At 65.0% G+C, this 97,895-nt stretch carries 77 protein-coding genes (1 of these 77 cut by a window edge); 43 read left to right on the top strand and 34 right to left on the bottom strand.

Annotation, left to right across the window (positions count from 1 at the left end):
• Nucleotides 1-202: 202 nt before the first annotated feature.
• From ACL02S_RS13840 to ACL02S_RS13825, 4 genes are all read right to left on the bottom strand, one after another.
• A complete protein-coding gene (locus tag ACL02S_RS13840) occupies nucleotides 203-2,026 on the bottom strand; it encodes an alpha/beta fold hydrolase (protein ID WP_412802774.1) in 1,824 nt (607 codons plus the stop codon).
• A 228-nt stretch (nucleotides 2,027-2,254) separates the two neighbouring features.
• Entirely contained in the window at nucleotides 2,255-2,722 is a 468-nt protein-coding gene (locus ACL02S_RS13835; RefSeq protein ID WP_412802773.1) for a type II toxin-antitoxin system VapC family toxin, read from the bottom strand.
• Nucleotides 2,712-2,981, bottom strand: a complete 270-nt coding sequence (locus ACL02S_RS13830; protein ID WP_412802772.1) for a type II toxin-antitoxin system Phd/YefM family antitoxin — start codon at nucleotides 2,979-2,981, stop codon at nucleotides 2,712-2,714. The genes ACL02S_RS13835 and ACL02S_RS13830 overlap by 11 nt, the downstream gene beginning before the upstream one ends.
• A 177-nt stretch (nucleotides 2,982-3,158) precedes the next feature.
• A complete protein-coding gene (locus tag ACL02S_RS13825; protein ID WP_412802771.1) occupies nucleotides 3,159-4,154 on the bottom strand; it encodes an LLM class F420-dependent oxidoreductase in 996 nt (331 codons plus the stop codon).
• Nucleotides 4,155-4,678: 524 nt separating this feature from the next.
• Here ACL02S_RS13825 and mgtE point away from each other — a divergent pair.
• On the top strand, nucleotides 4,679-6,046 hold the full coding sequence (gene mgtE, locus ACL02S_RS13820; RefSeq protein WP_412802770.1) for a magnesium transporter: 1,368 nt from the start codon (nucleotides 4,679-4,681) through the stop codon (nucleotides 6,044-6,046).
• A 120-nt stretch (nucleotides 6,047-6,166) separates the two neighbouring features.
• Here the strand turns inward: mgtE and cutA are convergent, their stop codons facing one another.
• The gene (cutA, locus tag ACL02S_RS13815; protein ID WP_412802769.1) at nucleotides 6,167-6,523 is read right to left on the bottom strand and encodes a divalent-cation tolerance protein CutA; all 357 of its coding nucleotides are present in this window, start codon (nucleotides 6,521-6,523) and stop codon (nucleotides 6,167-6,169) included.
• Nucleotides 6,524-6,910: 387 nt separating this feature from the next.
• Between cutA and ACL02S_RS13810 the strand changes: the two genes are divergently transcribed.
• From ACL02S_RS13810 to ACL02S_RS13790, 5 genes are all read left to right on the top strand, one after another.
• Nucleotides 6,911-7,312: a YbaB/EbfC family nucleoid-associated protein gene (locus tag ACL02S_RS13810; RefSeq protein ID WP_412802768.1), complete on the top strand. Its 402-nt coding sequence runs from the start codon at nucleotides 6,911-6,913 to the stop codon at nucleotides 7,310-7,312.
• Nucleotides 7,312-7,650, top strand: a complete 339-nt coding sequence (locus tag ACL02S_RS13805; RefSeq protein WP_412802767.1) for a hypothetical protein — start codon at nucleotides 7,312-7,314, stop codon at nucleotides 7,648-7,650. The genes ACL02S_RS13810 and ACL02S_RS13805 overlap by 1 nt, the downstream gene beginning before the upstream one ends.
• Nucleotides 7,643-7,966 (top strand): hypothetical protein, encoded by a 324-nt coding sequence (locus ACL02S_RS13800; protein ID WP_412802766.1) that lies wholly within the window; start codon nucleotides 7,643-7,645, stop codon nucleotides 7,964-7,966. Before ACL02S_RS13805 ends, ACL02S_RS13800 begins: the two co-directional genes overlap by 8 nt.
• A 1-nt stretch (nucleotide 7,967) precedes the next feature.
• Nucleotides 7,968-8,732, top strand: a complete 765-nt coding sequence (locus tag ACL02S_RS13795) for a hypothetical protein (RefSeq protein WP_412802765.1) — start codon at nucleotides 7,968-7,970, stop codon at nucleotides 8,730-8,732.
• A gap of 71 nt (nucleotides 8,733-8,803) precedes the next feature.
• Nucleotides 8,804-9,361, top strand: coding sequence for a hypothetical protein (locus ACL02S_RS13790; RefSeq protein ID WP_412802764.1), 558 nt, complete (start codon nucleotides 8,804-8,806; stop codon nucleotides 9,359-9,361).
• A gap of 298 nt (nucleotides 9,362-9,659) precedes the next feature.
• On the opposite strand, the gene ACL02S_RS13785 is transcribed toward ACL02S_RS13790, so the two are convergent.
• The 11 genes from ACL02S_RS13785 to ACL02S_RS13735 all read right to left on the bottom strand — a co-directional run bounded on the left by ACL02S_RS13785 (nucleotide 9,660) and on the right by ACL02S_RS13735 (nucleotide 36,496).
• A complete protein-coding gene (locus tag ACL02S_RS13785) occupies nucleotides 9,660-10,382 on the bottom strand; it encodes a M48 family metallopeptidase (RefSeq protein ID WP_412802763.1) in 723 nt (240 codons plus the stop codon).
• A complete protein-coding gene (locus tag ACL02S_RS13780; protein ID WP_412802762.1) occupies nucleotides 10,369-13,458 on the bottom strand; it encodes a type I restriction endonuclease subunit R in 3,090 nt (1,029 codons plus the stop codon). Before ACL02S_RS13780 ends, ACL02S_RS13785 begins: the two co-directional genes overlap by 14 nt.
• Nucleotides 13,455-14,699, bottom strand: a complete 1,245-nt coding sequence (locus ACL02S_RS13775; protein WP_412802761.1) for a restriction endonuclease subunit S — start codon at nucleotides 14,697-14,699, stop codon at nucleotides 13,455-13,457. The genes ACL02S_RS13780 and ACL02S_RS13775 overlap by 4 nt, the downstream gene beginning before the upstream one ends.
• The gene (locus tag ACL02S_RS13770; RefSeq protein ID WP_412802760.1) at nucleotides 14,696-17,131 is read right to left on the bottom strand and encodes a type I restriction-modification system subunit M; all 2,436 of its coding nucleotides are present in this window, start codon (nucleotides 17,129-17,131) and stop codon (nucleotides 14,696-14,698) included. The genes ACL02S_RS13775 and ACL02S_RS13770 overlap by 4 nt, the downstream gene beginning before the upstream one ends.
• Nucleotides 17,132-17,226: 95 nt before the next feature.
• Complete coding sequence (gene nrdF, locus ACL02S_RS13765; RefSeq protein ID WP_412802759.1) at nucleotides 17,227-18,189, bottom strand: class 1b ribonucleoside-diphosphate reductase subunit beta; 963 nt, start codon at nucleotides 18,187-18,189, stop codon at nucleotides 17,227-17,229.
• 433 nt (nucleotides 18,190-18,622) lie between these two features.
• Nucleotides 18,623-19,441 carry an ABC transporter permease gene (locus tag ACL02S_RS13760; protein WP_412802758.1) on the bottom strand — a complete coding sequence of 273 codons (819 nt, stop codon included), beginning with the start codon at nucleotides 19,439-19,441 and terminating at the stop codon, nucleotides 18,623-18,625.
• The gene (locus ACL02S_RS13755; protein ID WP_412802757.1) at nucleotides 19,438-20,259 is read right to left on the bottom strand and encodes an ABC-2 transporter permease; all 822 of its coding nucleotides are present in this window, start codon (nucleotides 20,257-20,259) and stop codon (nucleotides 19,438-19,440) included. The genes ACL02S_RS13760 and ACL02S_RS13755 overlap by 4 nt, the downstream gene beginning before the upstream one ends.
• Nucleotides 20,256-21,269 (bottom strand): ATP-binding cassette domain-containing protein, encoded by a 1,014-nt coding sequence (locus ACL02S_RS13750; RefSeq protein WP_412802756.1) that lies wholly within the window; start codon nucleotides 21,267-21,269, stop codon nucleotides 20,256-20,258. The genes ACL02S_RS13755 and ACL02S_RS13750 overlap by 4 nt, the downstream gene beginning before the upstream one ends.
• Complete coding sequence (locus ACL02S_RS13745) at nucleotides 21,266-34,552, bottom strand: non-ribosomal peptide synthetase (protein ID WP_412802755.1); 13,287 nt, start codon at nucleotides 34,550-34,552, stop codon at nucleotides 21,266-21,268. The genes ACL02S_RS13750 and ACL02S_RS13745 overlap by 4 nt, the downstream gene beginning before the upstream one ends.
• A 207-nt stretch (nucleotides 34,553-34,759) precedes the next feature.
• Nucleotides 34,760-35,221: an AMP-binding protein gene (locus tag ACL02S_RS13740; protein ID WP_412802754.1), complete on the bottom strand. Its 462-nt coding sequence runs from the start codon at nucleotides 35,219-35,221 to the stop codon at nucleotides 34,760-34,762.
• Between the two features lie 147 nt (nucleotides 35,222-35,368).
• On the bottom strand, nucleotides 35,369-36,496 hold the full coding sequence (locus ACL02S_RS13735) for an ABC transporter substrate-binding protein (RefSeq protein WP_412802753.1): 1,128 nt from the start codon (nucleotides 36,494-36,496) through the stop codon (nucleotides 35,369-35,371).
• A 297-nt stretch (nucleotides 36,497-36,793) separates the two neighbouring features.
• On the opposite strand from ACL02S_RS13735, the gene ctaD reads away from it, so the two are divergent.
• From ctaD to ACL02S_RS13695, 8 genes are all read left to right on the top strand, one after another.
• Nucleotides 36,794-38,536 (top strand): aa3-type cytochrome oxidase subunit I, encoded by a 1,743-nt coding sequence (gene ctaD / locus ACL02S_RS13730; RefSeq protein ID WP_412802752.1) that lies wholly within the window; start codon nucleotides 36,794-36,796, stop codon nucleotides 38,534-38,536.
• 166 nt (nucleotides 38,537-38,702) lie between these two features.
• Nucleotides 38,703-39,920 (top strand): phosphoserine phosphatase SerB, encoded by a 1,218-nt coding sequence (gene serB / locus ACL02S_RS13725; protein ID WP_412802751.1) that lies wholly within the window; start codon nucleotides 38,703-38,705, stop codon nucleotides 39,918-39,920.
• 116 nt (nucleotides 39,921-40,036) lie between these two features.
• The gene (locus ACL02S_RS13720; protein ID WP_412802750.1) at nucleotides 40,037-40,843 is read left to right on the top strand and encodes a peptidyl-tRNA hydrolase; all 807 of its coding nucleotides are present in this window, start codon (nucleotides 40,037-40,039) and stop codon (nucleotides 40,841-40,843) included.
• Nucleotides 40,844-40,971: 128 nt separating this feature from the next.
• The gene (locus ACL02S_RS13715; RefSeq protein ID WP_412802749.1) at nucleotides 40,972-41,805 is read left to right on the top strand and encodes an ABC transporter ATP-binding protein; all 834 of its coding nucleotides are present in this window, start codon (nucleotides 40,972-40,974) and stop codon (nucleotides 41,803-41,805) included.
• Between the two features lie 116 nt (nucleotides 41,806-41,921).
• Nucleotides 41,922-42,692 (top strand): NUDIX hydrolase, encoded by a 771-nt coding sequence (locus ACL02S_RS13710; protein ID WP_412802810.1) that lies wholly within the window; start codon nucleotides 41,922-41,924, stop codon nucleotides 42,690-42,692.
• 33 nt (nucleotides 42,693-42,725) lie between these two features.
• Nucleotides 42,726-43,502, top strand: coding sequence for an enoyl-CoA hydratase-related protein (locus tag ACL02S_RS13705; protein WP_412802748.1), 777 nt, complete (start codon nucleotides 42,726-42,728; stop codon nucleotides 43,500-43,502).
• Between the two features lie 37 nt (nucleotides 43,503-43,539).
• The gene (locus tag ACL02S_RS13700) at nucleotides 43,540-44,517 is read left to right on the top strand and encodes a class I SAM-dependent methyltransferase (protein ID WP_412802747.1); all 978 of its coding nucleotides are present in this window, start codon (nucleotides 43,540-43,542) and stop codon (nucleotides 44,515-44,517) included.
• Nucleotides 44,518-44,654: 137 nt separating this feature from the next.
• A complete protein-coding gene (locus ACL02S_RS13695; RefSeq protein ID WP_412802746.1) occupies nucleotides 44,655-45,881 on the top strand; it encodes a THUMP-like domain-containing protein in 1,227 nt (408 codons plus the stop codon).
• Nucleotides 45,882-45,894: 13 nt separating this feature from the next.
• On the opposite strand, the gene ACL02S_RS13690 is transcribed toward ACL02S_RS13695, so the two are convergent.
• Nucleotides 45,895-47,223, bottom strand: a complete 1,329-nt coding sequence (locus ACL02S_RS13690; protein WP_412802745.1) for an outer membrane protein assembly factor BamB family protein — start codon at nucleotides 47,221-47,223, stop codon at nucleotides 45,895-45,897.
• 240 nt (nucleotides 47,224-47,463) lie between these two features.
• Here ACL02S_RS13690 and ACL02S_RS13685 point away from each other — a divergent pair, with 240 nt between their 5' ends.
• Both ACL02S_RS13685 and ACL02S_RS13680 read left to right on the top strand, forming a co-directional pair.
• On the top strand, nucleotides 47,464-48,204 hold the full coding sequence (locus ACL02S_RS13685) for an acyltransferase (protein WP_412802809.1): 741 nt from the start codon (nucleotides 47,464-47,466) through the stop codon (nucleotides 48,202-48,204).
• A gap of 60 nt (nucleotides 48,205-48,264) precedes the next feature.
• Nucleotides 48,265-48,807 carry a DUF1697 domain-containing protein gene (locus tag ACL02S_RS13680; RefSeq protein WP_412802744.1) on the top strand — a complete coding sequence of 181 codons (543 nt, stop codon included), beginning with the start codon at nucleotides 48,265-48,267 and terminating at the stop codon, nucleotides 48,805-48,807.
• Between the two features lie 18 nt (nucleotides 48,808-48,825).
• Here the strand turns inward: ACL02S_RS13680 and ACL02S_RS13675 are convergent, their stop codons facing one another.
• Genes ACL02S_RS13675 through ACL02S_RS13665 form a run of 3 tightly spaced genes read right to left on the bottom strand, consistent with a single transcriptional unit; the run spans nucleotide 48,826 to nucleotide 52,558 of the window.
• Nucleotides 48,826-50,079: a glycosyltransferase family 4 protein gene (locus ACL02S_RS13675; RefSeq protein WP_412802743.1), complete on the bottom strand. Its 1,254-nt coding sequence runs from the start codon at nucleotides 50,077-50,079 to the stop codon at nucleotides 48,826-48,828.
• Nucleotides 50,076-51,743, bottom strand: coding sequence for a 1,4-alpha-glucan branching protein domain-containing protein (locus ACL02S_RS13670; RefSeq protein WP_412802742.1), 1,668 nt, complete (start codon nucleotides 51,741-51,743; stop codon nucleotides 50,076-50,078). The genes ACL02S_RS13675 and ACL02S_RS13670 overlap by 4 nt, the downstream gene beginning before the upstream one ends.
• A complete protein-coding gene (locus ACL02S_RS13665; RefSeq protein WP_412802741.1) occupies nucleotides 51,740-52,558 on the bottom strand; it encodes a class I SAM-dependent methyltransferase in 819 nt (272 codons plus the stop codon). The genes ACL02S_RS13670 and ACL02S_RS13665 overlap by 4 nt, the downstream gene beginning before the upstream one ends.
• 253 nt (nucleotides 52,559-52,811) lie before the next feature.
• On the opposite strand from ACL02S_RS13665, the gene ACL02S_RS13660 reads away from it, so the two are divergent.
• Nucleotides 52,812-53,597, top strand: coding sequence for an electron transfer flavoprotein subunit beta/FixA family protein (locus ACL02S_RS13660; protein ID WP_412802740.1), 786 nt, complete (start codon nucleotides 52,812-52,814; stop codon nucleotides 53,595-53,597).
• Nucleotides 53,598-53,705: 108 nt separating this feature from the next.
• A complete protein-coding gene (locus ACL02S_RS13655; protein ID WP_412802739.1) occupies nucleotides 53,706-54,662 on the top strand; it encodes an electron transfer flavoprotein subunit alpha/FixB family protein in 957 nt (318 codons plus the stop codon).
• A 119-nt stretch (nucleotides 54,663-54,781) separates the two neighbouring features.
• Here ACL02S_RS13655 and ACL02S_RS13650 read toward each other — a convergent pair whose 3' ends face one another.
• Nucleotides 54,782-55,492 carry a PIG-L deacetylase family protein gene (locus tag ACL02S_RS13650; protein WP_412802738.1) on the bottom strand — a complete coding sequence of 237 codons (711 nt, stop codon included), beginning with the start codon at nucleotides 55,490-55,492 and terminating at the stop codon, nucleotides 54,782-54,784.
• 241 nt (nucleotides 55,493-55,733) lie between these two features.
• Nucleotides 55,734-56,591 (bottom strand): LysR family transcriptional regulator, encoded by an 858-nt coding sequence (locus ACL02S_RS13645; RefSeq protein WP_412802737.1) that lies wholly within the window; start codon nucleotides 56,589-56,591, stop codon nucleotides 55,734-55,736.
• 111 nt (nucleotides 56,592-56,702) lie between these two features.
• Here ACL02S_RS13645 and ACL02S_RS13640 point away from each other — a divergent pair, with 111 nt between their 5' ends.
• The 9 genes from ACL02S_RS13640 (at nucleotide 56,703) to ACL02S_RS13600 (ending at nucleotide 67,978) form a co-directional block, all read left to right on the top strand.
• The gene (locus tag ACL02S_RS13640; protein WP_412802736.1) at nucleotides 56,703-57,995 is read left to right on the top strand and encodes an NAD(P)/FAD-dependent oxidoreductase; all 1,293 of its coding nucleotides are present in this window, start codon (nucleotides 56,703-56,705) and stop codon (nucleotides 57,993-57,995) included.
• 344 nt (nucleotides 57,996-58,339) lie between these two features.
• Nucleotides 58,340-59,167: a GNAT family N-acetyltransferase gene (locus ACL02S_RS13635; RefSeq protein ID WP_412802735.1), complete on the top strand. Its 828-nt coding sequence runs from the start codon at nucleotides 58,340-58,342 to the stop codon at nucleotides 59,165-59,167.
• Nucleotides 59,168-59,171: 4 nt separating this feature from the next.
• Nucleotides 59,172-60,200 (top strand): lysophospholipid acyltransferase family protein, encoded by a 1,029-nt coding sequence (locus tag ACL02S_RS13630; protein WP_412802734.1) that lies wholly within the window; start codon nucleotides 59,172-59,174, stop codon nucleotides 60,198-60,200.
• A 211-nt stretch (nucleotides 60,201-60,411) separates the two neighbouring features.
• Nucleotides 60,412-61,641, top strand: coding sequence for a cysteine desulfurase family protein (locus tag ACL02S_RS13625; protein WP_412802733.1), 1,230 nt, complete (start codon nucleotides 60,412-60,414; stop codon nucleotides 61,639-61,641).
• Nucleotides 61,641-62,744, top strand: coding sequence for a tRNA 2-thiouridine(34) synthase MnmA (gene mnmA / locus ACL02S_RS13620; protein ID WP_412802732.1), 1,104 nt, complete (start codon nucleotides 61,641-61,643; stop codon nucleotides 62,742-62,744). Before ACL02S_RS13625 ends, mnmA begins: the two co-directional genes overlap by 1 nt.
• A gap of 181 nt (nucleotides 62,745-62,925) precedes the next feature.
• Nucleotides 62,926-63,960, top strand: a complete 1,035-nt coding sequence (locus ACL02S_RS13615; RefSeq protein ID WP_412802808.1) for a methionine synthase — start codon at nucleotides 62,926-62,928, stop codon at nucleotides 63,958-63,960.
• Between the two features lie 109 nt (nucleotides 63,961-64,069).
• Nucleotides 64,070-66,184, top strand: coding sequence for an NAD-dependent DNA ligase LigA (ligA, locus tag ACL02S_RS13610; protein ID WP_412802731.1), 2,115 nt, complete (start codon nucleotides 64,070-64,072; stop codon nucleotides 66,182-66,184).
• Between the two features lie 67 nt (nucleotides 66,185-66,251).
• Entirely contained in the window at nucleotides 66,252-66,947 is a 696-nt protein-coding gene (locus ACL02S_RS13605; protein WP_412802730.1) for an SDR family NAD(P)-dependent oxidoreductase, read from the top strand.
• Complete coding sequence (locus tag ACL02S_RS13600) at nucleotides 66,944-67,978, top strand: S-adenosylmethionine:tRNA ribosyltransferase-isomerase (protein ID WP_412802729.1); 1,035 nt, start codon at nucleotides 66,944-66,946, stop codon at nucleotides 67,976-67,978. The genes ACL02S_RS13605 and ACL02S_RS13600 overlap by 4 nt, the downstream gene beginning before the upstream one ends.
• A gap of 277 nt (nucleotides 67,979-68,255) precedes the next feature.
• Here the strand turns inward: ACL02S_RS13600 and ACL02S_RS13595 are convergent, their stop codons facing one another.
• The 3 genes from ACL02S_RS13595 to ACL02S_RS13585 all read right to left on the bottom strand — a co-directional run bounded on the left by ACL02S_RS13595 (nucleotide 68,256) and on the right by ACL02S_RS13585 (nucleotide 72,881).
• Nucleotides 68,256-69,539 (bottom strand): IPT/TIG domain-containing protein, encoded by a 1,284-nt coding sequence (locus ACL02S_RS13595; RefSeq protein ID WP_412802728.1) that lies wholly within the window; start codon nucleotides 69,537-69,539, stop codon nucleotides 68,256-68,258.
• 267 nt (nucleotides 69,540-69,806) lie between these two features.
• Nucleotides 69,807-71,087: an IPT/TIG domain-containing protein gene (locus tag ACL02S_RS13590; RefSeq protein ID WP_412802727.1), complete on the bottom strand. Its 1,281-nt coding sequence runs from the start codon at nucleotides 71,085-71,087 to the stop codon at nucleotides 69,807-69,809.
• A gap of 666 nt (nucleotides 71,088-71,753) precedes the next feature.
• Entirely contained in the window at nucleotides 71,754-72,881 is a 1,128-nt protein-coding gene (locus ACL02S_RS13585) for a helix-turn-helix domain-containing protein (RefSeq protein ID WP_412802726.1), read from the bottom strand.
• A 174-nt stretch (nucleotides 72,882-73,055) separates the two neighbouring features.
• Between ACL02S_RS13585 and ACL02S_RS13580 the strand changes: the two genes are divergently transcribed.
• The 8 genes from ACL02S_RS13580 (at nucleotide 73,056) to ACL02S_RS13545 (ending at nucleotide 80,567) form a co-directional block, all read left to right on the top strand.
• Entirely contained in the window at nucleotides 73,056-73,850 is a 795-nt protein-coding gene (locus ACL02S_RS13580) for an SDR family NAD(P)-dependent oxidoreductase (RefSeq protein ID WP_412802725.1), read from the top strand.
• The gene (locus ACL02S_RS13575) at nucleotides 73,847-75,208 is read left to right on the top strand and encodes a flavin-containing monooxygenase (protein ID WP_412802724.1); all 1,362 of its coding nucleotides are present in this window, start codon (nucleotides 73,847-73,849) and stop codon (nucleotides 75,206-75,208) included. Before ACL02S_RS13580 ends, ACL02S_RS13575 begins: the two co-directional genes overlap by 4 nt.
• Nucleotides 75,205-76,059, top strand: a complete 855-nt coding sequence (locus tag ACL02S_RS13570) for an SDR family NAD(P)-dependent oxidoreductase (protein WP_412802723.1) — start codon at nucleotides 75,205-75,207, stop codon at nucleotides 76,057-76,059. Before ACL02S_RS13575 ends, ACL02S_RS13570 begins: the two co-directional genes overlap by 4 nt.
• Complete coding sequence (locus ACL02S_RS13565) at nucleotides 76,056-77,426, top strand: MFS transporter (RefSeq protein WP_412802722.1); 1,371 nt, start codon at nucleotides 76,056-76,058, stop codon at nucleotides 77,424-77,426. The genes ACL02S_RS13570 and ACL02S_RS13565 overlap by 4 nt, the downstream gene beginning before the upstream one ends.
• Nucleotides 77,423-78,139 carry a TSUP family transporter gene (locus ACL02S_RS13560; RefSeq protein ID WP_412802721.1) on the top strand — a complete coding sequence of 239 codons (717 nt, stop codon included), beginning with the start codon at nucleotides 77,423-77,425 and terminating at the stop codon, nucleotides 78,137-78,139. The genes ACL02S_RS13565 and ACL02S_RS13560 overlap by 4 nt, the downstream gene beginning before the upstream one ends.
• 192 nt (nucleotides 78,140-78,331) lie before the next feature.
• The gene (locus ACL02S_RS13555) at nucleotides 78,332-79,576 is read left to right on the top strand and encodes an AAA family ATPase (RefSeq protein ID WP_412802720.1); all 1,245 of its coding nucleotides are present in this window, start codon (nucleotides 78,332-78,334) and stop codon (nucleotides 79,574-79,576) included.
• A gap of 20 nt (nucleotides 79,577-79,596) precedes the next feature.
• The gene (locus ACL02S_RS13550) at nucleotides 79,597-79,938 is read left to right on the top strand and encodes a hypothetical protein (RefSeq protein WP_412802719.1); all 342 of its coding nucleotides are present in this window, start codon (nucleotides 79,597-79,599) and stop codon (nucleotides 79,936-79,938) included.
• A gap of 92 nt (nucleotides 79,939-80,030) precedes the next feature.
• Entirely contained in the window at nucleotides 80,031-80,567 is a 537-nt protein-coding gene (locus ACL02S_RS13545) for a GNAT family N-acetyltransferase (RefSeq protein ID WP_412802718.1), read from the top strand.
• Between the two features lie 36 nt (nucleotides 80,568-80,603).
• On the opposite strand, the gene ACL02S_RS13540 is transcribed toward ACL02S_RS13545, so the two are convergent.
• Entirely contained in the window at nucleotides 80,604-81,254 is a 651-nt protein-coding gene (locus tag ACL02S_RS13540; RefSeq protein WP_412802717.1) for an ACT domain-containing protein, read from the bottom strand.
• Between the two features lie 419 nt (nucleotides 81,255-81,673).
• Between ACL02S_RS13540 and gatC the strand changes: the two genes are divergently transcribed.
• Complete coding sequence (gene gatC, locus ACL02S_RS13535; protein ID WP_412802716.1) at nucleotides 81,674-81,973, top strand: Asp-tRNA(Asn)/Glu-tRNA(Gln) amidotransferase subunit GatC; 300 nt, start codon at nucleotides 81,674-81,676, stop codon at nucleotides 81,971-81,973.
• A gap of 139 nt (nucleotides 81,974-82,112) precedes the next feature.
• On the top strand, nucleotides 82,113-83,585 hold the full coding sequence (gatA, locus tag ACL02S_RS13530) for an Asp-tRNA(Asn)/Glu-tRNA(Gln) amidotransferase subunit GatA (protein WP_412802715.1): 1,473 nt from the start codon (nucleotides 82,113-82,115) through the stop codon (nucleotides 83,583-83,585).
• 86 nt (nucleotides 83,586-83,671) lie between these two features.
• Here gatA and ACL02S_RS13525 read toward each other — a convergent pair whose 3' ends face one another.
• Nucleotides 83,672-84,616, bottom strand: a complete 945-nt coding sequence (locus ACL02S_RS13525) for an SDR family NAD(P)-dependent oxidoreductase (RefSeq protein ID WP_412802714.1) — start codon at nucleotides 84,614-84,616, stop codon at nucleotides 83,672-83,674.
• A 108-nt stretch (nucleotides 84,617-84,724) separates the two neighbouring features.
• Between ACL02S_RS13525 and ACL02S_RS13520 the strand changes: the two genes are divergently transcribed.
• A complete protein-coding gene (locus tag ACL02S_RS13520; RefSeq protein ID WP_412802713.1) occupies nucleotides 84,725-85,312 on the top strand; it encodes a TetR/AcrR family transcriptional regulator in 588 nt (195 codons plus the stop codon).
• Between the two features lie 56 nt (nucleotides 85,313-85,368).
• Here the strand turns inward: ACL02S_RS13520 and ACL02S_RS13515 are convergent, their stop codons facing one another.
• From ACL02S_RS13515 to ACL02S_RS13505, 3 genes are all read right to left on the bottom strand, one after another.
• Nucleotides 85,369-85,815: an SRPBCC family protein gene (locus tag ACL02S_RS13515; RefSeq protein ID WP_412802712.1), complete on the bottom strand. Its 447-nt coding sequence runs from the start codon at nucleotides 85,813-85,815 to the stop codon at nucleotides 85,369-85,371.
• 56 nt (nucleotides 85,816-85,871) lie between these two features.
• Nucleotides 85,872-87,200, bottom strand: a complete 1,329-nt coding sequence (locus ACL02S_RS13510; protein WP_412802711.1) for an alpha/beta-hydrolase family protein — start codon at nucleotides 87,198-87,200, stop codon at nucleotides 85,872-85,874.
• Nucleotides 87,201-87,277: 77 nt separating this feature from the next.
• Nucleotides 87,278-88,072 (bottom strand): hypothetical protein, encoded by a 795-nt coding sequence (locus tag ACL02S_RS13505; protein WP_412802710.1) that lies wholly within the window; start codon nucleotides 88,070-88,072, stop codon nucleotides 87,278-87,280.
• A gap of 166 nt (nucleotides 88,073-88,238) precedes the next feature.
• Between ACL02S_RS13505 and ACL02S_RS13500 the strand changes: the two genes are divergently transcribed.
• Together ACL02S_RS13500 and ACL02S_RS13495 are read left to right on the top strand one after the other, a co-directional pair.
• On the top strand, nucleotides 88,239-89,459 hold the full coding sequence (locus ACL02S_RS13500) for a sensor histidine kinase (protein ID WP_412802709.1): 1,221 nt from the start codon (nucleotides 88,239-88,241) through the stop codon (nucleotides 89,457-89,459).
• 126 nt (nucleotides 89,460-89,585) lie between these two features.
• Nucleotides 89,586-90,251: a response regulator gene (locus ACL02S_RS13495; RefSeq protein WP_412802708.1), complete on the top strand. Its 666-nt coding sequence runs from the start codon at nucleotides 89,586-89,588 to the stop codon at nucleotides 90,249-90,251.
• On the opposite strand, the gene ACL02S_RS13490 is transcribed toward ACL02S_RS13495, so the two are convergent.
• From ACL02S_RS13490 to ACL02S_RS13475, 4 genes are all read right to left on the bottom strand, one after another.
• Nucleotides 90,238-91,143 carry a serine hydrolase gene (locus ACL02S_RS13490; protein ID WP_412802707.1) on the bottom strand — a complete coding sequence of 302 codons (906 nt, stop codon included), beginning with the start codon at nucleotides 91,141-91,143 and terminating at the stop codon, nucleotides 90,238-90,240. The genes ACL02S_RS13495 and ACL02S_RS13490 overlap by 14 nt on opposite strands.
• Before the next feature lie 212 nt (nucleotides 91,144-91,355).
• Entirely contained in the window at nucleotides 91,356-93,848 is a 2,493-nt protein-coding gene (locus tag ACL02S_RS13485) for an FtsX-like permease family protein (RefSeq protein ID WP_412802706.1), read from the bottom strand.
• Entirely contained in the window at nucleotides 93,845-94,555 is a 711-nt protein-coding gene (locus tag ACL02S_RS13480; protein WP_412802705.1) for an ABC transporter ATP-binding protein, read from the bottom strand. The genes ACL02S_RS13485 and ACL02S_RS13480 overlap by 4 nt, the downstream gene beginning before the upstream one ends.
• Before the next feature lie 98 nt (nucleotides 94,556-94,653).
• Entirely contained in the window at nucleotides 94,654-94,941 is a 288-nt protein-coding gene (locus ACL02S_RS13475; protein WP_412802704.1) for a hypothetical protein, read from the bottom strand.
• 125 nt (nucleotides 94,942-95,066) lie between these two features.
• Here ACL02S_RS13475 and ACL02S_RS13470 point away from each other — a divergent pair, with 125 nt between their 5' ends.
• The 3 genes from ACL02S_RS13470 to ACL02S_RS13460 form a co-directional block, all read left to right on the top strand.
• Nucleotides 95,067-96,383 carry a sensor histidine kinase gene (locus ACL02S_RS13470; protein WP_412802703.1) on the top strand — a complete coding sequence of 439 codons (1,317 nt, stop codon included), beginning with the start codon at nucleotides 95,067-95,069 and terminating at the stop codon, nucleotides 96,381-96,383.
• Nucleotides 96,380-97,075, top strand: a complete 696-nt coding sequence (locus tag ACL02S_RS13465; RefSeq protein WP_412802702.1) for a response regulator — start codon at nucleotides 96,380-96,382, stop codon at nucleotides 97,073-97,075. The genes ACL02S_RS13470 and ACL02S_RS13465 overlap by 4 nt, the downstream gene beginning before the upstream one ends.
• Before the next feature lie 69 nt (nucleotides 97,076-97,144).
• A protein-coding gene (locus tag ACL02S_RS13460) for a protein kinase domain-containing protein (protein ID WP_412802701.1) crosses the window boundary here: on the top strand, nucleotides 97,145-97,895 show its beginning. Its footprint extends 1,145 nt past the window's final position; only the first 751 of its 1,896 coding nucleotides appear in the window; its start codon is at nucleotides 97,145-97,147; its stop codon lies off the right edge, out of view.

Genomic DNA, 97,895 nt, shown 5'->3' with positions numbered 1-97,895 from the left:
ACGGCCGCGAACGGTCGCTCGTAAGACTCGCTCCGGTGGGGTGGGGTTTGTCAGCGGAATGTTGGTGTGGACTATCTGGTGGATATGGGTTCCAGGGGTGCGCGGTGCTCGGCTTTCATATGTCGTCGACAGGGGTGTGGTGGTCGGGGGTGCGCTTCGATCGCTCGGTTGGGGGTCGGGGGTGGGTGTGCCGGTGGTCGGTTCAGGAGAATGGTTGGGTGTCCGGTTGGCAGATCGTGCCTGGTGGGGGTAGTACGCCATTGATGATGTAGTTGGCTTCGATGGCGCTTGCGCAACTGCTCGGGTTGAGCAGTACGGTGTGGCCGTATCCGTCTACGGTGAGCAGCCGGGCGTTACGCAGTTGCCTGGTCATGGCCTGGGCGGAGCGGTAGGGGGTGGCGGGATCGTAGATGTTGTTGAGCGTCAGGATCGGGGTTGCCGATCGGTCCCACGGGCCCGCGTAGCGGTGGGCGGCTCGGCCGGGCCAGGTGGAGCACGCTTCGACTATCCATACCCAGTACGGCCCGACTGTCCCGGCACGGAGGGTGCTGAACTTGGACAGTGCTGGGAAGGCGTAGGGGTTACGTGGGTTGGGACTTTCGCTGCAGATCACCGCGAGGGGCTGCTCGATGCCCCGGTACTTCTCCTCGATCTGGGCGACTGGCGTGGCATCGGCGGGCGGGCCTTGGATGGAGGTGGCTGGTGTGGTGTTGTCTTGTGGGTTTCGGTTCGGGGTGGTTGGTATGGTGCTGCCCGGTTGCTCTTGGTCCGGTCGCTCTTGGGTGAGGGTGGTCGACGACGCGTCGACGGGCTGGTCGATGGTGGTGTCCGATAAGGTGTTGTCCGGAGGGTCTCGGTTCGGGATGGCCGGTTCGGATTCGCCGTCAGGGATCGGGAAGGCATCGCCAGGCAACGCCGAGATCAGATCTGGTGAAGGGTCTTCGCCAGTGCCGGGCGATGGTGTCTGGCCCAGCCATAGTTCCTGCAGCAGTCGGGCCAGCGAATCCCAGTTCTCCGGGTCGTTCTCGAACCGCACGTTGTCCAGGGAGCGGTTGACGGTGCTGGCAGTAGCCGCGTATGTGTAGGTGCCCTGCGGGTGTTTGAGCAGGCGTTGCAGAAGTATCGCGTATTTCGCCTGCGTCAGCCAGACATTGGTGGCTGCGAAGGGGCAGCGGCTACGTCCGGCTTCGGCACACAGTTTCAGGAACTTGTTCAGCGTCTTGGCCGACCCCAGATCGGAGTCGTTGCGCTGGAAGGTCGACAGTAACGACGTGCGGTCGAACCAGGAGGAGGGATTGACATTGCCGTCGATCACCATCGCCTGCACGCGGTCGGGGAAGAGATTGGCGTAGGTGGCACCGAGTAGCGTTCCGTAGGAGACCCCGAGATAGGTCAGTCGCTGCTCGCCTAAGACTTGGCGTATCAGATCCATGTCTTGTGCCGAGTCGGCGGTGGAGACGAACCGCAGTAATTCCGGGTCACGCTGCTGGCAACCCCGGCCCAGTTCGGCATAGAGTTCGATCCACCGCTTATCCTCTACCGGGCCGACCGGAAACCCCTCTGGCAGTTGTGCGGACCAGGCGTCGTACTCCGCTCTGGTGGCGAAGCATTGGACAGATGTCGACGCACCGGACCCGCGCGGATCCCAGCTGACGATGTCGTACCGGTCCCGTATCTCCTGCGGGAAGAACCGGTATTGGATCGGAAGTAGTTCGGTGCCGGGTCCAGCCGGTCCACCAGGGTTGTACAGCAGACTGCCGATCCGGTTCGCCGGATCGGCAGCCAGGCGCCGGATGAGCGCCAGCTCGATCTGGCGTCCCTGGGGACGCTGGTAGTCCAATGGCGCCTGCACGGTAGTGCATTCGTAAATCGGGTCGAAGGGGCACGGGGTCCATACCGGAGTAGGTACTGCTGCGGGTGTCGCTTCTGGCGGCTCGGCTGTGGTTGGTGTGGCACCGTACGATACGGCGGCGGCCACCACCATGGATACCACGATGCGTAGGGGGAAGCGCGCACGGTCGAGCATGGATCCTCGCTATCGTCACAGTGGAAAATGCGTGGTTGTCCTGCAAGGAAACTCCGGATCCGAAACGTAGCCGATTGCATAGCAAATAATCGGCTACAGCAATTCATCGGCGTGGCGCTGCCGGAATTTCCTCGAGGAAATGGCCCGAATGGCAACTGTGCCGCAGTTATGAGCACGTCCACGCATACGTGATCTCAGATTGTCTGGCAAACTTTCAGAGTCGATGTGTCAGCGGAGTGGTCGACTACTCGGTACGTCGGGTCGTGCCACAGTGACGACGGTGAGTAGTTCGTTCAATCCGTGGAAATCATCCGGGTTCGTGGTGAACAGCGGTAGTTCTTCGGAGATGGCCACGACGGCGATCATCAGATCGGCGATTCGGCGGCGTGGTTTGCGTCCGACACTGATGACGCTTGCGCAGACCCGGCCGTAGATCCTCGCGGCTTCCGCGCTGAAAGGGATCGGATCGAACTCGTTCTCGGCGCGCTGGAGCACATCCAGGCGGCGCGCGCGCTCGATGTGCTCATCGTAGGAGTCTTGTTCGTTGTTGCGACGCACTTCATGCGGGCCGGCAGACAGCTCCGCCAGGGTGATTGCGCTGATCGCCATCGCTTCGGGCAGCTGCTCCGGATCGAGCCACCGGCGCAGGATCATGATGTTGGTGTCGAGCATGCCTTGTGGATAGTCAGCGGGCATATGGATCGTCCGCATCGTGCTCGGCCGCGGCGTCTTGATCGGCTCGGAAGGCCTCGATCGAGATATCCGGCGCGTTGTGCGACATCGCCGCGAATTCTGTGCGGGAAACGAAACGGCGGCGTCGGCGCAATGGAATCAACTCACCGATCTGGTGCCCGTCTCGAGTGACAGTGAAGGCCTGCCCCTGCTGGACAGCATCCATGATCTCCTTCGACCTGTTCCGCAGGTCGCGCTGGGTGATCTCGGGCTGCGCGGACATATTCTGAATCATACCGGGGGTGTGCTATCCGGTGCTACTGAATGGCATCAGATAGCGCAGTTGCGCTGCAGAGATTCCGCCGACCGGTCTCGGCTCCGGCGCTGTTACGTCCGATATGGCCGCGATCTGCGTGCGGGCATGTGTGATCGTGCCGCAGTTGCGGTGGCGACGATGTATTCAGCGCAGCGCGGGGATCACCTCGCGTTCGAACAGTTCGATGCCGGAGGTGTCGTAGGCGGCTTCAGGGAAGTAGAGAATGGAATAGTCGAGGCCGAGGGCTCGCATTCGGGTGAGGTTTTCGATGATCTGTTCGGGGGTGCCGACGGTAGCGGTGCCGCGAAAGTAGTCGTCGACCTGGGTCTTGGCCAGGTCGGCGCCGCCGATGTGCGGGGCAAGGCGCGCTGCCATGGCGGTGAGGCGTTCTTCGACTTCGGCTTCGGTCGAGCCGATCGCGACATTGAAGTTCGCGGAGCGTGCGATCGCATCGAAATCGGTGCCGACCTCGGCGCAGTGTGCGCGCAGGACTTCTGATTTGTGGGTGAACTCGCTTGGTTCGCCACTGAAGTTGGTGTACTGCGCGTATTTCGCCGCGGTGCGTAACGTCTTCTGCTCACCACCGCCTGCTACCCAGAGTGGAATACCGCCTTCCTGCAATGGAAGTGGCCGCACGATGGCGCCATCGACCTGGTAGTGCGTGCCATCGAGGGTGGCCGAACCCGTGGTCAAGGCCTGCCGCATGATCTGCACCCCCTCATCGAGGCGGCCCAGCCGCCGCCCTGCCGAAGGAAAGCCGTAACCGTAAGCGCGCCATTCGTGTTCGTACCACCCGCCGCCGATGCCCATCTCCACCCGGCCCCCGGAGATCAGGTCGACCGTCGCCGCGACCTTCGCCAGATACACCGGGTTGCGGTAACTCATCGCGGTACACATCTGGCCGAGCCGGATGCGCGTGGTCGTCGCGGCGAACGCCGACATCAGTGTCCACGCTTCGTGGGTTGCTTCTTCGGTCGGCACCGGGACCGTGTGGAAATGGTCGTACACCCACAGCGATTCCCATACTTCGGCCGCATCGGCCCGCTGAGCGAGGTCTCGCATCACCCCCCACTGCTCCGCAGGGGTGATGTTCAGCAGATCGAGTCGCCAGCCTTGCGGGATGAAAATGCCGAATCGCACGGTTTCTCCTTCGGGTATAGACCGGCCGAGCCACTATGCCCAACACGGCTCAGAAGCACATTGTTCCGGCAGGCACCTGGATAGCCGGGGAAGTCGCATCCGAGGGGAAGTCGCGTTCGCGGGAGTGAAATGGTGGTTTCCCGGAGGATTGCAACCGCCATTTCACTCCCGTGGGCGTCTTCCGGCGTGGTATCGCAACATCCGGGCAGCGGCCGAACTCGCTGTTGCCGTGACTCGCGATCGTGGTGCGGACAGGATTGAGCACTGCGGCTGTGGGGCATGTATCCTGCGTGAGGATCTCTTCGGGTCCTTTCGGTGTACGCGGGTCTCCGCAGCGGTAACGACGAGAAGGAGGTGGGGTTGCGATGCGCAGCGAACCTCCCAGTCGAAGGCCGCGCGGCGCCACCCCGGCATACGCCTGACCGATTCGCGACGGCCTGACCGATTCGCGGCGGCAAGGGGTCGGCGCCCGCGGTGTGACTTTTATCCTCGTTGTTCACTCACGCCTGTGCTGAGGTCCTCCCATGTCGCAGACCGACATCATTGAAGTACGTCCACGGACGCTGTCCGAATCCTTGCAGGACATCGTCGAAAGCCACTGCGTGGCTGCCGCGCTGGACTGGCTCGGCAGCCACCCGCCGCACGTTATCGCCGACCAACTCGCCCGCATGGATGCGGTGCGAGCGGGTATGGCGTTCCGGCTGCTCGACAAAGACTTGGCGCTGGCCGTCTTCGAAGAGCTCGAACCCGTGGATCAGCAACAGATCCTGCAGGGACTGCGGGATCAGAGCTTCCGCGATCTGATCGCGGGTATGGCGCCCGACGACCGGGCTCGGATGCTGCGCGAGGCGCCTGCCAAGGTCGCCAAGAAGGCACTGGCCGGGCTGAGCCCGCGGGAACGGCGGATGACCGCGAGCCTGCTCGGCTATCCGGAGGGTTCCGCGGGCCAATACATGACACCCGAGGTAGTGGCACTGCCGCAGGACCTCACCGTCGCCGAGGCATTGGCGATGGTGCGCGCCGAGGGTGGTACTGCCGAGACGGTGTACACACTGCCGGTCATCGATTCAGGCAGGCGTCTTATCGGCATTGTCGAACTGCGTGAGCTGGTGCTCAGTACGCCGGAGACGATGGTGTCGGAGTTGGTCGTCACCGAACCTGCTTCCGCCCGCGCCACCGATTCCGCGGAGAAAGCCGCCCGGTTGATGCGCGAGACCAATGACATCAACCTGCCGGTGGTGGACAGCGAGGGCAGGCTACTCGGGCTGCTCACCATCGACGACGCGGTCGAGGTGATCGAGGCCGCCGACAGTGAGGACGTCGCCCTCCAGGCGGGGTCGACGCCATGGGAGGGCCACTATATGGCCGCCGGGGTGTTGCAGCTGGCCCGTTACCGGGCGCTGTGGCTGCTGTTGTTGCTGTTCGCGGCGACCCTGACGGTCACGGTGACAGACTTCTTCGAGGGCACCCTGCAGCAGGCCGCGAACCTGGCGCTGTTCATTCCGCTGCTGATCGGCGCGGGTGGCAACGCGGGTGCGCAGGCTGCCACCGCCTGTGTGCGCGCGATGGCCGTCGGTGAGGTCAGGGTGTCGGATCTGTTCCGGGTGATCTGGCGGGAATGCCGGGTCGGTCTGGTGCTCGGGTCGTTGCTGGCCGCCGTGGGGATGGCGATCGGCGCCTTGTTCGTCGATCCGCGCATCGCCTTGGTCGTCGGCATCACGCTGATCCTGATCTGCGGCTGGGCTGCCACCATCGGCGGCACCATGCCGCTGTTGGCGAAGAAGCTGCGGATCGACCCGGCGGTGGTCTCCGCTCCTATGGTTACCACTCTGGTCGACGCCACCGGCTTGATCATCTACTTCACCACGGCCAAGCTGGTGCTCGGAATCTGAAAGGCTTTGCGGATAAGTGGCTTTGGCTGCCACGGTGCCGGAATCGGCGCGAACTTCGCGCCAACGGTGCTTACGGAAACAGGGGCAAGGCTTGTTTCATCACTGGTGTGGGTCTTCTGTTCAGCTCCACGTGGAGTCGAGCACCCACTGCCGGTAGCCGGGATGGCTGTCACGCACGGGGACCGCAAGGACCTGAGGGGTGTCGTCGGGGTGTTCGGCGGCGGCGCGCTCGATGATGGCCCGAACCAGGCTTGCGCGGGTGTGCAGGATGGCGAGTGCCTGGACGTCGTCGTGGATCCGGCCCGCCCAACGGTAGATCGATCGGATGCCGGGAACGATATTGCCGCACGCCGCAAGCTCGTCCGCGACGAGCTTGCGGGTGAATTCGGCCAGCCACTCCGGATCATCGGCAGTGATCGAGACATCCACGATTTCTTCGGTGATTTCGGCGAGTTCGCTCGGGTGATGATCAGTCACCGCTGCAGGCTACTCGGCGCCGGCCGTTCAGAACTCAGTTGCACACGTGGAGCCAAGATTGTCGCACCGTGTTCAGTGCTTTGCCTGCGGTCACGGTGAGTCGAGTCTGCGCTGCGAGTTCCCGAATCCAGAGCGTTTGATCAGGTGCTTTGATGAACAGGCTCGAGGACGGTGTCTTGTTCGTCGACCGGGTTCAGCATCAGCGCTCCTGCTTGGACTAATCCAGGGAAGACCAAGCCCTCCGAGAAAGCGGGGGAACCTCACCCTCGGCTCGCCATCTGGTCGGACTCAGCTTTCCTGCGGGAGCCTCACTGCGCTGCATTGACAGGATTTCCACTGCGACGGCATAATTCGCGGGCACGTTGCAGACGGACTCTCGGGGGATGGATGGACTACGAGCTAGAAGAGCTACGTCGTATACAGGAGGAAAGCGAGCGCTCGATTTCGGCGGCACTCGACCGGGTTTCGCAGGTCGAAGCCGACGCAGAAGAACGATCTTTCAGCGCCGTGTCGGATGACGGCTTGGCCTCGGTGCGGGTGTCGAGTACGGGCGCTGTGCTCGACATAACCCTTGCCCGTGGATTCGGTGACATGAACAGGCCGACCTGGATGGCGGCCGACGACATCGACAAGGTCGCTCGGTCGATCGTGGAGGCGGTTCGCCGTGCACGTTCAGACGCCGGTGCGGATACGCATCGCCGGTTTGCCGAGGCATTTCCTGGTGCGTACGAGCTGCTCGATGACTTGCGCCCCGCGGGAGCCCCGGGTTCGATGGAACGTGGTCGCTAGTGACCGATTTCGACAAGCTCTACCAGCTCGTTCAAGAGATGAATCGCGACTGGGATCAGCTGATCACGGATATCCGTTCCGGGGCGCGTCGAGCACAGCGAGCTGCTGAGCGCCATCAGGTGCCGGTGGTCGATCAGTATTCAGGTGTGGAGTATGGGACATTGTCTGTGGATGGCAGCGGCGCGCTCATTTCGATCCATCTGGAGCCTTACGAGGTCTGCGAGTCGAACGAGCAATCCGTGATTACGGCGCTCGTCACCGCGATCAACTTCACTGCGGCGAAACCGCAGCTGGCGCGTATTCGAAATATCACAGGGGATGGATACAGTAATGTCTGACATTGATTTTCGCGTTTGCCCTTCGGCGTTGCGTCTTCAGGCAGTAGAAGTGCGGCAATCCTCTGAGCACTGGGGAGATGCAAAGGCTGAGATATCGGCGGCTCCGATGAAATCTGGCGCACTTGGATACTTTGGCAAGAGTATTGAAGAACAGTTCAACACGGCCGCAGGCGAGGTCGTCACCAAGTTGATACTCGGACAGAATTCGATCAAATCCGCAGCGTCCGCCCTGGAAACCTGTGCTACGCATTTCGAGAACGTCGACACCGAATTCTATCGACAGTTCGGTTACATCGACGCACAGCTAGAGCGTTGACATGGGTAGCAAAACAAAGCGGGGATACGCGATCCCCGAGGACAAGAATCCGTACGGACTGTCAGCTGAATATATTTTTCCGTATAACCAGGCGGCAACGCTGGTGACCGTCGCGGAGAAGGTCCATAATGCTGCTGTGCGCACGCAAGTCGACCTGATACGGAAGATGCTCGGAAATCCTGACGACGTTTCGACCCTCCTATCCGCATGGCAGAAGGCGGCGGCCAATCTGACGCAGGCAACCGACGGTAACGACGATGGTAACGGACTGATGACCGCGCGTGCGTCGATTAACGCACGCTGGAACGGTACCTCAAAGGATGCCGCAGTCGAGTATCTCGACAACCTGATCACCGTTACACCTGAGCAGCGCGCAATTATCCAGAACATCGCAAGCGAGATCAACCAGTTCAGCGCTCTGGTCACCCAGAATTACGCGACGGCGATTGTTCATATCACCAATTACGCGGCGATCGTCGCCGAACTCGCCGGTGGCCTGTTGGAAGAAATCAGAGAAGTGCTGACTTTGGATGGTGGCAGCGTGGAAACCGCCATCCTCAGGGCGCTCGGCGAATTCATGACGGAGACCGGAAAACTGCTGGAATCGGTGATTACCTACAAGAACAACTTGAGTGGCACCATGGGCAATATCATCACCGAGGCGGCAGGTATCGCGGTGCCCGCAGCGCTAGCGCCTGATGCGACGATTATCGGCGGCTGGCAACCGCGAAATCCCACGGGGACGCCATGGGGTACCGATTCATGACGCGAATTCGTGCCGATACCTGGAGAATGGACAGACGGTACCCATTGGTAGACCGCGCCAGCATCGCAGTGTTGGCCGCGTCCATGCTTGTTCTTGTCGGCTGCGCGACACCATCCGAAGAACCAACCCCTGAAGTAACGTACCGGTCGGTACCCCAAGAATGCTATCAGATTAACGAACTGGTTGCTCAACCGGCCACCGAATTCCTGGACGACATTCTGGCACCAGACCTTCCTGGCACCATCACTGATTCCGACAAACAGCGGCATCAGGATAAAGGGTTCACTGAGCTTCAGTGCACCGTAGAATACCTGCGGTCGCTGACCGATCGTCGCGTCGATATCACATTCACGCTCGCGACCAAGAAGTACTACCGTCCGACAGGCGCCATCCCAGTACAGTCACTGGGCGATATCGCGTATCAGGACTCCGCAAACCGGGTGGGTCCGGCGGGAGCATTCTCGACCGTCGTCTTCCGGGTCCGGAACCTCGAGGTAAAAGTGAGCGCCAGCGGATCCGATTTGGGCCCGACAACACCGGACATTCACGTTACGTCGGAACGTGCGGCGTTGCGGATCGCGACCCTGCTCGCCGATAAGATCGACGAGATAATGCCAAGACCCGAATAGCCGTACACGGAACGCAACCGCTCCTGCGCCCCGGGAAGCTCTAGTTGTATGAGGCCTGGACGGTTGGTGACGCCGGTGTGAAGTCGGCTGGCTGGTGGCCGGTTGAAATTCCTGCGGAGGGTTTCGTCTAGCGGAGAGCGTGCCCCTGTGAAACAGGAACCCACCGAGAGCGTCCCGTGTGGACGCTGGGAGGAATCCTCGGTCCTTCAGTCCAAGGAGGACATCAACTGATTCGGATCCACCATGGTGTGTACCGGGTCGCCGGCGCAGCGGAATGGAAGCTTTTACCTGGCCGCTGTCACGCCCAGACCTCTTCGGCGAGCGGCGACTCGTTGAGGAGGTCCCGCCGACTACGCCAATCCGGTAGATATTTGTCCATCAGTCCCGTGAACCGTGCCCCGTGGTTACGTTCGAAGTAGTGCGTCAGCTCGTGGACGACGATGTATTCCAGGCAGGCGGGGTGTTTCTTGGCTAATTCGACGTTGAACCAGATGTTTCGGGTCTCACGATTGCAGGAGCCCCATTTGGTCTTCATTCGCCGCGTAGTCCACCTCGGCACTGTGACGTCGAGCGCCTGTTCCCATTTCACTATGAGTTCGGGGATCGCCTGGCGGAGTTGGTCGCGGTACCACTTGTCGAGGTACTCCCGCCGCTTCTCGGTGGGAGTACCAGCAGGTACGTACAGCACCAGCCGCGCGCCATCGATCTCGAAATGTGCTCGCCCCGGTCGTTCGACGACCTTGAGCCTGCGGCGGACACCCCAGACGTAGTGCGATTCGCCGGTCACCATCTCACGTTCGGACTGCCTCTCGGCAGAACGCAGTTTGGCGCGCTGTCGTGTGATCCATGACAGGCGTTGGATGACAGCCAGCCGTACTTGGTCGTCGTCGAGCCGGTTCGGTGCGGCCACGCGCACGCGGCCCATCGGCGGGTAGACACCGATATGGAGGTTCTTGATGTCTTTGTAGATGATGTCCACATCGATGCCACGGACGGTGAGGTAGCCGCTAGTGGTACTCATCGCGCGCTTTCACCAGTTCGAACAATTCATCGAGGCGGTCGTAACCGTCCGGAAGTATTCGGCTGAGCGCTTTCATGACGACCTTCTCCTTCATAGCGTTGCCCACCCAGTCATGCGGCTTGCTTATCAGGATCGCGGTATCCACCTGTATCGCTAGGGTCGGATCGGGCCAGCCGAAGTCGAACAGGGCGCGGCGTGCCCCGTTGTCCGCCCAGTCGGGATATACGGTGTCGGACTCTCCGGTACCGAGCTTCTTGGCGGTATCGAGCAACTTCGCCAGGTACTCCTGGTAGTCGATCGCTTGCTGACGACGCTCCTCGATGATGGCGTCGAGTAGTTCGCTCATCTTGTCGTAGTACTTCGGATTCATCGCCCGTTCGTCGATGATCACCGTGCGTATGTTGTTGGCGATCGTCTCGGCGACAGCCTTGGGATCTTTCTTGATTCCCTTGGGCAGCTTGTCGATAGCACCCGCACCCAGTCTGACGATCACATCGATCAGACCGGCGTCCTCGAAATTCGACACCACCTCGCTGTCGCCGGCCTGGATATAGGTGTCGAGCAGGTAGCGCATCCCGGCTTCGTGCTGTTTGAAGTCGACGTTCTCACCCGCACCGAGTTTCACTTCGGCACGTACGTCGATATAGCGGGCGATCTCCGCTTTGATCTCGGCGGCCTCGGCCTCGGTATAACCGGCCTCGGTCATCTCGTTCGCGAGGTTGCCGTAGGCACGCGCCACCGCGGACACGGCTTTGTAGAGCTCGACTCGCTTGGGCTCGTTCGCCTTCAGTTGCGCCGCATCGCCTTGGTCCTTCGCGCAGAAGTACTGCTGGTACTGCAATGTGCTCTTCGGCGGTGCGACCGGTTCGACGAGCGCGCGGATGCGTTCGAGGGCTTGGTCGAGGTTCTCGCGCGCCTTCTCGATGCGATCGCTCAGCAGTCCGTCGATATCGTCCTTCTCGTAGCCGTCCAGCGCACCTTTGGTGTAGTCGTGAACCACTTCTTCGAGTGAGTTGAACAGGTCTTGGTAGTCGACGATATAGCCGTAGTCCTTGTCCGCGCCGTCGAGCCGGTTGACCCGGCAGATCGCCTGGAACAGACCATGGTCGCTCATCTTCTTGTCGATGTAGAGGTAGGTGGCGCTCGGTGCGTCGAAACCGGTCAGGAGCTTGTCGACGACGATGAGCAGCCGCATCTGGCCGGGGTTCGCGATGAACTGCTCTTTGACCTCCTTCTCGAACTGTTGGACCTTGTGCATCGCCGTGTCCTCGGCCTCGCCGAAGTAGTCGGCGAGCATCCGCCGGTAGGTCTCGTACTGCCGCAGCTTCTCGGTTTTGCCCTCGCCGGAGTTCTCTTTCGCGATATCGCTCGCGTTCGGGATGTAGCTGGTGACGATGGCGCACTTGCCTTTGAAGCCCGCGTTGCAGAACAGTTCGTAGAACTTGCATGCCTGGTAGATCGACGAGCTCACGAGCATGGCATTGCCGCGCCGGTCCATCAGGCGCGGTTTGGTCTCCATATCGAGCAGGATGTCGTTGACGATCTGCTTGGCTCGCGGTTCGCTAGAGACGACTTTCTGCATTGTGCCCCAACGTTTTTTGAGCTCAGCCTTCGACAGATCGGTCATCCCCCTGGTCTTCGCCTCGAACCACGTGTCGATCTTGTGGGGAGAGGTGAGGTCCTGGTCGATATTGCGGGCCTCGTACCGTAGGTCCAGCACCACACCGTCATCGACGGCTTCGTCGAACTTGTAGGTGTGGATGAACGAGCCGAACTTCTCGATGCTGGTTTTCTTGTCCTGCTTGAGCAGTGGCGTGCCGGTGAAGCCGATGAACATCGCGTCGGGCAACAGTTCCTTCATGGCGTCGTGCATCGCGCCGGACTGGGTGCGGTGGGCCTCGTCGACGAAGACGAAGAAATTCCCCTTGGCCTTGAAGTCCTTCGGAATTCGAGCGTTCAACTCTTTGATGAAATCAGCTGTGGCCTCATCGTCTTTCTTATCGCTGCCACCGCGGAATTTGTGGATGAGCGAGCAGATCAGCCACTCCTGGCTCGTATTGAGCGTGCTGATCAGATCGGCGCCGCTCTTGGTGCGGTAGATCTGTTCATTGACCCCGTTGAACACACCCTCGATCTGCTCGTCGAGTTCGGTGCGGTCGGTGATCAGCAGCACCCGTGGATCGTCGTCCTGATGTTCTCGAATCCACTTCGCCAGCCACACCATCGTCAAACTCTTGCCCGAGCCCTGGGTGTGCCAGATGATCCCACCCTCGCGCTTGGCGATCCGCTCCTGCGCGGCTCTCACTCCGAAGTACTGATTGTGGCGCGGCCCCTTCTTCACCCCGGAGTCGAAGACGATGAAGTCGTGGATCAACTCCAGGAAGCGGCGCTTATCGCACATCTGTTGCAAGGCTCGATCGAGCGGGCCGATATCGGCTGTCGAAGACTCCTTCCACTCCAGCCAGTACCGCTCGGGCGTATCGATCATGCTGTAGCGCAGCCCCTCGACATCGTTCCCCGCGAACGTGAACTGCACCGTCGAGAAGAACGGACGGATGAACTGCTTGTCCTGATTGCTGATCGTCTGCCGAATTCCCTCGGACACCGCGACTTTGGACCGCTTCAACTCCAACGTTCCGAGCGCGAGGCCATTGACGTAGAACACGATATCGGGCCGTTTGGTGTGCTGTCCGAGTACCGTCACTTCCTCGGCGAGCGCGAAGTCATTGTCCTCCGGTCTCTCCCAGTCGATCAGCCACACCGTCTCATAGTTCTCCCCGATACCAGGCTTCACCTTCACGCCGTAGCGCAGCAGGCTGTAGACCTCTTTGTTCGCCTCGTACAGGTCGTGGCCCGCGCCGACCGCCGCCGCCTTGATGAGCTGGTCGAGTGCGCGATTGATCAGGTTCTTGTCGTAGTGGCGATCCCGCAGATTCTTGATCAGTAGCTGCTGCTCGATATTCGAGTTACCGTCGCGGGATGCCCAGTTGCCGAGATAGTCGTATTCGAGCCGGCTGTGGAACAGCTCGATGACGCGATCCTGTGTCTTGCGTTCGGTCTGGCCGACGTCGCTCATGCTGTCGCCTCCACGGGCAGTCGAGTACGGCCGGTGAGAAGCTGCTGCATCATGCCGGTCTTGATGTTGCGGGCTTTAGCATGCCGGATGCGGAGGGCTTCAATCTCACGGTCGGTGTCAAACAATACCTTGGCAATCGCCTTCTGCTCAGCAATCTCCGGGACTGACAACGAGACACTCGAGATGTATGAGCGGGTAGTTGCCAGTACCTTCGTTCCGGCCGCGAGTCGAAGCAACTGGTCACGGAACGCTGGAATGAACTGGAGGTATGCCTTGAATCCGTCGGCAAGGATCTCCTTGTCGAAGCGTGCAGCGATCGTGTGAAGCCCCGGAACAATTCCTGCGTCGGGGATATCAACGATTTCCACGGATTTGCCAACTCCTGCAGGGTCTTCCGAGGCATCCGCGAACACCAGGTCGCCCTGCTGGAGTAGGCCGGCGCCACGAGCGAGCTTCTTACTCACTCGTGGCATGTCCTCCGAAGCCGCGTTAAGCATTACAGACGAGCGTGTGTGAATGTCACCGTAGTGGAGGTATTTGAGCGGCGAGTTCCCGTCAAGTTGAGCACGTGAAAGCGCCACGGTCTTTATATAGCTCACATGGTCTCCAAGGGTGATATCCACCCACTCATGAGAGAAACCAGGCAGGCGCGTGCGGCCGGTCAGGAGCTGCTGCATCATGCCCTGCTTGATCGCCTGCTTCTTGGCGATGAGGCGTTCGAGGGTGGTGATCAGATCGTCAATATCCCACAAAGCCGCAGCGATGCGCTCCTGTTCCCTCCGATCGACGGGAATACGGACATGTAGACCTTTCACAATGTCCGTGTTCACATTCATCTGCGAGCCAGACTGACCTGACTCGCGTAGTCTGCCCTCGGATGATTTCAATAAATAGAGCAGGAACCGCTGATCCACCTTTAGGTTTTCCAAAGCGACGAAGCCGTCATGGATGCATGTCGGAATACCCGTTATCACGGGGATGCCCACCGTGGCAGCAATGCTCATGATAAGCGTGCCTGCCTCGAGGTATCGACTTCGAGCGATCCCATCAGACGATAACGCCTGCGTGGTCGTTTGTAGCGTGCGTCCATTCGACCGATTCACATCCGCGATCCGCACCCAGCGAACGTTACTGCTGGTGTCGAACCACCTCGACGATGCAATCGGTCGGGGAGAAGCACCGCGACAGACGGACGCCAATGAACCGACCGCTGTCTCTTTCCACTCGGTCGCAATCGTCATCGAGCCGTAACCCCCATATCGGCGAGGTGTGTCGCGACCTTGGTTTCGAGCTTGTCGAGCTCGGCACCAAGATCATCGACGGTTGCTGCGTAGCGTTCACCGAGCTGCTGAATGCGAGCTACAAGATGGAACGTCAATCCCTCCACCTCGTCAACAACCCGACGGACCACCGTCTTCTTCCACTTATCATCGAGCGCAAGCTCTTTGATGTCAGCCTCGCTCAGGTCGCCGTACTTCTCGAGCGTGGCAAGGTCAAGCGCTGCCTGCGCTTCCTTGGTCTTCTTCTTGGCCGCAGCTTCCGCGTCATACAGCTTGCCGGCGTATTGCAGCGCCTTGATCTCATCGGGATCGCCGCCAGACTTGATCATCTTCAGACGCGCGGCAACCAGCGCTTTGGAGATCTTGTCGTCGTCCATCGCCTCCGCGAGTAGTCCGTCCTCAACGGCGTGTTCCTCGATATAGTCCTCGACTGCTCGGCCCGCCTCCTCGGCAGTCGCGTTGAGTTCGTCGACCTCGGCCTGCTCGGAAGCGAAGTAGCGCGCCACGATCAGCGTCGGCGGAATGAGATCCATCTTGTACTTCTGCGCACTCCGTCCGCCACCGATGACGAGATCCGGTGTCTCGGAGAGTTTGCGGTCCTTGTCTTCGATCGTCAGCCGTGGCTTGGCGGCATCGACCCATCCGTCGTTCATGATCAGGTACACGTCGTCGTGCATGATGTCGTGCCAGTAGGTCATGAGCTGTTCGTAGACGTCGTACTCGTCGAGCAGCGCCACCGACTCGAATCGGTCGAGCAGGTCGTCGCCGATAGTGGCGATCACGTCGTTCGGCTTGGTATCGGCGTCGATACGCGCGAGTGTATCCCGATGTGCCGCGAACCAATCCGTCGTGATGACGCGGGCTTCGTCGGCGAATTTCTGGAACTCCGGCGAGTCCAGTATCGCCTGCTGCACCGTGCTGACCTCGATGGTCAGGTCGCTGTAGCCGGGCCGGTTCGGCGTGAACAGCTGTCCGCGCAGTTGCGGGAATGCCTGCCAGTAGTCGTCGAGCGCGTCGAGATCGCGGTCCGGGATGCCGCCGTGTAGATGGGCATCGAGGTCCTGTAGGTCCTCGGGTTCGGAGGTGTCGATATAGCGCGGGATGTTGAGGTTGTAGTCGTTCTTCGGATCGGCGATCTCGCTCTTGGGCACCATGCGCGAGTACCGTTCGATCTCACGTTGATTGTTGAAGGTGTCGACGATCTTGTGGATGTCCTGGCTGCGCAGACGGTTTTTGTTGCCGTCCTTCATGAAGCCTTTGGATGCGTCGATCATGAAGACGCCGGTGCGTCCGACGGCGTTCTCTTTATCGAGGATGACGATGCAGGCCGGAATGCTGGTGCCGTAGAACAGGTTCGGCGGCAGACCGATGACGCCTTTGATGAAGCCGTGCTGGAGCAACTTCTTGCGGATGCCTGCTTCGGTGTTACCGCGGAACAGCACACCGTGCGGCAGGATGATCGCGGCCTTGCCTTTGCTCTTGAGCGATGTCAAGGCGTGCAGCAGGAAGGCGTAGTCGCCGTTCTTCTCCGGCGGGGTGCCGTATGTGAAACGGCCGTAGTCGTTTTCGAGGCCGTTATTCCACGATTTCAGCGAGAACGGTGGATTCATGACCACGAAGTCGAATGTCTCCAGCTGTCCGCTCCGGACACGCTGTGGGCTGGTGATCGTATCGCCCTTGTCGATCTCGGCGATCTCATTGCCGTGCAGGATCATGTTCATCTTCGACAATGCCCAGGTGGCGTTGTCTTTTTCTTGGCCGTAGATGGACATGCCGCGCGGGGCCTCTGCGGCTGCCTTGAGCAGCAGCGAGCCTGAACCGCAGGCAGGATCGTAGACGGTTTGGTCTTGTCGGGTCTTCGATCCGATGCCGACGACTTTGGCTACCACGCGCGAGACCTCGGCCGGGGTGTAGAACTGGCCCTTGCTCTTGCCGGATTCGGTGGCGAAGTGGCGCATCAGGTACTCGTAGGCGTCGCCGAGCAGATCATCGCCCTCGGCGCGGGATCCACGGAAGTCGAGGTCGTTGAAGATCGTGACCAGCTTCGACAGCCGATCCACCATCTCCTTGCCTTTACCGAGCTTCTCCTCGTCGTTGAAGTCCGCGAGGTCGATGACGTTGCGGAGGCCGTTGGCATCGGCGAGCCTGCCGATGATCTTGTTGAACCTGTCGCCGATCTCTTTGTCGTTCTTCGCGGCCGACATATCCTCGAACGAGCCGCCATGAGGGACGTCGATGAGGCTGTGCGGGTCGGTCTTGGCCTTATCGGACACGTACTTCACGAACAGCAGCGTCAGGATGTAGTCCTTGTACTGGCTGGCATCCATGCCGCCGCGAAGCTGGTCGCAACTTGCCCATAGCGATGCGTAGAGGTCCGACTTCTTGAGTGCCAACGTTGGTCTTCCTGTTATGTCTGTGGGCAGCTGTGCTGCCCATCTCGACTCGCCGTCTGGTCGGACTCAGCATGCCAGAGGCCACCGACTTCGGGTCAGAACTCCCAGTCCTCGTCCTCGGTGTTCACCGCCTTGCCGATGACGTAGCTGGAGCCGGAACCGGAGAAGAAATCGTGGTTCTCGTCGGCATTGGGGGACAGTGCCGAGAGGATCGCCGGGTTCACTTCGGTTTCGTCCTTGGGGAACAGGCCTTCATAGCCGAGGTTCATCAGCGCTTTGTTGGCGTTGTAGCGCAGGAACTTCTTGACGTCTTCGGTGAGGCCGACCTCGTCGTAGAGGTCCTGGGTGTAGTCGACCTCGTTGTCGTAGAGCTCGAACAGCAGCTCGAAGGTGTAGTTCTTGAGCTCCTCGCGTTCGGCGGCGGAGACCAGCTCCAGGCCCTTCTGGTACTTGTAGCCGATGTAGTAGCCGTGGACGGCTTCGTCGCGGATGATCAGCCGGATCATATCGGCGGTGTTGGTGAGTTTGGCCCGCGACGACCAGTGCATCGGCAGGTAGAAACCGGAGTAGAACAGGAAGCTCTCCAGCAGGGTCGAGGCGACCTTGCGCTTGAGCGGGTCCTCGCCGTTGTAGTACTCCAGCACGATTTCGGCCTTGCGCTGGAGATTGCGGTTCTCCTCCGACCAGCGGAACGCTTCGTCGATCTCGCGGGTGGAGCACAGCGTGGAGAAGATCGAACTGTAGCTCTTGGCGTGTACCGACTCCATGAACGCGATATTGGTCAGTACCGCCTCTTCGTGCGGGGTCAGCGCGTCCGGGATCAGGCTCACCGCGCCGACCGTGCCCTGGATGGTGTCCAGCAGGGTGAGGCCGGTGAAGACCCGCATGGTCAGCTGCTTCTCATCGGCGGTCAGGGTGTTCCACGACGGGATGTCGTTGGAGACCGGGACTTTCTCCGGCAGCCAGAAGTTGCCGGTCAGCCTGTCCCAGACCTCGGCGTCCTTCTCATCGGGCACCCGATTCCAGTTGATGGCCGACACCCGATCGATCACTCTCATCCTGCCTCTACGCCTTTCTCGAGCCCGCTGTGGTTACCGAATATCTCGCTCAGAACACTACTCCTTGGGGATGACATGTCCATGGAGCACAACACCTTGTGTCGCTGGGGACGTATGTCCGTAAAGCGCAGAGTGCCGGAGTGTGCCGCGCGGCTCCCTATTGTGCGGCACGTCCACGCCTGCGACCACATCGGTCTCGATGTCCGCGGCAGGTGTGCTGAAAATTTGCTATAAGTCCAGCTATGCGTTACGGCAATGCACCGGCGATGCCGGGCGCAGGCACGGACACCCGGTATCGCCTGCCGCGAAACCGTTGCCGGACCTACCGGTCGACCGATTCTCCGGCGCACTGCGGCTTCGGCAGTGCGGGAATTCACGCTGCGCGGTTGCCGATATGGCGGTGTTCTTCCCGGCGTATGCCCTCGCTGCGGCCTCATCGCCTGCTGGCCCGGCGGTAGCCGACCGTCGCGGGGATGGCGAAGAGAACGATCGCACCGAGCGACCAGGTGAGGGTGAGGGTGAGCGGGCGGGCCAGTGGTCCGTCGAAGGAGAGGGCGCGCATGGCGTCGACCGCCACTGACATCGGCTGATTGCGGACTACCGGCTGGATCCACTGCGGGAAGGCGCGCAATGGCACGAATCCGGTGCTGAAGAACATCATCAAGGAGGTCAGGATGGTGATCCCCTCGACCAAGGTCGTTTTTGCCGTGTAGACGGCGGCGGTTGTGACGATGGTGGCGAAGGCCAAGCCGAAGAGCACTGGAACGAGCAGGAATATCACCGCCGCCGCTGGGCCCTGGTGGAAGCGGAAGCCGAGCAGCGCGCCGACCAGGACAACCGCGAGGGTGCTTACGACGATGCGGCAGCCTTCGGCCAGGACACGGGAAGCGAGGCCGGAGGCGCGGTGTACCGGCAGCACCCAGAAGCGGGCGAGCAGACCCGCGTCGCGCTCGCGACCGAGTAGAACGCCACCGGCTACCGCGCCGGACAGTGCGCCGACCAAGGCGACCATCGGCACCGAGCTGTACAGCGCGCTTTCGCCGGTGAATCTCTCGATCTGTCCGCCGATCACGGTGTTCAGCATGAATAACAGCAGACAGGGGATGACCAGCGTCTCGAACAGCGTGACCGGATTGCGCGCCCAGCGCACCAGCAGCCGCTTTGTCTGGAGCAGGGTGTGCCGTACCAGCGCTGATAGCGATACTTCTGGGCTGGTACGGAGATCATCCTGGTATTCGGTTGGCAGTATCATCGCGCCCTCCGCGAACTCAGCCGGACCGACAGCGGAACGCAGACCACCAAGATGGCGAGTATCCAGGCCAGCGGTGGACCCAGCAGTGACCAGTTCACCTGGCCGGCACCGGACTGGGTGTCGCCTGCGAATGCCCGCAAAGCGATCGCCCACTGCGAGACCGGCTGATTGCGTACGAACGGCTGTACCCAGTGCGGGAACTGATCCGCCGGTGCGATTCCGGTCGACAGCATGCCGAAGATCAGCGGTGGCAGCACCAGCGCCTGCGCGGTCGACTCCGGGCTGCGTGAGGCTGTTCCGATCACATCGCCGCCCAGGATCAGTGCGAGCCCGATCAATACCGACAACAGCAGAAAGCCGAGGGTGTGCGCAATATCAAGATAGAAGCGGAACCCGATGATATGGCCGCAGATCAGTGCGGTGAGCAGTGCGACGGCCAACCGGAAGGCACTACCGGACAGGCGGGCCGTCACCGGGACCAGTGGCGGGATCGGCATCGCCTCGAAGCGTCGGTTGAGTCCGGCGACCGAATCGGTGGCAGCGCGGAACGCCGCCGAGACGGCGGTGAACGCGGCGGCCTGCAGAATGACCAGCGGCATCATGAACTGGGCGTAGCTGCTGAATCCGGTGCCGATGACGGTCATGATCGTTTTCAACGGGAGATAGAAGCTGGCGGTGAACGCCGCGGGTGCCAGCACCGAGGTGAGTACCTCACCGGTCCGCAGTGACGGCACGACCAGCCGGGTGGTCAGCACCCACCACTGCTGTGGCCGCAGCGGTGCCGCCCGGGTCGGGCTGAGCCATATGGTGGCTGTCACGATACGACCTCCGGTTCCACGTGATCGGCGGCCGCCTTGCGGTTCTCGGTATCGGGCACGGTCGCCAGATGTCCGGTCAGCTGGAGGAAGACATCATCGAGTGAGGGTCTGCGCAGGGCGATGTCCACCAGTTCGATGCCTGCGCTGTCGAGTCTGCGCAGTGCTTCGGCGAGGGTTTTCGCGCCGTCCGGCGCCGGAACGGCGATCCGATCGGAATCGGCGGTGAGCGAGGTCCTGCTCTCCTCCGGCAGCAGCGATCCCAGTGCGGCGGCGATGGCGGGCAGGTCCTTCAGGTCCAGCGGTACCACCTCGCAATAACTGCCTCCGGTGCGTGATTTCAGTTCGTCGGCTGTCCCCTTGGCGATCACCACACCGTGGTCGATGACGATGATCCGGTCGCTGAGCGCGTCAGCCTCCTCCAGGTACTGGGTGGTCAGCAGGGTGGTGATGCCCGCTTTCTTGAAGGCGGATACCAGATCCCACACGCCCTGTCTGCTGCGTGGATCCAGTCCGGTGGTCGGTTCGTCAAGGAACACCACATCGGGCCGGACGACGAGCCCGCAGGCGATGTCGATACGTCTGCGCATACCACCGGAATAGGTGCCGACCCTGCGCCCTGCTGCGTGTGCCAGATCGAACTCTTCGAGCAGTTCGTCCGCGCGGATGCGGGCGGCGTGCTTGCGTAGGCCCATCAGTCTGCCGAACATGACGAGGTTCTCGTAGCCGCTGAGCATGTCATCGAGCGCGGCGTACTGTCCGGTCAGCATGATGCTGCGGCGCACCTGCGCCGGATCGGTGACCACGTCGTGTCCGGCGACCAGTGCCCGGCCGCGATCCGGCCGGATCAGTGTCGACAGGATGTTCACCGTGGTGGTTTTGCCCGCACCGTTCGGCCCGAGGATGCCGAGTACCTCACCGGGCTCGGCCGTGAAATCGATCCCGCGCAATGCCGTGACGGCGCCGAAGGATTTCTCGATTCCCTCGACGACGACTCCCTGACCTACGGTCATCGTCGACCTCCATGGTTGGTGCCGTTCAGATGGGTATCGAGCAGCCGCGCGATGATCGGCAGTGCGTGCGGTGCGGTCATCTCGTCGTGGCTGACCTCGATATCGTGGTTGACGATCGCGCCGGTCACATACGGCCGCCATCCGTCGGGACCGAAGATCTCGGAGGTGGCTGCGGTAGCTGAGGTAGCAGCGGTGGCGCTGAAGTACACGATGTCGCCGTCGAATACCGGGCGGCGATATCCGGTTCTGGTTCGCGCGGCGGCGTTGTACGACCCGGCCATTCGCTCCAGGGTGCCCGCGTCGACGAGCGAGATACCGCCGAGCCGTTCCCGGATCAGCTCCGCTGCCTGCTGGGCGGTCGCGGTGGCAGGCAGGTCGGGGATGCCGAAGATCGAGCCGAACGTGTGGACGAACGAGCCCGCGGTGAGCCGTTCGATGCTGTCGCCATCGATATCGGCCGTATCGGCGTCGAGCAGCGCGACGGTGCCGACCGCGGCGCCTTCGGCCTTCAGTTTCGTAGCTATCGCGTGGGCGATGAGCCCGCCGAAAGACCAGCCGAGCAAGTGATAGGGCCCATTGGGTTGGAGGGTGCGGATTTCCCGGAGGTACCGGTCGGCGAACTCCTCGATCGAGCGGGGCGGTGCTTCGTGGCCACCGAGGTCAGGTGCTTGCAGACCGTAGATCGGTCTGCCTGGTGCCAGCGCATCGGCCAAGCCGAGGTAGGTCCAGGAAATTCCGGACGACGGATGGATACAGAAGAGCGCGGGTGCGCTGCCGCCGCGCCGGATCGGCAGGACCACGTCCACGCCGAGCCCGCCTGCCGTCGGGGTGGTCGTCGCCGGGATGGTCGAGGCTTCTTCTTCGGCAGCGGTGCGTGCCGCGGCGGTATGAGCGTAGCGGGCCGCGGCCCGGAGGGTGTCGAGCCATAACTCGGTCAGTTCGGTGATCTCGTCGTCGGTGAGCAGGGACGAGGGATAGCCGAAACCGATGCGCAGCCGATCGGCGAGCACGACGGCGTGCACATCGAGGGTTGCTTGGAGCGGGACGTCGGGGTGTTCGGCGATGTGCAGATCACCGAGATCGGTAGTGGGTAACCAACCCATACCTTCGAGGCCGGCCGGGATATCGCTGGTGGAGTATCTGCCGAGGTAATTGAAGCTGATCTGTCCTGGCAGGCGGCGGGGCAGCTGCTCGGCGGTATCGGGATTGAGATAGCGCAGCAGGCTGTACCCGATGCCCTTATCGGGTACGGCGAGCAGCTGGTGTTTCACCGCCCTGATCGCGGTGCCGAGCGCGGGGCCACCGGAGATCGCGTCGTGGATATCGACTTCGGCCACATGCAGCCGCACGGGGTAGATGCTGGTGAACCAGCCGATGGTGCGCGAAAGGTCGGCGCCGGGCACCACTTCGGCTTGGCGGCCGTGGCCTTCCAGCCGCAGCAGTACCGAAGGCTCGATATCGCGCCAGCGCACCAGGGCCAGAGCCAGAGTGGCAAGGAGGGTGTCGTTGACGCTGCCGTGGAACAGGCCGGGCAGGGTGGTCAGCAGTGTGGTGGTGATATCGGCCGAGACATCGCGTTCCATCATGCGGAGCGTGCCGGTCCGGTCGATCGCTGGATCGAGTTCCCTGCCGCCGATCAACGGATCGGGTCCGGTGAGTACATCGTGCCAGTACGCCAGTTCGGCGCTGCGGCGGTCGGATCGGGCCTCGTCGACAAGGGCGTGGGCCCAGCGCCGCATCGAGGTGCCGGTGTCGGCGAGTACCGGGGTTGCTCCTGTCGAGACCTGGGCCCAGGCAGCGATCAGGTCGGGTATCAGGATGCGCCAGGAGACGCTGTCGATCACCAGGTGGTGTGCGATGACGATCAGTCGTCCCTGAGTGGTGCGTACCCCTGCGTCGTGCACGGGATCCAACCAGAGGAACTGCAGGACGGTGCCGTTGGCCGGATCCAGCCGGTCGGCCGCGGCATCCAGTTCGGTCCTGGCGAATTCGGGTAGTTCGATCGGGTCGAGGGTATCGAATTCGACGCGGTGCACGAGCGAGTCGACCGCGATCGAGCCGGGCGGGCCGATGAGCAGGTGCTGGCCGGTATCGACATCGTCGATCAGCCGCGCGCGGAGCATATCGTGCCGATCGATGACCGCGGTGAGGACCGCGACGAGCTGGGTGCGATCGATCCCGACCGGTAGATCCAGCGCCGCGGACTGGGTGAAACGCGTGTAGTCGCCGCCGCGTTCGAGCATGTAGTGCACGATCGGTGGCAGCGGGAGTTCGCCGACACCGCCGCCGGGCAGTTCGTTCAGCGTCACCGCGGTACCCGCGATATCGATCGCCGCGGCCAGCGCCGTCACCGTGCGGTGCTCGAATATCTGCAGCGGAGTACAGGTGATGCCGTGCTGTTTGGCACGGGATACGAGCTGAATGGCCAGGATGCTGTCGCCGCCGAGCGCGAAGAACGAATCATCGGCCCCCACCCGGTCGACGGCGAGCAGTTCGCCGATGATCGTGGCCAGTTGTTGTTCGGTCGAGGTGGACGGGGGGCGGTATTCGGTGCGGTCGGCGGTGAATCGTGGGGCGGGCAATGCCGCCCGGTCGAGCTTGCCGACTGCGTTGAGCGGGAGCTCGTCCAAAACCACGTACGCCGCGGGCACCATGTATCCGGGCAGTATGCTCGCGGCGAACGAACGGACCGCCGCCACATCCAGCTCGGTCTCACGGCTGCGGACGAGGTAGGCGGCCAGCGCGGTCGCTCCGGTTACGCCGGGCAGGCCGAGGGTCACCGCGAAGTCGACGCCTTCGGCGCGCTCCAGCACCGCGTCGATCTCGCCGAGCTCGACGCGCCGGCCGCGTACCTTGACCTGGAAATCCGTGCGGCCGAGATACTCCAGTTCCAGGCCGGTACTGCCGCGGATCCAGCGCACCAGGTCGCCGGTGCGGTACATGCGGTCTCCTGCGGCACCGAACGGATCGGCTGGGAAGCGGGCGGCGGTCAGGCCAGGTCGGGCGTGATAGCCACGGGCCAGCGCTGGGCCGCTCAGGTACAGCTCGCCCGCGACACCGACCGGGACCGGGTGCAGCCGGTCGTCGAGGACCAGTACGGCCGCGCCTGCTATCGGTGTGCCGATGCAGATCGGGGCGTCGGGTGCCAAGGGAGCCGAACCCGTGGCCCAGATGGTGAATTCGGTCGGGCCGTACAGATTAACCATCCGGCGTCCGCGGGCCCAGCGGTGCACCAGTTCGGCGCCGAGGGCCTCACCGGCCACCGCGAGCACCCGCACACTGGTCACCTCGGCGGGGTCGAGGGTGGACAGCGCGGAGGGAGTGATGACCATATGCGTGACCTGTTCGGCGTCGATCAGCTCGGCGAGTGCACTGCCGCCGAAGGTTTCCGGTGGCACGACCACCGCCGCGGCGCCGGAGCCGAAGGCCATGATCGCTTCGAATACCGAGGCGTCGAAACTCGGCGAGGCCAATTGCAATACCCGGGAGCATTCGGTCAGATCGAGTGACATGCGCTGCGCGGAAACGAGATCAGCGATTCCGCGATGGGAGACCGTTACCCCTTTCGGGGTCCCGGTCGAGCCGGAGGTGTAGATCATCCATACCGGATTGTCCGGTCGGATGGGGCCGGGCAGGTCATGTTCGGTCACCGGCCGGCTGCTCGCGGCGTCCCACCGTTCGACCATGGCGGGCTCATCGAGTACCAGCCAGGCTGTGCTGCCGGGCAGTTTCGTCCGGAACACGGTACGGGTCAGGCCGAGTCGTGCCCCGGAATCGGTGAGCAGGTGGTCGATGCGATCGATCGGATGTGTCGGATCGACCGGCAGGAACGCCGCACCGACCTTCGCTACCGCCCATATCCCGGTCAGCAGTTCCGCCGAGCGCGCAAGGCCGAGCGCCACAACGGTTTCCGGACCGGCGCCGGATTCGAGCAGGATCCGGGCCAGCTGGTTGGCTCGTGCGTCGAGCTCCTGGTAGGTGGTGGTGCGCTCGCCAACGATGAGCGCGGGCCGATCCGGATACCGTCGCACGGTTTCGGCCAGCAGGTGGGGCAATGTCGTCACCTGCGCCGCCGCGGGACCGCGTACCGGCACCAACGCCGCCCGCTCGGCGTTGTCGAGGATATCGATATCCGCGATGCGCGTATCGGGCCGCGCGAGCACCGTCGCGAGCACGCGCTGCCACCGGACCGCGAATGACGCCGCTGTCGCTTCGTCGAACAGATCCGTCGCGTAGGTCAGTACGGCATCGATACCTGCAGGCCCGTTGGTGCTCGAGTGTTCGCGCAGTTCCAGGGAGAGATCGAACTGGGCGGCGGTGCGCTCGAAATCCTGCACTTCGAAACGCAGACCGGGCAACTCGAGTACCGGCTCGATGAAATTCTGCAGCGATAGTGATACCTGGAACAGCGGGTGATACGCGGTAGAACGGGTGGGGTCGAGCACCTGGACCAGCCGTTCGAACGGCACATCGGCGTTGGCGAAGGCATCGAGATCCGTGGACCGGACGGTATCGAGGAAAGCGGTGAAGTCTTGTGCCGGATCGACCGGGGTACGCAGCGTCAGGGTGTTGACGAACATGCCGACGAGCTGGTCGAGGGCTTCCTCACCGCGGCCTGCGATCGGGGTGCCGATCAGGACATCACCGGTGCCGCCGAGCCGGGCGAGCAGCACCGTGAGTGCGGCGTGCGCGACCATGAACAGGCTGACGTGATGTGTGGCAGCGAATTCCACCAGTGCGAGGTGGGTCTCGGTATCGACGGTGAAGTGGATATCGGCGCTGTGCATGGTCTGCACTGCGGGACGGGGACGGTCGGCGGGCAGCTCCAGTACCTCGGGCGCACCGGCCAGTGTCTCGCGCCAGAACCGGATCTGTGCTGCCGAGGTCGATTCCGGATCGTCCTCGGCGCCGAGCACATCGCGATGCCAGAGCGCGAAATCGGCGTATTGCACCGGTAGCGGAGCGCGCTGGGCTGTCGCGCCGCTCGACCGTCGCGCATACGCGGCGGCCAGGTCGGCGGCCAGCGGCGCCATCGACGCGCCGTCGGCACTGATGTGGTGCACGACCAGTACCACAACGTGCACCGGCGGCGCGGTACCCGCTCCTGTTCCTTGGATCGCGGTCCGGCTCGGCGAGACCGGCTCGGCGGGATGGGATGCTTCGGCCGCATCGTTGATCCGGAACAGACCTACCCGCAGGGGTGCTTGCGTGGCGAGATCGAATCCGGCCTCGGCCAGTTCGGTGATCCGCGCCCGCAGCGGCGCACCGTCCTCGGTGCCGACGACCGGGACGGCGGGAACCACTACATCGGTGCCGACCACCACCTGGCGGGGGCCTTCCGCGTCTGTGGGATAGAGAGTGCGTAGGCTCTCGTGCCGCTCGATCACGTCGGTGAGCGCGGCCCGCAAGGCCGTGACGTGCAAGGCGCCGGTGAGTCGCAGCGCCACGGTGATGTGGTAGGCGGATGAGGCCGGATCCATCTGGTTGAGCACCCACATCCGGTGCTGCGCGGGAGACAGTGGTATGCGATCCGGGCGAATCCGTGGGGCGAGGACGAAGCGTCCCTTGTGTGTGTCGGTAGCGGGAACCACTCGGGCGGACAGCTGGGCCACGGTCGGCGCGTCGAACAGATCACGCAGTGCTACGCGCGCACCGAGCGCCGCGTTCACCCGTGCCACGACTTTGGTCGCGCTCAGCGAGTTGCCGCCGAGTTCGAAGAACGACTGGTCGGCGCTGATGCGTTCCTGGCCGAGTACCTCGCCGAAAATTACGGCTACCGCCTCTTCGACGGGTGTGCGCGGTGCCAGGTAGGGATGATGCGTTTGGGTGAAGTCCGGCACAGGAAGCGCTTTGCGGTCCAATTTGCCGACCGGAGTGAGTGGAATCGAGTCGAGTGCGACGAGGTACCCGGGCACCATGTACCCGGGTAGCTCGGCGGCCACCCGTGTGCGCAACCGCTCGATATCCAGCCGCACCCCTTCGGCGGGCAGGACATAGGACACCAGCACAGTGGTCCCGGCGGGCCCGGTGCGGCCGATGGTCACCGCGTACTCGACTTCGCCGTCGCCGGAGAGCACTGCATCGATTTCGCCGAGTTCGATGCGTACACCGTGGATTTTGACCTGGAAGTCGCTGCGGCCGAGGTACTCCAGTTCGTAGCCGTTCGCGTGTCCGTTCACCCAGCGCACCATGTCTCCGGTGCGGTACATACGCCCACCGGGGGCGCCGAAGGGGTTGGCGACGAACCGGCCCGCCGTCATCGCGAACCGGTTGAAGTAGCCGCGTGCGAGTGCGGGACCTGATAAGTACAGTTCACCGGGTACGCCTACCGGTACAGGACGTAGCCAGGCGTCCAGCACCACGGTGGCCGCGCCACGGATCGGTCCGCCGATCGTGATCGGTTCGCCGGGGACGAGTTCACCCGGCCCGGTCGCCCAGATGCTGAATTCGGTGGGACCGTAAAGGTTCACCATGCGCCTGCCGGGCGACCAGCGCTCGATCAGCTCCTTGGTCGCCGCCTCGCCCGCGACCGCGAGCACCCGCAGCTGCTCCATACCGGTGGGTTCCATGGTGGCCAGCGCGGAAGGGGTGATCACCGCATGGGTGATGCGCTGTGTGCGCAGTAGATGTTCGAGTTCCGCGCCGCCGTAGACATCCGGCGGTGACACCACCAGTCTGCCGCCTACGCCGTGCGCGGTCAGCAGTTCGAATACCGAGGCGTCGAAGCTGGGTGAGGCCACTTGCATGGCACGGGCAGTGTGGTCGAGTTCGAGAGTTTCCCGTTGTGCGGCAACGAGATCAGCGATGCCGCGATGGCTGAGCAGCACGGCTTTCGGTGCGCCGGTGGAGCCGGAGGTGTAGATCAGATAGGCCGTCTGGTCGAGGTCGATGGGCCCGCCCCGCTCGGCGTCGGTGATCGGTGCGTCCGAGACGGTCATCACCCGGCGAATGGTGTTGAGGTCGTCGAGCAGTAGCCAGTCGATCGTGCCGGGCAGGGTCTCGCCGGTCGCGGTGACCGTGACACCGATCGGCGCTCTGGAGTCGCTGAGCATATGTTCGATGCGCTCCACCGGATGATTCGGGTCAAGGGGAGCGAACGCCGCTCCGGTTTTGGCCAGCGCCCAGACCGCGACCACCGATTCCAGCGATCGGGTGAGGGCGAGTACGACGAATATCTCTCGTCCGAGTCCCCGGCGCAGCAGTACCCGGGCGAAGCGATTGGACCATGCGTCGAGTTCACCGTAGGACATGGTGAGCTCACCCGAAGTGACCGCGATCGCATCGGGGTCCACCTGTGCGGCCGCGGTGAGCAGCTCGGGCAGTGTGGCAGGCGGCGCCGAGGGGGCGCCGCGCACCGCGCACAGCACGGCGCGTTCGGCGTCGTCACAGTACTGCAGCTGCGCGACCAGCGTGTGCGGGTTGCCTGCGAGCTGGGTGAGTAGCCGGACGAAGCGATCGAGCAGCGGTCGTGCCGCCGCGGCCGGGAGCAGATCGGTCAGATACTTCAGCGTGATCCGCAGGGTGTCGTGACCGTCGTCGCCGCGCAGCGGAATCACCATGAGGTTCAACGGATAGGGTGTCGCGTCCGTACCCGCTACATCGAGCACCCGCATGCCCGCGATGTCCAGTGCCTGCGATAGTGCTTCACGGTCGATCGGATAGGACTCGAATACGGTGAGGGTATCGAACAATTCGGGAAGGCCGACCGCTTGGTGGATGGCGGCCAGGCCGATGTGCTGATGGTCGAGCAGCCGGGTCTGTTCGGATTGGAGGCGGGCGAGCAGGTCGATTACTTTTTCCGCCGGATCCAGTCGCACCCGTACCGGCAGGGTGTTGATGAACAGGCCGATCATTTCCTCGACCCCGGCCAGTTCCGGTGGTCTGCCCGAGACGGTGCCGCCGAACACCACATCGGTACGACCGGTGCGTACCGCGAGCAGCATCGCCCACGCGGCTTGCACCAGGGTGTTCACCGTAGCGCCTGCTTCCAGCGCCGTCGTTTCCATTCGGGCCACCGTGGCGCGGGGAAGGTCGGTGGAGATCATGCCGGTATCGGTCGATTCGACCCCGGCGAGGGTTGGCACCGCGCGAGTCGGGGTGTCCACACCGGCCAGCGCGCTGGTCCACGCGGCGAGCGATGCGGTGTGGTCGCTGTGCTGCAGCCAGGACAGGAATTCGCGATAGGAGTGCGGGGGTGGCAGCGCGGTGGCATCACCGTCGGTGACGTAGCAGGTGAGCAGTTCCCGCACGAGTAGTGGCGTAGACCAGCCGTCCAGCACCAGGTGATGGTTGGTCAGGACGAAACGGTACGTATCGGGGGTGATCCGGATGAGCAGGCAGCGCAGCAGCGGGGGGCGACTGAGCTGGAACCGGGTACGCGCGTCGACGGCGATCAGCCGATCGACCTCGCGGGCGCGCTCGTCGGTGTCGTCGGTGGGACCGACGTGGTCGGTGAGATCGACCTCGTGCCATTCGATATCGGCATCGGCCAGTACGAGCTGGCGTGGGCCGTCCTCGGTCTCGGTAAAGGCGACGCGCAGGTTCTCGTGTCGGGTCACCAGAGCCTGCGCGGCGCGCCGCAGCCGAGCCGAGTCGACCGTGCCTGCCAAGGTGAGCAACGACTGCACGGTGTAGCCATCGGCGGTGTCCGCGTCGTAGCGTGCGTGGAAGAACAAACCGTATTGCAGCGGTGCGAGCGGCCATACGTCGATCAGGTTCTGGTAGCCCTGTTCCCAGACGTCGATCTGCTCCTGAGTGACGGTGACCAGATCGAAGTCAGAGGGAGTATGACCACCCGCACCGGCGGATTCGGTGTGCTCGGCGAGAGCGCCGATGGCTTGTTCCCAGAGTGTCGCGAGTTCGCCGATATCCGCCGCGCTGAGCACGCGGGAGGCATAGGCCCAGGTCACTTCCAGACCCGCGGCGGTGCGGATCGCGTTGATATCGATGACCGCGGTCAATGGCGCGTGCTGGTCCTGAGTAGCGGCGAACCGGCGCGGCAGCCACGGCTGCGCCTCGCCTCCGGTAGTCGCGGAGCCGAGGTAGTTGAAGCTGAGCTGCGGGCTCGGTGTCTGTGCGAGCGTTGCCGCGGTATCGGGGACCAGATAGCGCAGCATGCCGAACCCGATGCCGTTGTCCGGTAGTGCCCGGAGTTGCTCCTTGGTGGCCTTGAGCGCGGCGCCCGCCGCGGCGCCACCCGCGAACGCGTCGGTCAGATCGATGCCGGTCAGATCGACTGCGACGGGGTAGACGCTGGTGAACCAGCCCACCGTGCGCGCGATATCGGCGCCGGGCAGGATGGTTTCGGCCCGGCCGTGGCCTTCCAGGGCGCACAGTATCGAGGTGCGCCCGCGCCACCGGGCTACCGCGAGCGCGAGCCCGGTGAGCAACACCGCGTCGGCGCCGCAGTGGAAACGGTCCGGCGTGGTGGCGAGTACGGTCTGCGCGATTCGTGGTGGGAGGACGGTCCGCAGCTGGGCCATGGTCGCGGTGACGTCGAGCGTGGGGTCCAGTGGCGTGGAGCCGAGTGGGGGATCGGGTAGGGCGAGTGTGCGTTGCCACAGCGGCAGTTCCGCGATCCGGGTGGCGGCGTGTTCGTGCTGCCCGTACGACCAGCGCCGGAACGAGGTGCCTACCGGTGCGAGCGTGCCGCCCTGTGCGGCGATGGCCAGGTCTGGAAGCAGAATCCGCCAGGAGACGCCATCGGTGACGAGGTGGTGCAGCACCAGCCACAGCAGTGGCGGTGCGTCTGTCCTTTCGATCCATACCATCCGCGCGACCGCGCCGGAGCTCGGATCGAGCTGATCGGCGGCGCGCTGTAATTCGCGTTCGCACACTTGGTCGATATCCGCTGCCGCGGTGACGATCGTCAACAGATCCGCGGCAGGCACCGAACCGGGTTCGCCGACCACCCAGCTCCAGCCATCGCCGACCCGGTGCAGTGTGGAGCGCAGCAGATCGTGCCGGTCGAGCAGCGCCTGGAGCGCGGCGATCAGCTGGGCGTGCTCGATTCCCGCAGGCAGTTCGATCAGTACGGCCTGAGCGAACCGCCGCCAGGTCCGGCCCTGCTCGAGCATCTCTAGCACGATCGGCGTGAGTTCCACCTCACCGACCCCGCCGCCGGGGAATTCGGGCACTATCCCTGTCGGTACCTCGGTGGCGATCGCGGCGAGTGCCGCCACGGTCTTGCGTTCGAAGACATCCCGCGCACTGAATCCGATGCCCGCGGCCTTCGCCCGGGACACAAGCTGAATCGAGATGATGCTGTCGCCGCCGAGCGCGAAGAAGCTCTCGTCGACTCCCACCGAAGCCAGGCCGAGTACCTCGGCGAACAGTGCGGCGAGTGCCTGCTCTCGCGGTGTGGCAGGCGGTCTGCCGGTGCTGGTGCGCGTGCCGAACTCCGGTGCTGGCAGTGCCTTGCGGTCCACTTTGCCCAGCGGCGTCAGCGGGAGGCTGTCGAGCACCATGATCACTGTGGGGACCAGATAGGCCGGGAGAGACGCCTCGGCGGCGGCCTGTAGTGCCTCGGGGTGGATCTCCGCTGTCGGTCTAGGAAGCACATAGGAGACCAAGGCTGTTGTGCCGGAACCGGTGTCGATGCCAAGGGTGAGGGCGAAGTCGACGTCGGGATGTTGTTGCAATACGGCGTCGATCTCGCCGAGTTCGATGCGGAAGCCGCGCACCTTGATCTGGAAGTCGCTGCGGCCCTGGTATTCCAGGTCGAACCGGCCGTCGCGCTCGATCCAGCGGACCAGATCGCCGGTGCGGTACATGCGCTCGCCCTGCGCATAGGGGTTGGCGACGAACCGGTCGGCGGTGAATCCGGTGCGCCGGTGGTAACCGCGTGCCAGGCTGGGACCGGCGAGATAGAGCTCACCGGTGACACCAGGCGGTAGTGGCCGCAGCCAGGGGTCGAGGACCACGGCCGACACCTCCAGGGTGAGACCACCGATGGTGATCGGTGCCTCTCGGGTCAGCGGGGCGCTCAGGGTGACGGTGACAGTGGTCTCGGTGGGCCCGTAGCCGTTCAGCAGAGTGCGCTCGGACCACTTCGTGACCAGCTCGGGCGGGCAGGCGTCACCGCCGACGATCACGGTACGCAGCGCGGGCAGGGTCGCCGGATCGAGTGATCCCGCGACAGCAGGGGTGACATTGAGGTGCGTCACCCCGTGGGTCCGTAGCACCTGTGCCAGTTCCTCGCCCGCGTAGGCCGATGGTGGCACGACGACCAGGGTCGCCCCGGCGGTGAAAGCGACAAGTATTTCTTCGATAGAGATATCGAAACTCGGCGATACAGCATGGGCGACAATCGAATTCGAGTCTATTCCGAATCCGGAGCCGGAACTCGCGGCCAGGTTGGCCAGCCCGCGATGTGGGACGAGTACGCCCTTGGGGAGGCCGGTGGAGCCGGAGGTATAGATGAGGTACGCGGCATGATCGGGATGCGGGGTGGCGATCCGCTCGGCATCATCGAGCGCGGCGGGATCCTGCTCGGCCACCGCGGTCTCGGTGGCCTCGTCATCGAGGAACAACCAGGTCACCCGGTCCGGCAACGAGGTGCGCACGGCCGCGACGGTGATCCCCGAGACGACCTCGCTGTCGCGCACCAAGTACTCGATCCGGTCGGCCGGATAGGTCGGATCGATCGGTACGAAAGCCGCGCCGGTCTTGGCCACCGCGATCATCGCGAGCACCGATTGGATCGAGCGTGGAATCGAGATCGCCACGGTGCGCTCGGGCCCGGCGCCGGTGGCGATCAGCAGCCGAGCGAGGCGATTGGTGTAGTCGTCCACCTCGCGGTAGGTCAGCTCGGTCGACCCTGCCACGAGGGCCCGCGCGTGCGGAGTGCGTGCGGGCCCAGCGGCGAGCAGAGCGGGCAATGTTCGCGGTGTGCCACCGGCGGCCCCGCTGGCGGGGGCGTAGCAGGCGCGTTCGGCCTCCGAGAGCACCGAGAGGGTGGCCAGTGGCGCGTCCGGTCCCGCGGCGAGGAATCGGTGCAGGAAGGACAAGAACCTGTGGTGGTGCGCGGCCAGTTCGGTATCGGTGTAGAGGTTGCCATTGCCTTGGAAGTCGATATGCGTGCTTTCGCCACCGACACCTGGATACAGATTGACGAACAGGTCGTCGATCAATCCTGAGGTCAGTACGTGCAGCCTGCCGGTGACCGGACCGAGCTGGATTCTGGTGTCGGCCATGATCAGGTTCACCGAGGGACCGAACGAGCCCGCTTCGTCCATCGGCAGGCCGAGATCGCGGAAGATATCCTCTTGCCGGTAGCGCTGCCTGCGCAGTGCCCCGGTCAGCTCACGCTGGGCAGCGCGGATGACCGCGCCGACCGTCATATCCGGTTCCATCAGCAGCCGGAGCGGGACCACATTGGCGACCATGCCTCCCGAGCGCCGCAACGCGGCGGTGGTGCGCGCCGAAACCGGAAGGCTCAACACGATTTCCGGTGCCCCGGTCATCGCGCAGAGATATCCGCCGAAGGCGGCGACCACCGTCGGCGCGACACCGGAACTCACCTGTTCGGCGATGGTGTCGAGCAGCCGGGCGGTGTCTTCTGACAAGGCCCCCGTTGCCCTTCTCGGATGTCCGCTCACTCCCGCGATCCGGCCTGCCAGGCTCACCGGGTCGGCCATACCGTCCAGATGCGCGAGCCAGTACTGCCGGTCGGTGCTGAACCGGGTCGAGCTGCGGTAGGCCATATCCGCTTCGACGATCGCGCGTAGCTCCGCAGTGTTCGCCTGCGTGGGTGCACGCCCGGCCATGGCGGCGTTGTAGAGCTCGCCCGTGCGTTGCATCATGGTCAGCGCGCCCATGCCGTCGAGCACGATGTGGTGGATCCGCGAATACCAGAACCACCGTTCGGTATCGATGCGCACCATGACGCTGCGGACCAGCCGGTCGCGGGTCAGGTCGATCGGGGTCTCGTATTCCCTGCGCATCCACGCGTGCGCGGCCGCCTCCGGATCGGGTTCGGCACGTACGTCGATGGTCTGCAGGCTGTCGTCGAGCGTTGGGTCGACGATTTGGAACGGGTGGCCGTCCACCTCGATCAGGCGCAGATACCCGGTACCGAATTCGCGTCCGGCCTGCCGCGCCGATCGCGCGAGCAGTTCGAGATCGATCGGTCCGTTCAATTCGACGTACTGGGCAATGGATATCGGAGTGGTGCCTGCGATGTGCTGGGCGAACCAGATACCTCGTTGTGCCGCCGACAGGGAGAAGGCTCCCTCGGGGAGCACGGTTGGTGTCTCGGTGACCGAAAGAGAAGGCTGTTGCATGACGTGTCCTACGTTGTGACCGCGCCGGAATACCGGAGGAGAATGATCGTCCGTAGCTACCGCGGTGTAGTACCTGCCGCCGCACAGCAAGCGACAAGTTAATTCTGAACCGATGTGGTGGACGCTGCGGGATATTGCGCACACCGAGTGGCCCGAACCTCATGGATTCGGGCCACTGGGGGAGGGGTGTGCTCGGTCAGCCGGTTATCAGCCGGCTACCGGAAGCAGGTCAAGAGCGGCTGGGCTGAGCGGGGCATCGGAGCAGGTCAGGTAGTGCTGCAAAGTGGAGCGCTCGTCCAGCACCAGCCAGGTGATCCCGGAACTCGACCCGGGATGCGCATCCTTGGTAGTGATCCCGAGTACGGTGCCTGCGGTCACGTAGCCGTCGCCGGTGAACGGGACAGTGCTTGCGCCGATCGTGGTGGCGGCTCGTTCGACCACCACGGATTCGAGCGTCTGGTCGATCGCCACAGCGATCCGTGCTCCGGGGTAGACGCCGTGCCGCAGCAGCAGCCGGGCGAGCCGGTTGGACCAGCGGTACAGGTTGGCGTAAGTGAGATCACAGTCAGGGGCGGACACCACGACAGCGTGCGGATCGATCTCGGTGGTAGGGCGCACCGAAGGCTGGACACACCGGGTATCGGTGAGCGAATCGGTCAGCGTATACATGTCGTGTCCTCGAATCTCGGTCCAAGAGGGGTTCGGCGTACCCCTTCAATCTCGTCCTCGAGGCGGACTTCGGACACCGACCCAAGCGCTGAACCACGCTCTCCTAGGGTGGGCGATTCCCCACCCTGGGTGTATGCCCGCTGATGCTCAGTCGGTCACGTAGCCGTTGAGGGTATTGCGCAGATCGGCGAGCAGCGCCCGAGCGGCGATGAGGCCACTGCCGTGCCAGACGGTGTCCTCGACGGCGAACACCCGGCGATCGCCGGCGGCCCCGAGTTCCTTCCACGCCTCGGTGCGTAGCACGGTCGCACCACGCTCCTTGCCCTCGGGACCCGCGAAGATCACATAGATCACATCGCCCTCCACCTCGGTGGCGAACTCGCTCGGGTGCACATCGAACGAAGCGCCACGTTGGGCAGGGGGCCGTTGCACGCCGACTTCACCGAGGACCTGGCCGGAGAAGCTGTCACCGCCTTGTACCCGGTTGGTCTCGGCGGTGAACCTGATGACCGACGCTTGAGTCTGGTTCGCCACCAGCAGGGCGCCGGTATCGCGCGCCTCGGTGCGGAAATCCCGCAGCGCGGTCTCCGCGGCGCCGCGGCGACCGAGACCAGAGGCGAATGCCATGAATTCGGCCTGCCAGCTGGTGTTCGTGCCGACCAGCACAGTCGGCGCGATGTCCTGTAATGCGGTGAAACTCGCCGCTCCGGCCGGAACCTCACCGAGAATCAGATCCGGGTTCAGTTCGGCTATCCGGGTTGGATCGGGTCGCGCGGCGGTTCCGATGCCTGGGATATCGCGGATGCCGGTGCCGAGGTAGTCAGGCTGCGGTTTCGGCCCATCCAGGGTGACCGCGCCGACGAGCCGCTCCCACAGCCCCAATGCGCAGACCGCGTCCAGTGCGGAGGTGGTGAGTACCACAATGCGCTGCGGGTCGGCAGGCACCGCGGAGACACCCGCGGCATGGGTGACCTCGCGTGTCCGGCCCGTTGCCGGATCGGGGGAGCTGGGCAGGGCGCAGGCTCGGGTGGTATCACGATCGAGCCCGACCACACCCGCTCCCGCGATATTCGTCGTGGTCCGCACGATCGAGGCGGAGTCGGCCGTGTCGTCGGCTGTACTGCCACAGCCCGCCAGTATCAGCGCGAGGCATCCGGTAGCGAGCGTCAGGAGCCGACGAGCCGCCCCGCCATGATGACCGCCTCGGGTGCTGAGGGCGCGAGTTCGAGTGCTTCCACGCGTTACGTCGCTACGCATCACGTCGCTCACCGGCATGCGAGAGAGGGTACATGTGCGCGCCGGTCGGTCTCGGACGAGGACACCACGGGTTTGCTGCCCCTAGCGGAGCGGATACCACCAGAACGGACAATCGACGCACGGCGATTCGCCGGGTCGCCGATCTGCCTGTGAGCACTGAAATACGACAGAGAGTAGGACCCGTTCGGTTCGCCGTGACGCCAAGGTTTACGATGCGAATAGCGCAAGCGAACTGTCGTCTGTCCCGAAGTGGTCGGGGTGGATGCGATCAGCGGAGCCTGCGGAGCGACCTAAAGGCACCTTTCAGGAGGATCAGTGACTGCCGTAGAGCCCCAGCCAGTCCCTCAATTGGAAGCGACTCGGCCGTATCCGGCTCGGACCGGGCCGAAGGGCTCGTTCATCTACAAGATGGTCACCACCACGGACCCCAAGGTTCTCGGTGTCATGTACCTGACCACGTCGATGGCCTTCTTCCTCATCGGTGGTCTCATGGCGCTGCTGATGCGTGGTGAGCTGGCACGGCCCGGCCTGCAGTTCCTCTCCACGGAACAGTTCAACCAGCTGTTCACCATGCACGGCACGATCATGCTGCTGTTCTACGCGACCGCGATCGTGTTCGGTTTCGCGAACATCATCCTTCCGTTGCAGATCGGCGCCCCCGACGTCGCCTTCCCGCGCTTGAACGCGTTCAGCTACTGGCTGTACGCCTTCGGCGCCACCATGGCCACCGCGGGCTTCATCACCCCCGGCGGCGCCGCGGACTTCGGCTGGACGGCGTACGTGCCGCTCACCGACATCCTGCATTCGCCAGGTGTCGGCACCGACCTGTGGATTCTCGGTCTCGCGGTCTCCGGTCTCGGCACCATCCTCGGTGGTGTGAACATGCTGACCACCGTCATCTGCCTGCGCGCACCCGGTATGACGATGTTCCGGATGCCGATCTTCACCTGGAACATCGCCGTGACCAGCGTGCTGATCCTGATGGCCTTCCCTATCCTTACCGCCGCGTTGTTCGCCTTGGCCTACGACCGGCATCTCGGTGCCCACATCTACGACCCGGCGACCGGTGGCATCCTGCTCTACCAGCACCTGTTCTGGTTCTTCGGCCATCCGGAGGTGTACATCATCGCGCTGCCGTTCTTCGGCATCGTCTCGGAGGTCTTCCCGGTCTTCTCGCGTAAGCCGATCTTCGGCTACACCACCCTGGTCTACGCCACCCTCGGTATCGCGGCGCTGTCGGTCGCGGTGTGGGCGCACCACATGTACGCCACCGGTGCGGTGCTGCTGCCGTACTTCTCGCTGATGACCTTCCTCATCGCGGTCCCGACCGGTGTGAAGTTCTTCAACTGGATCGGCACCATGTGGCGCGGTCATCTGACCTTCGAATCGCCGATGCTGTTCTCCATCGGCTTCATCGTCACCTTCCTCTTCGGTGGTCTGTCCGGCGTCATCCTGGCCAGCCCGCCGCTGGACTTCCACGTCACCGACAGCTACTTCGTCGTGGCGCACTTCCACTACGTGCTCTTCGGCACCATCGTGTTCGCCACCTACGCGGGCATCTACTTCTGGTTCCCCAAGATCACCGGACGGATGCTGGACGAACGCCTGGCCAAGTGGCACTTCTGGACCACGTTCATCGGCTTCCACACCACGTTCCTCGTGCAGCACTGGCTCGGTAACGAAGGTATGCCGCGCCGCTACGCCGACTACCTGCCCAGCGACGGCTTCACCGCACTGAACACGGTTTCGACCATCGGCGCCTTCGTGCTCGGCGCGTCCATGCTCCCGTTCCTGTGGAACGTCTTCAAGAGCTACCGCTACGGCGAGGTCGTTACCGTGGACGATCCGTGGGGCTACGGCAACTCGCTGGAATGGGCTACCACCTGCCCGCCGCCGCGGCACAACTTCTACGAGCTGCCGCGCATCCGTTCCGAGCGGCCCGCCTTCGAGCTGCACTACCCGCATATGGTCGAGCGCATGCGCGCCGAGGCTCATGTGGGCTGGGGTTCGGGCAAGCACGGCACGCAGGTCCATGAAACGGCCGCGATAACCAAGTAGGCGGTTGCCGGACCTGATCCGGCCGCGCCGTAGGATTCCTCGTGATGTGTGCACCCGCTGGTCACCAGCGGGTGCACACTCGTTTGGGGAGACAGCACGCACCGCGTACGTCGCGACAACGAGGTCCGGCACAGCGGCGGCGAACATCGAAGATGGAGCACATCAGTTGGCCGACACCACCGTTCTCGTCACCGTCACCGGACCCGATCGTCCCGGTGTGACGTCCGTGCTGCTCGCGGCGATGTCCCGGCATCAGGTGAGCTTGCTGGATGTGGAGCAGGTCGTGATCCGGGGCAGGTTGACTCTCGGTGTCCTCGTGGCCTGTCCGAATGATCCGGAGGCATTGCAGGACGAACTCGAAGAAGCCATGAACACCGTCGGCATGCACGTCGAGGTCGAGGTAGGCGCTGCGATCGGCAGGCAACCGATCTCCACGCACGCGGTGGTGATCCTCGGCGCCCCGGTGACCGCACGCGCGTTCAGCGCGGTATCGCGGCAGCTGGCCACCCTCAGCGCCAATATCGACACCATCCGCGGAATCGCCGACTATCCGGTGACCGGGATGGAGTTGATGGTCACCGCGACCGATCCCGGACCGGATACCGATTCCCGGCTGCGTACGGCGTTGGCCGAGGTCGCGGTGCGGGAGCAGGTGGATGTCGCGGTGGAGCGTGCCGGATTGTCTCGCCGCGCCAAACGCCTGATCGTGTTCGATGTGGACTCGACCCTGATCCAGGGCGAAGTGATCGAGATGCTCGCCGCGCACGCGGGCGTGGAGGACGAGGTCCGGCGGGTGACCGAAGCCGCCATGCGTGGGGAGATCGACTTCGCGGAATCGTTGCGCCAGCGGGTGGCCACACTGGCCGGGCTCGACGAGTCGGTGATCGAGGAGGTCGCCGAGCAGATCGAGCTGACGCCAGGTGCTCGCACCACCATCCGCACCCTGCGCAGGCTCGGCTTCCGCTGCGGTGTGGTGTCGGGCGGGTTCCGCCAGGTGATCGAACCGCTGGCACATGAGCTGGAACTGGACTTCGTGCAGGCGAACACCTTGGAGATCGTCGAAGGCACCTTGACCGGCCGGGTTGTCGGCGAGATCGTCGACCGTGCGGCGAAAGCCACCGCGCTGCGCACGTTCGCGGCGGAGGCCGGGGTAACCATGGGCCAGACCGTCGCGGTCGGCGACGGTGCCAACGATATCGATATGCTCAATGCCGCCGGGCTCGGTATCGCCTTCAATGCCAAGCCCGCGCTGCGTGAGGTGGCCGATGCCGCGCTCTCGCATCCCTATCTGGACGCGGTGTTGTTCATTCTCGGGGTCACCCGGCACGAAGTGGAGGCCGCCGATGCCACCGATGGCCTGCTGCGCCGCGTCCCACTGGGCTGAGGCCCTCGACCGTACGATCCGGCCGCGTACCGGCCCGGCCGAGGATGGTAGCGGATCGGTAGGCTCGGATAGGTGTGCAGTTTCGTGGACCTGGCGGTGAGAGTCGAGGTGCTGCGATGATGAACACCTCGGCCGACCGCGTCCGAACTCAGGACAGCGGCGAAGACCTTACTGCCGTCATCGGTTCGGACGATGCCGGTTTCCGGGCCAGGCACGCAGTGCTGGCCCGCGGCCACGGTGCTGTCGGCGACCCGGATGATCCGGCCATGGTGCAGGCGATGCAGCTGATCTTGCATTTACCCAAAACCGATCCGCCGCCGCGTAGCGCGCTGCTCGCCGCGGCGGCCACCGCGGTGGTTGCCCTGTGCCTGGACGAGCGGGTCGGCCAGGGTGGGATATGGCAGGAGCCTTATCTGGCCTGGACGCGATCGCATATCCGCAAGGTCGCCCGGCGCGCTCGCGGCAGCAAGTGGCACGCGAGTTGTGCGGCGCGTGGCGTCACCGCCGAGATTGCCGGGGCACAGGCCAGGGCGCTGGTGCCTGGTCCGGTGGGTGCGGTGGATCCACTGATCAAACGTCTGCAGGTCGGTGGAACCGACCTCGACCACGATGATCCGGGCCCGCCGGATCCCGAGCTGCCCGTGCTGTGGGTGCACACCGCGCTCGGGATGACCCTGGGGAAGGCGGCAGCGCAGGTGGGACACGCGAGCATGCTGCTGGCGGCGGCACTGCCGGTGGACCATGCGTTGCGCTGGTCGGAACTCGGATTTCGGTGCTCGGTGCGCGAAGCGGACGCCCGGCAGTGGTCAGCTCTGGCCGGACCGGTGGTCGCCGGAGCCGCGGTCGCTGTGCGTGACGCGGGATTCACCGAGGTGGAACCGGGCTCGATGACCGTGATCGCGGTGCCTCCCCGGTCTTGGTGAACGCCTGAACGTGACTCTGCCGCGTCCGGCGCGGGTCCGGTCGGGCCCGTGTTCAGCGCTGCCGGGTACACCGGATCAGGTCCCCGTCACCTCCCCGTGTTGGCACGTGCCCCCACGGGTGCGCCAAGATGGAGCCCGTGCCGCAACCGGATCCCGATCTGCTCATCGATTTCACCGACGTGACCGTTCGCCGTTCCGGACATACTCTTGTCGGTCCGGTCACCTGGCAGGTCGAGCTCGACGAACGCTGGGTGGTCCTCGGCCCCAACGGGGCGGGTAAGACCTCGCTGCTGCGGATGGCCGCGGCCGAGATGCATCCCACCTCGGGGGTCGCCTATCTGCTCGGGGAGCAGATGGGCAAAGTCGATATCAGTGAGCTGCGCCCGCGTATCGGTCTGTCCTCGGCCGCCGTGGCCAACCGGATTCCGCTCGCCGAAAAAGTCAGCGATCTGGTGGTGTCCGCCGGATACGCGGTGCTCGGTCGTTGGCGGGAGCGGTACGACGACCTGGATATCGACCGCGCTATCGACATGTTGGAAAACCTGGGTGCCGAACATCTTTCGGACCGTACCTACGGGACGTTGTCGGAAGGCGAGCGCAAACGAGTGCTCATTGCCCGTGCTCTGATGACCGATCCCGAACTGCTGTTGCTCGACGAACCCGCCGCGGGTTTGGATCTGGGCGGCAGGGAGGAGCTGGTGGAGCGGCTCGGTGATCTCGCCGCCGATCCGGATGCGCCCGCGATGGTGCTGGTCACCCACCATGTGGAGGAGATACCCCCAGGATTCACCCATGGCATGTTGCTCAACGAGGGTGAGGTGGTCGCGCAAGGATTGCTCCCGGATGTGCTCACCGCGGAGAATCTCAGTGACGCTTTCCGGCAGTCGATCGCACTGGATCGGGTGGACGGGCGCTACTTCGCGCGGCGGTCTCGCCGGGCGGGCCGCCATCGCACTCGCTGATCCGGCTGGCGTGACTATGCTCACCAAGCGCACGTTAGGGTGCAAGGGTGAGTGAGACAGAAGCGCAGCACGGCTCAGTGCCGTCGGCAGCGTCACCCAAGGATGCGTCGACAGTGATGCTCGTGCGCGACGGCGCGGCAGGACCCGAGACATTTCTGCAGCGCAGGGTGGGTGCTATGGCATTCGCCGCGGGGATGACCGTATTCCCTGGCGGTGGGGTCGACCCGTCCGACGGTACTGCGGATATCGAGTGGGCCGGGCCGGAGCCTGCCTGGTGGGCCGAGCGTTTCGCTACCACTGAGACCAAGGCCAAGGCACTGGTCTGCGCGGCGGTGCGGGAAACGTTCGAGGAATGTGGCGTTCTGCTGGCAGGCCCGACCGGCGACAGCGTCGTCGCGGATACCGCAGGCTACCGCGCTGCCCGCGCCGAGCTGGAGCGCAGAGAATTGTCGCTGGCCACGTTCCTCGCCGAGGAGGAGCTGGTGTTGCGTGCCGATCTGCTTCGTCCGTGGGCCAACTGGATCACCCCGGTGATCGAGTCACGCCGCTACGACACCCGGTTCTTCGTTGCGGTGCTGCCGGAAGGGCAACGTGCCGACGGCGCCACATCGGAAGCGGCGGAGGTGCAGTGGCGTACTCCGGCAGAGGCACTGGCACGTTGGCGCAGCGGCACCGATGTGCTGCTACCGCCGACCTGGTCACAGCTGGTCGCGCTCAGCGCGTTCGGTTCAACGGCCGACATTCTGGCCGCGCAGCCCGCGATCGATCCGATCCTGCCGGTACTGGTCGAGGGGAATGGTGAACAGCTGTTGTCCTTCCCGGACAACCAGCGTTACTTCGCCGATCTCCCGGATGCCGGTCAGCTCAAGGGATCCATCCGCCCGTAAAGGCTTGTGGAGGCCCCGGTAGCGTGGCTTCCCATGGCCGAATTCGTGACCGTGGAGTTGATCGAGGGGAATGCCGCCCGCCGGGTGGCCGTCCTGCGGATCGCTCGCCCGCCGATGAATCTGCTGACCGTGCAGCTGGCGCTGGAGCTGGCCGAAGCGGCGGACGCGGTCGCGGCTGACCCCGGTGTCGCCGCAGTGGTCGTATACGGCGATGAGCGGGTGTTCTCGGCCGGCGATGATCTGGCCGAACTATCCGGTTTCGGGGCCGATCAGGCAGGCGCTGTGGCGGCCGATCTGCAGCGGGCGCTCGGCTGTCTGGCCCGCCTTCCGCAGCCGACAGTCGCGGCGATCAGTGGTTACTGTCTCGGTGGCGGGCTGGAACTGGCACTCGGCGCCGATCGCCGCGTTATCGGTGACAATGTCAAACTGGGGCTGCCACAGATCAAGGCGGGCCTGATTCCGCTCGCGGGTATCCGCAGGCTTTCGTTGCTGATCGGGCCAGGCCCTGCCAAGGACCTCGTGTACACCGGTCGTTTCGTCGGCGCGGACGAGGCGAAGGCGCTCGGCTTGGTCGACGAGGTCGTCGCACCGGACGATGTGTACCTCACCGCGATGCGGTGGGCGCAGCAGTTCGTGACCGGTCCGGCCCGCGCGTTGTCCGCCGCGAAAGCGGTCTTCGAAGCAGGCCCACACGGCTTCGACCGTGCCAGGACCGAATGGTCCGCATTGTTCCTGACCGAAGATCGCCTGATCGGAACAGGTTCTTATCTGGTCGATGGCCCAGGGGCGGCGGAATTCGTGGGGCGATAGCAGGCGTCAACTGGGGATTTGGGTAGGCTAGCCGACCATGACGGTAAGTCCCGAGGACCCTGCGCCGAACCCGCATGCCACCGAGGCGGAGGTCGAAGCAGCGCGCAAAGATACGAAGCTGGCCCAGGTGCTCTACCACGATTGGGAAGCCGAGACCTACGACGACAAATGGTCCATATCGTATGACGAACGCTGTATCGAATACGCTCGCGGACGATTCGACGCCGCTGTCGGTCCGGCTCCACTGCCCTACGGCAAAGCGCTCGAACTGGGGTGCGGCACCGGATTCTTCCTGCTGAACCTGATGCAGGCCGGGGTGGCGGCATCAGGCTCGGTCACCGACCTGTCGCCGGGCATGGTGAAGGTGGCGCTCCGTAATGCGCGCAATCTCGGACTGGATGTAGACGGCCGGGTCGCCGACGCGGAGACCATTCCGTACGAGGACGATACGTTCGATCTGGTGGTCGGCCACGCGGTACTGCACCATATCCCCGATGTCGAGCTGGCGCTGAAGGAATGCTTGCGCGTTCTCAAGCCCGGCGGCCGCTTCGTCTTCGCGGGCGAGCCGACCACGGTGGGTAACTTCTACGCGCGCTGGCTGGGCCGGATCACCTGGGGGGTCACCACCACGATCACCAAGCTGCCGATGTTCAGCGGGTGGCGGCGTCCGCAGGAGGAGCTGGACGAGTCCTCACGCGCCGCGGCGTTGGAAGCGGTCGTCGATCTGCATACCTTCGATCCGCGCGCGTTGGAGGCGATGGCTCGTTCGGCGGGCGCGGTCGAGGTGTCCGCCAATACCGAGGAATTCGCGGCCGCACTGTGGGGCTGGCCGGTGCGTACCTTCGAGGCGGCGGTGCCGGACGAGAAACTCACCATGCGCTACCGGATGGCGATGTACCGGGCCTGGCAGGGACTGAGCTGGCTGGACGAGAAGGTCATGCGCCGCGTGGTGCCGCGCCAGTTCTTCTACAACGCCATGATCACCGGCGTGAAGCCGAGTGCTGCCGGAAAGTAGTGGATCGCGACCCTTTTCCGCCCGCGTCACCCTGTCTCGGCGCTGCCGAGGCAGGAGTGAGCCGCTGTCGGCAGCCACACTCGGGATCCGGACGTTCGGGTACCCGGTGTCCTGGCGGTTGCCGTAGGTGATCGGTAGTGGGCTATCACTTTTCCCGCGATGATGTCGGGTATCTGAGCAGCTCGGCAGGCCGGGCCGCGTTGGCCACGGTGGACGACCTGGCGTTGACCTCGGCATCCCTGCTGCAGGATCTCGAGCAGGTGCGCCGGGCCAACGGCGACCGGGCCGCGGCGCTGGTCGAGACAGTCCGGCTGCGCCGCCGCGCCGCGGCCAAACTCGCCGCCGCGTCGGAGTGGCTGTTCACCGACGATGCCCTGCAGCAGGCGACCCCGACCGCCGTCGCAAGGCACAGGGCCGTGCGCCTGGCCGGGCGGAACGTGCACGACGTAACTTGTTCGATCGGCGCGGACCTCGTCGAATTGGCGCGGGTATGCCCTGCTGTGGTCGGCAGCGATCTGGACGAGGTGCGGCTGGCCATCGCCGCGCACAATCTGGGGCAGCGCCGGTTCCCGGTGGGTGAGCCGAGTACGTCCGGCACCGGTGCGCCTGTGCGGAATGTATTGCTGGCGAAGGCGGATGCGCTGCGCCCGTGCAGCAGCGACACCGTGATCGTCGCCGATCCGGCGCGGCGTTCCGAGGGCAGACGAACCCATGATCCGGCCAAGCTACAGCCGCCGTTGCCGGACTTGCTCGCGACCTACCCGGATCGCGATCTGGCCGTGAAATGCGCTCCCGGATTGGATTTCGACCGGCTGGATTGGCCGGGTGAGATCGAGGTCGTTTCGCTGGACGGTGCGGTCCGCGAGGCCTGCCTGTGGTCGAGGGGACTCACCGAATCCGGTGTCACCCGTCGTGCCACGGTGCTCTCGTCCACCGGCGCCGCATGGACTCTTACCGACGCCGAACCCGACAGTATCGATGAGCGCACGCCGGGGGAATGGATCATCGACCCGGACGGCGCTGTGGTGCGTGCCGGCTTGGTCCGGCATTACGCCGCGAAACACGGCTTATGGCAACTCGATCCCCGCATCGCCTATCTCACCGGCGACCATCTCCCCGCCGGGATACGCGGTTTCCGCATCATCGACCGTCTCGACTATCGCGAGAAGACCCTGCGCGCCGAACTCCGCCGCAACGATTGCGGGCCGCTGGAGATCCTCGTCCGAGGTGTCGAGGTGGATCCGGACCGACTGCGTCGCACCCTGAAACCGGCAGGTTCTCGGCCGCTCACCCTGGTGATCACTCGAATCGGACGCACGCCGACCGCCTTCCTGTGCACTGCGATGGACTCGCGCACCCGGTAGCGGTGGCCGGTGGTTATTCCGGTTCGAAGGCGAAGATCTCGCCGATCCGGGTGGCGACAACGACTTCGCCTTCGGCGCCGACCGATGTGCCGGTAGTGCTGCCCTGTGCTCGGGGAAGGACATCGGAATCGATGGTGGCGCCGGTCTCGGTGTCGAATGTGATCAGGTTCAGGCCCTCGCCGATGGCCGCGGTGGTGTAGCCGGTGTTGCCCGCGGTCTGCACCGGGGTGCCGCGCAGTGCGAGATCCTTACGTTCCCAGGCGACTTCGACGGTATCGCCCTCGTCCCGCAGTGCGAGCAGATAGCCGTCGTCACCGGCGGGAATGATGAGTCCGTCGCGGGATACCGAGATACCTCCGTGTGGTGTCCATGCCAGCTGCTTGACCCACTTGGTGCGTCCGTCGGCGGTGTCGAGTGCGAGCAGACGGTTGCTGTTGTCCCCGACGTAGACGGTGCCGCCGTCCGCGGACAGGGTCGGGCTGGTCGCGCTGCCGCGCTCCAGCAGTCGCGCGCTCCACTCCTGCTGGATACCGCCGTCGGTGTAGCGCAGGGCCACCAGCGCGGCGGTGGGCTCGTCCGGCCGCCACAGCGTGACGTAGAAGCGGCCGTTCGAGGCGTCGATGGGGGAGATGTTCGCGACCGGGCATTCCGGGCCGCCGGCGAAACAGTCGTCGAGTTCGGTTCCGAGGGTAGGTCGGGACAGGGCCGACCGGACCGGGAGATCCGGTTCGTCGAGCAGCCGAGCGGTCGGTACCAGGCGGGTGCCTGTCTGCCGCGACAGCACGTCGATCTGACCGGCCTGGGTGATGGTCAGCAGATTTCCGTCGCCGGTGAACTGCACCGAGACCGGTGTTCCGACGACCGAGGTACGCCAGCGCGGCTGGCCCATGTAGTTGAAGGAGTTCACATGGTTGTCGTCCCCGACATAGACGTTGGTCATACCGTCGACCACAGTCGGCGCCGATATCGCGGTGGGGCCGAGGGTATTGCAGAAGCGCTTACGCCCGGTCTCCATCTGGAAGGAGAAGATCGAGCAGTTCGGCAGCCTGGTGGTGATGAACATCTGGCCCTCCGGCCCGAGTGTGACCGGTTCGGCGATCGGCCCCCCGATCGGACGTGACCAGCTCAGGGTGAGTTTCCTGGTACCGATGACGGGGCTGCTTCCGCTGTTGCGGCCGTCGTGGTGGGCGGCGGTCCATCCCTTACCGGAACCGGCGGTGATGTCGTCGACATCGGTGCCGCAGCCGGACAGGGTCAGCACACCGGTCGTGGCCAGTACGGCCGCGACACGTTTCCGGGATGATCGCCACCGGAAAGTAGCCAGTACGCCGCCGCTTCGCACCTGCCGCACTCCTGTCGTCGTTGGTTCGCACGAGACCGATAAAAGTGCCGAACTACTGTCCCGGAACGTCTTCGCACCGGCGTGTCCGTGCGCAGGAGTCACTGTACGGGAGACCGTCATGGGGGTGAACGAGTCCTGCCAGTCATCGGGGGTATGCGCGGTGGGCGCTAGGCTGTATCCTGCAGCCCTCGAGGCCGGGCGGCAGGTAGGACCAGGACAGGAGAGGCGTTCGTGACGAGCATGTGGGGCGCACCGTTGCGTTCGCGCTGGCGGGGATCACGCCGTCGCGATCCGCAGCAGGCACGATTTCTGACAGTGGCGTCTCTGCGCTGGGTGCTCGCGCATCGGGCGTACACCCCGTGGTATCTGGTGCGCTACTACCGGTTGCTCAAGTTCCGCTTGGCCAATCCGCACATCGTGCTGCGCGGCATGGTGTTCCTCGGCCGTGGCGTGGAAATCCATGCGACGCCGGAGCTGGGCAGGATGGAGATCGGTCGCTGGGTGCACATCGGTGACGGCAATGCGATTCGCTGTCACGAGGGTTCGCTGCGCATCGGCGACAAGGTGGTGTTCGGCAAGGACAACGTGGTCAACACCTATCTCGATATCGAGATAGGGGAATCGACCCTGGTCGCCGACTGGTGCTACATCTGCGATTTCGACCACCGGATGGACGACATCAACATGCCGATCAAGGACCAGGGCATTGTGAAGAGCCCGGTACGCATCGGCCCCGATACCTGGATCGCCGCCAAGGTGACCGTATTACGCGAGACCAGGGTCGGCCGCGGGTGTGTGCTCGGCGCGCATGCCGTGGTCAAGGGGGAAATCCCGGATTACAGTATCGCCGTCGGCGCACCGGCCAAGGTGGTGAAGAACCGCAAGGAGGCCTGGGAAGCTGGTGCGGAAAAACGCGCCGAGTACCTGGCGGCGCTGGAGGACATCGCGCGTAAGAAGAACGGCATCACCCAGACCGCTTAGCCGCAGGCGTGTCCCGGCTGGTCGGCTGGTTTGTCGGAGCAGCCGGGTAGCTTCGCCGATATGACACGCTATGTCGCGCTGTTGCGCGGGATCATGCCGAGCAACCCGAACATGAGTAACGCGAAACTGCGAGCGGTATTCGAAGGGCTCGGGTTCGACGGCGTCGTCTCGGTACTCACCAGCGGCAATATCGTATTCCGTAGTGCCGACACCGACGTGCCCGCATTACAGGAGCGCGTTCAGCAGGCATTGCACCGAGACCTGGGGATCGGCGGCGGCACGATCATCCGCAGTCACCAGGAACTTCGCGCGCTGCTGGACACCGACCCGTTCCCCGGGCTGAAGCATGGTCGCGGAACCTATCTGATCGCGACGTTCCTGCACAGTGCGCCCACCGAGGTCACCATGCCAGAACAACCAGATCCGCGCACCAGGGTCGTCGGTTACGACCAGACCGCACGCGTGTTCCTCGCGGTCGTCGACAACAGTGATCCGGGCAAGACACCGGATTTCATGGCGTGGCTGGACAAGACCTACGGTAAGGACATCACCACTCGCACCTGGCTCACCGTCGAGCGGATCGTCAAAAAACTCGAAGGATAACCGCAGTCCTGCACCGCACTACTTCGGATCGCGCTCCGGCAGCGGGCGTTCCACGATGGTCGGACGGCCCAACGGATTGCGTACCCGCCGCTTGGCCGACTGGTACACCTGAGCGGTTTCCGTGGCCACCACATCCCAGGCGAAATCGGCGGTGAGCCGTTCCCTTGCGGCGTAGGCCCGCTGCTGGGCGGCGGCGGGATCATCCAGGGTGGCGCAGACCGCCTCGACCAAGCCGTCCACATCAGCGGGAGCGAAGGATGCGCCGGTGACGCCATCGATCACGGCCTCGCCGAGACCACCCGCCGTCGAGGTGATCAGCGGTGTGCCTGCCGCGGCGGCCTCCAGGCCGACGATGCCGAAGGGTTCATACCGGCTGGGCAGTACGATCGCGTCGGTGCCGTGCAGCCAGCCGAGCAACTCCTCATGCGCGAGCTGACCGGCGAAGGTCACCGCGCGGGCGACCCGATGCACCCTGGTGCGCTCGCGTAGCCACTCGAATTGGGTGCCGATGCCTGCGATGGTCAAGGTGGTGCCAGGGTGGGCACGCCGGATACGCGGTAGCGCCGCGATCGCGTCCTGCACACCCTTCTCGTACTCCAGCCTGCCCACATACAACAACCGCGGCGGGCCGTTGCGCGGTGCGCGCGGCCGGAAGGTCCAGGCACCCACGTCGATTCCGTTGCGGATCACCGTCATCGGGATCCGTTCCGGGCCGTAGAGCCGCTGCACTTCGTCTCGCATCGAGGCCGAGCACGTGATCAGCGCATCGGATTCGTTGGCCAGCCACCATTCGACCGAATGCACTTGTTTGTTGACCTTGCCCGCGACCCAGCCACTGTGCCGCCCCGCCTCGGTGGCGTGGATGGTCGAGACCAAGGGCACATCGTAGTACTCGGCCAATGCGATACCGGGGTGCGCGACCAGCCAGTCGTGCGCGTGCACGACATCGGGCACCCAGCCGTCGCCGATACCCGGTTTACCCAGGGCGACGCCCGCTCGCACCATGGCATGTCCCATGGCCAGCGTCCAGGCGAGCATATCCGTGTCGAAGTCGAATACCGGCGGGTCCTCCGCGACCGCGACCACGAGTACTCCCTCTGCGACGAAAGAGTGCGTGGGGTGGGTGGAGGAGTCGGTGCCGGAAGGGCGCCGGGACAGTACGACCACCTCGTGGCCCGCCGTGGCCAGTTCGACAGCGAGGTGGTGTACATGTCTGCCGAGCCCGCCGACCACGACGGGTGGGTACTCCCACGACACCATCAAAATCTTCATGCAAGTCCTCCTGCGGCGCAGCCGGGGTCCGCTGAGACGAGGCCGGGGTCCGTTGTGGCGGAGCCCGATTCCGGTACGGTCGCGGACACTGCCCCGAGAGCGCGGGATATGGACCCCGCTGAGCTCAGTCGTCGTGCGTCTACGCCGGGGAAGAGCCCGTCGGCCGCCCCCCATCCTGCCGCCAACTGCCGTGCTTTCGCGACTTGGCCCGCCTCTATCGCCGCGGCGATTTCCCGTACCGCGTGGGCGTGCCGGTGCGCACGGTCGCGCGCGTAACCGGCGGCGGACTCCTTGCTCACCATGAATGCCCAGTCGCTGGACACGGTCAGGATGGCCTCGCGCAGCAGTTGATCGGCCACCTGGTCGCGCCAGCCGGGCACACCGCCCTCGGCGGCGCGCATCTTATCGATGGTGTCCAAGGTCAGCCGCACGATATCGTCGTTGAGCTCGACCAGATCGCGTACCTGCTCGCCCGCCCACACCCGCCAATCCTTGCCCGACCCCCAGGACGAGTCGGCCAGTGGTACCGGTTCGCCCAGGTAGCCGCGCTCGCGCGCATCGGCGAGTGTGCCAACGGTGACACCGGCTTCCGGTAGCGCCCGCAGCACCTGGGCCAGCCACTGCGGACCCTCGTGCCACCAGTGGCCGAACAGTTCGGTGTCGAATGCGGCGACTACCAATGCTGGGCGTCCGATCCGCGCGGATTCGGCGATCAGTCGCTCGCGTACAGTGCGCACGAAGTCGTCCACGTGGCGGGTGACGGCGGCGGCGGCCAGTTCCGGGTCGTAGGGTGCTTTGTCCGGTCCGGCGATGGTCTTTCCGGTGACCCGGGCAGGTTTGAGACCCGTCGCGTGATCGTAGTGATGAAAATCACGATAGGCGCCGTGGCCCGGATAGCCCGATTTCGGTGACCACACCCGGTAGCTCACCTGTAGATCGCGTCCGAAGGCGATCACATCGGACTCGTGCACCGGGCGGCCGAGCGCGGTGTCGCCGCGTAGCGCGGGGCCGTCGACCATGAAGTGCGTTACCCCCGCGGCCTGGTAGCCGATCTCCATACCGGGGGTGTAGCCGCATTCCGGCGCCCAGATACCGGTGGGTGTGTGCCCCCAGCGGTAGTCGGCATCGGCCAAGCCCTCGGTGAGCTGGAACTGCCGCAGCCGCGGATCCAGCAGCGGCTGGAATGGGTGGGCCAAGGGGCCGCCGAGCAGTTCGATGGTCTCGGCATCGATGAGTTCGCGCCAGACCGGCGCCGCGCCGTGTCGCCAGTACTGTTCGAATTCGGTCAGCGCCGCGGCGGCCGAGCGGTGCTCATGCCTACCGAGTGCGAGATTGCCCGCCATGGCGGCCTCGTCGGCGCGCAGTTGCCAGTTGCCGAGCCAGTGGTGCATGCCTGCCAGGCAGTGCGGGTCGTCCAGCTGGGCCGCGAGCACCGGTGTGATGCCAAGGCTCAACAGATGTGAACGGCCCTCGGCGGCAAGGGTTCGCAGTGCCGCGACGACCGGCAGATAGGACGCCGCCCAGGACTGGTAGAGCCATTCCTCGCCGACCGGCCAGCGGCCGTGGTTGGCCAGCCACGGTAGATGGGAGTGCAGGACCAAGGTGAACTGGCCTGGCACCGGACTTGCGGAATGCCCGTCGGGCACAGTACTGCGCTCGGTCAAGGCTTCACCGCGATGGCAACCAGATCCAGGCTCGCGTCGATATCCGCGGCGGTCAATGCGAAGTCGTCGATCGTGACGCCTGCGACGTCCGCGGTCAGTTCCGCTGGCCAGGGTTGTCCGGCCAGCGCCCGTTCGATCTGCGCGTCGATGAACGAACCGCCGTGCTTGGCATCCAATGCCAGTAGGCCGGGTCCATGGTGTACGCCGATCATCCTGGTGACCTCGAAGCCCGTGTCGATCAGTAGTTCGGTCAGCTCGGCGGCGTTCAGTTCCCTGGTGTGGAACGGGTTGAGCGGGGTGTCGCGGCCGGGGGAGAAGGTGATCCGGTTGGGGGTGCTGATCAACAGCTCGCCACCGGGGCGGAGTACGCGCAGGCATTCGCGCAGGAATTGGGACTGGTCCCATAGGTGCTCGATCACCTGGAAGTTCACCACGACATCGACCGAGGCGTTCTCCAGCGGTAGTGCGGCGAGATTGCCCTGGATCATCTCTACCCGCGGGTAGCGCGCGCGTACGTGCTCGACGGCGCAGGCGTCGTAGTCGACGCCGATCACTTTCTGGGCGACACCGGCGATCATATCGGCGCCGTAACCTTCTCCGGAACCGGCTTCCAGCACGGTTTTTCCGGCGCAGTGCTCCAGCAGGCGGGCGTAGACGATCTCGTGTCTACGGAACCAATAGTTCTCTTCCGCGATGCCGGGGACGGTGCGCTCGCCGGTCAGCGGCAATGGTTCGACAGCGCCTGCGGTCGGCCCTTGGTCCGTGGTTATGCCCACCGGGTCGCCCACTGCGGCAGGGGTCACAGCCTTGCTCATCGCCCTGACGTTACTGCTACGGCGTCGATACGGGACACTCGCACCCGGCTCGCCCCTCGATTCGCGGTCGCGACGCGATCGTCGGTCCCGTGCCGGTGTGCTCGCGGGCGCCGAATAAGATGAACCAGTAAGTTACCCACGAGTAACTTAACGTAGGGTAATGTCACGGCCTGAGCCACTCATCCGGACGTACGGCCCAGCTCGTGCGACCACCACGACCGTGTAATCCAGAACAGGAGGTCGACGAAGACCGATGCCGAACATCGTCGTACTCATCAAGCAGGTTCCCGACACCTGGTCCGAGCGCAAGCTGACCGACGGTGACTTCACTCTTGATCGCGAAGCCGCCGACGCCGTGCTCGACGAGATCAACGAGCGCGCCGTCGAAGAGGCGCTGCTGATCAAGGAAGCCCAGGGTGGCGAGGTCACCGTGCTGGCCGCAGGTCCGGATCGTGCCACCGAGGCCATTCGCAAGGCATTGTCCATGGGCGCGGACAAGGCCATCCACATCAATGATCCGGCCATCCATGGATCCGATGCCGTGCAGACGGCGTGGGTGCTGGCCAGCGCTCTCGGTCAGGTCGAGGGAGTCGAACTGGTCATCGCCGGTAACGAGGCGACCGACGGTCGCGCTGGTGCCGTGCCCGCGATCATCGCCGAGTACCTTGGTCTGCCGCAGCTGACGCACCTGCGCAAGCTGACCGTCGACGGCGATAAGATCACCGGTGAGCGCGAGACCGACGAGGGCGTGTTCAAGCTGGAGGCCACGCTGCCCGCCATCGTGAGCGTCACCGAGAAGATCAACGAGCCGCGCTTCCCGTCCTTCAAGGGCATCATGGCCGCGAAGAAGAAGGAAGTGCAGACCTTCACGCTGGCCGACCTCGGTGTCGACCCGTCGACCGTTGGTGTGGCGAACGCGGGCACCTCGGTCAGCGCGGCCACCCCGAAGCCTCCGCGCACCGCGGGCGAGAAGATCACCGACGAAGGCGACGGCGGCACCAAGATCGCCCAGTACCTGATCGGCCAGAAGATCATCTGATCGCGGTAGCGCTCTGCGGGATACCGCACCAGGCAGGGCGGAACGAGCGATCGGTGATTATCGCTCGCCCCGCCCTCCAGGACTGAGACTTCTTAGGAGAGAACACAAATGGCAGAAGTACTTGTGCTCGTCGAGCACGCAGACGGTGCGATCAAGAAGGTCAGCGCCGAATTGCTCACCGCGGCTCGCGCACTGGGCGAGCCCGCCGCCGTCGTGCTCGGCCCGGCAGGTACCGGTGAGAAGCTGGCCGACGCGCTGACCGCCGCCGGCGCCGAGAAGATCTACATCGCCGAGTCCGACGATGTGGAGAACTACCTGGTGACCCCGAAGGTGGATGTGCTGGCCGGGCTGACCGAGTCGGCCTCCCCGGCCGCGGTCATCGTCGCCGCCACCGCCGAGGGCAAGGAAGTGTCGGGTCGTCTGGCCGCCCGGATCGGTTCCGGCCTGCTGATCGATGTCATCGACGTGAAGTCCGATGGCACCGCGGTGCACTCCATCTTCGGTGGCGCGTTCACCGTCGACGCCAAAGCCACCGGCGATGTGCCGGTGATCTCGCTGCGCCCCGGTGCCGTCGAGGCCTCGGCGCAGGCCGGTGCGGGCGAGAAGGTGACCGTCGAGGTGCCCGCGCAGGAAGAAGGCGTGGTCAAGGTGACCTCGCGCGAGCCGGTCGTTGCCGGTGACCGTCCGGACCTCGCCGAGGCGGGCATCGTGGTCTCCGGCGGTCGTGGTGTCGGCTCCGCCGATAACTTCGCCGTGGTCGAGGCGCTGGCCGACTCGCTCGGTGCCGCTGTCGGCGCCTCGCGTGCCGCGGTCGACTCGGGCTACTACCCGGGCCAGTTCCAGGTCGGCCAGACGGGTAAGACCGTCTCGCCGCAGCTGTACATCGCCCTGGGTATCTCCGGCGCGATCCAGCACCGTGCCGGCATGCAGACCTCGAAGACCATCGTCGCGGTCAACAAGGACGAAGAGGCCCCGATCTTCGAGATCGCGGACTACGGCATCGTCGGTGACCTGTTCAACGTCTCGCCGCAGCTGACCGAAGCGGTCAAGGCGCACAAGGGCTGACGCCCGCGCATGAACAGAACTGGTGGCCCCGGCCGGGAACGGCCGGGGCCACCGTTTTGCGATATGCGATTCTGCGCCGTTGGTCATCGGCACGGGGACAGATCGGGTCGAGAGTCCGGTCAGCCGCTGAAGAAGAACAGCTCGAAACCGACCGCCCGCTCGGCGGGGAACCCTTCCTCGGGGCCGGTCGCCCGGTCCACGATGGCGCGAACCTGTTCGGCGACGGGCACGGACGTCAATGCCGAGAGATAGCCATGGTGCTCGGCCAGTGATGCGGCGGCCTGGGCGAGGGTGTCGGTGACATCCACAGCATGGGTGACCACCGGGCCCGTAACCGCCGCCCACCGTACCGACCAGGGTTCCCATTCGGCGATCTCGGGGAAGATCCATTCATTGCCCGCGTCGGAGATGGCATCGAGGGCGGCCCGGCCGACGGCACGGTGATCGGCGCTGTTGGTATAACCGGGCGCCCAGGTGTCGCCGAAGTTGAACAGCACCACCATCTCCGGTCGGTGCCTGCGGATCGCCGCGGCCAGGTCGCGGCGCAGTTCCAGGCTTTCCTGGACCCGCCCGTCCGGATACCCGAGGAACTCCACCTCCCGCACCCCGACCGCCTCGGCGGCCGCGATCTCCTCGGCCTCGCGCAGCGGGCCCGCGACCGCGGGCCGCATTCCGGCGATTCCGGCTTCTCCCCTGGTCACCAGTACATAGCGAATGTCCTTGCCCTGGCCGGTCCAGCGCGCGACCGCGGCCGCGGCACCGTATTCGATGTCGTCGGGGTGCGCGACGATCACCAAGCCGCGCTGCCAGTCTTCGGGAACCTGATCCATGACAGACCATTCAAGCATTGGTTCCGCTAGGGACCTGTCATGTTCGGCTGGGGAAACGCGTTGTGTACCGCGTCGGCCGTATGCCTGGGCCGTAGATTCCCGGTCGCGATGCACCTGAGGGTGATTCCAGGTGTCGATTCGCGGCGATACCTGTTGTCGATATGCGGCACCGTAGGTTGCCGATCTGCGGCAGAGCGGATCGGCGAGTGCCTACTTCTTTTTCTTTGCCGCCGGTCCGGGCTCAGCTGCGGCGCAGTGCGGACAGCAGGGTGGCAAGGATCGGTGAGCGCCGGATATCGGTGCGCAGTACGGCCGATACGGGGATGCGTAGTTTGTGTTCGGCGAGTGGCAGCACCAGCAATCCTTCGGTGGGGCTTTCGGCGTAGAGGACGGTCCAGGCGTCGGGCCGGTTGATCAGCTCCATCGACGCGGTGTGGTCCGGCGGGATGGGTGGCCCGAAGGTGGGGCCGGTGGGCAGTTCGGCGAAGGCGTTGCGAATCACCGTGTGCAACAGCACTTGTTCCTGCTCCGGTGGCAGCAGTAGGGGATACGGGCTCAGATCGGCGAGGGTCACTGTATTCGAGGCGGCCAGCGGGTGCGCGCTCGAGGTGGCGATCACCAGGTCCTCGACCCAGAGTTGTTCCGCTACGAGGCCATGCTGGTCGACCCGGCCCCGGATCAGTGCGAGATCGCAATCGCCGTCGGAGACCGCGGTGATGCGCTGGCGGAACGGCTTGATCACGAACTCGATTTCCGCTTCCGGATGGGTGGCGCGCGCACTGGCGATGGCCGAGAGCGAGCGGGTGGCGAAGGACATGTTCGCGGCCAACCGGATGCGTGGTCCCGCGGTGCGCACGGCGGCACGGATCGCCGATTCCAGGCTCAGCATCTGTTTCGCGAGGGGCAGTAGCCGGGCAGTGGCGTCGGTCGGCACCACCGATCGGGTCGAGCGCTCGAACAGTTGTACGCCGAGGTCGCGTTCGAGCCGGGAGATCTGGTGGCTGATCGCGGACTGGGAGATGAAGCAGCGTGCGGCGGCCCCGCTGAAGCTGAGCTCCTCGCACACCGCGACGAAGTAGGTGAGCTGCCGAAGTTCCACAGCACCTCCTATTGATTACGAATCGAGATAAGAGTCATCTCAATTATGCGCCCTGACACCTGAAATATCTGCCTTCCGGATAACGGTTCGTAATGAGAGAAGGAGGATTGCATGCAGTACGTGGATGCGGGAATCGAAACCGCGGGTGTGGTCATTGTCGGATCGGGGTTCGGCGGGCTCGCCGCCGCCAAGCAACTGGCCAAGTCCGGGGTGGACTATGTGCTGATCTCCAGCACACCCGAGCATCTGTTCCAACCGCTGTTGTATCAGGTAGCGACCGGTGTGCTCGCCGCGGAGGAGATCGCGCCGCCGATCGCGGGCATCCTGCGCCGTTACCCCGAGGCCGATGTCCGTCTCGGCACGGTAGTCTCCATCGACCCGGACCGGGCCGTGGTCACCTACGAGAACGCGGGTGTGCAGCACCGGATCCGCTACGGCTCGCTGATCGCGGCGACCGGTGCCAGCCAGTCCTATTTCGGGCGGGACGATTTCGCCGAGAAGACGTTCTCGCTCAAGACCATCGATGACGCGCGGCGGTTGCGCGCGCAGATCGAGCGCGTTTTCGCCGAGGCCGCCGATGCCGACGAGCAGACAAGGCGCAGGCTCCTGAATTTCGTCGTGGTCGGCGCTGGTGCGACCGGTGTCGAGGTGGCGGGCCAGCTACAGGAACTGGCGAAGCGGCATTTCCGCCAGGAAATCTCGGTCACGCTCGTGGAAGGCGCCGATGCGGTACTCCCACCGTTCGGTGGCGGGCTGTCGGAGTACGCGCGGAAATCGTTGACCCGTAGTGGTGTCGACGTGCTGCTCGGCACCTTCGTCACCGATATCGAGCACGGCAAGGTCTCCGTCAAGGACGCCGATGGCATCGAACATGTCATCGAGGCCGAAACGGTGGTCTGGTCCGCGGGTGTGCAGGCAGGCGGATTCGCGAAGATCCTGGCCGATGCCACCGGTGTCGAGACCGACAGGGTCGGACGGCTGCTGATCAACCAGGACCTCACCGTCGGCGGGTACGCGGATATCTACGCCATCGGCGATATGACCTCGCTCAACGGCTATCCCGGACAGTCACCGGTAGCCATGCAGGAGGGCAGGCACGCCGCCGATATCATCAGCCGCAGGAAGCAGCCCGGCACTCCCTTCAGCTACTGGGACAAGGGCAGCATGGCGGTGATCAGCCGGTTCAGCGCGGTCACGAAACTCAATGAGCGCATCACCTTCCGCGGTGTGCTCGCCTGGTTCATATGGCTGGCGGTGCATCTGTTCTACTTGGTCGGCTTCCGTAACCGTTTCGCCGCGGTCGCTTCCTGGTTGATCGCGTTCATCGGTACCGGACGTCCCGGCTTCGCCGAGGAACGGACGGACCGGGCCGAGATACGCGCAGCGCAACGCAGCGCCGCCTGATCTGTAATTCCGTTCGTAGAGGCTGCGACGCAGCGTGTTCGCGCCCCTGCGGTGCGCATTCGAGCGGCCGGTCTCCGTCATCACAGTGTTGACGCGTACCTCGGTAACAGCGGTTGTGCGGATGAGCGTCGGGTGGTGTGGGGATATCGGTTCGTGAACGTGCGGGCTGCCACGGCACCTTCGGATTCGTGACCACCCGTGCGCCTGTGTGGTTGGGCTGGACGAACGCGACGGAACCATTCGGTGAACGGTCAGGTGTGATCGAAGTCTCGTTCACCGAACTGGCGTCGGGGTGACACTTCGCGGTCGCTCCGGCGCAGTGTCGAGCTGGCTTCATCACAGGTATGACTATTTCGTCCGTGCTGACAACCTCGGCTCGACCGGCTGTATCAGGGGAGGAGCGGTCGCGGTATTCGCTGGTGGTCTCCTCGGACCTCGAGCACCGCGTTGCCGCGCAGCGGCTGCGTTATGGTGTCTTCGCCGATGAACCGGGCTTCCGGATCCCGGATAATGGAACCGGCCTCGACGCCGACCATTTCGATGAGTATTGCGATCACATACTCGTGCGCGACGATATCAGTGAGGAGTTCGTCGGCTGCTACCGAATGCTGCCGCCGGACAAGGTGATCGCGGCGGGTGGATATTACACGGCGACGGAATTCGATCTCGCCCAATTGGATCCGGTGGGCATGCGGACTGTGGAGATGGGCCGGGCCTGCGTTGTACCCGAACACCGCAACGGTTCGGTGCTCACGCTCATGTGGGCAGGCATCCTGCATTACATCCAGCTCACCGGCTACGAGTGGGTGATGGGGTGCGTATCGGTGCCGATGCGGGAAACCCCGGCGGACCCGCCGGGAGTGAACGTGCGCGGGGTGCGGGACATGCTGCTCGGCAAGCATGCCTGCGATCCGGAGCGTCGGGTGCGTCCGTACCGTCCGGTGCACGTCGACGGCAGGACTCTGGACGAGCTGACGCCACCGGCGCGGCCGAAGCTTCCCCCGCTGGTCCGTGGCTATCTACGGCTGGGGGCGGAGGTCTGCGGTGAGCCCGCGCACGATCCCGATTTCGCGGTGGCCGATTTCGTGGCGTTGCTCGGGCTGGACACCATCAATACCCGCTATCTCAACCGGCTACGGGATGCCGCGGCCACCTTCGACCGGGGACGGTGACACCATGGGTTTCGATGCGCCGCCTGCCTCTGGCACCGCGCACGCGTGGATGCCGTCGAGCCCGTGCGGGACCGGCTGCCTGGATACGATCGACGAGGTGGGTCCAGGGCGGGTCGCCGTAAGGCTGGTCGGAGTCGCCGGACTGCTGCTCAGCTTCCCGGTCGCGCAGGTGGTGACGCCGCGCGGCAGACGTGAATCGATGCAACGTGGTTACGCGCGTTTACTGCTCGGCTGCCTCGGTATGCGCCTGCGCATCGTCGACAACCGGGGGGAGGCGACAGGGCGCGGCGTCGTTGATGCGGTTCCCGCACCGGCCCGGTACAGCGCCCCCGGCAGCGGAACGCTGGTTGTCGCCGGGCATATCGGTTGGACCGATATCATCGCGCTGGCCGCGGTGCAGCCGCTCGGTTTCGTGGCGCGCGCGGATCTGGTGGATTGGCCATTACTCGGCAGGCTCGCGCATTTGATGCGGGTCATCCCGATCGAAAGGGAACGTCTGCGCGCGCTGCCCGATGTGGTGTCCGTTACGGCTGCTCGGCTGGCCGCGGGCGAACGAATCGGCATTTTTCCGGAAGGTACGACCTGGTGTGGCCGCGCTTCCGGCAGGATGCGACCCGCGCTGTTCCAGGCCGCGGTGGACGCTGGGAGCGCGGTGCAGCCGGTGCGATTGCGGTATCTGGACCGATACGGTGCGCCGTGCACGGTGGCTGGGTTCGTCGGCGCGGACACGTTCGTCTCCTCCGCGCGACGGGTGCTGCGCTCGCGTGGCCTGCTTGCGGAGGTGGTGCTCGAACCAGTGCTTCAACCGGGTTCGGACCGGCGTGAACTGGCCCATCGCTGTGCGGAAGCAGTGCGCGATGCCGAGCTGTCGCGCAGCGGTGGGCGGGATGCCGCGGTATGGATCGAAGCGGCGCACACCTGGGTACGCGATCCCGCTATCGCCGAGGGCGCTCCGGAGCCGGTGCGTGAGCCGGGTCGTCGCCTGGTGGCGCGGAGCCGCCGTGGCACTGCCGCACGGCCCCCGATCGACTGATCGGGGCGTGGCCGCCGGTTCCCGATGGTCGAGCCGCAGTATCCGAGGGGCAGTCGGTCCAGCGGTCGCCGGATTCTGCTGGACCGGCTCTCGCCTCACCAGGTAACGGTCCTGTGCCTGCCCTATCGGGCCCGCGGTGGATGCCTGCGCCGAGGGTTCGCGATACGGGCGGGAATGACTCGCTGTGGGTGACGGTTATCCTTTACTGGTCATGAAGTCGGTTTTTTCGGGCCCGGTCAACGGCGCGGCGCCTCAGACGGTCTACCTCGATCACGCGGCCACCACACCGATGCTGCCCGCGGCCATCGAGGCGATGACGGCTGCCCTGCGGATGACCGGGAACGCCTCCTCTCTGCACGGGTCGGGTCGCGCCGCCCGGCGGCTGTTGGAGGAGGCCCGCGAGTCCATCGCCGCTGATCTGGGCGCCAGGCCTTCGGAAGTCATCTTCACCTCCGGGGGCACCGAAAGCGACAATCTGGCGGTCAAGGGCATCTACTGGGCGCGCCGAGCCGCCGAGCCGCGCCGGACCAGGATCATCGCCAGTTCGGTCGAGCACCATGCGGTGCTCGACGCGGTGGAATGGCTGGAGCGGCACGAGGGTGCTGAGGTCACCTGGCTGCCGGTGGACACCGAGGGGATGGTCGCGCCGGGTACGCTGCGTGCCGCACTCGACGTGAATCCCGACGATGTCGCGCTGGTCACCATCATGTGGGCGAACAACGAGGTCGGAGCTATCCAGCCCATCAGGGCACTCGCGACCGTGGCGCAGGAATTCGGTGTGCCGATACACAGCGATGCGGTGCAGGCGGCCGCTCAGCTCCCCATCGATTTCGGCGCAAGCGGGCTTTCCGCGGCGAGCTTCGCCGGGCACAAGGTCGGTGGCCCGCACGGTGTCGGGGTGCTGCTGCTCGGCAGGCAGGTGCCGTGTGTGCCGTTGCTGCACGGTGGCGGGCATGAGCGCGACCTGCGCTCGGGAACCTCCGATATCGCGGCGGTAGTCGGCTTGGCCGCCGCTTTTCGGCAGGCAACCAGCGAATTGTCCATGCGTACGATCGAGTTGAGCGCGCTGCGGGACGCGCTGATCGACGGTATTCGCGCGATCGTCCCGGACGCGATAGTGAACGGACCGCTCGACGAGCGCCGCCTGCCCGGTAATGCGCATATCACTTTTCCTGGCTGCGAAGGAGATTCGCTGTTGATGCTGCTCGACGCGGCCGGGGTCGAATGCTCGACCGGTTCGGCGTGCACCGCCGGTGTCGCCACGCCGAGTCATGTGCTGCTCGCGATGGGTGCCGAACCTTGGCAGGCGCGTGGTTCATTGCGATTTTCTCTCGGGCATTCCTCGACTCGGGCGGACGTCGATACGGTGCTGCGGGTGCTGCCGCAGGTGGTAGAGCGAGCCAAGGCCGCGGGCCTGGCCGGTGCGCGAGGAGGTGTCTGATGCGGGTACTCGCCGCGATGAGTGGTGGGGTCGATTCGGCTGTCGCGGCGGCGCGTGCCGTCGATGCCGGGCACGAGGTGGTCGGTGTACACCTGGCGTTGTCGGCGACGCCGGGCACATTGCGCACCGGGTCGCGCGGCTGCTGCTCGAAGGAGGACGCCGGTGATGCCAGGCGTGCCGCCGATGTGCTCGGTATCCCTTTCTATGTCTGGGATTTCGCCGACCGATTCAAAGAGGATGTGATCGACGACTTCGTCGCCGCCTATGCGGCAGGCGAAACACCGAATCCCTGCCTGCGCTGCAACGAGAAGATCAAGTTCTCCGCGCTGGCCGACCGTGCGGTGGCGCTCGGTTTCGACGCGGTGGTCACCGGCCACTACGCGCGGCTGGAAGACGGTGTGCTGCGCCGCGCTGTCGACGCCGACAAGGATCAGTCCTATGTGCTGGCGGTGCTGACCGCGCAGCAGCTTTCGCGTGCGATGTTCCCGGTGGGGGACACCCCCAAACCGCAGATTCGCGCCGAGGCAGCCGAGCGCGGGCTCGCTGTCGCGAACAAGCCGGACAGCCATGACATCTGCTTCATCCCCTCGGGTGATACCCGCGCCTTTCTCGGCGCGAAGATCGGCATCAGGACCGGCGCGATCGTCGATACGGGTGGTCAGGTACTCGGGCAGCACGAGGGTGTGCACGGATTCACCATCGGCCAACGCAAGGGTCTCGGTCTGCCAGGGCCAGCGGCCGATGGTAAACCCAGATATGTGACCGACATCGATCCCGATACCGGAACAGTCAGAGTGGGATCGGCTGAGGACCTGCAGGTCTGGACGGTCGAGGCCGAGCGCGCGATCTGGACCTCCGGGGCCGCGCCGACGGGACCGATCGAGTGCGTAGCCCAGGTGCGTGCGCACGGCGGCACTGCTCCCGCTGTCGCGGAGGCGGTGGGCTCAGGACTGATCGTGCGCCTACGTGAGCCGTTGACCGGTGTCGCTCGCGGCCAGGCCGTGGTGCTCTACCGTCCGGATTCCCAGGGCGACGAGGTGATCGGCAGCGGAACCATCTCCGCTACGGCGGCTCGGGAAGTATCCACCGATACGGTGCGGTGAGGCGCAGGCGTGGTACGGCGACAGCGGGGGATGTTCCGCGCCAGATGTGCTCGATACCGGTGCCGGGAAACCCTCCGGTGACGGAAAACCCCGGTGACGGAAAACATGGACGAACGGGAGTGCGGTGGCGGAGGACAAGACCGGCGCGCCGAATACGGCACAGGATAGTTCGGCCGATGCGGTGCCGGAGTTCGCCGGTTTCCGTGGCGGACTCGCGACGGGGGTCGGCTCTTGGCCTGGGAGCGATCCACGGGAGGCCGCCGCGACCATCGTCGGCGAGCTCGGTGAGCTGCCGCATCTGGTGGAGCTGCCTGCGCGCGGCGCGGGCGCGGACCTGATCGGTCGAGCCTCCGCGCTCCTGGTCGACCTGCGGTTCGATACCACGCCGCGGGGTTATCGGCTCGCATCACGGCCTGGAGCGGTTTCGCGACGTGCCCGTGATCTGTTGCGCACCGATCTGGACGCGCTCGAAGAAGCCTGGGAGAACGCGGGTCTGACCGGGCGCGGCCGCATGGTCAAGGTCCAAGCGGCGGGTCCGCTGACCTTGGCTGCGCAGGTGGAGCTGACCGGTGGTCATCGGGTACTCACCGATTCCGGTGCGATGCGCGATCTTTCGGAATCGTTGGCCGAGGGGCTCGCCCACCATGTCGACGAAGTGCGCAAGCGGCTCGGTGCGCATGTCGTTCTGCAGCTGGATGAGCCGTCGCTGACCGCGGTGCTCGACGGTTCGCTGCGTGGTGTGAGCGTGTTGAACACCGTGCGCGCACTGCCGGAGCCGGAAGCAGGCGCCGTCCTGGACACCGTGATCACCGCGCAAGCGGTACCGGTGCTCGTACACAGCTGTGCCGAGCCCCCAGCGCTGCGGCTACTGCGCCGTACCGCTGCCGCCGCGCTCGGTGTCGAGCTGAGCACGATCGGCACCGGGCAGCTCGACGAGCTAGGGGAAACCCTCGAAGCAGGTAAATATCTGGTGCTCGGCGTTGTTCCCGCCGTGGCTCCTGGCACCCCGGTCACCTGGCGTGGTCTCGCCGAACCGGGTGTCCGGCTGATCGATCGGCTCGGTTTCGACCGCCGGATGCTGGCGCAGCGGGTGGCGGTCAGCCCGGCCTGCGGTATGGCAGGCGCTTCCTTGGAATGGGGGCGTAAGGCTTTGCGCCTTGCCAATGAGGTGGCGCGGGCCTACGCCGAGGAACCAGAGCAGCTTTCCTTCGGCTGACCCAGACGTTCCGCCGTCCGCTCTCGGCCAGGGATGGCCGCGCTCGCGGCTGGTACGACGCGCGGAGCGTGGACATGCGTTGTCGGTGCGCTCGGCTACTGTGCCAAGCGTGAGTGACAGCGACAATGCGGCGGCCCCGGCGACGCCGGAGCTGCGGGTGCAGTGGCAGCAGCTCGCCGACGAGGTGCGGGAGCATCAGTTCCGCTACTACGTGCGGGATGCGCCGATCATCTCCGACGGCGAGTTCGACGCGTTGTTGCGGCGGTTGCAGGCCATGGAGGAGGAGCATCCGGATCTGCGCACGCCAGATTCGCCGACCCAGCTCGTCGGCGGCGGGTTCGCGACCGATTTCACCGCGGTGGACCATCTGGAGCGGATGCTCTCGCTGGACAACGCGTTCGATATCGACGAGCTGCGGGCCTGGGCCGCGCGAGTGGAGGCGGAAACCGGGCCGGACCTGCACTATCTGTGTGAGGTGAAAATCGACGGCGTCGCGCTGAATCTGGTCTATCGGAACGGGCGTCTGGTCCGCGGCGCCACCCGCGGCGACGGACGCACCGGTGAGGATGTGACGCTCAACGCCCGCACCATCGACGATATCCCCGGCGAACTGACGCCGAGCGACGAATTCCCGATCCCGGAGCTGCTAGAGGTCCGCGGCGAGGTGTACTTCCGGCTGGAGGATTTCCAGACGCTCAACGCCGCCATCGTCGCGGAGGGAAAACCGCCGTATGCCAATCCACGCAATACCGCGGCGGGTTCTTTGCGGCAGAAGGATCCCGCGGTGACCGCGCGGCGCAGGCTGCGGATGATCTGCCACGGCTTCGGCCGCATCGAGGGATACGCTCCGACCGCGCAATACGAGGCATACCGGGCGCTCGCGGCCTGGGGGCTGCCGGTGTCCGAGCACACCACGCGGGTGCGTGGCATCGACGCGGTGATCGAGCGGGTCGCCTATTGGGGCGAGCACCGGCACGATATCGAACACGAGATCGACGGCCAGGTGATCAAGGTCGACGAGACCGCGTTGCAGCGCCGCCTCGGCGCCACCTCGCGCGCCCCGCGCTGGGCGATCGCCTACAAGTACCCGCCGGAAGAGGCGACGACCCGGCTGCTTGACATCCAGGTGAATGTCGGCCGTACCGGCCGGGTGACGCCGTTCGCGGTGATGGAACCGGTATCCATCGCCGGTTCCACCGTCGCGATGGCCACCCTGCACAATGCCGCCGAGGTCGAGCGCAAAGGCGTGCTGATCGGCGATACGGTCACCATCCGCAAGGCGGGGGATGTGATCCCAGAGGTACTCGGTCCGGTGGTGGACGCGCGCCCCTCCGATGCGCGCGAGTTCGTCATGCCGACGCACTGTCCGGAGTGCGGCACCGAGCTGCGGCCGGAGAAGGAGGGGGATGCCGATATCCGCTGCCCGAACCAGCAGTTCTGTCCGGCACAGTTGCGGGAACGGGTATTCCACGTGGCGGGCCGCGGCGCGTTCGATATCGAGGCGCTCGGCTACGAGGGTGCGATCGACCTGCTGAAATCCGGTGTGCTCACCGACGAGGGCGACCTGTTCGATCTCGATGAGGCGGCGCTGCTGACCACCTCGCTGTACGTGAACAAGGACGGCAGCCTTTCGGCCAATGGCAAGCGGCTGCTGGAGAACCTGGCCACCGTCAAGGACCGGCCACTGTGGCGGGTGCTGGTCGGCCTGTCCATCCGGCATGTCGGTCCCACCGCGGCGCGTGCGCTGGCCGCCGAGTTCGGCAGTCTGGACCGTATCCAGGAGGCATCGGTCGAGCAGCTGGCCGCCACGGATGGTGTCGGCCCGACCATCGCGGCCGCCGTCTCGGAATGGTTCACCGTCGATTGGCACCGTGCCGTGGTGGCGAAGTGGCGGGCCGCGGGGGTGCGGATGGTGGACGAACGCGATGCGTCCATCGAACGTCATCTCGCGGGCCTGTCCATCGTGGTGACCGGTTCACTGCAGGGCTTCACCCGCGATGGCGCCAAAGAGGCGATTCTGCTGCGTGGCGGTAAGGCCGCGGCCTCGGTATCGAAGAAAACCGCGTTCGTCGTAATCGGTGACGCACCGGGAAGCAAGGCCGCGAAGGCGGAAGAGCTCGGTGTGCCGATCCTCGACGAGGAGGGATTCCGGCGGCTGCTGGCGGGCGGGCCCGATGCGGTTACGCCGGATATGGCCGCGGCGGACGCCGAAGCCGAGGAGTGAACGGCATTGACCTGAAGATAAGTTGAGGTATGAGGATCGACTGATAGGCGACTGTCAGGAGGTCATCATGTCTCGTCCTATCGCTGTGATCACTGGTGCGTCGGCCGGATTCGGTGCGGCGCTCGCGCGTGCGCTGGCCGGACAAGGATGGCGGGTGCTCGGGACCGCGCGTCGGGCCGACCGGTTGGCACGGCTGGCTGCCGAACTCGGCCAGGCATTCCTCGCGATTCCCGGCGACGTCACCGACTCGGCCGATCGTGCGCGGCTGGCCGATTCGGTGCGCGGCGTGGGAGAACTCGCTCTGGTCGTGAACAACGCGAGCAGGCTCGGGCCGAGTCCGCTGCCGCGGCTGACGGACTACCCACTCGACGAGCTCGAGCAGGTGTTCCACACGAATGTTCTCGCACCACTGGCGATAGTGCAGTTCGCGCTACCGCTGTTGCGTCCTGGCGGCAGCGTGGTGAACATCAGCTCCGATGCCGCGCTGGAACCGTATCCGGGCTGGGGTGGATACGGTTCGTCGAAGGCCGCACTCGATCAGCTCACGGCGATCCTGGGTGCGGAGCATCCAGACCTTTCGATCTACGCGTTCGATCCCGGCGATATGCGAACCGATATGCATCAGGCGGCGTTTCCCGGCGTCGACATCTCCGACCGGCCGGAGCCGGAGACGGTGGTACCGGCCTTACTGCGGCTGCTGGCGGAGAAACCGAGCAGTGGCCGTTACACCGCAGCGGATTTCACGGTCGGACAGATGTCATGACGGTGCAACTCGATCACCTGGCTTTCGTCCTGCCGCCGGAGCGCAACGCCGTCGCCCCGCCCGAGGCACGTGGGCTGGCACGCGATGAGGTCCGGTTGCTCGTGGCAGGCCGGGAACCTGCTCATCTCCGGTTCCGGGAACTGCCGGGTCTGTTGCGGCCGGGAGATCTGGTGGTAGTGAACAATTCGGCGATGATGTCCGCGGCGGTCGACGCCACGCTGGACGGCGAGCCTGTTGTGCTGCATTTCTCCACCTGGCTCGATGATGGCCGTTGGGTCGTTGAGGTTCGTACCCCGGAGCGCATGCCTTATCCAGCGGAAAGGCTCGTGGCGGAAACCGTGCTGCGGTTGCCGGGCGCGGTGGCGACACTGCGGACTCCGTGGTTGCCGGGAGGCAGGAGGCTCTGGACGGCCGATATCACTACCGAGGTGCCCCGATTGCTGGCCGAGTATGGGCGTCCGATCACGTATTCCTATGTGTCGCAGCGCTGGTCGTCCTCTTACTATGCGACAGTGTTCGGCCGGATATCGGGGAGCGCGGAAATGCCGAGTGCGGCAAGGCCGTTTACTGAGCACCTGGCGTTGGATCTGATCGCCGCTGGTGTCGCCATCGCGCCGATCACCCTGCATACGGGGGTGTCCTCACCGGAAGCTGGGGAGCCCCCGGGGCGAGAGCGGTTCGCCGTCCCCGCTTCGACGGCGCGACTGGTGAACGTCACGAAAGCCGCCGGTAACCGCGTCATCGCGGTTGGGACGACGGTGACACGGGCGCTGGAGTCCGCCGCGGACCCGTCCGGTCTGGTTCATGCGGTCCATGGTTGGACCGATCTCGTCTTGGGCGCGGGCCGACCGACTCGTGTGGTAGACGGGTTGATTACCGGGTGGCACGCGCCCGGTGCGTCACATCTGGATCTCCTGGTCGCGGTGGCGGGGGAGGAAACTGTTGCCACGGCATATGCCGCCGCGATGGACAACGGTTATCTGTGGCACGAGTTCGGTGACAGCGCTTTGCTTCTTCGCGCGATTGGGTAGCTAAGCAGGCCGCGACAGTAGCGCTCGATGTGTCTGTGCTGTCGAATCATCCGTTTCTCTACTCACCGAGATGGGTAAGGCCGGAGCCTGCCTGCCGCACAGTGACATCGGCAATACCGTCGGATAGCGTCAGAACGGGGCGCTCGACTGCGCTGGCCCGCGACGATAGCCGGCAGTGCTTTCGCGCGGACGAATGGTGTTGCTGTCCACGTAGGCCCGGCAATTGCCCATGAGGAATACCCGATCGTGCCACGCAGTTCGGTGGTCGGGTCGAGGCTCATGTCGTGATACCCCATGCGCTGTCGGTGGGGCTGGTGGCGATCAGGGTAGGGGTGGCGGTGCCGGTGATCGGCGCCGACACCACCTGACCGGGGACGATGTTGTTGGTGATGAACAGGGTGCTGCCGGAGGCGGTGATCCCGATAGGGGATGACAGGCCGGTCACCAGGGTGGTCGGCGTGCCGCCGGTGGCCGGTACCCTCAACACCTGACCGGCCGATTGCTCGCAGATGTAGAGGAAGTCACCGACTCGGATGAGACCTCTGGGATCGTTCAGGCCGGATGCCAGCAGGGTTGGTGTGCCACCGGTTTGCGGTACCGAATACACACTGCCGGGGCTGGTGTCGGAGGTGAAGAACAGCAGGCCACCGTAGGTGTAGGGCAGGGGGTTGCTGGTGCCGTCCAGTAGTGCCTGGACGGTGACGTCGACGGTGCCGGTGCCGGGTGGGGCGATGGCGTTGATCTGGGTGTCGGAGACGATGGTGTACGTGGTTGCCGTGGTGCCGAAGCGCACGGTCAACGGGCCTGCGCTTGCGAATCCGCTGCCGAAGATCTCTACCGTGTTGCCACCGGCCGGTGGACCGAAATTGGGGTTGAGCGAGGTGAGTACCGGCGCCGCTATCAGGGCGTTCACGAACGGTGCGACTGCCGGTTGGGTCGGCGCACCGTCGGTGATACCGAATGTGACGCCGGTGGCGAGGGTGGCGATCACGGTGGGGGTGGCGGTGCCGGTGATCGGCGCCGACAGCACCTGAGCGGTGCCCCGATTGGCGATGAACAGGGTGCTCCCGGATGCGGTGATATCCGTAGAGAGAAACAGACCGGTCACCAGGGTGGTCGGCGTGCCACCGGTCACCGGCACTCTCGACACCTGACTGGGTACGATCTGGCTGATGTAGAGGAAGTCACCGACCCGGATGAGACCCGCGGCATTGGGCATGCCGGTCGCCAACAGGGTTGGTGTGCCGCCGGTTTGCGGTACCGAATACACCCTGGAGAAGCCATCGGTGAAGTACAGTAGGCCGGTGCCGCCGTAGGTGTAGAGCAGTGCATTGCTGGTGCCGTTGAGAAGGGCGGCGACGGTGACCTCGACGGTGCCGGTGCCGGGTGGGGCGATGGCGTCGATCTGGGTGTCGGAGACGATGGTGAAGGTGGTTGCCGTGGTGCCGAAGCGCACGGTCAACGGGCCTACGCCGGAGAATCCGCTGCCGACGATCTGTACCGTGTTGCCACCTGCCGGTGGACCGGAACTGGGGTCGATCGAGGTGAGTACAGGCGCCATCAGGGGGAGCCTCCGAACGGGCGAGAGTTGTTTCCCTGCAACGGATGTCGGGGTGGTTGCGGGACCGGTGTATCCAGTAACCCACTGCTGGTGGCGGTTTCGCAACGCTTCCCTTGTCGCGGTTCTACAACAATGCATGGTCCGGTCCTCCGGCCCGGTATCGGTAGGTGACTGTCCGATCCTGAGAGGTGAAAGTGCTTTTTCGGCAACCGGTATCGTGGTTCGGACGGTGCGTAACCGGATGCTACGGAGGCAGGGATTCGCTGCTCACGTCGTGATGCCGAATACGGAGGTGGGGCTGGTGGCGAGCACGGTGGGGGTGGCGGTGCCGGTGATCGGCGCCGAGACCACCTGACTGGTACCGGCGTTGGTGATGAACAGGGTGCTTCCGGAGGTGGTGATATCCGTAGGAGCGAACAGGCCGGTCACCAAGGGTGTCGGCGTGCCACCGGTGACCGGCACCGTCGACACCTGAGCGGCCCCGGTCTCGCAGAGGTAGAGGAGGTTACCGACCCGCAGGAGACCTTCGCCATTACTCAGACCGGTCGTCAGCTGGGTCAGTGTGCCACCGGTTTGCGGCACCGAGAATACACTCCCGTTGCTCAGGATGGAATTGGTGAAGAACAGCAGTCCGGAGCCGCCGTAAGTGTAGGGCAGGGGATTGCTGGTGCCGTGCAGCAGGGCGGTGACAGTGACTTCGACGGTGCCGGTGCCGGGTGGGGCGATGGCGTCGATCTGGCTGTCGGAGATGATCGTGAACGTGGTCGCCGTCGCCCCGAAGCGCACGGTCAACGGCCCGGACCCGGTGAACCCGCTGCCGACGATCTCCACCGTGTTGCCGCCGGATTCGGGACCGAAACTCGGGTTGAGCGAGGTGAGTGTGGGTGCGGCGAGGAGGCCGGCGGCGAACGACCCGCCCCCCGGCTGGGTCGGCGACCCATCGGTGACCCAGCGTACGCCGGTGGGGCTGGTGGCGACCACGGTGGCGGTGCCGGTGATCGGCGCTGACACCACCTGACCAGTGTTCAGATCGGCGATGAACAGGGTGCTGCCGGAGACGGTGATACCTCTGGGGGTCGATAGGCCGGTAACCAGCGGGGTCGGTGTGCCACCGGTGACCGGCACCGTCGATACCTGATTGGCTCCCTGCTCGCAGATGTAGAGGAGGCCGCCGACTCGGACGAGACCTGTGGGAACGCTCAGACCGGACGCCAGCAGGTTTGGTATGCCACCAGTTTGCGGCACCGAATACACATTACCGATAGGGGAGAAGCCATCGGTGAAGAACAGCAGGCCACCGTAGGTGTAGGGCAGTGCGTTGCTGGTGCCGTTCAGCAGGGCGGTGACGGTGACATCGACGGTGCCGGTGCCGGGTGGGACGATGGCGTTGATCTGAGTGTCGGAGACGATGGTGAAGGTGGTTGCCGTCGTACCGAAGCGCACGGTCAACGGGCCTACGCCGGAGAATCCGCTGCCGACGATCTGTACCGTGTTGCCGCCTGCCGGTGGACCGGAACTGGGGTCGAGTGAGGTGAGCACAGGCGCCATCAGGGGAGTCTCCGAACGGGCGAGAGTGGTTTTCCTGCAACGGATGTCGTGGTGGTTGCGGGAATGGTGTATCCAGTAAGCCACTGGCGGTGGCGGTTGCGCAACGAATCCCTTGTCGCGGTTGCGCAACGAATCCCGGTCCGGTTTCCGACCTAGTCCTGGGAGGTGACAGTGCTTGTCCAGCAACGTGTATCAAGGTCTGGACTGTGTATGACCGGATGCCAGGAGACTAGGTTGTTGCTCGAGTGGTAATGCCGGATGTGGATGGCTTGGTTACCGGCTGGCATGCGCCTGAGCTCCACGTAGCCGTGCTGCCACCGTGACCACACCGGGTTGCCTTGCCCATGGTATCGCTGTGGCCCTGCTAGGGCTGTGTGGCGGCGCTCCGAGAGGATGTCGATCGTTGCCGCACAGTGCAGCGGTCGAGGCCGCAGAGTTCAGCGGTCGGGTCGGCCATTCAATTGGTGACACCGAAGGTGCCGGTGGGGCTGGTGGCGATCACGGTGGGGGCGCGGTGCCGGTGATCGGCGCCGAAACCACCTGACTGGTAACCGCGTTGGCGATGAACAAGGTGCTCCCTGAGATGGTGGTACCCGCAGGGAACGACGGACCGGTCACCAGGGAGGTCGGCGTGCCGCCGCTGGCCTGACAGTGTGTCCGCGTGTATCAGACCGCCCAGGCCAGCCACGCACGGCACAGCCACCACGCCGTTATGGCTCCGAATGTGGTCTGCGGGTCCAATCCGGTGACCTCCGTGAAGCGCTGCACTCGGTTGCGCACCGTATTGGCATGTACGAAAAGCGATTTGGCTGCCGCATCGGTGTCCCGGTCCGCTTCCAGCCACGCACATACTCCGCGCACGACGGGTTCGGCGTTCGCCCCGAGCTTGGTCAGCGCCTGTCCGTGCCGGTCCAGCAGCGCCGCCGCCAGGTCGGCACGATCGGCCAGTGCCGCGGGTACGACGACCTGCGCGATGTGGATAGTGCCCAGCTGCCCGGTTGTCTCCGCGGCGGTCAGTGCGGCTGCCGCGAACCGGTGAATTGTGGCGAGCTCCTCGGGCTCTGCGGGGCCGGCCACTCCGATCGCCACCCCGGATGCGGCCGCCCGCGGCGCTTGGTCGAGGACGCCGACCAGGAATTCGTCCACCGGCGCTATCATCGCCGCACCACCGGCCCCGGACACCCGCTCCAGGTCCGCAGTGGAGACGCTACCCACCCGCGCCACCGTCACCCATAGCCCGCCCGAAACCCGTAAGCCCGCCTCGGCCGCGGCCAGCCCGGCCGCGGAACCGCCCGCCAGCAGGCGGCGCAGGATCACCGCGTTGCGTTCGCTCGCCCCGTGCCGCTGCCCTGCCAGCGCCGCGCGATGAGCCGCTATCAGCCTGGTCCGCACCGCTTCGGCCCAGTCCTCGTACAGTTCCCGTGCGTCGAGGAGCAGTTCCGGGTGAATCCCGTTGGCCCCGGCTACTTCTCGGGCACGCGACCAGATTGCCCGCTCCGCGACGTGAATGGCCCGCAGCACCGCCTCGATGGGTACGCCCTGGCTCGCGCGGGTCACCGCCAGTTCCTCGACGAACGACAGCTCGGCTTCCACCGGCCCGCGTCGGGCGGCCAGCGCCCGGGTCGCCGCGGCCAGCAGCGCCCTGGTGTGACCGGCGATATCGGCGCGGGTGAGTGGCGCGACTTCCCGTACGGTCGCACGCACGCCCTGAACGGCGGTGGACAGCAGGTCGTCCTCACCGACGACCTGCTCGATGAGATCGACCATGACGGTCCAGTCGTCGCGCGAGTTCATCCGACCATAGTGCCCGGAGGTTGTGGCACACCACAACGGCAGTGCCCAAAGGGGTGACCGACGCCATGTTCAGTGGCGAATTCCGCTCCTATGGTTGGGGAGCAATACAACAACCAGTGCACCTCCGGCCGAATCGACCGATCCGCGACCGCGAGCGCGACGACAGGACCGAGTATGACAAAAGTCGCCGTGATCACCGGCGCCGCAGGCGGCATCGGCCAGGCAATGCTGCGGAGGTTCGCCCAGGCGGGCTACACCGTGGCAGGACTGGACCTTCCACCCATCTGTCCACCCGACGACCAGCGCTTCCTCGGCTGCGATATCACCGACGAAGCGCAGGTGCGTAGCGCCTTCGAGCGCGTGATCGCCACGCACGGCCGCATCGATGTGCTCGTCAACAATGCGGGGATCTCGGCGATCGGGGCGCTGATGGACCACGATGTGGCGACTTATCGGCGGGTGATGGAGGTCAACTACATCGGCGCACTGGTGTGCACCAGGGCCGCATTGCCCGCGCTGGCCGCGGCCAGCGGGCGGATTGTGGTCACGAGCTCGGTCGCCGGGTTCGCGCCCGTCCTCGGCAGGCCTGCCTATGTCGGAGCCAAGCACGCCGTGACCGGACTGTTCACCGCCTTGCGGTGCGAGCTTGCTCCGCAAGGCATATCGGTAACCATGGTGCATCCGACATTCGTCGTTGGCGGAATGGGTGAGGTCGGCCGGAGCCAAGGGGTCCAGCGGTCGACCACCGGCCAGGAGATCACGCCCGATGATGTAGCGGAGTTGGTTGTGAAGGCAGTGCTCGACGGGCGCGACCTCGTGCTGCCCGGACGGACCGCGAAGCTCGCCTGGTGGGCCAACCGCATCTCACCGCGCGGTTATGCCTGGGTGATGACCCGCAGACTCGGGCGTAATCCTCTTCCCGTCCCGCCCATCTCGCCGACCATTCGACCCGAGGAGACGACTCGATGAATCCCCCCTGCCGCGTTGCGGTGATCGGCGCCGGTGCGGCCGGCCTCGCTACCACCAAATCTCTGCTCGAGGTCGGCGTCGATGCCGTGACTTACGAAAAAGGTGACCGTCCTGGCGGTTTATGGGCAAGGGACAACAGCAGCGGCTTATCCCCTGCGTACGCGTCGTTGCATCTGAACACCAGCAAAGCCCGCACCCAGTTCGCCGACTTCCCGATGCCCGCCGCATGGCCCGACTATCCCTCGGCCGACCATATCGCCGGGTACCTCGGTGATTACGCGGACCGGTTCGGTCTGAACGAGCACATCCGATTCGACAGCACCATCACCTCGGTCGACCGAGCCGATCCCGGGCAACCATGGGTGGTATGCACCGAATCGGGGGAAACCGACGAATTCGATGCCGTTGTGGTCGCCAACGGCCACAACTGGGACCCTCGTCGCCCCGAGCCGGGCTATCCGGGAACCTTCGCCGGTACGCAGCTGCACGCACATGAGTACCGCAGCGCCGAGGTCTTCCGGGACCGGCGTGTCCTCGTCGTCGGCATGGGCAACTCCGCCATGGACATCGCCGTCGACGCCTCCTACGTCGCACGCGGCCCGGTACTGCTTTCGGCCAGGCACGGAGTGCATATCGTCCCCAAGTACCTGTTCGGCAGGCCGTCGGACCAGACGGCAGGCCTGCTCGCGGCGCTGCCATGGCGGGTACGCCAAGTGGTCGCCGAGACGATGCTTCGACTCGCGGTCGGCACACCACAGAGCTACGGTCTGCCCGCACCGAGCGGCGGTCTGCTCCAGAACCATCCGACCATCAGCGACACAATTCTGCATCGGCTCACCCATGGTGAAGTGGTGGCACGCCCTGGCATCGAACGCCTCGACGGTGATCGGGTCTACTTCACCGATAGTCGTTCCGACCTGGTCGATGTGATTGTTTGGGCCACTGGCTACCGCGTGTCCATGCCGTTCTTGTCCACCCGCTGGATCGGGCAGAATGCCGAGCAGTTGCCGCTGTACAAACGCGTTTTCCACCTCGAAGATCCGAGTCTGGCATTCGTCGGGTTGATGCAATCGACGGGCGCGGCGCTGCCGGTGGTGGAAGCCCAGGCGAAATTGGCCGCGGCCTTCTTCTCCGGCCGCTTCGCACTTCCTGCCCCCGCGCAACAACGTCGAACGGTCGCCGCCGATCTGAGTGCAGCCATCGAGCGGTGGGGTGATAATCGGCGCCCGCATATGCGCATCGACTTCGACCGATATCTGGCAGATATGGCGCGGGAACTCCGAACCGGGCATACCAGGGGTCCGTATCCGACCGCCGTATTCTTCACCAGCTCTCGCCGCGAGGAGGCCTCCGCGTGAACATCCGTTCATTCCGTGCGACCATGTCGAGCGACCTCTCTGACGCGCGCGGGTTGCGCGTCCTGATCACCGGTGCCTCCGGCACTTTCGGCCGGGCGCTCACCGCTCGCCTGACCGCGCTCGGCGCAGAGGTGATCGGCCTGGACGTCGCATCGGACCCCACCTCCCCTGACACGGTCCTCATGTGCGATATCACCGATGACGCCAGCGTCGAATCCGCCGTGTCCACTGCCATTTCCCGCCTCGGCGGTCTCGATCTGCTGATCAACAATGCCGGAGTCGGCGGCCCGGCACCCGCCGAACTGTCGCCAGGGGCCGAGGTGCGCCGCCAGCTGGATATCAACCTGCTCGGGGCCTGGCGTGTCACCGCGGCATGCGTCGATGCCCTGGTGCAGTCGCGTGGGCGCGTCATCATGCTCTGCTCGCGTATGGCAGTGATGCAGTTGCCTTTGGCCGCGGCATACGGCGCGTCGAAACGTGCGCTGGTGGCCTACGCCGACGCGTTGCGCTTGGAAATCGGCTCCCATGTCGCGGTGACCTGTGTCTACCCTTCCGCGGTACGCAGCCCCATTCACGATTCGACTGCCTCCGCCGGTCTTTCGCTGGAAGGAATGAGCAGGTACGAGCCGCTGGATGGCGTTGTCGATACGGTGGTGCGCGCGGCATTGGGTCCGGTGCGCCGTGATATGACCACCACGCGCAGGGGCGCTATCGAGTTCTTCCTGTCCAGGCATCTGCCGTGGCTCACCGATCGCATCATCGCGAGGACGTTCGCCCGCCGCGTTCGTTCCGGCGATTTCAACGGCATCGAACTCGCGGCCGGTGTTGTGCGACGGCAGACGACCACATGAACACCGTGCACAAGTCCGCGGCCGTCGGTTCGCCGGAACAATCCGACAGCTCGTCATCCGCCCGAACCGGTGATCTGCTGATCTATTCGACCGGCTCGATCGGTATGGGGATCTGGGTCACCGTCCCGGGACTGCTGCTGCTGTACTTCCTTACCCACACCCTCGGCGTTTCCCCGCTGCTCGCGGGTCTGACCCTGCTGCTTCCCAAGATCGCCGACGTGCTGATCCACCCGTTGTTCGGGAACAGGTCGGACCGGCAGGCGCGCCGCGCTGGTCACCGACGTGGCATGCTCAGCTGGGGACTGCCGCTCGCCCTCGCCATGTTCGCGATGTTCACTGTGCCGCAGGGGCTCTCCGGAGTGACCGCGGCGCTGTGGGTGGGCGGCTGGCTGATCGCGGGCAATCTCCTGTTCGCAGCCTTCCAGGTGCCGTATCTGACTACGCCGTCCGATCTGCGGATCGGATACCACGAGCGCACTCGGGTATTCATGTTCCGGATGCTGATGCTCACTCTGGGCTTGCTCGGCGCCGGTGTCGCGGCACCAGCCCTGGTCTCCGCGGGTGGCCGGGCGGATTACGCTCGCATGGCTCTGATCCTGTCGGCCGTGCTGTTCGTCACTTGCCTGATCGGGCTGATCGGCGTGCGGCGTCTCACCGCGTACTGCGGTTTCCGTGTTCCAGGTGAGGTCAGGCATACCGGTTCGAGTGATATCCGGGAAACATTGCGGGACAAAAAATTCCGCATGCTCGTACTGTCCTATCTACTTACCGGGACGACGACGCATCTATTCTTGGCGGCGGTCCCCTTCTTCGCCGAATACGTGATGCACGACAGCGGTCTCACCGTGGCATTCATGGCGGGATTCCTCGGCCCGGCCTTGTTCGCAGGCCCCGCATGGCTGTTGCTGTCGAGGCGAATCGGCAAACAGCGGGGATTGCTCCTGGCGCAAGGCATTTTCATCGTCGGCTCGTTCGCGATGTTGCCGAGTAGCACGGTAGCCCCTGCCGTGAGCGTGGTCGTGGTGGTGGCTCTCGGAATCGCTTTCGCCGGACTGCAACTGCTCGCATTCTCTATGGTGCCGGACGTGGTGGCCGCCGCGGAAGCCCGCGGTGCGGCACGGGCAGGTTCGTATACCGGCGTGTGGACGGCAACCGACGCGTTCAGTTCGGCGCTTGGCCCGTACGCCTACTCCGCCGTCCTCGCTATCGGCGGATTCATCGCGGTCACCGGAGGAAACACGGTCGTGCAGCCGGATTCGGCGCATACGGCGATCCTGCTCGGTTTCACCGTATTACCGATGCTGCTCATGGTGGCGGCTTTCCTGTTCCAGCGTCGATATGTTCTCCACGGGGCCGATACGGAGTGACCGGTACCGTTCTGTCCGGCGCGCACGTTCTCGCGCTCGTCGGCATACTGTTCGGCGCTATCGCCCAGTCCGCGACCGGTATGGGTTTCTCATTGGTGGCTGCGCCGCTGCTCGTTCTCTATCTGGGTCCGCGGACGGGTGTCGCCGCGGTGGTAGTTCTCGCGGCTCTGTCCTCGGTCGCCCCGTTGCTGCGCGATGGGCGTCATGCTCGGCCGTCCGAGGTCGGCCGGATACTGGTGCCGATGCTGTTGTGCACCCCTGTTATCGCTGTGCTGCTGCGCGGTATCGATACTCGCCCGCTGGCCGTGATCGCGGGCTGTGGCGTCATCGTATCGGTGGGGGTGCTGGCGAGTGGGGTCCGCTGGCATTGGCTCCGCCATCCGGTGGGGGCGATCGCCACCGGCGGCGCCAGCGCCCTGCTCAATGTCGTGGGTGGCGTCGGAGGACCACCGGTCGGCCTCTATGCCGCCAACGCCGAATGGGAGCCCGCCAGGGCACGTGCCAATCTGCACTGCATCTTTCTCCTGCAGAACCTTGTCACGGCGGCGATCCTCGGTATCCGGTTTCCCGGATACACCGAACTGGCTGTACTCGCCGCGGGCACGGGACTCGGGATGCTGCTGGCCCCCCGCGTGCCTGCCGCTCGATTGCGGCAGGTGGTGCTCGGCGTATCGCTGCTCGGCGGTATCACCCTCGTCGGCAGTATCGGGTGAACCTCGTACGGCGACATCATCGAGATTCCCGAATCGTCGAGATCTCCGAATTATCGAGACCTCCGACAGAGTCGATGACCAGCCGCGCATCCGGCGCTGCTGCCATCGGTGTCGGCGGCAGTACCAGGCCCGGACGCGGTTAGCGCCGGGGCTGGTGTCGCAGCCTCGGAGCGCAGCCGGAAGTATGGCGGCATGCTGCGCAGTTTTCGGGTGACCAATCACAGATCGCTGGCCGACGAACAAGAGTTGCGGCTCACCAAGGGAAGCGGGCCGGTGGCCGTGCCGGTGACCGCCATCCATGGTGGCGCCGCGGTGGGCAAGACGAACCTGATCGATGCGCTCGGACAGATGCGCGATGCGGTGGTGCATTCGGTCACCGGGTGGGATCCGTATGCGGGACCGGTGCGGGCGCCGCATCTCGGATTCCCGGATCAGCCCTCGGAGTTCGTGGCGGCGTTCGTCGCCGAAGGTGTGCCATACACCTACGGATTCCGGCTGAGCAACGCGGATGTGACGGCCGAATGGCTGCATACCCACCCACGCTCACGTAAGCGAATCGTGTTCGAGCGCAGTGGAGAGCAGATCAAGATCGGCCCGATGTTCGAGGCGGCCCGTTACGGAATCGCGGCGCTGGTACCGCTGGTCCGGCCGAACGCGCTGCTGCTCAGCCTCGCCGGGCAGCTGTACTCGGATGCGCTCGTACCCGCGTACCGGTGGTTTCAATCGATGCTGGAGGTGCAGTACGGGAGCATCGAGCCCACCGCTGTCGCCCATCGGCTGGGTGGGCATCTGTCCAGGTCTCCGGAGAACGCGGCCCGGCTGCTGATGTTGTTGCGCAGCGCCGATCTCGGTATTACCGACCTGCTCATCGCCGAGAACGATCCGATGTACGCCGACTATCTGCGCGAATTGGACGCCGATATCGCCGGTCTCGCCGAACAGATGGATCGGTGTGCCGCCTCCGGCGACTACGCCGACCAGTTGCTGCGTGAGCACGGTCTCACCGGTGTATTGCTCGAGCGTGAGCTGACCAACCTGAAAGCAGCGCGCGACGCCTTGTACGAGCGGATGGTGACCCGGCGCGGGGTCGGCCTGAGCCTGGTGCACGAGGGCATCACCAACCCGTTCGAGATCGGCGACGAGTCTTCCGCCACGCTCGCCCTGTTGCGGGTGTTGCCAGCCATGCTCGACGCGTTGGATTCGGGCCGGGTCCTGGTCATCGACGATATCGGCGCGTGTATGCCTGTCGAAGAGACCGATCGGCTGATCCAGCTGTTCCAGAATCCGGAGACCAATCACCGTGGCGCCCAGTTGATCTTCACCACCGACAACCGGGCCCTGATCGATCGGGGCAATGGTCGCTCGCAACGTACCCGCACCTCGGTATGGCAGATTCGCCGCACCGACAAGGGCAACAGCGAGCTCATGCCGGTGTAGTGCGGACCTAGCATGAGGGCATGCTGGAGTTCGCCTCGTTGATAATCCTGACCACGGTGCTGGTGTCGCTGATCGTGCTCGTCGTCCGTGACCGGCAGGGCCGCGGGGGCCGTTCGGGCTTTCGGGTGCCGAACCCGGAACAGGGGACGCTGTACGTCACCGGTGTGAGCCCACGGCCGGATGCCGTCGGTGAGCAGTATGTGACCATCACCGGCGAGCTCACCGGCCCTTCGGTGCCGAGCACGGTCGTGTACGGCCGTATGGTCTGGGATACCGGTTCTTGGCCGGAGCGCGGGGATCTCTTCACTGTGGTCTATCCCGCGGGTAAACCGGAACGCTGGCAGCTCTACCGGCCCAGTTGAACAGAGATCGGCCGGTCGTTCGGTGCGCACTGACGTCGATAGGGGTCGAAGGTGAGCGAGCCGATGCGATCGCCGATGGCATTATGCAGGGTATGCGTGTGCACGACCCCGTGGTCGTCCGGGCGGCTCGGCCCGAGGAGTACGACGAGATAGGCGACCTGACCGTGCAGGTCTACATCGGTGGGGGCTATGTGTCTGCCCACAGTCCGTATGTGGGTGAGTTGGCCGCTACCGCTCGCCGTGCGGTGGCAGGTCGGATCCTTGTCGCCACCTATGCCGACCGGATCGTCGGCTCCCTCACCGTCGCGCCTCCGGGCACTCCCTATGCGGAGATCGCGTTACCGGGCGAACTCGAATTCCGCATGTTGGCCGTCGCGAAATCGGCACGCGGTCTCGGTGCCGGAACAGCATTGGTGCGCACGGTGATCGATATGGCCCGAATGGAAGGATTCGCCGCTGTCGCGCTCACCACCATGCCCGCCATGGCGGATGCTCGGCGGATCTATCACCGCTTCGGTTTCCTTCCGGTCCCGAGCCGGTACTGGCACACCGAATCGGGGGAACAGCTGCATGTTCTGCGGCTACCGCTGGATAAGGAGGGCGGTGACGTTACGGGCTCAGCGCCGTAGCCGAAGCCGGCTGTCGCGAGCGGTCCGAGACCGGAATCAGATGAGCACGGTCGCGATTATCCCCGCGAGGTAACCGAGCCTGGCCACCTCGGAGGGCCGGAAATCGGGGCCGCCGGGCCGCCCGAGCAACAGCACCTTGCCGGTGTTACCGAGTGGGGCGGCGGCCAGCCTGGTGTCCATATCACGCCAGATCTTCGGTACCCAGTCGGCTTCGGGATCGAGCGTGGTCGGCTTCTCCAATGGCATCCATGGTGCCGACCCCGCCTGTGTCTGCGGTGCTCCGGGGCTTCCGACCACTCGGTAGGTGCCGTGTGGGCCGATGTCGACAATCGTGCTCCAGCCGACCCGCAGCACCCGTGGCACACCGTCGACCAGCACTTGTAACCGGTCGTCGTGGGCGCTGGCCACGTGGTCGATGAGCTCGAGTTCGCGGTGGGTGTCCAGTACCCCGGAATAGGGACGGATCGAATCGACGAGTACGTCACCGATGGATTCGGCGGCGGTGATCAAAGTGTCGGGCAGCGCGCCGGAAGGTACTTCGACGACCAGATCATCGACGGCGTAGCCCGCGCCGCGCTCGACCACATCCAAGGAGAGGATGTCGGCGCCGACGGAACCGAGTGCGAGGGCGAGAGCCCCGAGGCTTCCTGGTCGATCCGGAAGCTGCACGCGGAGTAGATACGACACGTGCGTTCCTTTCCTTGAGCGACCGAGGTCCTCAACGTATACCCGGGTAGAGCAATCTTTACACCCTCGACGGCCGGTTATCGAGTCGAGGCCTGTCCAGTGACATGGGGCACATCGATGATGTGCGGACAAGTGGCGGACCGGACAGTTCGGAACAGATGCGACGATCCGGACACTGTGATCCAGGAAATGTGTGATCCGGAAATGATTTCCGGACGGGTTGCCAGGCGCCGGTTCGGTCCGACCGCGCGGGTTACCGGACGAAGCACGGGTGCCGGAGGACGGGGCGCTGTCGGTAGCTAGGCTATGTGATTGTCGCGTACGCGATTGTCGTGTTGCGTGATCGTCGTGTGCGCCGCCATCCGTCGCGAGCGGAGTCGGTGTGAACTGTTGAAATCGAAGCCGAAAGGGGTTACGCGGTGCCCGCCATCTCCCGTGACGAGGTCGCGCACCTCGCCAGGCTGTCCCGGCTCGCGCTGTCCGATGCCGAACTGGATCATTTCGCCGGACAGCTGGATTCGATCCTGAGCCATGTGCAGACCATTTCCGAGGTCGCCGCCGCCGATGTCCCGGCAACGGCTTCGCCGAATCCGGTGAACAACGTGACCAGGCCCGACGAGGTCGTGCCGTGCCTGACTCCGCAGGAGGCGTTGTCCGGCGCACCCGCCGTAGAGGAACAGCGATTCATGGTCCCGCAGATCCTCGGGGAGGCCGAATGACGGACAATCGCGCAGCCGGTTGTTCGGCCGATGGGGTGCGGGGACTCCCGCATGGCACGGGAGGCCGAATGACGGACAATCGCGCAGCGGTCGTTGGGCCGATGGGGTGCGGGGACTCCCGCATGACACAGGAGGGTGCATGACCGATCTGACCACACTGTCGGCGGCCGAGCTGGCAGGCAAGATCCACGGCGGTGAGCTGTCCTCGGTAGAGGTCACCCAGGCGCATCTGGATCGGATCGCCGCGGTCGACGGTGAATACCACGCTTTCCTGCATGTCGCGCAGGAGCAGGCACTGGCGGCCGCGGCCGAGGTGGATTCCGCTCTCGCCTCCGGTGCCGAGCCCGCTTCGCCGCTGGCCGGGGTCCCATTGGCACTCAAGGACGTATTCACTACTACGGATATGCCGACCACCTGCGCGTCGAAGATCCTCGATGGTTGGATGTCGCCGTACGACGCGACAGTCACCACACGGCTGCGTGCGGCGGGTATCCCGATTCTCGGTAAGACCAACATGGACGAGTTCGCCATGGGGTCCTCCACCGAGAACTCCGCTTATGGTCCGACTCGTAATCCATGGGACACCACCCGTATTCCGGGAGGCTCCGGTGGCGGTTCCGCGGCCGCGCTGGCCTCGTATCAGGCGCCGCTGGCGATCGGTACCGACACCGGTGGATCGATCCGTCAGCCTGCCGCCGTCACCGCGACCGTCGGGACCAAGCCGACCTATGGCACGGTGTCGCGTTTCGGCCTGGTCGCCTGCGCATCGTCGCTGGACCAGGGTGGTCCGTGCGGTCGGACAGTATTGGACACCGCGCTGCTGCACGAGGTGATCGCCGGATACGACGCCCACGATTCGACCTCGCGTGATGTCGCGGTGCCGCAGGTGGTTGCCGCCGCGCGTGCTGGAGCCGGGGGGGATCTGCGTGGTGTGAAAGTCGGTGTGGTCAAGGAGTTGCATTCCGACAGCTACCAGCCGGGTGTGCTCGCCTCTTTCGATGCCGCGGTCGCGGTGCTGAAGGATCTCGGCGCCGAGGTGGTCGAAGTATCGTGTCCGCACTTCGAATACGCGCTGGCGTCCTACTACCTGGTGCTGCCGTCGGAGGTGTCGTCGAATCTGGCGCGATTCGATGCCATGCGCTACGGATTGCGTGTCGCCGACGACGGTCTGCACAGTGCGGAGCAGGTCATGGCAGCCACCCGTGCGGCCGGATTCGGCCCTGAGGTCAAGCGGCGCATCATGATCGGCACCTATGCGCTGTCGGCGGGTTATTACGATGCGTACTACGGCCAGGCGCTCAAGGTGCGCACGCTCATCGCCCGCGATTTCGACAACGCCTATGAGCAGGTCGATGTGCTGGTCTCGCCGACGAGCCCGTTCACGCCGTGGAAGCTCGGCGAGAAGGTCGACGACCCGCTGGCGATGTATCTGTCGGATTTGTGCACTCTGCCCACCAATCTGGCCGGGCACCCGGCAATGTCGGTTCCATCCGGTCTGAGCGAAGACGACGGTATGCCTGTCGGTCTGCAGATCATGGCTCCCGCGTTCGCCGACGACCGGCTCTACCGGGTGGGTGCCGCGTATGAGGCCGCCCGCGGCGCGATCGTCTGATCGGGCCGCTCCACGCAGAGTCGCTTGTTTCTTCGGTCCCTCGGTGCGGGTGGTGAGGAGTGAGCGGCTCTGCGGGGCAGCGTGGGTTATGCGGGCCAGGTGAATTCAGGGTCGGTCGCGTAGTCCTTGCGGCGTTGGTCCAGTGCGATGGCGACCATCTGGTGGGCGCCGGGCCCGATGATCTTGCGTAACGGTGGGTTCGGCATATTCACGAGTGCGAGCAAGCCCGCGGCGCCGACTTCCGGGGACGCTTCGATCCACTCGGGTTCGGCGTCTTCGTGCTCAGCGGATCCGTCGGGTGCATTCCCCGGCTCGGAGCCGGGTGCGCTCGACGCCGTGGCGGTAGTCGTGCAGTCGGTGGAGGTCGTGTGCTCGGCGGGTGTTTCCTCGGCCTGCGGGAGCGGATAGTCCGGTGTGCCGAGGATAGTGGTGCGCAGGTCCGTGTAGGCCGGGATACCGGTGGCGAACCGCATACTGGATTTGGCCCAGTCGGTGTCGAAGCTGCCCATCTGGGCGAGAGTGACCCGGATGCCGAAGGGGCGTAGCTCATCGGCAAGGGAGGCGCTGAAACCTTCCAGCGCCCACTTGCTCGCATTATAGATACCGAACAGGGGCAGGCTGCCTACCGCGCCGACCGTTGAGACCTGCACGATATGGCCGTGGCCTTGTGTACGCAGGTGTGGCACCGCTGCTCGGGACATCCACAGGGCGCCATAGAAGTTGGTTTCCATTTGATCGCGGATTTGGGATTCGGTCAGTTCCTCGACGGCGCCGACCAGGCCGTAGCCCGCATTGTTCACGATCACGTCGATGGTGCCCATGAGCGTGAACGCTCTGTTCACTGTGGCGATCACGGCCTCGTGATCGCGAACGTCCAAGGGCAGCACGGTCAGGCGGTCCTGGGCGAGTTCGGCCATGGACTCCGGGTTCCTGGTTGTCGCGACCACGCGGTCGCCCACGGCGAGCGCGGCCATGGTGAACGCTCGGCCTAGTCCGCGGTTGGCGCCGGTGATGAACCAGGTTCTGGTCATGGCGAGTCCTTTCGTAACGAGACGATCTGTCTCGTTTGCAACGATGCTCGGTTCCTCGACCCCTGTCAAGACGAGACGTATCGTCTCGAATTCTGCTATTGTGGCGAAATGGTCGACAATCCTGCTGCCGCGCGGCGCAGTGTGCGGGCGCGCGCGGCGATCCTTGCCGCTACTGCCGAATTGATTCGTGAACTGCCCTATGCGAAATTGGGCATCGAGGCCATCGCGGCGCGTGCGGGTGTCGGTAAGCAGACCATCTATCGCTGGTGGCCGTCGAAGGGGGCGGTCGTATTCGACGCTATGCTCGAATCCGATTCCGGTCCTTCGGGCCTCGCTCTGCCCGATACCGGTGATATTGCCGCCGATCTGCGCGAACTGCTGCGCGGTTCGGTCGCAGCTCTGGTTGACCCCGGCTTCGACTCTTTTCTCCGTGCCATGTACATCGAGATCCAACAGGACCAGGAGTTGGCTGTCGCGTATCGCGAACGTCTCCTGCTGCCACAGCGCCGCGCTATCGCCGACCGGCTCGCTGTGGCTGTCGATGCGGGAGAGCTGCGTGCGGGCCTGGACCTCGGACTTGCTGTCGATCTGCTGCTCGGCCCGATTCAAACCCGATGGTCATTGGGTCTGGGTGGGCTCACCGAGGCGTATGCCGATGCGGTTCTCGATGCCGCACTGATCTATCTGCGCGCATGAGTTCCCCTGTTCCTGGCAATGCCTCCGTATTCGATTACTACGGGGCCGTGCCGCGCTCAGGCGGTGGATAGCGATTCGGCTTGTTTGCGGATTCCCTCGGTCATCTCGCTGAAGCCGCGACGCAGATTCTTGCCGAGGAGTGCGACGACCATCGGATGGAGCCATCCACCGAGTTCGAAATGCGATTCGTAACGGGTGCGGTTGTCGGGGAGTGGCGTCACGGTATGCGAGCGCAGGCTGTGCAGCGCGCCGAGGGGGAGTGGCTGCATCGCGTAGCTGAATTCACGCCCAGGGGTGTGTGAGCGGATCCATTCGCGCTGCTTACGCGGGCCGGAGCCGGAGACGTGGACGAGCATATCGATCGGCTCACCGGGTACCAGGGAACTGTGACACTGCGAAATGAGGGTGTTCCATTCGCTGTAACGCGGGAAGTCGGTGATCACTCGCCATACCAGGTCGGTGGGTGCGTCGATATCGGCGGAGCGGTCGATGCGGAAGGCCATGGGGGAATTAGAACACGTTCCACCAGGATTGTGTATGGGGTACCACGTAGAACCGGTCAGCAGTCCGCCATGGCGGTGCCCTGATCGGTATCGTAACGGTGGCCGTGGCCACGGGGAACGTCGAGCGCGGCGAGCAGGTCGGCAGTGGTCTGTACGAAGCCGAGTACCGGAAGCCATGGGGGGACCGGAGCGTCGATACGAGCGCCGGTCAGGTCGGGAGCGCGCCACAGCAGGTTGAGCGACCAGTGGAGTACCGGATCGGAGCTGTTGGCCAGTACGGTCGCGCCGCGGCGATGCACGCGATTGTCCGGTGGCCCGGCCCAGAGGACCGCGCAGGTTCTCCGGTCCTGCTCGGTGTCGTCGGTGAACACGGCAGTGCCGCCGAGTGCGCCGAGGCTCTGGCCGTACAGGTACAGCTTCGGTTTATGTGTCAGGCTCCGCAGGTGATGTTCTACAGCGTCGAACAGGCTGCGCGCGGTGGCTGCCGCGGCATCTCTGTCGAACAGGAACGCCGCCCAGCTCGGCAGATAGGAATACTGCAGTCCGACCAACGCGACATCGCCGTCGAAGCGCCGATCCAAACCCGCTACGGCGGTCGCATCGATCCAGCCGGACCCGGTCGGTATGGTGACGACAAGATGTGCGCGGGTGAAGCCGCCGGAACGCTCCAGCTCCCGGATCGCCAGCGCGACACGACTGTCCAGGTCCGGCGCCGAGTTCACCCCGATATAGACCGGCACGATGCGAGCGGGTGCGCTACTGACGAACTTGCGTCCCTCGGCGCCCAATGACGACCAACTCACCGCCGATCCGGCGCTACCTGATCCGGCATAGGAAACCGGCTGTACCACAGTGGGATCCAGCTCGGCATTCGCGCTCGCGTATACCGACTTCCGCCATTCGGTCAGGGTGGGTGCGCCGATGAGCGACAGCAGCAGCGCCGTAACGACAGCCGTCGACCTTCCGCGTCTCCCGCCGATTGTGTGCAATACCCAGAGGATCGAACGTACGGCGCCGATGAGCAGTCCGATCACCAGTGCCGTACCGATCACCCATCGCACCCAGTAATCCGCTTCGATCTGCGGTACACCCATTGCCGCGCGCAGTCGGTTCTGCCAGTGTCCCGCATATGCCGCTGCGCTCACGACCAGTACCGCCGTCGCGATCATCAGCGGTAGCCGCATCCGTTCCTGCCGTTGCGATGGGGCGATACCCCAGTATCGCAAGGCGGCTCGCAGGACGACTGTCATACCGAGGGCGAGCACGGCGAGTAGACCGGACAGTACCGCCTGTGCGCTGGGCGTGCGGGGGAGTAATCCGGGTGTCAACGAGGCCACCGTGCCGACCCCTATCCCGAGTGTCGTGCTGATTCGTGGCAGTGGCATCCGCCGGAATGCAGCGCGTAGTACGGCGATGCCATGGGGACGTGCATCCCGAACCGTAGGGCCGGACGGTGACACGGTCATCGTTTCCTCCCCACCGTGGCGGCGGTGTGCGGCGGGAAGGCAGGACGTGCGAGTCCACGTCGTCGGATGTATAGGAGGAGAACAGCGCTCAGTCCCGCCGATACAGCAGCTAGTAGCCCGAGTGGCTTCCTGCTTGCCGTCGGATCGGAACCTGCGGCGCCGAGCAGTGATTCGGCGATCGGCACACCGTAATCCTGGCGCCGCGAGTTGAGATCGACGGCGGTACTCGCGATCGCCGCCATGACCTCGCAGCGGGTGCGGGAGAACGGGGCAGAGCGGGCGGTGCAGGCTTGCTGCATGCGCAGGCCGAGCGTGAGATCGAGCGCCCGACGTGCCCATGGCCCCAGCGGTCCACCGCGCTGATCGGCATAGCGCAGCAGGTCATAGCCGAGATCATGGGCTTTGCACGCGGTGTCGAACTCGGTGGGCAGTGGTACAGGGGTAGAACAGCTGCCTCGTGGGTTGACGACGAGCCCGTCCACCATGCTCGGGCGGTAACCGAACGACGTGATGAAGTCCGCCGGGAGGACGAGTTCGCCGGGAACGCCCGTGGTGAGTTCGGTGACGGCGGCGCTTGCCTGCCTGTTCTCTGCCGGTGTGACCACTGCGGTGGCCTGCGGCACGGGGATGAGGACCATGGTCGCCGCTACAGCAGTCGCCGCCGTGGTCGAGGCCAGTCGGCGCCACCGGTGTCCGTGCTCGGAAGAGTGTGTGGTGCACGGTATGTGGTGTTCTGCGGAGAGTGCGGAGGTGCGCCGGATCGTCGGTCTCACACCGGTCGGTGTCTTCATGGCGACGACGTTAGGAATCCGATTCGCGGCGCTACCTCACGCTCGGGGAGGGCTTCGCGGCCGTGCTGCCGAGGGAGGCCACATGCCCTCTCATACCGGAGTACGGGGTCGCGATCACCCGTGCGGATGAGGTCGTGGTGAGCTCGGAGTTCCTACTGTCGTAGGCATGGACCGATACATTCCTCCCTTGGCACGTCGGTTGACCGGCCGTGGGTGGTTCGATCTCGGCACGGTGCTGGTCGCGCTGATCTGGTACGCGGTAGCCTGGCCGACGCTGCATCTGACCCATGTGGTGCCGGTCGCGGCGCAGCCTCTCATCGCGGCGTCGGCTGCCTTCCCAGTGCTGCTCGTGCGGATCAATCCGGCCTTGGGCTGGGCTATCTCGGCAGGTTCTGCGCTGGTGATCGCGTTGGCGATTCCGCATCAGCCGAACAATGAGCTGCCGTTCCAGGTCGTGCACGTGCTCTGCCTGCTGGTGCTGTTGTTCGCGGTGGCGCTGCGCGCGCCTGGGGCGATCGTGGCGATCGCCTTGACGACGACCGCACTGCTGTTCGGGACGACTATGCAGGGTGAACAAGAGGCGGGCGCGGATACCGCGTTGGGCTGGCCGGTCGCGCTGGCGGTGCTGGTGTTGTTCGGTCTACTCATCCGCAAGCTCGCGCTGTCACGGCGGCAGTTGTTACGTCAAGAAGAGGAAAATGAGCTGGAGCGGGCCCGAAGGGCCGTTCTGGAGGAGAAGGCCCGCATCGCGCGGGACCTGCATGATGTGGTCGCCCATCACATGTCCTTGGTAGTGGTACAAGCGCAAACCGCGCCATACCGGGTCGAGGGCATCACCCCTGGTGCGCGCGCGGAGTTCGAGTCCATCGGCGCTACGGCGCGCGCGGCGCTCAACGAGATCCGCGGCATGCTCGGCGTGCTGCGCAGTGACGGCCGGCTTCCCGAGCACGCACCGCAGCCGAAGGCGGCCGATGTGATCGATCTTTTCGAAGGCGCCCGCCGCGCCGGGGTCCACATCGAGTGGACGGTGGAGGGCTCGCTGGATGCGATTCCCGCGACTACAGGCCTCGCGCTCTACCGCATCGCCCAAGAGTCACTGTCCAATGCCTCCCGGCACGCTTCGGGTGCGTCGGTCCAGGTGGATATCGCCGTACATAGCGCGGATCTACTGCTCATCGTCGGAAACGGGCCTGGCGGCAGTGCGCGTTCGATCAGTAACGGTGGCCACGGTATCGAGGGTATGCGGACGAGGGCAGCGGCGGTCGACGGTGACCTCATGGCAGGTCCGCGCGACGACGGCGGTTTCGAAGTCCGAGCTCGTCTTCCGTTCGCCGTGCCGGATACCGACACCATCGCTTTGCGGGCACACACCGACTCGGAGCTGTGAGTATTCGTGAATCCGGCGCCTTCGGCGCAGCGCGCGCCGAGTACGGCAACCAGGAACTGGGTCATCCGATCCGTGCAGGCCGATTCAAGCGAAGGGCTGTGATGTGCGGGGAATTAGGGTGAGCGGGTGGCAATTACTGTGTTGATCGCCGATGACCAGGCGATGGTCCGGCAAGGGTTCGGCGCGCTGTTGGCGGCTCAACCGGATATCAGCGTGTTGGGTGACGCGGCGGATGGGAAGGCCGCGGTAGCCGAGGCCAAGCGGTTGCGCCCGGATGTCGTGCTGATGGATGTGCGTATGCCGGAGATGAATGGATTGGACGCAGCCCGCGCTATCCTCGCCGCCGGGTTCGACCCGCCGGTCCGCCTCTTGATGCTCACCACCTTCGATATCGACGACTACGTCTATACCGCGTTGAGCCTCGGTGCCAGTGGATTCCTGCTCAAGGATGCTCCTGCCGAGGAGTTGGTGCGCGCGGTGCGCGTGGTCGCTGCTGGACAGGCGCTGCTGGCGCCTACTGTCACCCGCAGACTCATCGCTGATGTCACCCGCCGCCGCAGTGCCCTGCGCACCATGCCGATGTCGGAACTGGCCACGCTGACTCCGCGCGAGCGAGAGGTGCTCGAGCTGATCGCCAAGGGCCTGTCGAACTCCGAGATCGCCGAGACCCTCTTCGTGGCCGAGCAGACTGTGAAGACCCATGTATCCAAGGTCTTCTCGAAGTTGAACCTGCGTGATCGCGCTCAAGCGGTGGTGCTGGCCTACGAGACCGGGCTGGTCACTCCGGGCTGATCGGCTGCGACGGTGGGCAGGACCCGCCGTTCAGTTCGTGCAGATGACGGCCGAGCAGCTCGCTCAGCCGGCTCAGGATCGCGGTGGAGTCGGCGAATGTGCCCGAATCGGCCTGTGCGGCCAAGGCGACGGCGACTGTTCCGGACAGGGCCGGGACCAGGCCGAACTGCCGGACGGTGTAGACGCCGGTCGTATCGTCCGGTCCCCAGCCGCCTTTGAACGCGGTTCCGGCCAGAACACCGAGGCCCCACGCCTGATCAGGTGTGATCGACGCCATCATCTCGGGAACCCGGTGCGTTTCGGGCAAGCACGGCAGCTGAGCGGCGAACCGGACCTGGTTGGCCAGTGTCCATTCGGTCCCACCGAAGGCGGTGTAGTTCAGCATGGTGTGTTCCACGCCCGCGGCGCCGGTGCTCGCTTCATCCAGTACAGCTTGGACAGCGGCGGCGGCCTCTCGGCTGTTGCCGAGCGACCACCACAGTGCTTCGGCAGCGCTGTTGTCCGATGCCGTGATGGCGGCCTCGGCCAGGTGGACGATCCATTCGCGATGGTCGTGCCGCAGTGCGGCGATCGCCAGTGGAACTTTGATGGTCGACCATGCGATGCCGCTGTTCCAGTCGCCGAAGAGCGCCATCTGCCCGCCGCCGACCGGCATGATCGCCATGCCGACCGTTCCGGCCAGCTCCGGTTGCAGGTGGGCGAAATCAGCGGCTAGTACATCGGACAAGGTCACAGGGGGCTCCGGCATAAAGGGGCCCGCGGCTTCGATGGCTACGGCGGGTGCCTCGGTTACTCGGCGTTCGCTGGGAAACAGCGCACAGGAGGTGAGCGTGAGCAGCGTCGCTAGCGTGGCTATGCCGCGTAGCACCGAACCGAATCCCGTCGACCTCACTACCGAGTCCTCCCTACCACCAGTCGCGAGGGCTCGCTGTTCGTCGGCGGTGCGATGAGCTGATCGTTCCGTTCGGTTGGTGACCGAATGGAAGGCATCGTCACCCGGGCACCTGACGGCGGCACAAGGACGATTCCCGGACACAGTCTTACGGATTCTCGCCGAGAATTCGAAATATCCTGGCCAGGAAGCGATGTGGTGAGCGCCTTGGCTCAGTCGACCGCTAGTGCCTCGATGACAGGCATCTTGGCCGCGCTTATCGCGGGCGGAATCGACCCGAGTAGCGCCAGCAACAGCGCCAGCGCCCCGTAGACAAGCATTGCCGGGCTCAGCTGATAGGCGATATCGATGGTCATAGCGTGCCCGATGGCGATCGAAGACAGGTACTCCTCCCCGGCGCCGAGGAGCAGTCCCATTGTCGCGCCGACGATTCCGATGCCTGCCGCCTCGGCCAGTACCGAGCGTGTCAGGAATTTACGTCCGGTGCCCATGGCGCGCAGCACAGCGAGCTCTCTGCGGCGGTCGAGCACCGAGAGCATCAAAGTGTTCAGTAGTGCGACCGCGGCGACCAACACGACGATCCAGAGGATGGCATTGCTCAGTACGGCTCCCTGCCGAATGCCCGCCGAGGCATCGCGCGCCGCCTGGGCGCCGGTTACGACGTTCAGGTCCGACGGCAGCACCCGGCGTATCGCCGCGAGCACAGCGGCGTGGTCGGCATCTGGCGCCATAACCACCCCGAGAATAGTTTCGCCGGGGCGCTCGTACCAGGTGCGCATCGTGTTCAAGTCCATCATCACTATGCCCGCGATCGCCGAGAAGTAGGGGATCACCTGCAGTACTCGTACAGTGTGTGGCCCGGTGGGGGTGGGTAGCGTCACTTCATCGCCCGCGCTCACGTCCAGTGCGCGCGCCACATCGCGGGAGAGCACCACACCCTTGCCGGTAGCCAGCTGTGCCGCGTTTTCTTCGGTGACCAGTCGCAAGGCCGATCCGCGAGAACTCGGTGGATAACCTTGCAGCATAACGAGATTGGTTCCCAGGGTAGCAAAGGCCATCTGCCCGGAACTGACGTTTTCGACACCTGGTACCGCCGCGACTTTGCCCTTCACATCCGCGGGCAGCAACGGTCCGGTCGGGAACTGATCCAGAGTTGTCGAGCTGATGTAGGCATCGTTCTCGCTCAGATAATCGAAGCTCGCACTGGCCGAGTCGACCATATTGTTCGTGGCGCCACTGACACCGACGACGGCCGAGACACCGATCATCACGGTTATCACCGTCGTCCACACCCGGGTGGGCGCGCGTTCCAGAGTGGTCGCGCCGAGCGCACCGGGGGCGCCGAACCATCGTGTGATGCTTGCGGTAGCCCGCACGATCGAATCAGTGGCGGCGTAACTCACCATGACCACGGCGATGAATATGATCGGGATGGTAGCCAGTGAATAGCGGCCGAGATCGCTGCGTGCGATCGGGAGCGAGGCGATTGCCAATCCGATGCCTCCAACCAGGCCCACCCAGCGCAGCAGCGGGCTCGTGGTATCGGACCGGCCGACCCCGACGGGGACCAGTGCCTCGATGGGCTGGACCCGGTACACCTGGCGCGCGGCGATACCGCCCGCGAGCACAGTGGTGAGTACACAGGCCGCGACCGTGAAGGGGATCACATACCACGGCATCAGATAGGTGATGCGGGCATCCACCGACTGCAGGATCGCGGCGGGCAGGACACCGATCGCCAGACTGCCCATGAATGTGCCGATCAGCGCGCCGATCAGCCCGCCGACCACACCGAGCAGCGCGGCCTCGGCCAGGAGATCACGCACCATCGGTCGCCGTTTGCCCCCGATGGCGCGTAGCAGCGAAAGCATCGGCCTGCGTTGAGCGATGGCCATGCTCATCGCGTTGTAGATGAGGAACGCGGAGACGACCAGCGCGGTGGCCGAGGCCATCGTGGTGGCGTACAGGACAGCCTGCACCGGGCCGCTCGCCTGCGCGGCGCGCAGGCTCGGATCGGCGACCACCGCGCGGCCGTCCACCGTCGTGGTGAGTGCCGCTTGCAACTGCGCGATATCGGTGCCCGGGGTGGGGACGATCTCTACCGAATCCAGCCGTCCGGTTCGGCCGGTGATCTTCTGTGCGAGCCCGAGTGATGTCGCGATGAGGTGTCCGTCGTTGAGTTTCCGGGAAGTCTCGGAATCGAAGACACCCGCCACTGTGACCGTGGTATCGCCCAGGGTGAACCGCTCGCCCTCGGAGCGACCGACCCCGGTGCCGACCAGCACGCCGTTGGGCACTGCTAGCAGTTTCCCCGCCATGGCGGTCAATGGCGCGGCCAATTCGCTGTCCAGCGCGCTGATGTTCGGGTTGGCGCCGATCAGCAGTTCCTGATCGTCGTCGGTACTGATCTGTGCGCGCAACATCGGCACTGCCACCGCGACGCCGGGAGTAGCCGCGATCTGCCCGAGCAATTGCTGATCGAAACCCGCGTCGGTGATCCCGGTGACCTCCAGTTGTGCTTTGCCGCCGAGGGCCTCGGCCAGATCGTTCACCGAGGCGGTGATCGAGCCGGAGATGCTGAGCACCGCGACCAGCAGTGCCGCCGAGACGGTCATTACGGTCACCGATAGCAGGGTGCGAACGCGGTGGATGAGCAGCTCGCCGATGTTGAACAGTCGCAGGCGGTCCCACGCGGCGCCGATCATACGTTGACCGTCCGTTCGGTCTCATCGCTGACGCTGAGCCTGCCGTCCAGCAGGGTGACCATCCGGTCGCAATGCGCCATCGCGGCGTTCATATCGTGGGTCACCATCACCACCGAGTTCCCGGATCCGCAGATCTCGGCGAGCAAATCCAAGATGGTGGTGCCGGTTTTGGAATCCAGGTTTCCGGTGGGTTCATCGGCCAGGATCAGCGGCGGGTCCATGATCAGCGCTCGCGCGACCGCGACCCGCTGCATCTGGCCGCCGGACAGCTCGGCCGGTCGGTGTTCGGCTCGTTCGGTGAGGCCGACGCGGTCAAGTAATTCCAGTGCGCGTGGTTTGGCCTTGCGTAAGCCGATACCGTCCAGCAGCTTCGGGACCGCGACATTCTCCCAGGCCGAGAGGGTGGGCAGCAGGTTGAAGAACTGGAAGACGAAACCGACCTTGTGGCGGCGGAACTCTGCCTGCTGCTCCTCGTTCAGTGCGCCGATCTCCTCGCCCTCGAACTGGATCGAGCCTGCGTCGGGCCGGTCCAGCGCACCGAGTAAATGCAACAGAGTGCTTTTACCGGAACCGGACGGGCCGATGATCGACGTGAATTCACCCGGATGGAGACACAGGTCGACTTCATCGAGTGCGCGGACGGTTTGGTCGCCGACTCGGTACTCCTTGGTCACCCTGGATAGTTCCAGCATTGTCGGCTTCGCCATCGCTGTCCCTCGCTTCGTTCGGCCATTCGTCCGCTGTTCGGTCTCGACCCGAATCCGTGCTATCGAGCGCTGATCTCCGGCGCGTGGTGGCGGCGACGCTATGCGCCGGGCACCCCGCGCAGTATCGGTTGCCGCGTGGTCTGCGCTCGGTAGACCTCGGCCATGGTGAGCTTCTGGTCGAGTTCCGCGTCGAAATGGATGTTCCAGCGATAGCGCAGCAATCCCTTCACGCCACCGACAGGCCTGCCCGTACCGGAGATCCCGGGGAAGAGATCGGGATCAGCCGGGTCGATCCTCGTGCCGGTGGGCCCGGCCGGGGTGCTGTCGGTGTGAGCGTGTGGATCCGCTTGGGACATGACTGCCTTCCGCAGAGAACTAGTGCTCATGCTACCGAGGCAACAGCCGGATCGCCTTCGTGCCAGGGACCGGAATACGGCTCCTACCACGGTAGGAGCAATAGCCCCATCGCAGGGTGATGCGCCGCTGCCCGCGCGGCGATTAGCCTGACAGAATGGGTGTGATCGGGGTCGCGGAACCGGGGCCGCGGCGGCTCGGGCGCGTTCGCGCTGTGCTGTCGCTGGTGCGGTTGTCGCGGGTGCGGCAGCGCGGCCTCGGTTATTGGCGCGATTCGGTTGCGGCGGTGCGGCGCAATGCCGAGCAGTTGCCGTTCGATTACCCGCTGTCGGTCGTCATGAGCGCCTATCTGGCCGTGGTCGCGATCGCGACCGCGGCCGCGGTGCAGCGCTACAGCTACTTCCCGACCGTGCTTCCGTTCATCGCGGTGCTGCTGACGTATGTTTCCGGTCCGCTGTACGCGTTCTTCACCATTCTGCCGCGCCCGCTGCTGCTCGGACTGCTGGCCATGGCATCGGAGACGTTGTTCCTCGCGCAACCTGTCGATATCGACTTCGCGCCGTTTCTGCTGGTGTTCGCCGCGGGTGTGGTCGGGGCGCTCGCGTCGAAGCGGGTGAGCATTCCGCTCACGGCGGCGATGCTACTGCAACTGGTCGTGTTCGCCGTGGTCGGTCAGGCGCCCAAGGGACTGGCGATGTACTCGGTCGGCATCGTATTCGGCTGGATGGCGGGGCTGATGCTGCAATATCAGCGCCGCTTCCTCTACCGGGAACGTGAGTATCAGGAGGTGCGCGCGCTACAGGCCGCCGATGAGGAGCGCCGTCGGATCGCGCGGGAGGTGCATGACGTGATCGCGCACTCGTTGAGTGTCACATTGCTGCATCTGACCGCGGCGCGGCACACCCTGCAGACCGACCGTGATGTGGACGAGGCGGTGGCGGCGTTGACCGATGCCGAGCGACTCGGTAGACAGGCAATGGCTGATATCCGCCGCACGGTCGGCCTACTCGACGCGCGGCGGTCCACGTCTGTTCCGGAGCCGGGGGTGGAAGACATCGAGGATTTGGTCGGCGACTTCGTCCGAGCCGGGCTGGACGTGCACTGGACATGCGAGGGTGACTTCGCCGCGGTGTCGCCCGCGCTCGGGCTCGCGCTGTACCGGATCGGGCAGGAGTCGCTGGCGAATGTCGTCAAACACGCGCACGGTGCGTCCGCGAGTGTCCGGCTGGTAGTGGACACGGCTGTGGTGACGCTGACTGTGGACAACCCCCTGCCCGTCGGGCTACCCGCACAGCGCGGTACGGGGATGGGCATTTCCGGTATGCGACAGCGTGCCGAGTTGCTCGGTGGCCGGATGACCAGCGGCCCGTCCGGCTCCGGATGGTCGGTCCGGGCGAGCATTCCGCTTATCCCCGACCGGGGTGGCTGGTCACGCCCATTGGCCGGAGCCGCGCAGGCACCGGAGGGAATATGACCGCGTCATCGCCGGGCAGCGGTACCGACACCGTGACCGTCCTTGTCGTGGACGATCAGGAACTCGTACGTGGTGGCTTACGCCGTATCCTGCGTCGACGGGATGGATTCGTGGTGACCGAATGCGCCGATGGTGACGAGGTGCCCGCCGCGGTAGCAGAGTTCCGTCCCCATGTGGTGCTGATGGATCTGCGCATGAAGCGCGTCGGCGGTATCGACGCGACCCGGATGCTGCGGGCGGTCGGCGGGGCCCCGCCGGTCCTTGTGCTCACCACTTTCGACGACGACCAGCTCCTTTCCGGTGCGCTGCGGGCAGGAGCCGCCGGGTTCATCCTCAAAGACGCCCCCGCCGAGGACCTCATCCGCGCGGTGCGAACGGTCGCCTGTGGCGGAGCGTGGCTCGACCCGGCGGTCACCGGTCGCGTGCTGTCGGCCTACCGCACGGTGCGCCCGGCCCGTACCGGCTCCGATACCCGGTTATCCGAACTGACCGCCCGCGAGTACCAGGTGCTCGAATTGATCGGGCGCGGCCGGGTGAATTCGGAAATAGCTCATGAGCTCGGTGTCTCGGAGGTGACGGTGAAAAGCCATATCGGACGGATCTTCAGCAAGCTCGGGTTACGGGATCGCGCCGCGGCTATCGTGTTCGCGTTTGACCAGGGGGTAGTGGTACCAGGAGAATCCACGCTGTGACGGGCAGGCTCCGGTTGCGTACCGCGCGAGCTCGGTGTGCTCCCCGCCTGGGATGTGGAGGATAACGGGGTGCAGGAGGGAACTGGGCCGAGGACCGGAACGCGGTTCGGGCCGTACGAACTGCGGTCCTTGCTGGGCAAAGGGGGGATGGGGGAGGTATACGAGGCGTACGACACGGTGAAAGACCGGATGGTCGCGGTCAAACTGCTGCCGGACGAATTCGCCCAGGACCCGATCTACCAGGTACGTTTCCGGCGCGAGTCGCAGGCCGCGGCCCGGCTGGCCGATCCGCACGTTATCCCGATCCACGATTGGGGCGTGATCGACGGTGTGCTGTTCATCGATATGCGACTGGTGCGCGGTGTCGATTTGCGTACGCTGCTGCGTAGCCAGGGACCACTGAGCCCGGCGCGCGCGGTCGGCATCATCGAACAGATCGCTGCCGCGCTGGATGCCGCACATCGGGCCGATCTGGTGCACCGGGATGTGAAGCCGGCGAACATCCTGGTCACGGATGCGGATTTCGCGTATCTCGCCGATTTCGGAATCGCGCATACCGAGGGTGACAGTGCCGTGACCCTGGTCGGCATGGCCATCGGCTCCTATATCTATATGGCCCCGGAGCGCTTCGATACCGGGCCGGTGACCGGCCGTGCCGACGTGTACTCGCTGGCCTGCGTATTACACGAATGTCTGACCGGAGCGACCCCGTTCCCCTCGGCCAGTATGAGCGTACTGATCAAGGCGCATCTGACCGATCCGCCGCCACGCCCGAGTGCCGGTGCGGACGGTATTCCTCCTGCGTTGGACGAGGTCGTCA

The sequence above is a fragment of the Nocardia spongicola genome (assembly GCF_047200775.1).
Taxonomy (GTDB): Bacteria; Actinomycetota; Actinomycetes; order Mycobacteriales; family Mycobacteriaceae; genus Nocardia.
Note: the sequence above shows the minus strand (reverse complement) of the source record. Positions and strands in the feature narration are given on the sequence as shown.

Bases quoted from the DNA above. Each gene is read 5' to 3' on its own strand.
- ACL02S_RS13840 (WP_412802774.1), bottom strand. From the start codon at position 2,026: ATGCTCGACCGTGCGCGCTTCCCCCTACGCATCGTGGTATCCATGGTG.
- ACL02S_RS13585 (WP_412802726.1), bottom strand. From the start codon at position 72,881: ATGAACTCGCGCGACGACTGGACCGTCATGGTCGATCTCATCGAGCAG.
- ACL02S_RS13800 (WP_412802766.1), top strand. From the start codon at position 7,643: ATGTCTGACATTGATTTTCGCGTTTGCCCTTCGGCGTTGCGTCTTCAG.
- ACL02S_RS13640 (WP_412802736.1), top strand. From the start codon at position 56,703: ATGCAGTACGTGGATGCGGGAATCGAAACCGCGGGTGTGGTCATTGTC.
- ACL02S_RS13545 (WP_412802718.1), top strand. From the start codon at position 80,031: ATGCGTGTGCACGACCCCGTGGTCGTCCGGGCGGCTCGGCCCGAGGAG.
- ACL02S_RS13650 (WP_412802738.1), bottom strand. From the start codon at position 55,492: ATGGATCAGGTTCCCGAAGACTGGCAGCGCGGCTTGGTGATCGTCGCG.
- ACL02S_RS13830 (WP_412802772.1), bottom strand. From the start codon at position 2,981: ATGTCCGCGCAGCCCGAGATCACCCAGCGCGACCTGCGGAACAGGTCG.
- ACL02S_RS13515 (WP_412802712.1), bottom strand. From the start codon at position 85,815: ATGGCCTTCCGCATCGACCGCTCCGCCGATATCGACGCACCCACCGAC.
- ACL02S_RS13635 (WP_412802735.1), top strand. From the start codon at position 58,340: ATGACTATTTCGTCCGTGCTGACAACCTCGGCTCGACCGGCTGTATCA.
- ACL02S_RS13710 (WP_412802810.1), top strand. From the start codon at position 41,922: ATGCTCGTGCGCGACGGCGCGGCAGGACCCGAGACATTTCTGCAGCGC.
- ACL02S_RS13750 (WP_412802756.1), bottom strand. From the start codon at position 21,269: ATGACCGTAGGTCAGGGAGTCGTCGTCGAGGGAATCGAGAAATCCTTC.
- nrdF (WP_412802759.1), bottom strand. From the start codon at position 18,189: ATGAGAGTGATCGATCGGGTGTCGGCCATCAACTGGAATCGGGTGCCC.
- ACL02S_RS13525 (WP_412802714.1), bottom strand. From the start codon at position 84,616: ATGACCAGAACCTGGTTCATCACCGGCGCCAACCGCGGACTAGGCCGA.
- ACL02S_RS13595 (WP_412802728.1), bottom strand. From the start codon at position 69,539: ATGGCGCCTGTACTCACCTCGATCGACCCCAGTTCCGGTCCACCGGCA.
- ACL02S_RS13520 (WP_412802713.1), top strand. From the start codon at position 84,725: ATGGTCGACAATCCTGCTGCCGCGCGGCGCAGTGTGCGGGCGCGCGCG.
- ACL02S_RS13720 (WP_412802750.1), top strand. From the start codon at position 40,037: ATGATGAACACCTCGGCCGACCGCGTCCGAACTCAGGACAGCGGCGAA.
- ACL02S_RS13740 (WP_412802754.1), bottom strand. From the start codon at position 35,221: ATGTATACGCTGACCGATTCGCTCACCGATACCCGGTGTGTCCAGCCT.
- ACL02S_RS13795 (WP_412802765.1), top strand. From the start codon at position 7,968: ATGGGTAGCAAAACAAAGCGGGGATACGCGATCCCCGAGGACAAGAAT.
- ACL02S_RS13500 (WP_412802709.1), top strand. From the start codon at position 88,239: ATGGACCGATACATTCCTCCCTTGGCACGTCGGTTGACCGGCCGTGGG.
- ACL02S_RS13480 (WP_412802705.1), bottom strand. From the start codon at position 94,555: ATGGCGAAGCCGACAATGCTGGAACTATCCAGGGTGACCAAGGAGTAC.
- gatA (WP_412802715.1), top strand. From the start codon at position 82,113: ATGACCGATCTGACCACACTGTCGGCGGCCGAGCTGGCAGGCAAGATC.
- ACL02S_RS13785 (WP_412802763.1), bottom strand. From the start codon at position 10,382: ATGAGTACCACTAGCGGCTACCTCACCGTCCGTGGCATCGATGTGGAC.
- ACL02S_RS13625 (WP_412802733.1), top strand. From the start codon at position 60,412: ATGAAGTCGGTTTTTTCGGGCCCGGTCAACGGCGCGGCGCCTCAGACG.
- mnmA (WP_412802732.1), top strand. From the start codon at position 61,641: ATGCGGGTACTCGCCGCGATGAGTGGTGGGGTCGATTCGGCTGTCGCG.
- ACL02S_RS13605 (WP_412802730.1), top strand. From the start codon at position 66,252: ATGTCTCGTCCTATCGCTGTGATCACTGGTGCGTCGGCCGGATTCGGT.
- ACL02S_RS13655 (WP_412802739.1), top strand. From the start codon at position 53,706: ATGGCAGAAGTACTTGTGCTCGTCGAGCACGCAGACGGTGCGATCAAG.
- ACL02S_RS13555 (WP_412802720.1), top strand. From the start codon at position 78,332: ATGCTGCGCAGTTTTCGGGTGACCAATCACAGATCGCTGGCCGACGAA.
- ACL02S_RS13510 (WP_412802711.1), bottom strand. From the start codon at position 87,200: ATGCCACTGCCACGAATCAGCACGACACTCGGGATAGGGGTCGGCACG.
- mgtE (WP_412802770.1), top strand. From the start codon at position 4,679: ATGTCGCAGACCGACATCATTGAAGTACGTCCACGGACGCTGTCCGAA.
- ACL02S_RS13780 (WP_412802762.1), bottom strand. From the start codon at position 13,458: ATGAGCGACGTCGGCCAGACCGAACGCAAGACACAGGATCGCGTCATC.
- ACL02S_RS13835 (WP_412802773.1), bottom strand. From the start codon at position 2,722: ATGCCCGCTGACTATCCACAAGGCATGCTCGACACCAACATCATGATC.
- ACL02S_RS13550 (WP_412802719.1), top strand. From the start codon at position 79,597: ATGCTGGAGTTCGCCTCGTTGATAATCCTGACCACGGTGCTGGTGTCG.
- ACL02S_RS13575 (WP_412802724.1), top strand. From the start codon at position 73,847: ATGAATCCCCCCTGCCGCGTTGCGGTGATCGGCGCCGGTGCGGCCGGC.
- ACL02S_RS13665 (WP_412802741.1), bottom strand. From the start codon at position 52,558: ATGAGCAAGGCTGTGACCCCTGCCGCAGTGGGCGACCCGGTGGGCATA.
- ACL02S_RS13565 (WP_412802722.1), top strand. From the start codon at position 76,056: ATGAACACCGTGCACAAGTCCGCGGCCGTCGGTTCGCCGGAACAATCC.
- ACL02S_RS13470 (WP_412802703.1), top strand. From the start codon at position 95,067: ATGGGTGTGATCGGGGTCGCGGAACCGGGGCCGCGGCGGCTCGGGCGC.
- ACL02S_RS13465 (WP_412802702.1), top strand. From the start codon at position 96,380: ATGACCGCGTCATCGCCGGGCAGCGGTACCGACACCGTGACCGTCCTT.
- ACL02S_RS13760 (WP_412802758.1), bottom strand. From the start codon at position 19,441: ATGATACTGCCAACCGAATACCAGGATGATCTCCGTACCAGCCCAGAA.
- ACL02S_RS13700 (WP_412802747.1), top strand. From the start codon at position 43,540: ATGACGGTAAGTCCCGAGGACCCTGCGCCGAACCCGCATGCCACCGAG.
- ACL02S_RS13630 (WP_412802734.1), top strand. From the start codon at position 59,172: ATGGGTTTCGATGCGCCGCCTGCCTCTGGCACCGCGCACGCGTGGATG.
- ACL02S_RS13505 (WP_412802710.1), bottom strand. From the start codon at position 88,072: ATGAAGACACCGACCGGTGTGAGACCGACGATCCGGCGCACCTCCGCA.
- ACL02S_RS13680 (WP_412802744.1), top strand. From the start codon at position 48,265: ATGACACGCTATGTCGCGCTGTTGCGCGGGATCATGCCGAGCAACCCG.
- ACL02S_RS13715 (WP_412802749.1), top strand. From the start codon at position 40,972: ATGGAGCCCGTGCCGCAACCGGATCCCGATCTGCTCATCGATTTCACC.
- ACL02S_RS13475 (WP_412802704.1), bottom strand. From the start codon at position 94,941: ATGAGCACTAGTTCTCTGCGGAAGGCAGTCATGTCCCAAGCGGATCCA.
- ACL02S_RS13580 (WP_412802725.1), top strand. From the start codon at position 73,056: ATGACAAAAGTCGCCGTGATCACCGGCGCCGCAGGCGGCATCGGCCAG.
- ACL02S_RS13705 (WP_412802748.1), top strand. From the start codon at position 42,726: ATGGCCGAATTCGTGACCGTGGAGTTGATCGAGGGGAATGCCGCCCGC.
- ACL02S_RS13485 (WP_412802706.1), bottom strand. From the start codon at position 93,848: ATGATCGGCGCCGCGTGGGACCGCCTGCGACTGTTCAACATCGGCGAG.
- ACL02S_RS13600 (WP_412802729.1), top strand. From the start codon at position 66,944: ATGACGGTGCAACTCGATCACCTGGCTTTCGTCCTGCCGCCGGAGCGC.
- ACL02S_RS13675 (WP_412802743.1), bottom strand. From the start codon at position 50,079: ATGAAGATTTTGATGGTGTCGTGGGAGTACCCACCCGTCGTGGTCGGC.
- ACL02S_RS13810 (WP_412802768.1), top strand. From the start codon at position 6,911: ATGGACTACGAGCTAGAAGAGCTACGTCGTATACAGGAGGAAAGCGAG.
- ACL02S_RS13660 (WP_412802740.1), top strand. From the start codon at position 52,812: ATGCCGAACATCGTCGTACTCATCAAGCAGGTTCCCGACACCTGGTCC.
- ACL02S_RS13745 (WP_412802755.1), bottom strand. From the start codon at position 34,552: ATGCAACAGCCTTCTCTTTCGGTCACCGAGACACCAACCGTGCTCCCC.
- ACL02S_RS13685 (WP_412802809.1), top strand. From the start codon at position 47,464: ATGTGGGGCGCACCGTTGCGTTCGCGCTGGCGGGGATCACGCCGTCGC.
- ACL02S_RS13775 (WP_412802761.1), bottom strand. From the start codon at position 14,699: ATGACGATTGCGACCGAGTGGAAAGAGACAGCGGTCGGTTCATTGGCG.
- ACL02S_RS13735 (WP_412802753.1), bottom strand. From the start codon at position 36,496: ATGCCGGTGAGCGACGTGATGCGTAGCGACGTAACGCGTGGAAGCACT.
- ACL02S_RS13590 (WP_412802727.1), bottom strand. From the start codon at position 71,087: ATGGCGCCTGTGCTCACCTCACTCGACCCCAGTTCCGGTCCACCGGCA.